General features: G+C 68.3%; 94 protein-coding genes and 3 rRNA genes (2 of these 97 running past the window's edge). 28 read left to right on the plus strand and 69 right to left on the minus strand.

Going from position 1 to position 115343, the window contains the following annotated elements:
• The 9 genes from FB561_RS34595 to FB561_RS34635 all read right to left on the minus strand — a co-directional run.
• Nucleotides 1-2344 carry the 5' portion of an ATP-binding protein gene (locus FB561_RS34595; protein WP_145814303.1) on the minus strand. 3176 nt of this gene lie to the left of the window's left edge, so the window shows 2344 of its 5520 coding nt (coding positions 1-2344); the start codon lies at nucleotides 2342-2344; its stop codon lies off the left edge, out of view.
• Nucleotides 2345-2767: 423 nt separating this feature from the next.
• Complete coding sequence (locus FB561_RS38410; RefSeq protein ID WP_202881006.1) at nucleotides 2768-2992, minus strand: hypothetical protein; 225 nt, start codon at nucleotides 2990-2992, stop codon at nucleotides 2768-2770.
• A gap of 168 nt (nucleotides 2993-3160) precedes the next feature.
• Nucleotides 3161-3412 carry a hypothetical protein gene (locus FB561_RS34605; RefSeq protein WP_145814304.1) on the minus strand — a complete coding sequence of 84 codons (252 nt, stop codon included), beginning with the start codon at nucleotides 3410-3412 and terminating at the stop codon, nucleotides 3161-3163.
• A gap of 66 nt (nucleotides 3413-3478) precedes the next feature.
• A complete protein-coding gene (locus FB561_RS34610; protein ID WP_170284933.1) occupies nucleotides 3479-3748 on the minus strand; it encodes a MafI family immunity protein in 270 nt (89 codons plus the stop codon).
• A gap of 46 nt (nucleotides 3749-3794) precedes the next feature.
• On the minus strand, nucleotides 3795-4172 hold the full coding sequence (locus tag FB561_RS34615; RefSeq protein WP_145814306.1) for a hypothetical protein: 378 nt from the start codon (nucleotides 4170-4172) through the stop codon (nucleotides 3795-3797).
• Nucleotides 4173-4200: 28 nt separating this feature from the next.
• Nucleotides 4201-4695: a hypothetical protein gene (locus FB561_RS34620; RefSeq protein WP_145814307.1), complete on the minus strand. Its 495-nt coding sequence runs from the start codon at nucleotides 4693-4695 to the stop codon at nucleotides 4201-4203.
• A 128-nt stretch (nucleotides 4696-4823) separates the two neighbouring features.
• Entirely contained in the window at nucleotides 4824-5231 is a 408-nt protein-coding gene (locus FB561_RS34625) for a hypothetical protein (RefSeq protein ID WP_145814308.1), read from the minus strand.
• Complete coding sequence (locus tag FB561_RS34630) at nucleotides 5224-8361, minus strand: RHS repeat-associated core domain-containing protein (RefSeq protein ID WP_145814309.1); 3138 nt, start codon at nucleotides 8359-8361, stop codon at nucleotides 5224-5226. Before FB561_RS34630 ends, FB561_RS34625 begins: the two co-directional genes overlap by 8 nt.
• Nucleotides 8303-9418 (minus strand): DUF6531 domain-containing protein, encoded by a 1116-nt coding sequence (locus FB561_RS34635; protein ID WP_145814310.1) that lies wholly within the window; start codon nucleotides 9416-9418, stop codon nucleotides 8303-8305. Before FB561_RS34635 ends, FB561_RS34630 begins: the two co-directional genes overlap by 59 nt.
• 213 nt (nucleotides 9419-9631) lie before the next feature.
• On the opposite strand from FB561_RS34635, the gene FB561_RS34640 reads away from it, so the two are divergent.
• The gene (locus FB561_RS34640; protein ID WP_145814311.1) at nucleotides 9632-10258 is read left to right on the plus strand and encodes a DUF6308 family protein; all 627 of its coding nucleotides are present in this window, start codon (nucleotides 9632-9634) and stop codon (nucleotides 10256-10258) included.
• Nucleotides 10259-10279: 21 nt separating this feature from the next.
• Here FB561_RS34640 and FB561_RS34645 read toward each other — a convergent pair whose 3' ends face one another.
• Nucleotides 10280-11878, minus strand: a complete 1599-nt coding sequence (locus tag FB561_RS34645; protein ID WP_145814312.1) for an LLM class flavin-dependent oxidoreductase — start codon at nucleotides 11876-11878, stop codon at nucleotides 10280-10282.
• 133 nt (nucleotides 11879-12011) lie between these two features.
• Between FB561_RS34645 and FB561_RS34650 the strand changes: the two genes are divergently transcribed.
• Both FB561_RS34650 and FB561_RS34655 read left to right on the plus strand, forming a co-directional pair.
• Nucleotides 12012-12443 carry a MarR family winged helix-turn-helix transcriptional regulator gene (locus FB561_RS34650; RefSeq protein ID WP_145814313.1) on the plus strand — a complete coding sequence of 144 codons (432 nt, stop codon included), beginning with the start codon at nucleotides 12012-12014 and terminating at the stop codon, nucleotides 12441-12443.
• Between the two features lie 4 nt (nucleotides 12444-12447).
• On the plus strand, nucleotides 12448-13365 hold the full coding sequence (locus tag FB561_RS34655; protein ID WP_145814314.1) for a PLP-dependent cysteine synthase family protein: 918 nt from the start codon (nucleotides 12448-12450) through the stop codon (nucleotides 13363-13365).
• Here the strand turns inward: FB561_RS34655 and FB561_RS34660 are convergent.
• Nucleotides 13342-16407, minus strand: coding sequence for an AfsR/SARP family transcriptional regulator (locus FB561_RS34660; RefSeq protein ID WP_145814315.1), 3066 nt, complete (start codon nucleotides 16405-16407; stop codon nucleotides 13342-13344). The genes FB561_RS34655 and FB561_RS34660 overlap by 24 nt on opposite strands.
• Before the next feature lie 115 nt (nucleotides 16408-16522).
• On the opposite strand from FB561_RS34660, the gene FB561_RS34665 reads away from it, so the two are divergent.
• The 3 genes from FB561_RS34665 (at nucleotide 16523) to FB561_RS34675 (ending at nucleotide 18449) form a co-directional block, all read left to right on the plus strand.
• Nucleotides 16523-17098 (plus strand): NADPH-dependent FMN reductase, encoded by a 576-nt coding sequence (locus FB561_RS34665; RefSeq protein ID WP_145814316.1) that lies wholly within the window; start codon nucleotides 16523-16525, stop codon nucleotides 17096-17098.
• A gap of 21 nt (nucleotides 17099-17119) precedes the next feature.
• Entirely contained in the window at nucleotides 17120-17653 is a 534-nt protein-coding gene (locus FB561_RS34670; RefSeq protein WP_145814317.1) for a dihydrofolate reductase family protein, read from the plus strand.
• A 94-nt stretch (nucleotides 17654-17747) separates the two neighbouring features.
• Nucleotides 17748-18449 (plus strand): class I SAM-dependent methyltransferase, encoded by a 702-nt coding sequence (locus FB561_RS34675; RefSeq protein ID WP_238335302.1) that lies wholly within the window; start codon nucleotides 17748-17750, stop codon nucleotides 18447-18449.
• On the opposite strand, the gene FB561_RS34680 is transcribed toward FB561_RS34675, so the two are convergent.
• Nucleotides 18450-19820 carry an FAD-binding oxidoreductase gene (locus tag FB561_RS34680; RefSeq protein WP_145814318.1) on the minus strand — a complete coding sequence of 457 codons (1371 nt, stop codon included), beginning with the start codon at nucleotides 19818-19820 and terminating at the stop codon, nucleotides 18450-18452.
• A gap of 277 nt (nucleotides 19821-20097) precedes the next feature.
• Here FB561_RS34680 and FB561_RS34685 point away from each other — a divergent pair, with 277 nt between their 5' ends.
• On the plus strand, nucleotides 20098-20439 hold the full coding sequence (locus FB561_RS34685; protein ID WP_145814319.1) for a dihydrofolate reductase family protein: 342 nt from the start codon (nucleotides 20098-20100) through the stop codon (nucleotides 20437-20439).
• On the opposite strand, the gene FB561_RS34690 is transcribed toward FB561_RS34685, so the two are convergent.
• From FB561_RS34690 to FB561_RS34725, 8 genes are all read right to left on the minus strand, one after another.
• Nucleotides 20417-21082 carry a GntR family transcriptional regulator gene (locus FB561_RS34690; protein WP_145814320.1) on the minus strand — a complete coding sequence of 222 codons (666 nt, stop codon included), beginning with the start codon at nucleotides 21080-21082 and terminating at the stop codon, nucleotides 20417-20419. The two genes, FB561_RS34685 and FB561_RS34690, sit on opposite strands and share 23 nt — an antisense overlap.
• Before the next feature lie 65 nt (nucleotides 21083-21147).
• Nucleotides 21148-22077 carry a D-2-hydroxyacid dehydrogenase gene (locus FB561_RS34695; protein WP_170284934.1) on the minus strand — a complete coding sequence of 310 codons (930 nt, stop codon included), beginning with the start codon at nucleotides 22075-22077 and terminating at the stop codon, nucleotides 21148-21150.
• The gene (locus tag FB561_RS34700; RefSeq protein ID WP_145814321.1) at nucleotides 22074-22967 is read right to left on the minus strand and encodes a carbohydrate ABC transporter permease; all 894 of its coding nucleotides are present in this window, start codon (nucleotides 22965-22967) and stop codon (nucleotides 22074-22076) included. The genes FB561_RS34695 and FB561_RS34700 overlap by 4 nt, the downstream gene beginning before the upstream one ends.
• The gene (locus tag FB561_RS34705; protein ID WP_145814322.1) at nucleotides 22967-23926 is read right to left on the minus strand and encodes a carbohydrate ABC transporter permease; all 960 of its coding nucleotides are present in this window, start codon (nucleotides 23924-23926) and stop codon (nucleotides 22967-22969) included. Before FB561_RS34705 ends, FB561_RS34700 begins: the two co-directional genes overlap by 1 nt.
• A gap of 7 nt (nucleotides 23927-23933) precedes the next feature.
• Nucleotides 23934-25253, minus strand: a complete 1320-nt coding sequence (locus FB561_RS34710; RefSeq protein ID WP_145814323.1) for an ABC transporter substrate-binding protein — start codon at nucleotides 25251-25253, stop codon at nucleotides 23934-23936.
• Nucleotides 25254-25418: 165 nt separating this feature from the next.
• Nucleotides 25419-27509, minus strand: coding sequence for an alpha-amylase family protein (locus FB561_RS34715; protein WP_238335303.1), 2091 nt, complete (start codon nucleotides 27507-27509; stop codon nucleotides 25419-25421).
• Nucleotides 27506-28354: a 2-hydroxy-3-oxopropionate reductase gene (locus tag FB561_RS34720; protein ID WP_145814324.1), complete on the minus strand. Its 849-nt coding sequence runs from the start codon at nucleotides 28352-28354 to the stop codon at nucleotides 27506-27508. The genes FB561_RS34715 and FB561_RS34720 overlap by 4 nt, the downstream gene beginning before the upstream one ends.
• Nucleotides 28354-30558 (minus strand): alpha-amylase family protein, encoded by a 2205-nt coding sequence (locus FB561_RS34725; protein ID WP_145814325.1) that lies wholly within the window; start codon nucleotides 30556-30558, stop codon nucleotides 28354-28356. Before FB561_RS34725 ends, FB561_RS34720 begins: the two co-directional genes overlap by 1 nt.
• Before the next feature lie 88 nt (nucleotides 30559-30646).
• Between FB561_RS34725 and FB561_RS34730 the strand changes: the two genes are divergently transcribed.
• Entirely contained in the window at nucleotides 30647-31450 is an 804-nt protein-coding gene (locus tag FB561_RS34730; RefSeq protein ID WP_145814326.1) for a hydroxypyruvate isomerase family protein, read from the plus strand.
• Here the strand turns inward: FB561_RS34730 and FB561_RS34735 are convergent.
• The gene (locus FB561_RS34735) at nucleotides 31447-32436 is read right to left on the minus strand and encodes a helix-turn-helix transcriptional regulator (protein WP_145814327.1); all 990 of its coding nucleotides are present in this window, start codon (nucleotides 32434-32436) and stop codon (nucleotides 31447-31449) included. The genes FB561_RS34730 and FB561_RS34735 overlap by 4 nt on opposite strands.
• Before the next feature lie 216 nt (nucleotides 32437-32652).
• Here FB561_RS34735 and FB561_RS34740 point away from each other — a divergent pair, with 216 nt between their 5' ends.
• From FB561_RS34740 to FB561_RS34750, 3 genes are all read left to right on the plus strand, one after another.
• Entirely contained in the window at nucleotides 32653-36168 is a 3516-nt protein-coding gene (locus FB561_RS34740) for a S8 family serine peptidase (protein WP_170284935.1), read from the plus strand.
• A 268-nt stretch (nucleotides 36169-36436) separates the two neighbouring features.
• Complete coding sequence (locus tag FB561_RS34745; RefSeq protein WP_238335304.1) at nucleotides 36437-37501, plus strand: alpha/beta hydrolase family protein; 1065 nt, start codon at nucleotides 36437-36439, stop codon at nucleotides 37499-37501.
• A 67-nt stretch (nucleotides 37502-37568) separates the two neighbouring features.
• Nucleotides 37569-38180, plus strand: a complete 612-nt coding sequence (locus FB561_RS34750) for a DUF429 domain-containing protein (RefSeq protein ID WP_170284936.1) — start codon at nucleotides 37569-37571, stop codon at nucleotides 38178-38180.
• A 22-nt stretch (nucleotides 38181-38202) separates the two neighbouring features.
• Here the strand turns inward: FB561_RS34750 and FB561_RS34755 are convergent, their stop codons facing one another.
• Both FB561_RS34755 and FB561_RS34760 read right to left on the minus strand, forming a co-directional pair.
• Nucleotides 38203-38823, minus strand: coding sequence for a DUF6308 family protein (locus tag FB561_RS34755; RefSeq protein ID WP_145814330.1), 621 nt, complete (start codon nucleotides 38821-38823; stop codon nucleotides 38203-38205).
• 38 nt (nucleotides 38824-38861) lie between these two features.
• Nucleotides 38862-39932, minus strand: coding sequence for a helix-turn-helix transcriptional regulator (locus FB561_RS34760; RefSeq protein ID WP_145814331.1), 1071 nt, complete (start codon nucleotides 39930-39932; stop codon nucleotides 38862-38864).
• Nucleotides 39933-39992: 60 nt separating this feature from the next.
• Between FB561_RS34760 and FB561_RS34765 the strand changes: the two genes are divergently transcribed.
• Entirely contained in the window at nucleotides 39993-41126 is a 1134-nt protein-coding gene (locus FB561_RS34765; protein ID WP_145814332.1) for an epoxide hydrolase family protein, read from the plus strand.
• Between the two features lie 71 nt (nucleotides 41127-41197).
• On the opposite strand, the gene FB561_RS34770 is transcribed toward FB561_RS34765, so the two are convergent.
• From FB561_RS34770 to FB561_RS34825, 12 genes are all read right to left on the minus strand, one after another.
• Entirely contained in the window at nucleotides 41198-41509 is a 312-nt protein-coding gene (locus FB561_RS34770) for an antibiotic biosynthesis monooxygenase family protein (RefSeq protein ID WP_145814333.1), read from the minus strand.
• Nucleotides 41506-43959: a xanthine dehydrogenase subunit D gene (pucD, locus tag FB561_RS34775; protein WP_145814334.1), complete on the minus strand. Its 2454-nt coding sequence runs from the start codon at nucleotides 43957-43959 to the stop codon at nucleotides 41506-41508. The genes FB561_RS34770 and pucD overlap by 4 nt, the downstream gene beginning before the upstream one ends.
• A gap of 16 nt (nucleotides 43960-43975) precedes the next feature.
• On the minus strand, nucleotides 43976-45325 hold the full coding sequence (locus FB561_RS34780; RefSeq protein ID WP_145814335.1) for an 8-oxoguanine deaminase: 1350 nt from the start codon (nucleotides 45323-45325) through the stop codon (nucleotides 43976-43978).
• Complete coding sequence (locus tag FB561_RS34785) at nucleotides 45322-45789, minus strand: (2Fe-2S)-binding protein (RefSeq protein ID WP_145814336.1); 468 nt, start codon at nucleotides 45787-45789, stop codon at nucleotides 45322-45324. Before FB561_RS34785 ends, FB561_RS34780 begins: the two co-directional genes overlap by 4 nt.
• 10 nt (nucleotides 45790-45799) lie before the next feature.
• Nucleotides 45800-46681: an FAD binding domain-containing protein gene (locus FB561_RS34790; RefSeq protein ID WP_145814337.1), complete on the minus strand. Its 882-nt coding sequence runs from the start codon at nucleotides 46679-46681 to the stop codon at nucleotides 45800-45802.
• Nucleotides 46682-46797: 116 nt separating this feature from the next.
• Nucleotides 46798-47952 (minus strand): allantoicase, encoded by a 1155-nt coding sequence (gene alc, locus FB561_RS34795; RefSeq protein ID WP_145814338.1) that lies wholly within the window; start codon nucleotides 47950-47952, stop codon nucleotides 46798-46800.
• Nucleotides 47949-49280, minus strand: a complete 1332-nt coding sequence (allB, locus tag FB561_RS34800) for an allantoinase AllB (RefSeq protein WP_145814339.1) — start codon at nucleotides 49278-49280, stop codon at nucleotides 47949-47951. The genes alc and allB overlap by 4 nt, the downstream gene beginning before the upstream one ends.
• Nucleotide 49281: 1 nt before the next feature.
• Complete coding sequence (pucL, locus tag FB561_RS34805) at nucleotides 49282-50157, minus strand: factor-independent urate hydroxylase (RefSeq protein ID WP_145814340.1); 876 nt, start codon at nucleotides 50155-50157, stop codon at nucleotides 49282-49284.
• A gap of 5 nt (nucleotides 50158-50162) precedes the next feature.
• Entirely contained in the window at nucleotides 50163-50486 is a 324-nt protein-coding gene (gene uraH / locus FB561_RS34810; RefSeq protein WP_145814341.1) for a hydroxyisourate hydrolase, read from the minus strand.
• A complete protein-coding gene (gene uraD, locus FB561_RS34815; protein WP_145814342.1) occupies nucleotides 50483-50959 on the minus strand; it encodes a 2-oxo-4-hydroxy-4-carboxy-5-ureidoimidazoline decarboxylase in 477 nt (158 codons plus the stop codon). The genes uraH and uraD overlap by 4 nt, the downstream gene beginning before the upstream one ends.
• A gap of 9 nt (nucleotides 50960-50968) precedes the next feature.
• Complete coding sequence (locus FB561_RS34820; protein WP_145814343.1) at nucleotides 50969-51334, minus strand: allophanate hydrolase-related protein; 366 nt, start codon at nucleotides 51332-51334, stop codon at nucleotides 50969-50971.
• 75 nt (nucleotides 51335-51409) lie between these two features.
• Nucleotides 51410-51760, minus strand: coding sequence for a nucleotide pyrophosphohydrolase (locus tag FB561_RS34825; RefSeq protein ID WP_238335305.1), 351 nt, complete (start codon nucleotides 51758-51760; stop codon nucleotides 51410-51412).
• Between the two features lie 135 nt (nucleotides 51761-51895).
• On the opposite strand from FB561_RS34825, the gene FB561_RS34830 reads away from it, so the two are divergent.
• Nucleotides 51896-53785, plus strand: a complete 1890-nt coding sequence (locus tag FB561_RS34830) for a DUF2075 domain-containing protein (protein WP_145814344.1) — start codon at nucleotides 51896-51898, stop codon at nucleotides 53783-53785.
• Between the two features lie 102 nt (nucleotides 53786-53887).
• The gene (locus FB561_RS34835) at nucleotides 53888-54778 is read left to right on the plus strand and encodes an HNH endonuclease (RefSeq protein ID WP_145814345.1); all 891 of its coding nucleotides are present in this window, start codon (nucleotides 53888-53890) and stop codon (nucleotides 54776-54778) included.
• Here FB561_RS34835 and FB561_RS34840 read toward each other — a convergent pair.
• The 9 genes from FB561_RS34840 to FB561_RS34880 all read right to left on the minus strand — a co-directional run bounded on the left by FB561_RS34840 (nucleotide 54751) and on the right by FB561_RS34880 (nucleotide 66499).
• Nucleotides 54751-55710, minus strand: a complete 960-nt coding sequence (locus tag FB561_RS34840) for a helix-turn-helix transcriptional regulator (RefSeq protein WP_145814346.1) — start codon at nucleotides 55708-55710, stop codon at nucleotides 54751-54753. The two genes, FB561_RS34835 and FB561_RS34840, sit on opposite strands and share 28 nt — an antisense overlap.
• A 51-nt stretch (nucleotides 55711-55761) precedes the next feature.
• Nucleotides 55762-56835: a DNA cytosine methyltransferase gene (locus FB561_RS34845; protein WP_202881007.1), complete on the minus strand. Its 1074-nt coding sequence runs from the start codon at nucleotides 56833-56835 to the stop codon at nucleotides 55762-55764.
• Between the two features lie 40 nt (nucleotides 56836-56875).
• Nucleotides 56876-57898: a DNA cytosine methyltransferase gene (locus tag FB561_RS34850; RefSeq protein WP_145814347.1), complete on the minus strand. Its 1023-nt coding sequence runs from the start codon at nucleotides 57896-57898 to the stop codon at nucleotides 56876-56878.
• Nucleotides 57899-57927: 29 nt separating this feature from the next.
• A complete protein-coding gene (locus FB561_RS34855; RefSeq protein ID WP_202881008.1) occupies nucleotides 57928-58821 on the minus strand; it encodes a DUF6339 family protein in 894 nt (297 codons plus the stop codon).
• Complete coding sequence (locus FB561_RS34860) at nucleotides 58818-59798, minus strand: hypothetical protein (RefSeq protein ID WP_145814348.1); 981 nt, start codon at nucleotides 59796-59798, stop codon at nucleotides 58818-58820. The genes FB561_RS34855 and FB561_RS34860 overlap by 4 nt, the downstream gene beginning before the upstream one ends.
• The gene (locus FB561_RS34865; protein ID WP_145814349.1) at nucleotides 59795-61948 is read right to left on the minus strand and encodes a helix-turn-helix transcriptional regulator; all 2154 of its coding nucleotides are present in this window, start codon (nucleotides 61946-61948) and stop codon (nucleotides 59795-59797) included. Before FB561_RS34865 ends, FB561_RS34860 begins: the two co-directional genes overlap by 4 nt.
• A 42-nt stretch (nucleotides 61949-61990) precedes the next feature.
• Nucleotides 61991-62380, minus strand: coding sequence for a very short patch repair endonuclease (locus FB561_RS34870; RefSeq protein WP_145814350.1), 390 nt, complete (start codon nucleotides 62378-62380; stop codon nucleotides 61991-61993).
• Nucleotides 62381-62468: 88 nt separating this feature from the next.
• Complete coding sequence (locus FB561_RS34875) at nucleotides 62469-65351, minus strand: Z1 domain-containing protein (RefSeq protein WP_170284937.1); 2883 nt, start codon at nucleotides 65349-65351, stop codon at nucleotides 62469-62471.
• A gap of 80 nt (nucleotides 65352-65431) precedes the next feature.
• A complete protein-coding gene (locus FB561_RS34880) occupies nucleotides 65432-66499 on the minus strand; it encodes a PD-(D/E)XK motif protein (protein WP_170284938.1) in 1068 nt (355 codons plus the stop codon).
• A 251-nt stretch (nucleotides 66500-66750) separates the two neighbouring features.
• Here FB561_RS34880 and FB561_RS34885 point away from each other — a divergent pair, with 251 nt between their 5' ends.
• Nucleotides 66751-67725 carry an aldo/keto reductase gene (locus tag FB561_RS34885; RefSeq protein ID WP_145814353.1) on the plus strand — a complete coding sequence of 325 codons (975 nt, stop codon included), beginning with the start codon at nucleotides 66751-66753 and terminating at the stop codon, nucleotides 67723-67725.
• A gap of 240 nt (nucleotides 67726-67965) precedes the next feature.
• Here the strand turns inward: FB561_RS34885 and FB561_RS34890 are convergent, their stop codons facing one another.
• Nucleotides 67966-68847 (minus strand): LysR family transcriptional regulator, encoded by an 882-nt coding sequence (locus FB561_RS34890; RefSeq protein ID WP_145814354.1) that lies wholly within the window; start codon nucleotides 68845-68847, stop codon nucleotides 67966-67968.
• Between the two features lie 110 nt (nucleotides 68848-68957).
• On the opposite strand from FB561_RS34890, the gene FB561_RS34895 reads away from it, so the two are divergent.
• On the plus strand, nucleotides 68958-69374 hold the full coding sequence (locus tag FB561_RS34895; protein ID WP_145814355.1) for a hypothetical protein: 417 nt from the start codon (nucleotides 68958-68960) through the stop codon (nucleotides 69372-69374).
• Nucleotides 69375-69383: 9 nt separating this feature from the next.
• On the opposite strand, the gene FB561_RS34900 is transcribed toward FB561_RS34895, so the two are convergent.
• Nucleotides 69384-69989 carry a response regulator transcription factor gene (locus FB561_RS34900; RefSeq protein WP_145814356.1) on the minus strand — a complete coding sequence of 202 codons (606 nt, stop codon included), beginning with the start codon at nucleotides 69987-69989 and terminating at the stop codon, nucleotides 69384-69386.
• Nucleotides 69986-71101 (minus strand): sensor histidine kinase, encoded by a 1116-nt coding sequence (locus tag FB561_RS34905; RefSeq protein WP_170284939.1) that lies wholly within the window; start codon nucleotides 71099-71101, stop codon nucleotides 69986-69988. Before FB561_RS34905 ends, FB561_RS34900 begins: the two co-directional genes overlap by 4 nt.
• An 88-nt stretch (nucleotides 71102-71189) precedes the next feature.
• On the opposite strand from FB561_RS34905, the gene FB561_RS34910 reads away from it, so the two are divergent.
• On the plus strand, nucleotides 71190-71912 hold the full coding sequence (locus tag FB561_RS34910; protein ID WP_145814358.1) for a DedA family protein: 723 nt from the start codon (nucleotides 71190-71192) through the stop codon (nucleotides 71910-71912).
• Between the two features lie 227 nt (nucleotides 71913-72139).
• A complete protein-coding gene (locus FB561_RS34920) occupies nucleotides 72140-72979 on the plus strand; it encodes a L,D-transpeptidase (RefSeq protein ID WP_238335306.1) in 840 nt (279 codons plus the stop codon).
• A gap of 9 nt (nucleotides 72980-72988) precedes the next feature.
• On the opposite strand, the gene FB561_RS34925 is transcribed toward FB561_RS34920, so the two are convergent.
• The 11 genes from FB561_RS34925 to FB561_RS34975 all read right to left on the minus strand — a co-directional run bounded on the left by FB561_RS34925 (nucleotide 72989) and on the right by FB561_RS34975 (nucleotide 86947).
• On the minus strand, nucleotides 72989-74377 hold the full coding sequence (locus FB561_RS34925) for an amidase (protein WP_145814359.1): 1389 nt from the start codon (nucleotides 74375-74377) through the stop codon (nucleotides 72989-72991).
• Between the two features lie 21 nt (nucleotides 74378-74398).
• The gene (locus tag FB561_RS34930; RefSeq protein WP_145814360.1) at nucleotides 74399-75211 is read right to left on the minus strand and encodes an SDR family NAD(P)-dependent oxidoreductase; all 813 of its coding nucleotides are present in this window, start codon (nucleotides 75209-75211) and stop codon (nucleotides 74399-74401) included.
• Nucleotides 75212-75252: 41 nt separating this feature from the next.
• Entirely contained in the window at nucleotides 75253-76731 is a 1479-nt protein-coding gene (locus FB561_RS34935) for an aldehyde dehydrogenase family protein (RefSeq protein ID WP_145814361.1), read from the minus strand.
• Nucleotides 76732-76783: 52 nt separating this feature from the next.
• Nucleotides 76784-77752: an ATP-binding cassette domain-containing protein gene (locus tag FB561_RS34940; protein WP_238335307.1), complete on the minus strand. Its 969-nt coding sequence runs from the start codon at nucleotides 77750-77752 to the stop codon at nucleotides 76784-76786.
• The gene (locus FB561_RS34945; RefSeq protein ID WP_145814362.1) at nucleotides 77749-78798 is read right to left on the minus strand and encodes an ABC transporter ATP-binding protein; all 1050 of its coding nucleotides are present in this window, start codon (nucleotides 78796-78798) and stop codon (nucleotides 77749-77751) included. Before FB561_RS34945 ends, FB561_RS34940 begins: the two co-directional genes overlap by 4 nt.
• Complete coding sequence (locus FB561_RS34950; RefSeq protein ID WP_145814363.1) at nucleotides 78795-79616, minus strand: ABC transporter permease; 822 nt, start codon at nucleotides 79614-79616, stop codon at nucleotides 78795-78797. Before FB561_RS34950 ends, FB561_RS34945 begins: the two co-directional genes overlap by 4 nt.
• The gene (locus tag FB561_RS34955) at nucleotides 79613-80560 is read right to left on the minus strand and encodes an ABC transporter permease (protein WP_145814364.1); all 948 of its coding nucleotides are present in this window, start codon (nucleotides 80558-80560) and stop codon (nucleotides 79613-79615) included. Before FB561_RS34955 ends, FB561_RS34950 begins: the two co-directional genes overlap by 4 nt.
• Before the next feature lie 105 nt (nucleotides 80561-80665).
• Entirely contained in the window at nucleotides 80666-82051 is a 1386-nt protein-coding gene (locus tag FB561_RS34960; RefSeq protein WP_238335308.1) for an ABC transporter substrate-binding protein, read from the minus strand.
• A 388-nt stretch (nucleotides 82052-82439) separates the two neighbouring features.
• Nucleotides 82440-83468, minus strand: coding sequence for a type IV toxin-antitoxin system AbiEi family antitoxin domain-containing protein (locus tag FB561_RS34965; RefSeq protein WP_145814366.1), 1029 nt, complete (start codon nucleotides 83466-83468; stop codon nucleotides 82440-82442).
• A gap of 179 nt (nucleotides 83469-83647) precedes the next feature.
• A complete protein-coding gene (locus tag FB561_RS34970) occupies nucleotides 83648-84148 on the minus strand; it encodes a hypothetical protein (protein ID WP_145814367.1) in 501 nt (166 codons plus the stop codon).
• Nucleotides 84149-84391: 243 nt separating this feature from the next.
• A complete protein-coding gene (locus FB561_RS34975) occupies nucleotides 84392-86947 on the minus strand; it encodes an MXAN_6230/SCO0854 family RING domain-containing protein (RefSeq protein WP_145814368.1) in 2556 nt (851 codons plus the stop codon).
• A 507-nt stretch (nucleotides 86948-87454) separates the two neighbouring features.
• On the opposite strand from FB561_RS34975, the gene FB561_RS34980 reads away from it, so the two are divergent.
• Nucleotides 87455-88684 (plus strand): MFS transporter, encoded by a 1230-nt coding sequence (locus FB561_RS34980; RefSeq protein ID WP_145814369.1) that lies wholly within the window; start codon nucleotides 87455-87457, stop codon nucleotides 88682-88684.
• A gap of 98 nt (nucleotides 88685-88782) precedes the next feature.
• On the opposite strand, the gene FB561_RS34985 is transcribed toward FB561_RS34980, so the two are convergent.
• Entirely contained in the window at nucleotides 88783-88977 is a 195-nt protein-coding gene (locus FB561_RS34985; protein WP_145814370.1) for a DEAD/DEAH box helicase, read from the minus strand.
• 123 nt (nucleotides 88978-89100) lie between these two features.
• Between FB561_RS34985 and FB561_RS34990 the strand changes: the two genes are divergently transcribed.
• Entirely contained in the window at nucleotides 89101-90429 is a 1329-nt protein-coding gene (locus tag FB561_RS34990) for a GGDEF domain-containing protein (protein ID WP_145814371.1), read from the plus strand.
• Between the two features lie 85 nt (nucleotides 90430-90514).
• Here FB561_RS34990 and FB561_RS34995 read toward each other — a convergent pair whose 3' ends face one another.
• Together FB561_RS34995 and FB561_RS35000 are read right to left on the minus strand one after the other, a co-directional pair.
• On the minus strand, nucleotides 90515-90868 hold the full coding sequence (locus FB561_RS34995; RefSeq protein ID WP_145814372.1) for a hypothetical protein: 354 nt from the start codon (nucleotides 90866-90868) through the stop codon (nucleotides 90515-90517).
• 37 nt (nucleotides 90869-90905) lie between these two features.
• Nucleotides 90906-91880 (minus strand): zinc-binding dehydrogenase, encoded by a 975-nt coding sequence (locus tag FB561_RS35000; RefSeq protein ID WP_145814373.1) that lies wholly within the window; start codon nucleotides 91878-91880, stop codon nucleotides 90906-90908.
• A 110-nt stretch (nucleotides 91881-91990) separates the two neighbouring features.
• On the opposite strand from FB561_RS35000, the gene FB561_RS35005 reads away from it, so the two are divergent.
• Complete coding sequence (locus FB561_RS35005; RefSeq protein ID WP_238335309.1) at nucleotides 91991-94801, plus strand: DEAD/DEAH box helicase; 2811 nt, start codon at nucleotides 91991-91993, stop codon at nucleotides 94799-94801.
• Nucleotides 94798-96033, plus strand: a complete 1236-nt coding sequence (locus FB561_RS35010) for an SWIM zinc finger family protein (RefSeq protein ID WP_145814374.1) — start codon at nucleotides 94798-94800, stop codon at nucleotides 96031-96033. Before FB561_RS35005 ends, FB561_RS35010 begins: the two co-directional genes overlap by 4 nt.
• A gap of 45 nt (nucleotides 96034-96078) precedes the next feature.
• Here the strand turns inward: FB561_RS35010 and FB561_RS35015 are convergent, their stop codons facing one another.
• Complete coding sequence (locus tag FB561_RS35015) at nucleotides 96079-97011, minus strand: SGNH/GDSL hydrolase family protein (protein ID WP_238335310.1); 933 nt, start codon at nucleotides 97009-97011, stop codon at nucleotides 96079-96081.
• A 311-nt stretch (nucleotides 97012-97322) separates the two neighbouring features.
• On the opposite strand from FB561_RS35015, the gene FB561_RS35020 reads away from it, so the two are divergent.
• The 5 genes from FB561_RS35020 to FB561_RS35040 all read left to right on the plus strand — a co-directional run bounded on the left by FB561_RS35020 (nucleotide 97323) and on the right by FB561_RS35040 (nucleotide 104078).
• Nucleotides 97323-98519 (plus strand): hypothetical protein, encoded by a 1197-nt coding sequence (locus FB561_RS35020; RefSeq protein WP_145814376.1) that lies wholly within the window; start codon nucleotides 97323-97325, stop codon nucleotides 98517-98519.
• Nucleotides 98516-99139 (plus strand): hypothetical protein, encoded by a 624-nt coding sequence (locus tag FB561_RS35025; protein ID WP_145814377.1) that lies wholly within the window; start codon nucleotides 98516-98518, stop codon nucleotides 99137-99139. Before FB561_RS35020 ends, FB561_RS35025 begins: the two co-directional genes overlap by 4 nt.
• Nucleotides 99132-99767, plus strand: coding sequence for a hypothetical protein (locus tag FB561_RS35030; protein WP_145814378.1), 636 nt, complete (start codon nucleotides 99132-99134; stop codon nucleotides 99765-99767). Before FB561_RS35025 ends, FB561_RS35030 begins: the two co-directional genes overlap by 8 nt.
• Before the next feature lie 128 nt (nucleotides 99768-99895).
• The gene (locus tag FB561_RS35035; RefSeq protein ID WP_145814379.1) at nucleotides 99896-103072 is read left to right on the plus strand and encodes a coiled-coil domain-containing protein; all 3177 of its coding nucleotides are present in this window, start codon (nucleotides 99896-99898) and stop codon (nucleotides 103070-103072) included.
• A gap of 346 nt (nucleotides 103073-103418) precedes the next feature.
• Complete coding sequence (locus FB561_RS35040; protein ID WP_145814380.1) at nucleotides 103419-104078, plus strand: hypothetical protein; 660 nt, start codon at nucleotides 103419-103421, stop codon at nucleotides 104076-104078.
• A 103-nt stretch (nucleotides 104079-104181) separates the two neighbouring features.
• Here FB561_RS35040 and rrf read toward each other — a convergent pair.
• The 5 genes from rrf to FB561_RS35065 form a co-directional block, all read right to left on the minus strand.
• Nucleotides 104182-104299 (minus strand): 5S ribosomal RNA (rrf, locus tag FB561_RS35045).
• Nucleotides 104300-104448: 149 nt separating this feature from the next.
• Nucleotides 104449-107573 (minus strand): 23S ribosomal RNA (locus FB561_RS35050).
• Nucleotides 107574-108015: 442 nt separating this feature from the next.
• Nucleotides 108016-109535 (minus strand): 16S ribosomal RNA (locus FB561_RS35055).
• Together the 16S, 23S and 5S rRNA genes form the textbook arrangement of a ribosomal RNA operon.
• 550 nt (nucleotides 109536-110085) lie before the next feature.
• Nucleotides 110086-111387: a tyrosine--tRNA ligase gene (tyrS, locus tag FB561_RS35060; RefSeq protein WP_145814381.1), complete on the minus strand. Its 1302-nt coding sequence runs from the start codon at nucleotides 111385-111387 to the stop codon at nucleotides 110086-110088.
• A gap of 78 nt (nucleotides 111388-111465) precedes the next feature.
• Nucleotides 111466-112503, minus strand: a complete 1038-nt coding sequence (locus tag FB561_RS35065) for an App1 family protein (protein ID WP_145814382.1) — start codon at nucleotides 112501-112503, stop codon at nucleotides 111466-111468.
• A gap of 75 nt (nucleotides 112504-112578) precedes the next feature.
• On the opposite strand from FB561_RS35065, the gene FB561_RS35070 reads away from it, so the two are divergent.
• Nucleotides 112579-113526 (plus strand): LLM class flavin-dependent oxidoreductase, encoded by a 948-nt coding sequence (locus FB561_RS35070; RefSeq protein WP_238335311.1) that lies wholly within the window; start codon nucleotides 112579-112581, stop codon nucleotides 113524-113526.
• Nucleotides 113527-113583: 57 nt separating this feature from the next.
• On the opposite strand, the gene FB561_RS35075 is transcribed toward FB561_RS35070, so the two are convergent.
• A complete protein-coding gene (locus FB561_RS35075) occupies nucleotides 113584-114273 on the minus strand; it encodes a DNA-3-methyladenine glycosylase (RefSeq protein WP_145814383.1) in 690 nt (229 codons plus the stop codon).
• Between the two features lie 649 nt (nucleotides 114274-114922).
• Nucleotides 114923-115343, minus strand: a protein-coding gene (locus FB561_RS35085) for an IS3 family transposase (protein WP_145814385.1) (it continues 850 nt past the right edge of the window). Within the gene, nucleotides 114923-115343 belong to an annotated coding region that runs on past the window's edge; the region does not span the whole gene.

Genomic DNA, 115343 nt, shown 5'->3' on the forward strand with positions numbered 1-115343 from the left:
CGAAGCTCTGCAGGTAGGTGTGGAAGTGCTCGCGCGGACTGTGCACCCTGTTCTCCAGGTGCAGGTCCTCCCCCGCAGGCCGGTTGCGGGACAGCTCGGCGAAGTCGGCGAACGTCTCCAGCAACGCGAGCTCCGCCTGCAACGGCGGGACACCCTCGGCCACGAGGTCTTCGCGCTCGTCCAGGTACGCGGTCAGCGTGCGGCCGTCGTCGCGCGGATCCACGTCGTACCCGAGCAGCATCGCGGCCAGATCGCCACGGCGCCGCTCCTCGCGAGCAACCAGGTCCCGGGGCAGCGAACCGCCGTTCGGCAGGTCGAGGTCGACACTCTCCTTCTCGGTGACCGCTTCCTCCGCGCCGTCGCCGACGGGCTCGAGGCGTACCAGCGGAGCGCCGGTCTCGACCTGGCTGCCCACCGAGACGAGCAGCTCCTTGACACGGGCCGCGAACGGCGCCGGGAGTACGGTCTCCATCTTCATCGACTCGAGCACGAGCACCGGCGAACCAGCGGCGACCTCGTCACCGACAGCGGTCGGCGTCGCGACGACCAGGGCGGGCGCGGGCGAGCGCAGTACGCCGCCCTCGTCCAGACTTACGCGGTGCGTGACCCCGTCGACCTCGACCAGCTGGACAGTGCCGTGGGTCGCCGTGACCAGGCGGTGCGTGCGGCCGCCGATCGCGATGCGGCTCTTGTACCGGTCGATGCGGTCCAGCTCGGCGTCCACAGTCTGCTCGGTCGCGCCGTCCGCGATGAGGACGCGGAACCGGTGCGACCCGATCCGGAAGACGGTCACCTTGAACGCCGTACCGCGCAGCTTGAGGTCGACGGCCCGGCCGGTGCGGTGCTGGACCTGGGGACGACCACCGCGCGCGGTCTCGATCAGGCGAGTCCGCTCGACGGCTTCCTCGGTCTCGTATGCCTCGATGCCGGCCGCGACCAGGGCGACGCCGGAGTGCCGGTGCGCGATCAGCCGGCCCTCACCGCGGACGCGGTCGATCCAGCCGGTGTCGGCACTGCCGTCGATCACCTCGGGCGCGTCCAGCAGGTCGAGGACGAAGCTCTTGTTCGTCGCACCGCCCTCGATCACGACCGTGGTCTCGGTCATCGCCCGCCGCAACCGCGCGAGCGCCTCCTCCCGGTCCCGGCCGAACGCGATGATCTTCGCGATCATCGAGTCGAACTCCGACGGGATCGAGTCACCCTCACCGACCCCGGTGTCGACCCGGATTCCCGGGCCCGAGGGCAGGTCGAGCAGCGCGATCCGGCCCGGGGACGGGGCGAAGTCGCGGTCCGGGTCCTCGGCGTTCAGCCGCGCCTCGACCGCGTGACCGACCTCGACCGGCTTGTCGCCCTCGAGCCGGCCGCCCGCGGCGACGTGGATCTGCAGCTTGACGAGGTCGGTGTCGGTGGTCACCTCGGTGATCGGGTGCTCGACCTGGAGCCGGGTGTTCACCTCGAGGAACGCGAAGAACTGCTCGCCCGGGTGGTACAGGAACTCGACGGTCCCGGCACCCGCGTACCCGACGGCGATCGCGAGCCGCTCGGCGCTGGCCTTGAGCTCCTCGGCCTGGTCCTTGCCGAGGACCGGCGACGCGGACTCCTCGACGACCTTCTGGTTGCGCCGCTGGACCGAGCAGTCGCGGACGCCGATCGCCCACGCGGTGCCCTGGCCGTCGGCGATCACCTGGACCTCGACGTGCCGGGCGCCGGTGACCAGGCGTTCGAGGAAGACGACACCGGATCCGAACGCGCGCTCCGCCTCGTCCCGGGTCCGCTCGTACGCGTCGGTGAGATCGGCGTCGGACGCGACCATCCGGATCCCGCGGCCACCGCCGCCGGCCGTGGCCTTCAGCATCAGCGGGTACCCGATCCGGGCGGCCGCCGCCTTCGCGTCCTCCAGCGTGTCGACCCCGCCGCGGCTCCACGGCGCGACCGGGACCCCGACCTCCTCGGCGATCAGCTTGCTGCCGATCTTGTCGCCGAGCTTGCGCATCGCCTCGGGGCTCGGGCCGATGAAGGTGACCCCGATCCGGGCACACAGCTCGGCGAAGTTCGGGTCCTCGGCGACGAAACCCCAGCCGACCCAGGCCGCGTCGGCCTTCGTCTCGACCAGCGCCTTCTCCAGCACGGCGTAGTCGAGGTACGGCCGGTTGACCGCGGGGCCGAGGTCGTACGCGAGATCCGCCTCCCGGACGAACATCGCCCGCCGCTCGCCCTCGGTGTGCAACGCCACCGTCTCGATCCGGTGCCCGCCGGGACCCGCCTGAGCGTTGAGGTCACGAACCGCGTGAATGAGCCGCATGGCGGACTCGCCCCGGTTGATGATGGCAATGCGCGAGAACATCGAGTGGTTCGACCTCCGACGACGTCGACGACAAGACGGCCCCGGCGCGGGCGGCGTCACTGGGTAGCCTGCCACTTTTCGTTCCGAACTCGCGAGTACGCCGAACCCGCGACCCCGGCAGCAGCCGCCTTACCCTAGTCGGGGCCACCAGCAACAGCCACTTCGGGACCACCCGACCCCGCTCCGTGATCAGCGTTGCGCCGTCATGTCCGGAAGGGCCGGTCCGCGATCACATCTGGTGACGAAATCACCCACATCCGCAAGGTTTCCGCAACCCACAGTCAGTCACTGTCACCTGCCGTGAACGCCCTCAACACTGCGACACATCACGTCACTTTGTTGCCCACGGCCCGGATTCCCCCCGCGACCGCCTGTCAGGGTCGCTCACGGGCAGAACCCGACCAACCGCCCGGCTGCCCGTCGTCACGTCCCAGCCGAAGCTCCCGCGATCCCGGCCTGCTGCCCGAGCCACCAGGTCTCGTCCACCTCGACGTCGTCCATGAGCTCCAGCTGGGACTCCGTATGCCTGACGAACCGCTCCGGCAACCGCACGTCATGCTCCTTCACGTAATGCGCCAGCCCCTCGGGCCAGATGTAGAGCAGATCGGTGAGCTCGACCGAGCCGTTCGCCTTGCCACAGAGCGGCACGGCGACATTCCCATGTAGGCGCGTGGAACAAGCCCCTGGCGCAGGTGGAGCACCGTGCCGATGCGCTCGTCCTCGTCCCAGTCGGGATCAACGAAGTCCCGGACATCGGGCCAGGTCCCGCGACCGTCAGACCAATAACCGATGCGTATCAGCTTCACCGCGACCTCCTCATTCGTCCGATCTCTTGGGCCGCTGACCCGCCTCGAACCACGGACAACCGTCCGCCTCCCACTCCGCCCGGTACTCCTCGAACGACGACGGTTCCGCGGTCCCCGGGTTGTCGTCGTTCCCGAACTCGAAACCACAACGCGGGCACACCTCGTACGAAGCAGGCCCGAGAAGTTGCTCGTACGGCGGCGCGATCACCAACCCCGCCGGCGGCGGCCAAACCGCGTACGGCTTGACGGTCAACAGAGCCATCCGACAACGGGACACTCGTACCTGCGCGTGACGACCTCACGTGCGGGCTCCGTCGGATCGCTCGGCTCATCGCTCAGCAACCTGAAGCACCTCCCAGTAGGAGGGATCCACTTGCATCGTCAGTCCCGCCGCCTTGATCGCGGTGAAGGTACTGGACGAGATCTCGATCTCCAGATCGTCGAGGTTCGCACAAAGGAGCTCCAACGCGATCCCCGGCTCACCTACGTCGATCAATTCCCAGATCGTCTGTACCCGCTCCGGCGCCAACGAGGCCTCGACGTCGAGCACGACCGCCCGCAATCGGCCGAGAAGGTCATCCCATCCCACCTTGTCCACCCGGCCGGGGGTGCGTGCGCTCCCAGTGCGCTTTCGCCACCACATGTCAGGCTTTTCTCACTCGTCCAGGCTCAGGCGGACGTGCTGTCAGCTTCATCGCACCGAAGCCACCTTGGAGCGCGTACTGCTGGCTGTCCCACTCGAAGACGTCGATGTTGTCGTAGTCGACTTCACCCGTGGCGTCGATGGAAGGAGGGCTGCCCTGGCCGGCCCATTCCAAGTACTCGACATCGCCGAATCTGAGGTGCCCGTTCCGATAGCACAGGTACATCTCCGGCCCCGGCGCCTCGTACTCCGAGTGCCCCGGAGTCAGCACGACCTCAAGCGCAAAGTCCACGTACGCCGGCCCAGCGGTGACGCCCAGCACGTACGACTCTTTGAGAAACATGTGCTCGAACCCAGGCAATTCGGTGTACGCCTTCACAGCAGCTCACGACCCTTCGGCTTGTGGTTCATCGGATCTCGACCTCGGTAGCGCCGGCCGCCTTCAACAGCCAGTCCAGTGCGCCGACCGGCGACGGATGGCCCGGGACGTCGAGCAAGATGACCAGGACTCGCGGATCACGGATGCGCGCACCGAGCCAGTACCAGGTGCGCTCGCCCGGTTGAAGCCAATGGAGCCAGTCGCTGAGGGTCCACGGCTCCTCAGCCTCCACCTCGAGCTGCCGGTCGGGCGTCAGCAACCTCCACGCGCGCAACCACTCCTCCGCCTCGGCCGGGCTCGTCTCGGGTCCGCACGCTTCCAGGAACCACGAAGGCAAGACCGCCGCCCATCGAGCCGGCGAAGGCCAGTCCGACTCCCCGTATGACAGCACCACCGCAAGAACCTCGCGGCACCGACCAAGCAGCACCTCGGGTTCATCCGCCTGAGCGACCACCTCCACCGCCCCAACCGACGGGTCATCCTTCGTTCCGAGCAGGCGTTGTTGTTCGATCTCGCGCTTCATTCGTGGATCACCTCGACGGTGACTCCGTACCTCGACTGGAACTCCCGCGGCCAGGTCCGGACCTGCTAATCCAGACGAGTCAAGGTGATCTCGACAAACAGAGTTCGCTGTCGATGTGTGATCGTCAGTCAATCGTTGACCACCTCAACCTCAACCCCGTAGCGCAGCCTGAACTCCTCCGCGAGCTCTGCGCCCGCGAGCCGTGGGAGGCGCGCCTCCCACCACGGTCGAGTAGGGCGATCTATCTCAGGGCGCAGAATCGCACGATATTTCTCGTCCACCTCCGACACTTGCGCACGCACCCACCCCATCTGCTGGAAGCGGGCAAGATTTCTGTCGTTCAGCAATCGCTCGATGAGCGCTCGGATATCGAGATCATTGTTGAACTCGTAGATGTCATCCAGATAGCCCTCCGTGCAGCTTTCGACAAAATCTTCCCATTCCCCAACGACATCCGTTGGCCCCATAACACGTCGCCACCCTGCGTCGGTGACTGCATCACGAAAAGCCTGAATAAACTTAGCCGTGTCACTCACCCGTCACATCTCTCCAGAAATAGTCTTCCCCATCATCCGGACGGAAGAAGGTTCGGATCACACCGTCACGCGAGCGAATGCCCAAATAACCCGACTCTGGATCGAACCGCACAAGCGCTCCGTCACGCAGACGCACCGCCTCTATAACACCATCAAACCCTCCACCCCCGATGAAAGCACGCGCGCTTGTTCGGTACGCAACCGGATTTCTTAACTCTGGCAAGTCGGCGCCACCCTTCTTGGCGCGAGGCTTGGCTGGGCTCTTGAGATCAACTCCCTTCACATGCTTTGCATAGTGTTTGAATGCGGCATGATCGTTGGCGAAGTCTGCGACGCGGATCAGGTCCGTGCTTGCACCTGCCGCGGTCTGGGCTCGCCCCCCATTGGCGGCAATGACTCTCTGCCCCACCCCAGGGAGACGACTTGCAACTCCAGCAATCGCAAGATTCGCGGCGAACGCGGAGCAGTTGCCCTTGACTATGCAGGCTTCGGCTGAGAGGGCTCCTCCTGTTACGCCTGAGGTGATGCCGGAGGCTGAGGAGACTTGCATGAGGACTGGGATTGCTGGGGCGCACGGGCGGTAGAGGGTGCAGGCTACGGCGGCTGTTGCGGTGCCGATCGAGACCCAGCCGGAGATTTGGGAGACGTCTGTGAGGGTGCCGTTGATGTTCGACAGGCCGGTGAGGTCTGTTCGGGTCAGGGGATTGTTGGCGGCGTAGCCGTACTGGTGGGTGCCGGGGCCTTGGTCTGGGGAGAGGAAGGTTCCGGCTGCGGGGTTGTACTCGCGTTGGCCGAAGAGGTAGTTGCCGTTGGGGAGGCGGAGACCGCCGGCAAAGCCAGGTGTCTGGGTAGCCGGATCGGGTTGGGCGTTGGGGCCCTGCGGGTTCGTCGGCGTGGATTCCTTGCCGCGCAGAGCTCCGAACGGTTCGTAGGTGTGGTTCTCGTCGGCCGAGGTGAGGACCGAGCCTGTGGCCGAGGCGGCGAGGTCGGTGGTTGTCGTCGACTTCGCGGTCGTCGTGGTTTGGGCGAGAAGGCCCATCGCATAGCTGTAGCGGGTGGTCGCCGACGGGGACTTGGTGCCCAGGATCTGGGGCGAGTGCGGGTCCCAGAGGTAGTTGGTGGTCTGGCCGTTGGTGGTCGAGGTCAGACGACGACCGTCGGCGGAGTGGGTGTAGGTCGTCTTGGTGGAACCGACGGCTGAGGTGGCTGGTTTCCCGGCGGCGGTCCAGGTGTACGTCGTGGCGCCGTCCGAGGTGAGGTTGCCGTCGGGGTCGTAGGTGTAGGCGCGGCCGACAGGCGGGACCCGAGGGTAGGCCGCGGGCGCCGCGATCGATGCCTGGAGCTCGTTGCTCGGGCCGTAGATGGACCAGGTACTGCCGATGGGGCGCTGTTCCCAGGTGCGATTGCCGGCCCCGTCATAGGCGTAGCGGATGTAGTCCTTCGCGTCGTCCGTGCACTCGTCGGCGTCGTAGCAGACCGCGGTGAGCTGATTCAGCGCGTCGTAGGTGTAGGCGGCCTTGCCCGCGGTTGAGTCGTCGGTTCGCTGGACGTTGCCGGCCGCGTCGTAGGTCGAGGTGATGGTACGAACCGGCTTGCCGGCGCGGGTCAGGTCCAGCCGGGTCTCTCGGCCTCGGAGGTCGAGTTGCCGGGTTTCAGTCAGGCCGTTCGGACGTCGCGTGGTGATCGAGCCGCGGGCCAGGTCGTACGAGTAGGTTGCAGCCTGCTTCCCGTTGACCGATGCGGAGACCAAGCGGTCCACGGAATCCCAGGCGTACGTCTCGGTCTGTCCACCCGCGGAACGCGCCAGCAAGTTCCCCGCGGCGTCCCAGCGATAGGTCACCCCGGCACCGGGCCGACCAGCCGAGATCACGCGATCGAGGCCGTCGTAGCCGAACCGAGTCGTGCCAGAGACGTCGGTCATCGACGTACGCCGGCCTGCCGCGTCCCACGTGAACGACGCCGACGGTGTCTTGTCCGAGTAGTCGAGGCGGGTCATAGCGCCGCGGGCATCGAGCGTGAAGGATGCCGACTTGCCCGACGGCAACGTGGTCCGGACCAAGCGGCCGGCCTTGTCGTAGCTGAACCGCCAGGTGCGCTCACCGGTGGCGGTCGACGTGGTCCGGCCGGCCGCGTCGTACGCGAAGGTCTGTGCTCGGCCGCTCGCGTCGATCTGCTTCACCAAGCGGCCGGACGCGTCGAACTCTGCGGTGGCCTCCGGCGACGAAGGTGCGGTCACCCCGACGAGCTGACCGGCCTCGTCATAGCGGTACCTGGTCGTACCGCCTCGCGCATCGGTCGATCCGGCCAAGCGCCCTTGGTCGTCGTAGCTCTGCTTGGTGGTCACGTCCAACGGACCGTGCTGCTCGAGCGGCTGATCGTCCGCGGAGTAGCTCACAGTAGACGTCTGGCCCCGCGGCCCGACGATCTTCGTCGGGCGCCCCCAGCCGTCCACCTCGTACTTGGTGGTGCGGCCGGCCGGATCGGTGACACCGGTCAGGTCGCCGTCAGCGGAGTATGCGAAGCGAGTGGCTCGGCCGAGGACGTCCCGGGTCCACGTCACCAGACCTCGCGTGTCGTAGCCCGCCGATGAGGACTGGCCCGCGTATGACGTCCCAACCAGGTTCCCGCGTGGGTCGTAGGTGTAGGTCGTCCGGCGCCCCAACGGATCTGTCACCGCGACCGGGTTGCTGCCCTTGCCGTACTGACGACGAGTGGTGAAGCCGCCGGCGTCGGTCGAACTGGTCACTCGTCCTTGGGCGTCGTAAGCGTGACGAGCGCCGTGCCCCAATGCGTCGAAGACCCTAATGAGGTTGCCGGTCGAGTCGTAGTGGAAGGTGACGGCGCTCCCGGTCGGGTCGACCTGACGGACGAGCCAGCCGCGTTCGTACTCGTTGATCCAGCGGCCGCCCGTCGGATCGGTCATCGTGGAGGTACCGCGGATCCCGGCCGGCTCCCAACTCCAGGTGGACTTGCTGCCCTTGCCGTCCGTCTGGGCTACGACGCGGCCCTGGTCGTCGTACTCCGTGGTCAGGAACGGCTTGCTCGAACCGCCTTGCAGTCGAGCGGGACCGTCACGGTCCAGGCGAGGGACTGCGTTCGCGCCGGCTTCGGCTTGGGGTAGTTCGAGCACGGCCAGGCTCCGACCTGCCAGGTGCGGAGGTCCTCGGCTCAGTGCCTGGGGCGGAGAGCGTCACGGTCTTGACGAGTCCGCGTTCGTCGTAGGCGTAGCTCAGCGAGCGTCGTCCGTTGCGGACCGTCGCGACCCGGCCGGAGTCCCGGTGCAGAGTGACACCGACTCCGTTGTGATCCACCACGGACTGCAACTCACCCGACGAGGAGAAACGCATCCGCCCTTCGTCGAGATCCTTGAGGACGAAACCACCGTCGGCAGCAGTCAGCTGGAAACGCGCGGCGCCAGGTTCGATGGCGTAGCCGGTGCCGCGCCGGGTGAAGCCGATCTCACGTCCGTCCGAAGCGAGATACGTGACGGCGGTACCAGCTATCACAAGGCGATCGGAGTACGAGCCGCGCCACCCGCGTCCGAGTGACCCCGACGTGTCGTCGTTGGAGTTGTACGTCCGACCGAGGGCGAGCGGTACTCCGAGGCCGGCCACGGTCGCGTCTGTCTCGACAGCCGTCAGAGCGCCGGTCAGCGAGTTGACCGGATCCGACTGCAGGGCGAAGGGCCCGAAGAGTCCCCGAGCCTGTTTGTCCGGGAGGACGAACCCAGGCGCGCCGGCGTAGATGTTGACATAGCCCCCGGCCGAGCCGCGGCCGTTCGTCAGCGAAGCGCCCAGCAGACCTGGTGACGACGAGACCTTGCAGTCGAGCGGGACCGTCACGGTCCAGGCGAGGGACTGCGTTCGCGCCGGCTTCGGCTTGGGGTAGTTCGAGCACGGCCAGGCTCCGACCTGCCAGGTGCGGAGGTCGGTCAGTTTGATGACGCAGATACTCAGGGACGGCGCGAAGGTCCGGGCCCGGAAGGTGAACGTCTGTCCGGTCCCCGCGTGGCCGAAGCCGCCGTCGTTGGCGATCTGCGGGCCCTTGGAGAGCAGTTCGCCGTTGGCGGTGATGCTGACGTCGACGTGGACACAGGTGCCGTCCTCGGCGTACGAGACCTGCCCTGTCCAGGGGACGGCCAGGAGCGTGACCAGGAGGAGGCAGAGCAGTCGCCAGCGGTGGTTCACCCTGTTTGCCTCCGTCCAGTTGTTGGGCTGTTACGGAGAGTTTATGGGGGTGGGGGCCCTTGTGGGGGTGGCGATTACGGGCTGTGGACAGTGGGCGACTCACCCTGTGGTGATCGTGGGGTGGGGGTCCCCTACTATGCAGCGCAACCGGATGGTGATCGGTTCGCCCGTGCGGGTGGCGGGTTGGCCACGAACAGTGTGAGGGTGTGGCTCATGAACATCGGTAGTCGGAAGATCGTCGTGGACGAGGCCATCGCGCAGTTGCGGATCTACTGCGAGTCGAACGGTGCTGTGCTGACGTACTACGACGGGCTTCCGGGGATGACGCTTGTCGGCGGGTCGGAGCCGGATCGGGTGACGTTGGAGGACCTCGCCCGGACGATGGTGATCGGGGCCGATCTGCGCGCGCTGGACATCCCCTGGCTACTCGAGGTGGACGCGGAGAAGGAGTTCGCCGCGATCCCGGTGGAGGCGCGGCTGGAGGACGCGGAGCCGGGAAGCGAGTTGTTCGAGGCCGCGATGGCGCTGGACGAGAAGTTTTCCGGGCACCGCGGGTTCGGGCACGCGAAGAAGGCGAAGCTGCTGCACCTGAAGCGGCCGTACCTCTTCCCGGTCAGCGACAGCTTCATCCGGATGACGTACAGCAACGCGTCGGCCGGGGCGGAGTTCCTGGCGGCCGTTCACCGCGATCTCGTCCACCCGGCCAACGTGCGCGACTTCAAGATGCTGCGGACCCGGCTGATCGCCGAACCGGCCACGTCGTCCGCCCGCGTTCTCGGTGAGGCCCCGACGCTCCGCCTGCTCGACATCCTCGCGTCCCTGCTGGGCGAGGCGAAGTAGTACCAGAAGTAGGACCAGCGGTCAGAGCACGCCGAGGCGGGCGAGCGGTTCGACCAGTTCGCGTTCCTCGTAGGACAGGTGCGACAGCAGGGTGTCGTCGAGGAGGTCGACCGCGTCCCGGAGGCCGTCGAGGTCGCCCGAGCCGTCCACCAGCGCCACCAGCGCCTTGTCCACGCCTTCCAGGACGTCGTGGATGACGCGGTGCTCCAGTTCCAGCCGATCGACGACCGGTTCGAGGCGGGCGTCGGCGCGGCGGAGATGTGGGAAGAGCGAGGCGTCCTCGATCGAGTGGTGCGTGGTCACCAGCCGGCAGTACGACTCGCAGTAGGTGCCCAGGGTCCAGTTGTTCTGGCGCATCGTCATCGTGTTGATGTGCGACCGCGCCTGCCCGACGCCCAGCGAACCGGCGGCGACCTGGTCGACCAGGTCGTGGATCTGCTCGAGTTCGGCGCGCAGGTGGTCGTGGACGTCGATCAGGTGCTGACCGCCGGCGAGCTGCTGCTGCGTGTACGTCCGCGCCGGATCCAAGGCGGGACCAGTGGGCCGATCCGACTCGTCCCACGGCTGCACCGCACTCCGCCGTACCGCGGGCGGCGGCGTCGGCACGACGGGGAACCCACCCGATGGCGCCTCGGCCACCCCCGAACCCGAGCCAGAAGCAGCCCCGGTCAGCCCTGAGCCGGAGACGCCCACCCCCGAAACACCCGACCCCGAAGCGCCTGAGCCTGGGACACCTGAGCCTGAGCGAGCAGCGGCGACGGCCTCACGGACGCCCGCGGCGACGTCGGCGAAACGGCGGATGTCGTCGGGGTCGTCCGAGCCGAGGATGTACGTGCTCATCCCCTCCGTCAGCGTCAGCTCCGCCAACTGCTCGATCCACACCTCTTCCGGCCCTTGCAGGAAGCCGCTCCCCCGCCCACCGAACCGCCCCGACAGGTTGTACAGCCGCCGCACCGCAGCCGGATCGCGCCCGGCCTCCACGGCCGCCTCGTCGATCTGCTTGTTCATCGCGGTCAGCGTCTCCGGCCCGGAGTACGCCGCGCTCGGGAGCCAGCCGTCGGCCAGCCGTCCCGTCAGCGCGAGCATCTTCGGCTTGTACGCGCCGAGCCAGATCTCCACGGGATGCGCCGGCGCCGGGCCGCGCTTCGCGCCGGTCAGCTGGTAGTGCTTGCCCGCGAACCGGATGCCGCCGCCCTCCGGCGTCCAGATCTCGCGGATCACGGTCATCGCCTCTTCCAGCGCGCTGATGCTCTGCCCGGCCGTCAGCACCGGACCGCTGTTCGCCGCGACCGCCTCGCGGAATCCGCCGGCGCCGAGGCCTAGCTCGATCCGGCCGCCGGTGATCAGGTCCAGGCCGGCGACGCTGCGGGCGAGCACGACGGGATGGCGCAGCGGCAGGTTCGCCACGTTGGTGGACAGCTTGACCTTCTGCGTCTGCGCGGCGATCACGCTGAGCAGGGTCCACGCGTCGAGCAGCCGCGGCTGGTACGGGTGGTCCTGCAGGGTGACCAGGTCCAGACCGGCCTGCTCGGTCAGCTGCGCCAGCGCGATCACCCGCTGCGGCTGCTCGACCGCCGGGGTCAGGAACGTCCCGAAGACCAGCTCATGCCCGTAGTCCATCGTCCATCCTCGATCGTCGCCCGAGAGTCGTTGCCCAATTAGTTCGTGGCACGTAATATTTGACTGACGAACAAACTACTTCGCACCACGAACTTTCACAAGCCACCACCAGAGCCAGGAGAGGTACCGACCGATGCAGGACGAACTCGGGACCGCGAGCGCCCTGGTCCGGCTGACCTTCCTGGTGCAGAGCGTGTACGCCGAGGTCGGGCGCGGCTGTGATCTCACCGTGGCGCAGGCGCAGATGCTGTGCTCGGTGGCGGACCGGTCGGTCGGGATGGCCGAGTTGTCCGGCACGCTCGGCCTGGAGAAGTCGAGCCTGACCGGCCTCGTCGATCGCGCCGAGCACCGCGGTCTCGTCGTCCGCGCGCCGGATCCCGCGGATCGGCGCGCGGTCCGGGTCTCGCTGACCCCGGCCGGCCGCGAGGCGCTGAAGAAGTTCCACGCCGAGCTGACCGCGCGGCTGGAGCAGGTACTCGACGGATTGCCGGTCACCGAGCGGCAGCGGTTCAACCGGTCGTTGCGGCGCATCGTTGCCGAGGTACCGGCGGTGTTCGCAGACTAGAGCCATGATTCTCGGGTCACCGCTGGAGGCGATCGGACGGACGCCCATGATCGGCCTGCGCCATGTGGTGCCGGAGAACGCGGCGCGCGTGCTGGTCAAGGTGGAAGGCGGCAATCCCACCGGAAGCTACAAGGACCGGATGGCGCTCGCGATGATCGAGGGCGCCGAGCGGCGAGGCGTACTGCGTCCCGGGCAGCGCGTGGTCGAGTACACCGGCGGCAGTACCGGGTCGTCGCTCGCGTTCGTCTGCGCGATCAAGGGGTACCCGGTCACCCTGGTTTCGTCGGACGCGTTCGCCGAGGAGAAGCTGCGGACGATGCGCGCGTTCGGCGCGGACGTGGTCGTCGTCCCGAGCGACGGCGGCCGGATCACGCCCGACCTGTTCGTCCGGATGCGGCACGAGGTGGATCGGGTCGTCGAGCGCGACAACGCCTTCTGGACGGACCAGTTCAACAACACTGACGCCCTGCTCGGCTACAACGAACTCGGCCGCGAGATCCTCGAACAACTCCCCACCCTCGACGTCTTCACAGCGGCGGTCGGGACGGCGGGCATGCTCGTCGGCGTCGTCCAGGTGATCCGCCCGCACACCGGCCGCATCGTCGCCCTCGAACCAGCCGGCTCACCCATGCTCACCGCCGGCCACGGCGGCCCGCATCGGGTGGAGGGTACGGCGACCGGCATCGTCCCGCCGTTGCTCACGAACAACACCTACGACGAGGCGCGCGCGATCGAGGAGTCCGAGGCCCGCCAACTCGCGAAGCCACTCGCCCAGCGCGACGGCCTCCTCGCGGGTACGTCGTCCGCGCTGAACGTCCTCGGCGCGATCCAGCTCGCCCAGGAACTCCGGCCGGACCAGACCGTCGTCACGATCGCGGTGGACACGGGCCTGAAGTATCTACAGGGCGACCTCTACGCCTGACACCAGCGCGTACGCCTCCTCCATCGTCAGCTCGCGCCCGTACTCCGCTTCGAACCGCTCACCGAGCTCGGCGATCACCGCGTCCCGAACCCGTTCGACATCACCCGACTCCGCCGGCGTCACCGCGTACCCGTCGGCCTCGCGGACCCGGGCGGTGGCCCCGAGAAGCTGGGCGGCCACCACCGGATCCTCCGACACGAGCGTCGCCGCGATTCCTTCGAGACTCCAGCACATCCCCCGGCGCGACTCGAAGTCCCGCGAGAGCCGGTACGCCTCGCCGTGCAACAGTCGCGCCTCGGCCAGTTCGCCGCGCAGCTCCAACGTCACGCCCAACTCGGACAGCACCATCGACAGGTAGAGCACCGGTTCGTCCTGCCGACGAGCCTCGTCCACCAACGACTGCAACCGCTTCTCGGCCACGTCCAGATCCCCTGCACGACGAGCGGCGAACCCCAGGACCAGCTCGCTCAACGCCCGACCCGGACGGTGACCCTGCTCGGTCGCGAGGCGCAGCGCCTGCTCGCCGAGCACCAGCGCCGTCGAGTAGTCGCCCTGCCGAATCGCGGTCCACCCGAGCCACCCGAGCTCACCGGCCACGTCCGGCCAGAGCCCGAGTTCCTCCGCCATCCGCAGCGCCTCGGTGTGCAACCTGGTCGCCTCCGCGAGGTCACCGGTCATCTCCGAACCCGCACCGAGCCACTCGAGAGCCTGCAGCAGCCCCCACCGATCACCGAGCAACCGGAAGATCCGCGCACTCTCCTCCGCATCACTGCGGAGCGCGACCAGGTCCGAACGGATGTGCTGGTGCTTCGCGCGCGCCCCGAGAGCCGCGGCGACTCCCCACTGGTCACCGCTCGCCGTGAAGTCGGTCAACGCGCGCTCCAACAGCTCGGAGCTGGTCGCCACATCCCCGGAATCGCTGCCCGTCAAGGCAAGCCACCACGTCGACCGAGCGTCCAGGTCCGGCGTGCAGCGATCCCGTACCCCGGCCGCATCGCTGTCGCCCTGCAGGTACATGAACCCCGCCCGCCAAGCAGCGAGCGCCGGCGTCTCCGGTACCGCCTCCAGCGACCGCCGTGCCTCAGCGAACCGCCCGCGCAGGAACCAGTACCAGGACAGCGCATCCACCAGCCGCTGACTCGACACGACGTCGTCCGCGGCCACGGCACCGTCCAGCGCAAGCCGCAGGTTGCCCGCCTCGTCGTCCAACCGCTGCAGCCACTCCCCCTGGTCCGCGCCGTACAGCCCGGGCCTCGCCGACTCCGCGAACTCCACGTAGTACCGGCGATGCCGCTCGCGCACCACGTCGTACTCCCCCTCGGCGTGCAGCTTCTCCACGCAGTACGCCGCAACCGACTCCAACAGCCGGTACCGCGGTCCGTCCGAGCCGTGCACCGCAACCAGGAGCGATCGGTCCACCAGTCGCACCAAGATGTCCAGCACGTCATCGGAAACAGAGCACACCTGCTCCGCAGCGTCCGCGGTACAGCCGTCGGCGTGGACCGCGAGCCGCCGCAGTACCGTCTGCTCCGCGGGACTCAGCAGCTCCCAGGACCAGTCGATCATCGCCATCAACGTCTGCTGACGCGGCGCGGCCCCGCGATGCCCGGTGGCGAGCAGCCGGAACCGGTCGTCCAACCGGGCGACCAACCCCGAGACGCCCAGCGCCCGCACCCGCGTCGCGGCCAGCTCCAGCGCCAACGGAATCCCGTCCAGCCGCCGGCACAACACCGCCACCGCCGACGCGGTCTGCGCGTCGAGCTTGAACGCCCGATCAGCCGCGGTCGCCCTGGCAACGAACAGCTCCACCGCACTCGACGACTGCAGCTCCTCCAGCGAGTCCGAGACGCCCGGCACACCCAGTGGTGGCACCGCCCACACCGCTTCACCGGTGAGACCCAACGGTTCGCGGCTGGTGGCCAGGACCCGCAGATCCGGGGCGCGCGCCAGCAGCCGATCGACCAGCGCGGCGGCCTCGTCGATCACGTGCTCGCAGTTGTCCAGCACAAGCAGCCGATTCCCCAGCGCCGAAGCGAGCCGGTCCATCACCACGGCGCCGGCATCCGCCGCTTCCCGCAGATCCAGGGCGACCTGCAGCGCGTCCATCAGCGAACCGTCCACGTCCAGCGCATCGGGCGCGACCGCGGCCAGCTCGACCAGCGCCACTCCATCAGCGAAAGACCCTGCGACGTTGTCCGCGACCGCCAGCGCGAGCCGGGTCTTGCCGACGCCACCCGGACCCGTCAACGTCAGCAGGCGGTCCTCGGTCAGCCGGGTCCGGATCTCGCTCAGCGCGTCCTCTCGACCGATGAGGTCCGTCAACTGGGCTGGGAGGTTGCTCCGGCGCTGCGGGAGTTCCTGGGTGAGGATCGCCTGCTGCAACGCGACCAGCTCCGGACTCGGATCCAGGCCCAGCTCCTCGGCCAGCAACCGGCGCAGCTGCTCGTAGCTGTCCAGGGCCTCGCTCTGCCGACCCGCGCGGTACAGGGCCTTGATGTGCGCGGCACGGAGCCGCTCACGTAGAGGGTGCTGGGCAACGAGGTCCGCCAGCTCGCTGACGTTGTCGCTGTGTGCCTCGTAGTACTGCTCCTGCGCGGTGAGCCGCTCCTCGTTCAACCGGGCGACCGTGGTCTCCACGAACGCCTCGTCCGCGAAGTCCGCGTACGCCGGTCCGCGCCACACCCCGAGTGCGTCCTCCAGACGGCCCTGCTCGAGCAGCGTGCGGAAGCGCAGTACGTCGTACGAGCCGCTGTCGACCTTCAAGGAGTACCCGGCCGGGCCGGACATCACGAGCGCGCGGCTCCCTGCCTCGGCGTCCTCGAACGCGCGGCGCAGCTGGGACACCTTGGCGGACAGTGTGCCGGCGGGGTTGCCGGGCAGGTCGTCGCCCCACAGGTCGTCGATCAGCCGGTCGGCGGGAACCGGGCGGCCCTCGTGCAAGAGCAGATCGGCGAGCAACGCGCGCACCTTCAACCCCGGTACGGTGACCGCCTCGCCACCGTCCGTCCAGGCCGTCACCGGTCCCAGCACCCCGAAACGCATGGCGGCACCCTATCTTTCCGGCCGGTCGCGCAGGACCGGAAAGAAACCGTAAACCCGACCCGGCAGAGTCTTCCTCAACAGCAAGGACAGCACGGACAGCACGGAGGAGGTGGAGATGAGGCTACGACTGGCGGTGATCGTCGCAAGCACCCGGAACGGGCGGTTCGGCCCGACGGTCGCCGAGTGGTTCACCGGCCGGGCGGACCGCCGGGGCGACCTCGAGACCGACCTGATCGACCTCGCCGTCACCGCCCTGCCGCCGACGCTCGCCGACACCGACGAGCCGCTTCCGGCGAAGGTCGCGGACCTGGCTCCGCGGCTCGCGACGGCGGACGCGTTCGCGGTGGTCACCCCGGAGTACAACAGCAGCTTCCCGGCACCGCTGAAGACGGCACTGGACTGGTACTACCAGGAGTGGCACGCCAAGCCGGTCGCGATCGTCAGCTACGGCCGGGAGACCGGCGGCCTGTACGCCGCGGCCCAGCTGCGGCAGGTCTTCACCGAACTGCACGCGGTCGCCATCCGGAACACGGTCACGTTGCCCTGCTACTGGGAACAGTTCGCCGCCGACGGCAGCTGGCCCCGGCCCGGCACCGGGTACGAGGCCGCCGTCAAGACCACGCTCGACCAGCTCGTCTGGTGGGCGCGTGCACTCCGCACCGCCCGCGACGAGCACCCCTACCAACCCTGAAACCCCGAAAGGAACACCGTCATGCGCAAGATCATCGAGTCCACCTTCATCACCCTCAACGGTGTCATCGACAACCCGCAGAACTGGAGCGGCCCGTACTGGGACGAGGAGCACGCCGGCTACTCCACCACCCTGATGGAGGGCACCGAGGCGCTGCTGCTCGGCCGGGAGACCTACGAGGCGTTCGCCGAGGCCTGGACCGAGCGGGCCGGCGACCCGGTCGCGGACAGCTTCAACGCGATGCCGAAGTACGTCGCGTCCCGCACCCTCACCGAGACCACCTGGAACGCCGAACTGCTGCAGGGCGACGTGGTCGAGGCGGTCCGCAAGCTCAAGGAGGAAGACGGCGGCAACCTGCTGAAGTACGGCACCGGCGAATTCTCCAAGACGCTGCTGGAGCACAAGCTGGTCGACGAGTACCACTTCTGGGTCTTCCCGGTGGTGGCCGGCGGCCAGCAGATGCTGCCCGACGTCGACATCACCCACCTGGAGCTGCTCGGCTCGACCACCTTCAAGTCCGGCATCATCGTGCACAAGCTGGCCCCCAAGGCCTGAGCCCGGGGCGGTGACGCCCGGACGGCTGGGTACGGCGGAAAATATCCCGCCGTACCCAGCCAACTATTACGCCGGTGGCCCGCGTCCTTTCTCTGTGAGCGAGCACGAGAAGGGGCGGCGGGTGTTGTCGTGGGAAGAGGCGCAGTCGTTCGACCACCTGGCCGAGCGGTACGACCGGCTGGGTGAGTTGAGCACCGACCCGGTCGGCGACTGGCTGCCCTCGATCCTGCCGGCCACCGGGCGGCGCGCGCTCGACCTCGGCTGCGGCGCCGGCCGGCACTCGGTCCTGTTGGCCGAGGTGTTCGAGCACGTCGACGCGGTCGACCTGTCCGGCGCGATGGTCCGGCTGGCGCAGCGCAAACGAGCCCGGCCGAACATCGAGTACCGCGAGGCCGGCGTGTTCGACGTCGCCGGCAGCTACGACTTCGTCCTCAGCTCGGCCACGCTGCACCACGTCCCCGATCTCCCCGCGGCGCTCCGGCATATCCGCGGCCTGGTCGCCCCGGACGGCCGGATCGCCCTCGCCGACACGGTGTCCAAGCACCCGTCCACGCCGCGCTGGTGGCTGTACGGCGGCGAGGTCCGCAAGTTCGCGCGCAACCTGGTGAACCGTGGTCCCGCCGAGGCCTGGGAGATCTTCCGGCTCTCGACGGGGCCGTGGCTCGACCACCGGGTCAGCGACCGTTACCTCGATCGGGACGGGTTCGAGCGGGTGTACGGCGCGGCGTACCCCGGCGCGACCTTCGTCCAGGTCGGCCGGGCGCACGCCGCACTCTGGCAGCGCGGGACGGACTGATCAGGGCGCGATGTTCTGGTTCAGGTGGAACAGGTTGCCCGGGTCGTACTTGCGCTTCACCTCCACCAGCCGGGAGTAGTTCCCCTTGTAGTTGTCCGCGATCCGGCCCTGGTCGTCGCCGGCCATGAAGTTGACGTACCCACCGGACTCCGAGTGCGGCGCGAGCGCGTCGGAGTACCCGCGGACCCAGGCGATGTTCGCCTCGTTCTGCGCCGGATCCGGCCACATCCCCGCGATCACCGTCGCGAAGGTGGCGTCCCGGTACGCGAACGCGGTCGCGTCGGCCGGGACCCGGTGGCAGGCGCCGTTGATCGGGTAGATGTGCACCGTGGAGTTCACCGCCGGCAGGTTCGGCGCGTGCTGCAGGTGCGCCTCGATCGCGCCGTCGGTCAGCTCGGTGACGAAGTTCGCCTTCCAGTAGTGCTGCAGTCCCGGCGGCACGAGAGCGTCGAACGCGCTGTTCAGGGCCGGGTACGGCATCGGCCCGACGTGCTCGGCGACCAGCGGGGCGAAGTCCCGGAACTTGGCGATCTGCGCCTCACCCTGGTTCAGGTCCCCGGCCCAGCAGCCGACGATCAGGATGAACGGCTCCCCGTGCCGGTTCTCCGGGATGAACGGCAGCGGCGGCGCGATCTGGAACGCCGGGAACCCGCCGAGCTGCTCCGGCGCGTCCTGGATGAGTTCGCGGAACCCGGACAGCACCGCCGGCGCGTCCGACAGCTCGAACACCATCGGGCCGCCGTAGATCGTCTCGACCGGAGCCAGCCGGAACTCCATCGCGGTGACCACGCCGAAGTTGCCGCCACCACCGCGGATCGCCCAGAACAGGTCCTCGTTGTCCTTCTCGCTCGCGATCAGGAACCGGCCGTCCGCGGTCACCACGTCGGCCGAGACCAGGTTGTCGCAGGACAGCCCGAGGCCGCGGTCGAGGTACCCGATCCCGCCGCCGAGGGTGAGCCCACCGACGCCGGTGGTCGAGATGATGCCGCCGGTCGTGGCCAGCCCGAACGCGTGCGTCGCGGCGTTGAAGTCGCCCCAGGTCGCCCCGCCGCCGGCCCGCGCCGTCCGGTTCACCGGGTCCACGCGGACGTTGCGCATCCCACTCAGATCGGCGACCACGCCGCCGTCCACGGTGCCGAACCCGGGCACACTGTGCGATCCGCCCCGGACCGCGAGCTCGAGACCGTTCTCGGCCGCGTACCCCACGGTGGCCATCACGTCGCCGGCGTTCTCACACCGCACGACGACCCGTGGCCTCCTGTCGATCATCGCGTTGTAGACCTTGCGCGCCTGGTCGTACCCGTCGTCGCTCTCGGTGTACACCGCGCCACGGACCCGCTCCCTCAGGTCCTCGATCGTGTAGTCCCCCATCACGTACTCCTCCACAGCCCCGCTGGCAGCCAAGATGCCGTCGGCACGTGCCCGTGGCCGCACCGATCAGACCGGCCGGCCGCCGACCCGGCGCGAGAAGTCCCCCAGCGAATCCAGCCCACCGCCCCCGACGACCACCGGACCTCCCCCAGGCCCGTCTCAGCGAGACTCCCGCTGCCCACGCCAATAGTCAATGGGGGCCGATGTCAAAGCCGCCCGACCGGCTCCGACCGATCACCGACAGCAGGACGGCAGACGCCAACCCCAGGAGCGGATCATGCGCAAGATCATGTACTACGTCCACCAGTCCCTCGACGGCTTCATCGAGGGACCGAACGGCGAGTTCGACTGGGCCCAGCTCGGCCCGGAGCTCGCGGCCTACTCGATGGGCCTGACCGAGCGGTCCGGGATCTTCCTCTACGGCCGTACGGTGTGGGAGATGATGTCGTCGTACTGGCCGCGGGCGGACGCGACGGACGCCGACCAGCACGCCATGGAGTTCGCGCCGGTGTGGCGGGAGATGCCGAAGCTGGTGCTAGTCGCGCAGCTTCGACGACCGGACGGTCCTGCTCCGGCACGACCGGGTGTGAGGCGGGTCAGTCCTTGTGCAGTGAGCTGAGCAGGCGGCCCTGGGCCTGCTCGAGGTGGTAGGCGAGATGCTCGCCGGCCGCGACCGGGTCGCCGTCCTCGATGGCCTTCAGGACGGCGGCGTGCTCCTCGGCGACGTTGGTCGGGTTCGCGGTCCGATGCGCCTGGTACTGGCCCATCGTGAGGTGCACCTCGCCGATGATCAGCTCGTGCATCCGGGACAGCCGCAGACTGCCGACCCCGGCCACGAGCGCCGAATGGAAGGCGATGTCGGCCTCCACCTGGTTCTCGAACAGCCGGTCGCGCGCGGCGTACTCGATCGCCACCTGCGCCTTCGCGGCGGCCGGCGGGACCTCCCCGGTGGCGGCCAGCGACGCTACCGCGGCCCGCTCGATCGTCACCCGGCTGAAGAACAGGTCGCGGATCTCGTCCTCGTCGAGCACCGGGACGACCGCCGTCTTGTGCGCGGTCCGGCGGAGCAGGCCGAGCGCGGTGAGCCGCTCCAGCACCGCCTTCGCGGTCGGCCGGGCCACGTTGTACTCCGTCGCCAGCCGGACCTCGGTGAGCTTCTCCCCCTGCGGGATGTCCCCGTTGACGATGCGCTTGCGCACCGACTCGTAGAGCGCCTCGGTCAGCGAGGACGGCCCGAGTTGCAGGCTCGCATCGGTGGCCACCCGGCACCCCCTTTCCATCGAATGGTCAGGCAAGTGTACTCGTCAACCAGTCTGCGACCGTTGGATCAGTACCCGGCCGCCTTGTCGACCACGTTGAGCAGGTCCTCCCCTGCCAGGAAGCGTCGCAGGTTCTCCAGCACGATCTGCTCGCCACGCCGTACGGTGCCCTCGCTGGTCGCGCCGTTGTGTGGTGTCACGATCACGTTCGGCAGCTCCCAGAACGGGCTCTCCGGCGGCAACGGCTCGACCCCGTGCGCGTCCAGTCCGGCTCCCGCGATCTGCCCGGACCGCAGGGCCTCGAGCAGCGCGTCGTCGTCCGCGATACCACCGCGCGAGATGCAGACGAAGTACGCCGTGTCCTTCATCCGGGCGAACGCGTCGGCACCGAACCGGCCCGCCGTCGCCGGGGTGTTCGGCGCGGTGACCACGACGAAGTCGGACTCGGCCAGCATCGCGTCCAGCCCGTCCTCGCCGTACACCTGGTCGACGTACGGCGAGGGCTCGTCGGGTCGCCGACGTACGCCGACCACGCGCAGGTGGAACGCCTTCGCCTTGCGGGCCAGGTCGATCCCGGAGTTGCCGAGCCCGTAGATCCCGAGGGTGAGGCCGGCGAGTTCCCCGTGGGTGAACCGTTCCCACCGGCGATCGGCCTGGGCCCGCATCCACCTCGGCACGTCCCGGTTCAGCATGAGCATCAGCAGCATCGCGTGCTCGGCCAACGGGATCGCGCCGTTGCCCGCCGACGAGGTGAGGACCACGTCGGAGCCGAGCATCTGCGGGGTGAGATCCGCGTCCACCCCGGCGGCCGGGCTGTGGACCCAGCGCAGCTTCGGCGCCCGCGCGAGCACCTCGCCCGGGACCCGGCCGATCACGGCCGCCATCGACTCGACCAGGTCGGCCGGTACGTCCGTCCAGTCCTCGACGTACCGCAGGTCCACGGCGGCCGCGGCCGCCGTCAACGCCGGCTTCTCCTTGCCAACAGCAACAATGATCATTTCAGTCCCGTCGTCGCGATCCCCCGGATCAGGTACTTCTGCGCGAACGCGAAGAACACCAGGATCGGCAGCAGGGACAGCAGCGACATCGCGAACAGCATGCCCACCCCGCTCTGCGTCTCCGAGTCCACCATCGAGTTCAACGCGACCGGGACCGTGAACGCCTGGGTCCTGGTCAGGTAGATCAGCGGCACGAAGAAGTCGTTCCAGGTCCAGATGAAGGTGAAGATCGTCGTCGTCACCAGGGCCGGTCGCATCAACGGCAGGATGACGTACCAGAAGGTCAGGAACGGCCCGGCGCCGTCGATCCACGCGGCCCGGTCGAGCTCCCGCGGCAGGGTCCGGATGAACTGCACCATCAGGAACACGAAGAACGCGTCGGTGGCCAGGAACTTCGGGATCAGCAGCGGCCAGTACGTGTTCACCAGGCCGAACTGGGAGAAGAAGATGTACTGCGGGATCACCAGCACGTGGAACGGCAGCATCACCGAGGCGAGCGTGATCGCGAAGTACACCTTGCGCATCCGGAACTGCAGCCGGGCCAGCGCGTACGCGGTCAGCGAGCAACTGAACAGGTTGCCCACGATCGAGCCGAGCGTGACCAGCAGCGAGTTCGCGAAGAACACCGAGAACGGCCGGTTCAGCGCGTGCCAGCCGTCCTTGAAGTTGTCCAGCGTCAGCTCGGTCGGGACGATGCCCGGCTCGGTGAGGATCTGGTCGGCCGGTTTGAACGCGCTCACCACCATCCAGACCAGCGGATAGACCATGAACGCGACGAACACGAGCAGCCCGGTGTGCTTGAGCGCGGCCTTGATCCGGCGTTCGCGGGTCGGCGGCGGACTGGAGACCGCTGCGGCGGCGGTCGTGGGGTGGTCCGTGGTGGTGGTCATCAGTTGTCTCCGTAGAAGACCCAGTACTTCGAGACCAGGAAGTGCAGCGCGGTGATCGCGGCGATCGCGACCATCAGTACCCAGGCCAGCGCGGACGCGTAGCCCATGTCGAACGCGACGAACCCCTGCTGGTAGACGTACAGGGTGTAGAACAACGTCGAGTTCGCCGGGCCGCCGGTCCCGCCGCTGACGATGTGCGCCTGGGTGAAGGTCTGGAACGCGCCGATCGTCTGCAGGATCAGGTTGAAGAAGATGATCGGCGTCAGCAGCGGAATCGTGACGTGGGTGAACTGCCGCCACACGCCGGCGCCGTCCACCTTGGCCGCCTCGTACAGCTCGTCCGGGATCTGCCGCAGGCCGGCCAGGAAGATCACCATCGGCGACCCGAACGTCCACACGTTCAGCACGATCAGCGTGGCCAGCGCGGTGTTCGGGTTCTGCAGCCAGCTCTCACCCTGGATCCCGAGCAGCCCGAGCCCTTTGTTGATCAGGCCGTCGTCGCCGAAGATCTCCCGCCACAGGATCGCGATCGCGACGCTGGTCCCGAGCAGCGACGGCAGGTAGAAGGCGCTGCGGTAGAACGCCAGCCCCTTCAGCCCGCGGTCCAGGATCAGCGCGAGCAGCAACGCGAACCCGAGTTGCAGCGGGACCGAGACGAGGACGTACACCAGGGTCACCTTGACCGAGGCCCAGAACTGGTCGTCCTGGACCATCCGGCGGAAGTTCTCCAGGCCGGTCCACTCCGGCGGGTTGAGGATGTCGTAGTCGGTGAACGCCAGGTAGAGCGAGGCGAACAGCGGGACCGCGGTGATCAGCAGGAAGCCGAGCTGCCACGGGATCAGGAAGATGTGCGCGGCGCGGCCCTGCCGGTTGAGGTGGAACGCCGGCCGCTTCGTCGGTGCGGCCGGCTCCTCCTGCTCGGGGGCCGCGCGGACCTGGCGGTCCTCGTCGGTCAGCATGGCGAGATCACTGCGCCCGCTTGATCCCGGCGGCGATCTCGTCGACGAGTTTCTTCGCCCCGTCCGGCACGCTGCTCCGGCCGAGCGCGATCTCCTCACAGACCCGCGCCATCGTGGTCCGCCAGGTGCTCGACCCGGGCGGCGCCTCGTACCGCGGTTTGCGCTCGGCGGCCCGGTCCTTCTCGACCACCGCCAGCATCTCCTTCTCGTCCGCGGTCGCGAACGCCTTCGACGCCTCGGCCACCTTCGGGTTCGTCGGCGCGCCCATCGTCAGCCGGACCGTCTTCAGCATCTCCGGGTTGTTGACGTTGTAGTCGAGCACCTTGCCGGCCGCCTCGACCTTGCCGTCCTCGATCCGCTGGTAGATCGCCATCCGCGGGAAGTACAGGTACTTGTGCCCGCTGGTCGCGTCGGCGTCGGCCGGCATCGCCCGGAGCCGGAACACCTCCTTGGGGAACATCTTCGCGTCGTCGATGATGTGGTTGGAGTTGCCGAAGTTGACCAGCACCTTCTTGCCGACCTGGGCCCAGTCCGGACCCATCCCCTCCTGCTCGCTCAGCGACAGCGCGGCCCCGGCCTTGCGCAGCTTCTCCCACCACTCCAGCCAGCTGCCCAGGCCGTCGACGGTGAACCCGACCTGGCCGTCCTCGGTCCACAACTGCTCGCCGTGCTGCCGCAGCCAGGCCTCGAAGGTGAGGTCGTGGTCGGGGGTGTACGGCACGCCCTTGCGCCTGCCGGGGTTGTTCTTGCTGTAGGCAACGAGCAGCTCGGCGAGCGAGTCCCAGGTCCAGCCGGCGCCCTCGGCGGGCAGGGTGACGCTGTCCGCCTTGGCGACCGTCTCGTTGTAGCGGATCACCGGGACGAAGATGCCGAACGGCAACGTGTTCAGCTCGCCACCGAGCTTGAACGTCTCCAGGTCCTGCTCGCTGTAGTCGTCCCACTTCAGCGTCGGGATGTCGTCGAGTTTGCGGTACAGCTTGCTCTTGGCGTACGTCATCACCTGCGGCGAGGCGATCCAGAAGATCTCCGGGACCTCGCGGGCGGCGATCTGGGTCGTCATCCGCTCCTGGAACGCGGTGTAGTCGGCGAACTCGGGCTCGATCCCGATGTCGGTGTTCGCGGCGGTGAACTGCTGCAGCGCCTTGGTGTAGTTCTGCTGGCGGATGTTGTTGCCCCACCAGGCGTACCGCAGGGTGGTCTTCCCGCCTTCTCCGGCGCCGGCGCCACCGCCGGTCCCGCCACAGCCGGCCACCGCCGCGGCGGACAGACCCACCGCGGTCGTTCCCAGGGCGAGCTTCAGAAACCCTCGCCGATCAAGTCCGGTCATCTCGATCTCCCGTTCCTCAGTTTCGGGTTTCGCCTCACGACCCCCGGGCGGCGGTTTCCGATCATTGTTTGTTTCGATCACATGACGGTCAAGAGGTCATGCATAGTTGTTTGACAATCTTGCACGCCAGACGCGTGCGAACGCGGTCTCAGCTACTGGTTCCGGTTATGAGCGGGCGACGAGGACCTCGAACAGGCCCAGCTCGGGCAGCTGGACGCGGCCGTCGACCACGGGCAGCCGCTCGCCCGAGCAGAGCGCCTCGATCTCGCCCGTGAGGCCCGGCAGCGACAACCACGTACTCGCGATCGGCAGCGGCGCGGCGAACCGCTGGTCGGCGTCGCCCGATCTGTTCAGCAGATGGATCACCGTCCCGGCCGCGGATCGGCCGAGCACGATCTCCACCTGTTCGGGCAGCCCGGTCGCGACCTGCGGACCCCCGGCCCGGACGACCTCGTCCACGAAGAGATCCCGCTGCGCCGACAACCCGACCTCGCGATACGCGCGGCCGACGGTCCACGGCAACATCACGGCCCGGCCCTTCCCGTACTCCGCGCGCAGCCGGCCGGGATGCTCGAGCTCCAGATGCCCGTAACACTTTTCCGGCGGGCCGTAGGGAGCGCGCGACAACGCGAGTAGCCCCAGCTCGGCCCCTGCCTTCGGCTCGACCACATCGAACGCCCCGACCACGGGCACAATCCCGTTGTCGACAATCCGACCATCGCCGACGCCCGCCGTTCCACCCACCCCACTCGCCCCCCGCACCCCCGTCGGGGTGGTGCGGAGGTGGAGGGACCTGGTCGCCTCTTCGGTGTCGTGACTCGCGAGCCTGCGGGTCGCCGGAAGGCAGGCGAGCTGGATCTCCTCGGCGATCACCCCGCTGTTGCCCGTGGCAACCACCGCGCCGCCGCCCTGGCAGTACGCGTCGACCGCCTGCGCGGAGGCCGGCGCGAGTCCGCCGAGATCGGGCAGCACGACCGCGCGGTACCTGGCCAGCTCCACCTCGGCGAGCCGTTCCTCGGGGACGACGTCGAACGGGACGTGCCGTTGGACCAGGGCGAGGTACAGCCCCTGGAACTCCCTGGTCGCACCCGGCTTGAACTGGTCCGGCCGCACCAGCAACGTCTCCGCGGCCGGCCCGAGCCCGCGGTACACCTCGTGCTGGTCGCGGTGGAATCTGGTCAGCTCACCCGCGATCCCCAAGCAGGCATAAGGATTGTCGACAGGCGTACCCATGATGTACGTCGACGGGTTGGCACCGCGCGCGATCGCCTGCACCAGGTACTGCGCGAAGTGGTGCGGCTCCTCGCCCGCCGACCGGTACGGCATGTCCACGAAGCCGACCGAGTTCGTCAGCACCGGCACCGTCGGCCGGTACGTCTTCGCCGCGCTCACCGCCTCGCTGGTGCGGTGGTGCCACAACGGCCGGCCGACCGCGTTGTTCGCCTCGTGGAAGACGATGTCCGCGCGATCCCCGAGCACCAGCGGCGCCTCCGGCCGTCGGCGCGCGAGGTGGTCCCGGATCCGGCCGGTGAGCTCGGCCAGCACCTCCCGCGAGAACCGCTGCCACGTCTCGTACCCGGGTGACTCCTTGCCCTCCGGAAGACTCTCGCCGGGCGCGTACGCGGCGTACCGGGCGGTGCAGGCGAGACAGTGGCAGACCCCGCGGTTCCGGCGGCTGTAGTCGACCTCGTTGAACGACATCCAGTTGCAGAAGAAGCCGTCGATCGGATAGCGGTCGAGCACCTCGTCGAGGACCTCGAACAGCTTCACCTGGTAGTAGTCGCCGCTCGGGCAGACGCTGGTCAGCCCGTTGTAGACCTGCGGATCGCCGGCCACGTCGACGAAGCACCACTCGGGATGTCGCTCGGCCCGCCGGTGGTCGATCTTGGAGAAGTCCATCCGGCCCATCACCCGGATCCCGCGCCGGCTCGCCGCCTGCACCGCGTCGCCGACGAGGTCACCCGAAGCCCGCTGCGCGAGGTACGGGTTGCGGGTCTGGAAGTCGAGGTCGGTCGGATAGTTGGACAGGATCCCGCCGACGCTCAGCAGCCAGGTGTCGGCGCCGAACTCCACCAGGTAGTCCAGCACCTCCTCGACATCGAGGCCCGCGTCGATCTCGCGCAGGTTCGTCTGGAACATCCGGAACGGTTCCTGCCACCACAACGCCCGCTCCGCCTTCTCCCCCACCACCTCGCCCGGCTCTCCCTCCGGCGCCGGCGTCACCTCCCCGAACCCGACCGCTTCCGCCGGCTTCACGATTTGCCCCGGCGGAGGGTTCGGTGCAGGGCGGAGTGGTCGAGGTCGCCGTCGCCGTCCGCGATCGCCGCGTTCATCAGCTGCTGGGTGGCGGCCGTGTTGGGGAGCGCGAGGTCCAGTTCGTTCGCGGCCTGGATCGCGAGCGCGAGGTCCTTGCGATGCAGCCGGATCCGGAAGCCGGGATCGAAGGCCTGGTTGATCATCCGCTCACCGTGCAGTTCGAGGATCCGCGACGAGGCGAACCCACCGAGCAACGCCTCCCGCACGACGGCCGGATCGGCGCCCGCCTTCTCGGCGAACAGCAACGCCTCCGCGACCGCCTCGATGGTCAACCCGACGACGATCTGATTGGCGACCTTCGCGGTCTGCCCGGCACCGGGACCGCCGATCAGCGTCACGTTCTTCCCGAGCACCTCGAAGATCGGCCGGGCCCGCTCGAACACCTCCGGCCGGCCGCCGACCATGATCGTCAGCGTCGCCTGCTGCGCCCCGACCTCACCACCGGACACCGGCGCGTCCAGGTACTCGCAGCCGAGCTCCTCGATCCGCCGCGCGAAAGTCTTCGTCGCGGTCGGCGAGATCGAGCTCATGTCGATCACCAGCGATCCGGGCTTCAGTCCCTCGGCGACGCCGTCCGCGCCGAAGAGTGCATTGTCGACATCAGGCGTGTCCGGAAGCATCAGGATCACGACCTCCGACCGCTCGGCCGCGTCCGCCGCCGACTCGCAGGCGTGCCCGTCGACGTCCGGTTTCGCCCGGTACAGCGCGAGGTCGTGCCCGGCCGCCGCCAGGTTGCGGGCCATCGGGCGTCCCATCACGCCCAGTCCGACAAATCCGATCCGCATCACTGCCTCCAGTCCACGTGCACGATCTCGAGCAGGCCGGCGGTCGGAATCGTGACCACGACCCGCTGATTGTCGACAATCGGCTCCACGTCCACCCCGGCGACCACCAGCCGCACCTTCGGTCTCACCTCGACCCCGGCCGGATCCGTGGGCAGGGCGACCGTGACGGTCTGCGGCGGGAGCGGAAGGGTTTCGCGGATCGGTCCGCGCATCGCCATCGGGTTGGTGAGGTTGACCAGGGCAACGGCCACCTGGCCCTCGCCCTGATGGACGGCGACGTCGACCAGACCGGCGCCTTCGACGGTCACGTCCGGGTCCTTGCCGAGGGCCCAGGCGACCGCGTTCGCGATCAGCCGGCCGTGATCCGACTGCAGCGCCTCCCAGAAGATCGCGCCCAGGTTGAACGGGAAGTACACCGTCCGCCCACCACCGGCGTGCTCGCGGCACACCACACCCGGCCGATCGGGCCCCTTCCGCGGGTACACCTCTTCCATCGGCAGATCCGGGAAGTCCGGGATGAAGCGGAACGGCACCACGGCGTCCGGATCCGCTTCGATCCCGAGGATCTCGGTGCCGCCGATGATGCGGGTCGTGTCCCCGAAGCCCTCGTTCAGCCGGTGCTCGTCGGTCAACGCGATGTAGTTGTTCTTCACCGCCCGGCTCGGCTCGACCAGGTGAATCCCGAGTACGTCCGACAGACCGAAGTCGGCGCGCACTTCCCCTCGTTCGTCGAACAGCGAACTCTGGTACGCCGCGACCAGCGACCCGCCCTGCTCGACGTACGCGCGGAGGGCGGCGCACTGGTCGTCGCCGAGCTGCTCCGCGTTCGCGAGCACGAGCACCTTGTACTGGTTCAGCCGGTCCGCGGTCAGCGCCTGGTCGGACACGAACTCGAACGGCACCCGCGCCTCGACCAGCGCCTGGTAGAACCCGTCATCGTGCTGGGAGACCTTCTCGCCGGCTCGCAACTGCCCGGCCCGGGTGGGATCGACGAGCGCCACCTCGGCCGTGATCCGCAGATCTTCGAGCACCGGTTCAACCTGAGCGTGCAAGGTGAACGCCTCGACCACCGGCGGCACCCACCGCCGATCCGGGACACTCGCGTTGAACTTCGTGAACCACGGCAGCGCACCGTGCGCGAAACCGTCGACAATCCACGTCTTCGTCTCCTCGGCCGGCGCGACCGAGTCCTTCCACCGGTACTGGTGGTGCTCCGGACCGACCGAGGTGATCAGCCGGACCGGGCGATCCGGGAACACCCCGCGGTTCCGCTTGCCGTTGCGGCCCGCCGACCACGGCGCCTCGGTACCGGACCGGCCCTGCTTGTCGATGAAGAAGATCGGATAGTGCCGTTCGACCTGTTCGCGGTCGAGATCGCGCGCGCCGAGGGCGCCGAGGTTCGGGATGAAGCGGGCGTGCGGACGAAGATCGCGGACCGCCTCGTCCCAGATCGTCACCAGCCGGCTCAGGTGCCGGCGCCGCCAGCCGACGTACTCGTGCCAGTTCTCCCCGTACTCCTTGGCCGGCAGTTCGAGCCCGGTCTCGTCCCGGAACGACCGGCGTGCCGCCTCGCTGTAGGAGATGCCGTAGTACCCCTCCCACCGGTTCGCGAACACCGCGTCGACGTCGTACTCGCGGACGATCTCGCGGGCCACCTCGGTGATGAACTCGCTGTGGTACGTGGTGTACGCGCAGGTCAGCCAGATGTCCGGGTGCGCCCAGTGCTCGAGCGGGTTGCCGTCGATGTCGCGGGCCAGCCAGTCCGGATGCGCGTCGGCGGCGTCCGCGTGCACGGCGTGCGGATCGACGCGCGCCATCACGCTCATCCCGAGTCCGCGAGCGCCGTCGACCAGGGCGCCGAACGGGTCGGTGTCGCCGAGGTACTTGCTGCGGTAGTGGTACTTGATCGTGGTCGGGTAGTACGCGATGTACCCGCCCGCGCTGATGCAGGTCGCGTTCGACCGGCTGTCCCGCATCAGGTCCAGCCAGAAGTCGAGATCGAAGTGCTCGGGGTCGTCCTCGGCGAGCGTGATCTGCGCCCACCGGGTCGCCCGGTCCGGCCAGTCCGGGCTCCGTTCGGCCCGCGCGTCCACGAACACCTGCTCGTCGACCGGAGCCTGGTCGGCAGTCTGCTCAGGAGTCTGGTCGGGAGCCTGGTCGTTCGCGAGAGCCTGCTCGGGCGCTGTGTCGGATTCTGCGCGCATCGGCGGTCCCTTCCGGATCGGCGAGGTGGTGCCAGAATTGTTAGACAAGATAGCATTGCAGGCAAGAGCTGCTGCTAGTCTTTTTGTCATGGAGTACCGCGGCCTGACCCTGAGCGCGAACGTCTCGATGCTGTTCACCGAGCTCCCTTACCTCGATCGGTACGCCGCGGCCGCACGCCACGGTTTTACCCAGGTCGAGTCCTGGTGGCCCTTCCCCGGACCCGGCGCGACGGAGTCCGAGATCGACCAGCTGGTGGCGACGATCGAGGCCGCCGGAGTCTCGCTGAGCGCGCTGAACTTCTTCGGCGGCGACCTGGCGGCCGGCGAACGCGGGATCGCCTCGCACCCCGATCGGCAGCACGAGCTGGCGAGCAATGTCGACGCGATCACCCGGATCGCCGAACGCACCGGCTGCCGGCTCTTCAACCTGCTCTACGGCCAGCTCGACGATCGCTGGTCCCCCGCGGAGCAACAGGAGTGCGCCGTCACCGCGATCCGCTCGGCGGCCGAAGGCGTCGGCGCCTTCGGAGGCACGGTCCTGATCGAGCCGCTGACCGAGGGCCTCAACGGCCGCTATCCGCTGCTGACTGCCGACGACGTCCTCGCCTTGCTCGACGGCCCATTGAAGAATGTCGACAATCTGTCGCTGCTGTTCGACACCTTCCACCTCGGCAGCAACGGCGTCGACCTCGTCCCGACCGCCACCGCGCTCGCCCGGAACCTCGCCCACGTCCAGCTCGCCGACTCCCCCGGCCGCGGCGAACCAGGCTCCGGTGCCCTTCCGCTCGACGAGACGCTCGACGCACTGCGCGATTCCGGGTACCGAGGCGTCGTCGCCTGCGAGTACAAGCCGACCACGGACACCGAGACCAGCCTGACCTGGCTCCGTTAGATCCAGTCGCGCCTCGTCGCCTCCATCGCGAGCTGGAAGCGGGTCCGGGCGCCGACTCGCTGGGACAAGCGCATGACGTGACGCTGGACGGTGCGTTCGCTCCACCCCAGGGCGCGGCTGGCCGCCTTGTCGGTTGCGCCTGACGCCAGCAGGGTGAGGAGTTTGACCTCCTCCTCGGTCAGCTCGTCGTCCGGTGCCTCGTCCACGCCCGCGTCGGGCATCGTCACCCGGACCGGAACGCTGCGTTCCCAGGCCAGGTCGAACAACGCGATCAACGCGTCCAGCAACGGCGACGGATGGATCACGTACGACGCGGTCAGCGCGGCGTCGCCGATCCGGAGCAGCGGGATCAGGGCCAGCCGGTCGTCCGAGATCGCCAGCTTCATCGGCAGGCCGGCCGCGATCCGGGCCTGTTCGCCGTGCCGGATCCCGCGCGTCACGTCCTCCAGCCAGCCGGGGAGCTCGAGCACGGTCCGGTCGTAGATCACCCGGTACTTCACACCACGTTCGAGCAGGTCCAGCTCGACCGGGTTCGACTCGGTGTGCGCCTGCGGAGCGGCATACGGCGGCCGGTCGAAGCCACGCATCTCGGTCCGGGTGTTCTGCTGCAGCTCGACCCAGCGGTGATTCACCTCGTCCCGTCCGGACACCACCTCGACCAGCTCGCCCGGATGCGCGAACCGGGCACCCGCGCGGTACATCTCCATCAACGTCCGGACGTGCGACCGGACGTCGTGCAGCTCGCTCTCGCGCCGGCGCAGGATCGCCTCGAGCGCGCTGTCGGGGGCGACCGCGACGTACCGGGCGGGGCGGCCGTTCGTCCTGGTCGCGAGGCCGAGACCGACCAGGGTGGTCAGTGATCGGCGGACCGCGGCGGGCGGCGTCTCGGTATCGGTGACCAACTCGACCGCGGTCGCCCGCGACCGCCGGACCAGGGCGTTGTACACCCGCTCGTCGGCCGGCCCGAGTCCGATCGTCTCCAGCACTCCTGCTCCCCCTGTCGTAATCCCGTCAGCTGACCGGAAGTCGTCGCCGGAACAGCTTGTCAGTGCATGGATCGAATGCCAATGTTCTTGGACCGGTCCCCCATGGTTTCCGGTTCTGTTCCGCCCGACCCGTTCGACTTTCCGGCACTGCCCTTGGCCCCGGGCCGCGTGACCTGCGCGGTCCGGTACCGACGCGTGCCGGTTCGAGGAGTGCCCATGTCGTTGTCCGTCCGCCGCCCCGTCCGGTGGTGGCTCGCCGCGTCCGCTGTGCTGTCCGGTTCCCTCGCCCTGTCCGTCACCGTCGCTACGGCCTCCCCACCGATCGGGACGTCGACGGCGACCTCGGTCGGGCCGGCCGCGGTTTCCCCGACCGGTACCGCCGGGAGGGCGGCCGTGGACGCCGGCGCCGGGCCGGCAGGTGAGCGCCTACGCGGCAAGATCGATCCGGCGTTGCTCGACGGCGCCAAGGCGAAGCGGTCCGCCGACGGCCGGATCGAGGCCGCTGTCATTCTCGGCCCCGACCTGACCGTGCCCACCGCCCCGGGCGCCCGGAGCGCTGCCCGGCAGCAGGTGCCGGCAGAGCTCGAGGCCGCTGCTCAGGAGACCCAGCAGCCGGTGCTCGACACGGTCGAGGCACACGGCGACGAGGTGATCAGCACCTTCTGGTTGAAGAACATGGTCCTGGTCCGAGCCAAGCCGGACACCCTGGACGCGCTCGCCGGGATCGCCCTGGTCGACCGGATCATCCCGAACTTCGAGTTCACCACCCCCGAGCAGACGCCGGCCCGCACCGCCGCGGCCGAGGACGTCACCTGGGGGCTGGCCAAGATCGGCGCCGACCGGGTGCAGACCGAGCGCGGTCTCACCGGTGACGGCGTCCGGGTCGCTGTCCTCGACACCGGTATCGACATCACCCACCCCGACCTGGCCGGCAAGCTGGTCAGCGCCGACGCGGCGGATCCCGACCACCCGGGCGGCTGGCTCGAGTTCGGTGCCGGCGGCGAACCGGTGCACTCGGCCCCGCACGACAGCAGCTACCACGGCACGCACGTCGCCGGGACGATCGCCGGCGGCGACGCCTCGGGGACCCGGATCGGCGTCGCGCCGGACGCCGAGCTGATGGCCGGCCTGGTGATCCCGAACGGCTCCGGCTCGCTGGCCCAGGTGATCGCGGGGATGGAGTGGGCGCTCGCGCCGTACGACGCCGACGGCCGGCCGACCGGAGAACCCGCTGACGTGGTCAGCATGTCCCTGGGCGCCGAGGGCTACGAGGACGAGATGATCGAACCGGTCCGCAACCTGCACCGGGCCGGCGTCTTCCCCGCCTTTGCCATCGGCAACGAGTGTCTGCCGGGCGGATCGTCCAGCCCGGGCAACGTGTACGAGTCGGTCAGCGTGGGTGCGACCGACGTCAACGACGACGTACCGGACTGGTCCTGCGGCGGCACCGTGCACCGCACCGACTGGATCGACGCCCCTGCCGAATGGCCCGAGTCCTTCGTCGTGCCGGACATCTCCGCGCCGGGTGTGGACGTGTACTCGACCCTGCCCGACGGCGGTTACGGCCTGCTGAGCGGGACGTCGATGGCGACCCCGCACGTCTCCGGCACGGTCGCCCTGATGCTCCAGGCGCGCCCCGATCTGAGTGTCGACGACGCGCTCGACATCCTCGCCGGGACCTCGATCAGCGACGACCGGTACGGCGCGGTGCCGAACGACCGGGTCGGACGCGGCCGGATCGACGCCCTCGCGGCCGTGACCGAGGCCGGGCTGCAGAGCGGGATCCGCGGCGTCGTGACCGACAAGAAGTCGCGCAAGCCGCTCGGCGGAGTCACGGTCACGCTGTCCTCCGGGCGCGAGGTGACGACCGACGCGGCCGGCGTCTTCGAGCTGCGGGTCGCGCCGGGTACGTACCGGTTCGACCTCGCCCGCTTCGGTTACCAGGACGGCTCGGCTTCCGCGCAGGTCCAGGCCGACCGGCTCACCGCGGTACGGATCGAGCTCGACCGGACCCGTTGGGGCACGATCAGCGGGCGGGTGACCTACGGCCCGACCGGTTCGACGGTGCCCGGGGCGACCGTCACGGTCCAGGGTGTGCCGGACCAGCTCGTCGCGACCACGGCGCGGGACGGCCGGTACACGATTCGCGACGTGCCCGAGGGCCGGTACCAGGTCGTCGCCAACGCTCCCGGGATCTCGCGGACACCGGCCACCTCCGTGGTCGTCCGGAACCAGGGCCGGGTGGACCTGGCGCTGCCGCGGCCGTTCCCGACCCAGCGGGTGTCCACCTCGACGGAAGGGGCCCAGGGCAACGCGGAGATCTGGTGGCCGGAGCTGAACACCGACGGCAGCGTGGTCGCGTACGCGTCGGCCGCGTCGAACCTGGTGGCCGGTGACACCAACAACGACCTCGACGTCTTCGTCACCGACCGGAGGACCGGGGCCGTCGAGCGCGTCTCGGTGTCGTCGAAAGGTGCGCAGGGCAACAGCTTCTCGCTGTCGCCGACGCTCAGCTCGGACGGCCGGTACGTCGGGTTCAACAGCGGCGCCTCGAACCTCGTCGACGGGGACACCAACCAGCAGACGGACGCGTTCGTGCACGACCGGCAGACCGGCCGGACGGTGATGGTCTCGGTGACGCCGTCGGGCGCGCCTGGCGACGGCCTGTCCTCGGCCCCGTCGTTCAGCGCGGACGGCCGGTACGTCACCTTCAACAGCGACTCGACGAACCTCGTCCCCGGTGACACCAACGGCCAGACCGACGTGTTCGTCCGCGATCTGCAGACCGGTGTCACCGAACGGATCTCGGTCGCACCCGACGGCGGGAACGCGAACGCGGGATCGCGGGAGCAGTCCATCAGCGCGGACGGCCGGTACGTGGCGTTCAACAGCGACGCGACCAACCTGAGCGAGGACGATGTCGAGTTCCAGCGCGACGTCTTCGTCCGGGACCGGCAGAACGGGACGACCCGGCGGGTGGCCGGCCCGAACCCGGGCGACAACACCTCGCCGGTGCTGACCGCCGACGGCCGCAAGGTGGCGTTCGAGAACCGGAGTGCGCCGTCGTGGGTCTCGCACCTGTACGTCTACGACCTGACCACCGGGACGACCGAGCTGGCCTCGGCCGGAGCGGACGGTGCGCCGGGCAACGACTGGTCGTTCGCCGCGTCGATCACCGCCGACGGCGCCAAGGTGGCGTTCTACAGCGACGCGACGAACCTGGTCGCGGACGACACTAACGGCAAGGCCGACGTGTTCGTCCGGGACCTGGCCGCCGGGACCACGACCCGGGTGTCCGGCGGTCCACTCGGCGTCCAGGGTGACGGCCGGGCCGAACTGCCGAACCTCAGCGGCGACGGCCGGTACGTCGGCTTCCAGAGCACCTCGACGAACCTGGTCGGCGACGACACGAATCACCGGTCCGACATCTTCGTCCACGATCTGGTCGCCGGTCCGGAGGCGAGGTGGGCCCTCACCGGCCTGAAGCTGACACCGACCACCGTGCACGCCAAGGGCTGGGCCCTGGTCACCGCGCGGCTGAAGAACGTCGGCGAGGCCGCCGGCACGTACGACGCAGCGCTGCGGATCGACGGCGAGGTCGTCCAGCAGCGCGCGATCCCGGTCCGCGCCGGTCGGGAGACCGTGGTGAGCTTCCCGGTGAAGGCACCACCGGCCGGCGTCCACACGGTGACCCTGGGCAGCCTGACCGCGCAACTGACGGTCCGCCGCTAGCCACCAAGTGGGAAGTCCGGAGGACCGATTGGGCGCGGCTCTCCGGACAACGGACCCCCTCCCCACCGGGGAGGGCGAGGGTGAGGCGGTACTCGACGTCGCCCCAGACGCCGAGCACCGCCTCACCCACCCAGCACCCTCACAAGCTCGCCTACACACCGAGCCCGCGCCCGGCCGTATCGCTCGATGCACCATCGCAGAGTCCGCCGGGCGAATCGTTGCCCGGATTTTCGCTCGTCTCCCCGCCGCGCGAGTGACACTGGACGCCATGAGACGGCGGATGAAGTGGGCGGTCCTCGCCGTCCTCGGGCTGACTGCGGCCACCGCCTGTACCTCGGCCGATGAGACCGCCCCGCAGCAGTCAGCGCCCCCGACCAACTCGTCGCCCGGTCGACCGTCGGCCAACCCGTCGTCGCCGGTGACCTCCCCCATCTCGCCGGCGACGACGCCGCCTCCTCCGTCGACGCCCGCGGCGCACCCCGTCTCGCTCCAGGCGCTGATGGCGAAGAAGTACAACGGGGGCGATCTCCGCGTCGGCCGGGTGCTGGCGCGCAACGCGGCGTACACGCGGTACTTCGTCACGTACCGCAGCGGGGCCCTGCGGATCTCCGGGATCATGAACTTACCGACGACTCCAGGGCCGCATCCCGCGCTGGTGCTGAACCACGGCTACATCGATCCCGCGATCTACACCAACGGCCGCGGCCTGATGCGCGAGCAGGACTACCTCGCCCGGCGCGGGTACGTCGTCCTGCACACCGACTACCGCAACCACGCCCAGTCGTCCGACGATCCACGGTCCGAGCTGGATCTGCGGCTCGGGTACACGGAGGACGTCATCAACGCGGTGCACGCGCTGCGGACCTCGCAGTCCGTCGACCCCGAGCGGATCGGGCTGCTCGGTCGCTCGATGGGCGGCGGCATCACGTACAACGTGCTGGTCGCGCAACCCGGGCTGGTCAAGGCCGGCGTCGTGTTCGCCCCGGTGAGTTCGGACGCCGTGGACAACTTCAACCGCTGGACCCGCGAGGACACCCAGGTCTCGAACGCCATCCTGCGCACGTACGGCGAACCGGCGCGCAACCCGGCGTTCTGGCGGAACCTGTCCGCGATCAACTTCTTCGGCCGGGTCACCGAACCGCTGCTGATCCACCACGGCGCGTCCGACTCGACCTGCCCGATCGCGTGGTCCCGCGAAACGCTGGCGGCGCTGAAGTCCGCGGGCAAGGACGCGACGATGTACACGTATCCCGGGGAGGAGCACGCCTTCGGTCCGGCCTGGCCGACCTCGATGGCGCGCACGGTCAGCTTCCTGAAGCGACACGGGCTCTGACCCTTGACGACCCGGCCGCGCTCCTGTTGCGTCGATGATCACGGCACCAACGGGGATCGGAGCGGGGATGGCACGAGTACTCGGAGTCGACGCCGCGAAGACCGGCTGGGTCGGCGTCCTGCTCGACGGTGAGAGCCTGCGAGCCTGGATCGCCGCCGACCTGGCGGACCTGATCGCCCAGGCCGAGGCGGAGCAGCCACTCACCGTGGTGGCCATCGACGTACCGATCGGGCTCCCCGACGAAGGATCGCGCAGAGCCGACGAACTCGCCCGCAAGGCCGTCGGCATGCTCGCGGCCTCGATCCCCACGACCCCGACCCGTGCCGCGGTCACCGGCGGCGTGGTCGCCGAAGTGGACGAGTGGATCCGCGCGGCCCACCCGCGGATCGTCGTCGAGGTCCACCCCGAGGTGAGCTTCGCCCGGCTCGCAGGTCAGCCCCTCACCGACGAGAGCACCACCTGGGCCGGCGCCGACCGCCGCCTCACCCTCCTCCAAGACGCCGGCATCAACCTCACCGGTGACCTCGGCCTCACCGGCACCGAAGTCACCGTCGAAACCGTTCTCAACGCCACCGCCGCAGCCTGGACAGCCCTCCGAGTCGCCTACGGTATGGCCTTCTCCCTCCCTGACCCCCCAGAAACCTTCTCCGACAACCACCCCAGCGCCATCTGGGTCTGAGCTTCAGAAAGGTCCTGCGGGGTCAGGTGGACGGAGATCTGCTGTCCATCCAGATCACGATGTCAGCGACGCGCGTGAGCGCCATCGGCTGCTTCCGCACGGGGAACTCGACCGCCAGGTCCGACAGCCAGGCTCGATTCGCGATCAGATCAGCGCGAATCCGCTGGCGCAGCTCTCCGCCGTGCTCCGACCCGTAGAACGCCCTGATCGACGAATCGATGATGGGCACCGTCGGTGCCAACCGATGCAGCACCTTCGAGACCGTCACCATCGTCCATCGCGGTACCTTCGCGGTCAGGTCGTTCGCAGTCCGCAGTGCCGGCATCGCTGCCTGCTCCACAGTGCAGTCCTCCAGCGGAGGCAGGTCACGTGCCTCAGCCAAGGCGTCGTCCAGAGCAAGTCTGAGCTCCTGGCTCGGCCCGCTCCCCTCCGCGAACAGCGGAGTGACCTCTCTCCACGTCAGCCGCAAGCTCAGCAGATTCGCCATCAGGACGTCGGCCGGCGTCAGTTCGTCCGTGTGGATCGCAGCCTCGTCGTAGGTCCGGAAGGCATAGCTCTTCGTTGGGTCTGTGTACTCCTTCAGATGCCTCTCGGCGCTGTCCTTGAGCTCACCGACTGATCGTGGTTGCTTGTTTCGCCCCATTGGCCGCCCTCAGGTCGCGTTGGGGAGCATCCTCCTGGTCAGTTCGCGTCCTGGGAAGGCTTTGGCTGGATGGCGCGGAGGTAGCGGGTGCCGATGGTTTCGAGGTGGGTGACGAGGGCTGGTGGGGCGGTGACCTGGAAGTCGAGGCCGAGCATGCCGATGTAGACGGCGACGACTTCGAGGGAGTCGGCGCCGGTGATCAGGACGCTGGTGTTCTCGTCGACGGACTCGACGATGCCTACGGCCGCGTGGATCCGGGACAGGACCTCTTCGGCGGAGGCGAAGACGGTGATGCGAGCGTGTACTTTCCAGCCGGTGGAGGCGACGTCGCGGAGGACGAAGTCGGTGTAGTCGTCGTCGGGCATCGGGCGCGGCTGGTACCGGCGGCCGGTCGGCATCCGCAGGTCCATCCAGTCGACGCGGTACGTGCGCCAGTCGCCCTTCTCGTCCCGGGCGACCAGGTACCAGTACCGCTGCCAGCTGACCAGGCGGTACGGCTCGACGAGCAACGGCCAGCCCTCCGGCCGTGATCCGCTCCACGCCTGCCCATTGGTGTCGATTGCCCCGTCGGCCACCACCGCATCAGCCAGCACGGCGTTGATCGCGTCGGCCGGGACCTCGTACCCGAAGCGGAGGTAGTGCTCGTCGCGGATGGCGGCCGCGATCGCGGTGAGCACGCCGGGTGCGACCTCGGGATCCTTCACGTTGGAACCGGTGTTGTCCGGGCCCTTCGACATCGTGGAGTGGATCGCGTTCACCTGGCGGCGCAACCGGTGCGGCAGGACCTGCTCGAGTTTGGCGAGCGCGCGGGTACTGCTCTCCTCCATCCCGGTGACGCCGGCGCCGGTCCGCAGTCCCACGGCGACCGCGACGGCTTCTTCGTCGTCCAGCAGCAACGGCGGCAGCTTCGCCCCGACCCCGAGCTGATAGTGGCCGGACGGACCCCGGGTCGCGTCCACCGGGTACCCGAGCTCGCGGAGCCGGTCCACGTCGTTGCGGATCGTCCGCGTGCTCACGCCGAGCCGCTCGGCCAGCTCGGTCCCGGTCCAGGCCGGCCGGGTCTGCAACAGGGCCAGCAAGGACAGCACTCGGGACGAGGTTTCGCGCATGGAAAAGATGATGGCACAAATAGGAATCTAATCTTCCTATACGGCTCCTACCTTGAAGACATGAACAACACCGCAGAGCTCAAGCCCTTCACCGTCACCGTCGACCAGGCCGACCTGGACGACCTGCTCGCCCGCCTCGCGCGGACGCGGCTGCCCGAGCCGGCTCCCGGCGACAACTGGGACCTCGGCACCCCGAACCACTACCTGCGCGAGATGGTCGACCACTGGCAGAACGGGTTCGACTGGCGCGAGCAGGAGGCGCGGATGAACGAGTTCCCGCACTACCTGACCGACATCGACGGCCAGACCGTGCACTTCATCCACGTCCCGTCGGCGGTCGAGGGCGCGACGCCGCTGCTGCTGGCCCACACCTACCCCGGGTCGTTCGTCGACTTCCTCGACATGATCCGCCCGCTGACCGACCCGGCGGCATACGGCGGATCGGACGCCGACGCGTTCTCGGTCGTCGTCCCGTCGATCCCGGGCTTCGGGTTCAGCACGCCGCTGGCCGACCGCGGCTGGACGATGGCGCGGGTGGCGCGGACGTTCGACACGCTGATGCGGCGGCTCGGGTACGACTCGTACGGCGTGCACGGGTCCGACGGCGGCGCGATGATCGCCCGCGAGCTCGGCGTCATGAACCCGCCCGGGTTCCTCGGGCTGCACGTGCTGCAGCTGTTCTCGTTCCCGTCCGGCGACCCGGCCGAGTTCGAGAAGTTCACCCCCGAGGACTACGCGGCGCTGGAGCACATGCAGTGGTTCCAGTCGGTCGGCGGGTACAACGCGATCAACTCGACCCGCCCGCAGACCGTTGCCGTCGGCATCTCCGACTCCCCGGTCGGGCAGCTGGCCTGGAACGAGCTGTTCAACAACTTCGGCAACGGCACCAGCCTGGTCGGCCGGGACCAGATCCTCACCGAGGTCTCGCTGTACTGGTTCACCAACACCTCCGCCGCGGCCGGCCGGTACCACTACGAGGAAGCCCACTCCGGCGCCGAGCCGCAGCCGAACAACGCCCCCACCGGCGTCGCGGTGTTCGCGGACGACTTCAAGACGATCCGCGCCCTGGCCGACCGCGACAACACCAACATCGTGCACTGGTCGAACTACGCCAAGGGCGGCCACTTCGCCTCCCTCGAATGCCCCGACGACGTCGTCGCCGACCTGCGCACCTTCTTCGCCGGTCTCCGCTGAACCCGACCCTTTCCCGGCCGGTCTGCTCGCCAGACCGGCCGGCGGCATGTCCGGGTCTTCCCGCGGGCCTTTCAGACGAAGTCGGCGGCCAGCCAGGCTTCGTCGACGGGCAGGATCTCGACCGTCTGCGGCGGGCGGAGGATGCCGGTCGCGCGGATCGCGGCCACCGTCTCCTGGTAGTCGGTCGAGCTGGCCAACGCCTCCACGGCCGCCTGATCGCGCCACAACGTGATCGCCACCCGGCCGTGCTCGGTCCGCAGGAACAGCGCGGCCCGGAAGCCGGGCTGCCGCCGGAACATCGGCAACGAACGCTCCACCGCGAAAGTGTCGTACTCCGCGGCACGCGCCTCGTCCAGGCCCGTCCGCCAGATCCGCGCGATCATCGCTTCGACTCCTCCGTCAGACGTTCGGCGTCACCGTCGTTCCCCACCCTCGACGCCGGGCTCGATGCCGGACCCGGTGTACCGCGGGCAGCGTCCGCCAGCTCGCGGGTGGGGGTGCGGGTGGTGGTGATGAGGTGTTCCGGGTGGACCGGAACGCTGGTCAGCTGTAGGCCGGTGGCTTGGCGGAGGGCGGCCAGGAGGGCGGGGCCGGCCGAGATGGTCGGGGGTTCGCCGACGCCGCGGACGCCGTACGGGGCGTTGGGGTCGGCGTACTCGAGGATCTCGACGGTCATCGGGGGAACGTCGAGGACAGTGGGGATCAGGTAGTCGGTGAACGACGCGTTCCGGACGAGGCCGTCGGTGACCACGATCTCCTCCATCAGCGCGAGCCCGAGTCCCTGGACCGTGCCGCCGTAGATCTGGCCGCGGACCGCCTGCGGGTTGATCGCCTTGCCGACATCCTGCACACAATCGAGCGCGACCACTTTGACCAGACCGAGCTCGGTGTCGACGTCGACCACAGCGCGATGGGCCGCGAACGCGTACTGGACGTGGGCGACTCCGCGGCCGGTCTCGGGGTCGAGCGGTTCGGTGGGGCGGTGCCGCCACTCGACGGTGTGCTCGACCGATGCGCCGTCGAGGATGTCGGCCAGGCTCGCGATGCTGCCCTCGATGGCCGACGTGACCTTGCCGCCGGCCAGCCGGAGATCGCGAACCACCCGGCCGTACGCCTGTTGCGCGATCGCGAGGACGTCGGCGCGGACGAGGTCGCAGGCCGCCTTGACCGCGCCACCTGTCACGTAGGTCTGTCGGGAGGCCGAGGTCGAACCGCCGTTGCCGATTCGCGTGTCGGCCGGAGCCAGGACGACGTTCTCGACGCCGAGTTCGGTGCGGACGATCTGCTGGAGGACCGTGACCAGTCCTTGCCCGACTTCGGCGGCCGCGGTGTGGACGGTGACCACCGGTTCTCCGCCGGCGATGTCCAGCCGGACCCGGGCCGTCGAGTAGTCGTCGAATCCTTCCGAGAAGCCGACGTTCTTGAACGCGACCGCGTACCCGACTCCTCGCCGAACGCCTTCCCCGTGGGTCGTGTTGGAGACGCCGCCGGGTTGTTCGCGCAGGTCCACCCTGGTCGGGTCGAGCTGCGGCGGCAGCGGTAGCGCCTCCACCTTGCGCAGCAGCTCCTGTACCGGCGCAGGATTGTCGACGATCTGATGAGTGGGCATCCGCGAACCCTCGCGCAGCGCGTTCCGGCAGCGGACCTCGACCGGGTCGAGGCCGAGCTCGATGGCGATCTTGTCCAGCTGCGCCTCGTACGCGTAGGCCGCCTGGACCGTGCCGAAGCCGCGCATCGCACCGCAGGGCGGGTTGTTCGTGTAGGCGCCGTAGCAGTCCACGTGCACGTTCGGCACGTCGTACGGGCCGACGCCCATGGTGGCCGCGTTGGCGACGACGGCCGGCGTACTGGAGGCGTAGGCGCCACCGTCGAGATAGATGCTTGCCCGCAGGTAGACAATCCGACCGTCGAACGTGACGCCGTGCTCGTACCGCATCCGCGCGGGGTGCCGGTGGACGTGGCCGAGGAAGGACTCTGTCCGGTTGTAAACAATCTTCACAGGCTTGCCCGTATGCAGCGCGAGCAAGCAGGCGTGGATGTGCATCGAGAGGTCCTCGCGGCCGCCGAACGCGCCGCCGACACCCGCGAGAGTCAGCCGCACCTTGTCAGGGCCGAGCCCGAGCGCGGCGCAGATCTGCTTCTGGTCGACGTGCAACCACTGGGTCGCGACGAAGAGATCGATGCCCCCGTCCTCACCCGGCACGGCCAGCCCGGACTCCGGCCCGAGGAACGCCTGGTCCTGCATCCCCACCGTGTACTCGCCGACCACGACCGCCTCGGCTCGCGGCGCGGGCTCGCCCTTCCGGATCTTCACGTGCCGCACCAAGTTCCCGCCGGGGTGCACCAGCGGTTGCGATGCGTTCGCTGCCGGGGTGTCCCAGGAGCTGTGGCCGACGGCCCTCATGGCGTCGGTGACAGGGGTGAGGACTTCGTAGTCGACCAGGATGCGTTCGGCGGCAAGGCGCGCGGTCTCCGGGTGATCGGCCGCTACGAGCGCCACCGGTTCGCCTTGGTAGCGGACGACATCGCTCGCCAGGACCGGCTGGTCGGGGTGGTCGAGACCGTAGGCGTTCAGGCCGGGCACGTCTTCGTGGGTGAGCACGGCAAGTACTCCCGGCGTCGCGAGCGCCGGGGTGAGGTCGATCGAGCGGATGCGCGCCGACGGATGCGGGCTGCGCAGCGTAGCGCCCCAGAGCATCCCGTCCATCCAGAGGTCCGACGAGTACGCGAACTGACCGGTGACTTTCAGCGTCCCGTCCGGGCGCTGAGCGCTGTCACCGATCCGCCCACTGGTCGTCACCTCGGCCGGCCGGACCCTCGTCCCCCAACTCATCGCCCCACCAATCCCGTCAGCGCCTGATCAACCTGTTGTGGGCGGCAACGACCTCGCCGCGGACGGTCTCCTCGTCGACCGTGACGAGGTGGTCCTGGTCGACGACGGTCCGCCCGTTCACCAGCAGGAGGTCGAGCGGCGGTGGCGACCCGAGGACCAGCGCCGCCACCGGGTCGTCGATCCCGGCGTGCGGCAGATCGTCCACCCGCCAGAGCGCCAGATCCGCGAGCTTGTCCGGCTCGATCGACCCGATCTCGTCCGACCGATCCAGCACGGCGGCTCCCCCGAGCGTCGCCAGCTCCAGCGCATCCCGGACGCCCAGCGCCTCCGCCCCACCAGCGGCCCGGGCGAAGAGCAGCGCGTGCCGTACCTCTTCCAGCATCGACCCCGCCTCGTTCGACGCCGACCCGTCGACCCCGAGCCCGACCCGTACCCCGGCGTCCCGCAGATCCCGGGTCCGCGCGATCCCCGCCCCCAACCGCGCGTTCGACGACGGGCAGTGCGCGACCCCGGTCCGCGTCGCCGCCAGCTTCTTCACCGCCGAGTCGTCCAGGTGCACCGCATGCGCCAGCCACACGTCAGGCCCCAGCCAGCCGAGTCGGTCGAGATAGTCCACCGGCGAACACCCGAACCGCTCCCGGCAGTACGCCTCCTCGTCCAGCGTCTCCGCCAGATGGGTGTGCAGCGAAACCCGGTGTTCGCGAGCCAGCCCAGCCGCCTCGATCAGCAGTTGCGCGCTCACCGAGAACGGCGAGCACGGCGCGACCCCGATCCGCAGCATCGCGCCGAACGACGGGTCGTGGTGCGCCGCGATCGCCTCGTGGGTCCGGACCAGGATCGTGTCCAGGTCCTCCACCACCTCGTCGGGCGGCAGCCCACCCGACGACCGGCCGAGATCCATCGATCCCCGGGTCGGGTGGAACCGCAGTCCCACCTCGCGCGCCGCCTCGACCGACGCGTCCAGCACATCGCCACCGGCGGACGGGAACACGTAATGGTGGTCCATCGTCGTCGTGCACCCGGTCCGGGCCAACCAGCCGAGCGCCCCGAGCGACGCGGCGTACACGATCTCCTCGTCCATCCGGGCCCACACCGGGTACAACGCGGTCAGCCAGCCGAAGAGGCCCTCGTCCACCGCCAGACCACGCGTCACCCACTGGTACAGATGCTGGTGCGTGTTCACGAACCCCGGTGTCAGCAAGCATCCCGATCCGTCGACGACGACCGCTCCGTCGACGTCCGGCGCGGTACCGTTGCCGACCGCCACGATCAAGGGGCCGTCGACCACGACGTACCCGTCCGCGTACTCGGTGCGCGTCGCGTCCATCGTCACGATCGCGCACCCGGTGATCACCGTGGCGGTCATCCGATCCTCCGGGACGCCGCAAGGTGGACCGCTTCCAGGATCTGCTCGTACCCCGTGCACCGGCAGAGGTTCCCGGCCAGCGCTTCGCGGATCTCCAGGTCGCTCGGATCGGGGTTGCCGCGGAGCAGCGCGTCGACCTGGACGAGCAGTCCCGGCGTACAGAATCCGCATTGCACCGCGCCCGTCTCGATGAACGCCTGCTGGACCGGGTGCAACCGCTCCCCGTCGGCCAGCCCCTCCACGGTCCGGATGTCCCGCCCGTCGGCCTGGCCCGCGGCGACCAGGCAAGCGCACACCGTCTCGCCGTCCAGGTACACCGTGCACGAGCCGCATTCGCCTTGTTCACAAGCGTTCTTGGACCCGGGCAGACCGAGCCGCTCGCGCAGGACGTAGAGCAGGCTCTCGCCCTCCCAGACGTCGTCGGCGTCGCGAGGCTGACCGTTGACGGTGCACGTGATCCGCATCCGAGTCACCTCACGCCGCGGCCCGGCCGGTCGTCCAGTAGTCGTCCCAGGCCCAGTTCACGGTGCGCCGGGCCAGGACGGACAGAGCGTGCCGCCGGTACGCCGCGGTGCCGCGCACGTCGTCGATCGGTGCTGCGGCCGCGGCGACGAGTCCGGCGAAGTGCTCGACCACCGACTCGGGAAGTGGTCCCCGACGATGCCAGAGATCGCGCTCCCGCAGTTCGCCGGTGAGGAACGCCTCCGCCTTCGCGGCCCGGATCGGAGTCGGGGCCGCCGAGCCGATCCCGGTCCCGATCACCTCCCGCTGCGGGTCGAGCGCGAGCGCGAACGAGCAGACCGCGATCACCATCGCGTTCCGCGGACCGATCTTGCTGAACTGCTGAGGTCCGCGGCTGATCGGGACGACGACCGCCGTGATCAGCTCGTCGGGCGCCAGGGCGTTGCGCTTGACCCCGGTGAAGAAGTCGTCGATCGGGATCCGGCGAACTCCCCGGACCGACGCCGCCTCGACCTCGGCGCCGGTCGCGAGCAACGGCGGGTGGCTGTCCCCGGCCGGCGAGGCGGCGCCGAGATTCCCGCCGACGGTGCCTCGGTTCCGGATCTGCGGTGAGCCGACCGTCCGGGCCGCCATCGCCAGCCCGGGCAGGAGGGCGCCGACCTCGTCGATCACGCGGCGGTAGCTGACGCCGGCCCCGAGCCGGACGAACCCGTCCTCGGCCGACCACTGCCGCGCCGCCGCGATCCGGGTCAGGTCGAGCAACGCCGTCGGCCGGCGCGCGGTCAGGTTCAGCTCGACCATGACGTCGGTCCCGCCGGTGATCGGCAGCGCGTCCGGAGCAGACGCTTTCAGCTCGAGCGCCTCGTCCCAGCCGACCGGTGTCAGGAAGTCCATGCCCGTCCCCCGTACGTCCCCCACCGCACCGCCCGGGTACGGCAGCCATCTCACGTACAGTCAACGACTTCCGCGCGCGGACGCCAACAGATCGGGCCAGAACTCACCCACCGTGATCACCGGGCTACGATTCGCGCGAGCAGCTCGGCAGGGAGTACGCCGGTCCCGGTGAAGGGCCGAGCCTCCGTCAACCTCACCGCATCCGCCTCGGCCAGACCGCCGTCGGCCGTCAGGACCTGGACCGCGTGGTCGGCCGGCAGCAGGTCGAGCCAGCGCAGCACAGAAGCTCGCAGCGTGGCGTCAGCCAGCTCACCGTGGACGCGCAGCCGGGCCATCCCGCCGTCGGGATAGACGTCGAGCCGAACGAACGTCGCGTCGGCCGCCGTCGCCGATCGAAACAGGTGCCGCGTATCCGGCTGCAGGCGCGTTCGCGGGACCAGGTCGAACCAGCGCGGATCGTCCCCACTCGGTACACCGCCGGCACCGTCGAGTCCCCGTAACGACGCCCACCCCGGCGCGTTCCCGACGAAGTACGACGTGTCCAGCTCGACCCGGCGGACCCTTCCCCGCGCGGCCAGCCGTACCGTCACGTGGTCGTTGCCGTCGTCCCGGCGGCGGGCGTTCTCCCAACCGTCGGCCATGGTCTGCGCTCGGCCTGGTTGCAGCAGCCGCGTCGGCGACGAGTAGAACTCGTTCGAGCACGCCACCACGGCCGCACCGTTCTCCACCGCGGCCAGGTCGACGGTGCCGTCCAGGAATCGCGGATCCGGGACCGGTTCGCCGTGCACGCGGAACCGCGCGACCCCGCCGTCCGGGTAGATCGACAGCCGCACATGCGTCCACCGATGAGGGTCCGTGATCTCGAACAGATTCTCCGCGTCCCCGGAGATCGCGCTCTCCGGTACGAGCGTCTCCCACCGAGCCCGCTCGAGCTCGTCGGGCGAAGGCGCTCCCTCCAGACTCGTCGCCTCCACCGACGCGGCCGGCGGGTAGTTCCCCTTGAACCAGCTGGTGTCGATGACGACGCCCCGCACCACGCCCGGTACGCCGAGCCGGACCACCGCGTGGTCGTGCCCCGGTTCGCGGCGACGCCGGGTCTCCCAGCCGTCGTAGACCTTGCCTTTGGGGCCGTAGTCCTCGGTCCAGAACACCGCGGGACCCGGCTTGATCAGGTTCTCCCGCTCGGCGAACAGCTCGTCGTTGGCCAGCACGACACTGCCGGCGAGATCCCGCGACGCCAGGTCGGGCCAGCGGGTGAAGTCGATGCTCACGAAGCGCCCCGGACGAGCAACCGCCCTCGTGGTACCCCGTCGACCTCGATCGGCTCGCCCCGCAACCACGTACTCCGCACCACGCCTGCCAGCGCGAGCCCGTCGTACGGAGTGAGCGGGCACTTGTGCCACAGCTTCGCCTGGTCGACGACGAACGCCTCGTCGGGAGCGAACACGCAGAAGTCGGCTTGCCGTCCCACCTCGATCGACCCACGATCCGTGAGCCCGGCCAGGCGTGCGGGGCTCTCGGCCATCCAGCGGGCGAGATCGCTGACCGTGTATCCGCGCCGGCTGGCCTGGGTCCACATCGCCGGGAGCCCGACCTGGAGCGACGCGATCCCACCCCAGGCGGCATCGAAGTCGCCGGTGTCGAACTGTTTGAGGTCGGCCGGGCAGGGCGAATGGTCGGACACGACGGCGTCGATCACGCCGTCGGCCAGCCCGCGCCAGAGTTCCTCGCGATTCACCGCCTCACGAATCGGCGGACAGCACTTGTACTGCGTCGCGCCCTCCCCGATCTCCTCGGCCACGAACACGAGGTAATGCGGACAGGTCTCCACCGAAACCGGTACCCCGGATCCACGCGCGGCCGCGAGTCGCGGTACCTCGTCCGTACTCGACAGGTGCAGTAGGTGCACCCGGCAACCAGTACGCGCTGCCAGGTCGAGCACGGTGACCACGGCAACGTCCTCGGCGCGACGCGGTCGGGAGCTGAGGAACTCGCGGTACATCCGGCCGTGCGGTTCCGGTGAGCGTTCGAGTGTGCCGGCGTCCTCGGCGTGGACGAGCAACAACCCGTCGAACTCGTGGATCTCGTGCAACGCCCGCTCCAACTCGGACGCGTTCAGCTGCGGGAACTCGTCGACGCCCGAAGGCGCGAGGAAGCACTTGAAGCCGAACACGCCCGCGTCGTGGAGGGCCCGCAGCTCCCCGAGATTCCCCGGCACCACGCCGCCCCAGAACCCGACGTCCACGAAGGCGTTGCCCTCGGCACACTTCCGTTTGAGGTCGAGGGCAACCACGTCCGTTGTCGGCGGCACGCTGTTCAACGGCATGTCCACGATCGTGGTGATCCCGCCGGCCGCTGCGGCCCGGGTCGCACTGGGGAACCCCTCCCACGCGGTCCGGCCGGGCTCGTTGACGTGGACGTGCGTGTCCACCAACCCGGGCATCAGGACGACGTCGTCCTCGAGCGTGATCACGTGGTCGGCTGGTGAGGGCGCGTCGTAGGCGTCGACCGCGACGATGCGCCCGGCCTCGACGCCGACCGATCGTGGTGCCTCGCCCGATGGAGTCACGACCCGCCGGGCCCGCAGGACGACGTCCATGTCAGCAGAACCCCGGTACGGCGTACCAGGCGGGCCCGGGATCCGGTCCGTCGTCCCGCAGTACCGTTGCCTCGATCAACCCGTACGGCCGGTCCGCGGCGAAGAAGACCTCGCCCGGATTCTCCACGCCGAACGGCTCCAGGTCGACCAGGAAGTGGTGCCGATTCGGTGCCGAGAACCGGATCTCGGCGACCTCGGGCCGTTGCTCCAGGACCACCTGGCCCATCGCGTACAACGTGTGCTGCAACGCGTGGCTGTACACCTCGGCGAACGTTGTCAGCAGCAACGTCCTGATCGCGGACCAGGACGCGTCCCAGTCGAGCTCGGTCCCGGTGTACCGCCAGCGCGCGATCAGCGAGGTGGCCAGGATCCGGTCGTCGGTCTCCGGCAACGTCGTGTACCGGTCCTGGAGGAACCCGCGGAACTCCGACCCGGTGGTCTTCGCGATCACGAGGTCCTTCAACCCCGACACGACCCAGGCCCGGTCGTCGGCCACGGTGACGACGGTGGTCCGCGTCTCCTGGCCGCGCCGGACGAACGAGTAGTCGTTGACCCGGTCCCAGCTGTACTCGTCGATGCCGATCTGGGCGCCGTCGACCGCGGGGAGTTCCTCGACGAAGTGCCGGCCGAGTTGCAGGCCGAAGTCCTCGATCGTGCGGATCCCCTTCTCCGCGGCGTACGCGAACACCGTGTTCTTCTGCGAATCCGTCGGCAGTACGGCAGCCTGGTCACCGGTCACGTGCGCCGCCTCGAAGTCGCCGCGCAACGCCGTACTCACGGCCAGGTCCCGGAGTTCGTGCCGCGCCGTGTCCCGGTACACCCGCACCACCCGGGTCTCCGCCTTGCCGTACTGGTTCGGGCCGAGGACGATCGCCATCCGGATCAGCTCCCTCTGTACGTGGAGTAGGAGAACGGGCTGAGCAACAACGGAACGTGCAGGTGCGAGGCCGGATCCGTGACCGTGAACGCCACGATCACCTGCGGGAAGAAACAGGTCCGGCCGTTCTTCGCGAAGTACGCGGACGCCTCGAAGATCAGCCGGTAGTTGCCCGGCCGGCCGAGCGCGGGCCCGAGTTCGCCGACCCGGCCGTCGACGTCGGTGACGCCGGACCCGAGCACCGTGAACGGGTCGATCGCCTCCAGCAGGACCGACACCCCGACCGCGGGCCGGCCCGTCGTGGTGTCGAGAACGTGTGTGCTGATCATCCGCCAACCACCTTCCTCAACCGCAACAGCGCGATCTTGCGGAGCTCGTCGCGGACCACGGCCCGTTCCCCGGCGTCGTCGTTGCCCAGCCGCCGTTCGGCCGCGGCCAGGATCTCGTCCGCGCCGAGCCCGGTCGCGCAGATCAGGAAGACCCGGTCGAACCGCTTCTCGTACCGCCGGTTCACCTCCGCGAGCGCGGCCAGCGTTTTGGTGTCCCGCCTGACCGCGCCCTGCTCAGTGGCGGACTGGCCCGTCGCCCGATCACCGATCCGCGGATGAGCGTCCAGTGCCCGATCGACGTCGGCGTCCGTCAACTCACCCAGCGCCTCGTCAGCCGCGTCGAGAAGGGCGGCGAGGTCGGGGTACGGGCGTCCCTCGACCAACCGATCCGCCCACCAGGGCACATCGCAGCACGTCAGCAACTCCCCCCGGGCGCTGCCGGCGTCCACCGCATTGAACCCCTCCAGGCCCACACCAAGAGGCTACTCCCGGTACGCCCGCCACCCGCCGTACTCGGTGATCTCCCGATGCCACCCCGACTCCCCCGCCCGCAACGCCACCGCCAGCGCGTACGACCCGTCGCTCAACTCGACCACGGTGAGCTCGAGCTCCGGCGGCTCCGCAGGCAGGAACCGCTCCGCAATCACGTCCAACGGCACGTCGTACAACTCCCCAGCGATCTCCGCCCCACCGTCCTCGGCCACCTGCAAAGCGGGAAACTCGTCGCGCACCGAGTAGAACCGGTACCTCGCGGCCGTCCGCACCTCCCCAAGGAACGGGTACCCGGCAATCGTCGGATGCACCCGCCCCCCACGCATCCCCTCCCCATTCACGAACAGGTTCACCATGCCCACACCTCCCAGCCCCATGCTGAAAGCCTCCCCCACAACCTGTCCATCACCAGAGCCCGAGTCGAGGTCGGCTCACAGGGCCTTGTCAGGCGCCTCACCGCGTACGTCGCCGGCCGGGAAGCGCTGGGCCGAGTCGGCCAGTTTCGCCCGCGTGACCTCGGCGAGGTCGATGTCCAGGACATCAGCCAGCCGCACGAGGTATGCGAGTACGTCGGCCAGTTCCTCCGCCGCCCGCCGCCGGAGCGGATCGGAGGCGGCGCGCTCGATCGCCTGATCGGCCGGCACCCACTGGAACAGTTCGGCCAGCTCACCGACCTCGCCGACAAGGGCGAGCAGCAACGACTTCGGGTCGTGGAACTGCGCCCAGTCCCGCTCGTCGGTGAAGGCCCGCATCCGGTCTCGCAACTCGATCAGATCTGACACGCCGCGAGCATGCCACGGATTCCACACCCCGCGCGTACTGGCTAAAGTCTTTGTCGCGGCCCGACGGGCTTCCGGTTCACAGGACAGGCCCCCACCCGCACGACCTTGTTTCGTGCTGCCTGGGGGACCTCAGCTGTGACGTTGTTTCGCCATTCCGCCATCGGATTCGCCGAACTCACCCTGGACGGGTCCCTGGCCGCGAGGATCGCCGAGCAGATGCGTCACCACACCGGCCGCCGGGTCGCCCCGGCCGAGGTCAGGTCCTGGGAACGCAGTCTGCCGATCCTGGCGCAGGACCTCGTCCAGGCCGGACTCGACCAGGTCGAGGTCCTGGTCGAGCACCACCTCCCGCTCACCTCGAAACGCGCCGACGTCATCCTCGCCGGACGCCACCCGCGCACCGGCGGACCGTCGTACGTGGTGGTCGAGCTGAAGCAGTGGAGCCGGGCCGTGGCCTGGCAGGACGACCGTGAACTGGTCCTCATCGACGGTTTCCCGCGGGATCCGAGACTGCACCCGGTCGCCCAGGTCCGCGGGTACTGCGATTATCTCGCCGACTTCACCCGATTCCTCGACGGCGACGACGACGCGCTCGCGGGCGCGGCGTACCTGCACAACGCGAACTCCGAGACCGCGGTCAAGGATCTCTTCGAGTACCCGCAGGACCAGCGCGGCCGGTTGTTCATCGGCGCCCGGCGCTCCGAGTTCACCGACTTCCTCCGTGAACGCCTCGACCCCGGGGTTCCAGGCGGCCCGTACGCCGATCAGCTGATCCAGTCGGCGGTGGCACCGTCCAAGCAACTGCTCGCCGTCGCGGCCGACGAGGTCCAGCGGCGCGAGCAGTTCGTCCTGGTCGCCGAACAGAAGCTGGCCCACTCGGTGGTCCTGCACGAGGTCGATCGGGCGCGTCGCGGCGACCAGAAGGCGATCGTCCTCGTCACCGGCGGACCCGGAAGCGGCAAGAGCGTGATCGCCCTCTCGCTCTTCGGCGAACTGTCCCGCCGCGGCCGCAGCGTGCTGCACGCCACCGGCTCGAGGTCGTTCACCCAGACCCTGCGCAAGGTCGCCGGTCACCGGCAGCCGCGGGTACAGCGGATGTTCAAGTACTTCAACCAGTTCATGGACGCCGAACCGAACGACCTCGACGTCCTCATCCTGGACGAGGCCCACCGGATCCGTGAGACCTCGGTCGACCGGTACACCAAGGCCGAGTTCCGGACCGGCCGACCGCAGATCGACGAGCTGATCGCGGCAGCCCGGGTCCCCGTCTTCCTGCTCGACGAACACCAGGTGGTCAAGCCCGGCGAACTCGGCACAGCCGCCGACATCGAGCGGTACGCCGCCGCGCTCGGCCTCGACGTTCATCGGATCGACCTCGACGCGCAGTTCCGTTGCGGCGGGAGCGAGGAGTACGTCCAGTGGGTTCTGCGGCTCCTCGGTCTCGGTGACGGTGAGCCCGTTGCGTGGAGGGGCGATCCGTCCTTCGAGGTCGTGATCGCGGATACCGCGGCCGCGATGGAGGCGATGCTGCGGGAGAAGGCCGACGCCGGCTACGGCGCCCGGATGGCCGCGGGGTACTGCTGGCCGTGGAGCGACCCTCGTGCCGACCAGACGCTGGTCCACGACGTCCGGATCGACGACTGGTCGCGGCCCTGGAACCTCAAAGGTGACCGGAAGATCGGCGACGCACCGCCCGCCGCACTGTGGGCGACCGACCCGAACGGCTTCGGCCAAGTCGGCTGCGTCTACACCGCCCAGGGCTTCGAGTACGACTGGAGCGGCGTGATCCTCGGACCCGACCTCGTCTGGCGCGACGACCGGTTCGTCACGGTCCGGGACGCGAACAAGGATCCCGCTTTCCGCAATCGCAAGACGGTCGACGACCTGACGTTCGACCGTCTGGTCCGCAACACGTACAAGGTCCTGCTGACCCGAGGGATGGTCGGCACCGTCCTGTACTCCACCGACCGGGAAACCCGCGACGCCCTCCAGCGCCTGGTCGCCGGCGACCTCGTCCACATCTGACCGAAGAACTAGTCCGACCGAACCGCAAGCAGCGGCCCGACAGGCTTCCGATCCAGGACATGCCTCCACCCGCAGCGAATCTCTCGCTGGAGGGGCATCCCCATGTCCGGATGGATCATCAACGTCGACGGCGACCGCGCCGGCAACTGGCAGATCGCCAAGGACCACCGGGTCTGGGCGACCACCCGCCGGTACGACGTCGCGGCGGGCGACGACCTGTTCTTCTGGCAGACCGGAGGCGGCGGCCTCATCGCGCATGCCTTGGCCGCCGAGAACGCCCGCCCGGTCACCGAGACCGAGGGCGTGCCGTGGCCCGACCACGCCGAACGTCATTACGTCAGCCGCTTCGACCTCGAAGCGATCGCCCAGCCTCCGGAGCCCGGCACCAAGTCGTGGAGGGTGCTGCAGGACCTCGGCGAGTTCTCAGGCCTGGCCAACCGCGGCGTGACCCGGATCGACAGCAACCAAGGCATAGCGCGTCTCCGCGAACTTCTCGGCCGAGGTCTTGAACCGGACATCACCCCGGCGATCCAGCGGAAGGTCGAGGCTGACCGTGAGGCCGTGGACTCGGTCGGGGACGCTCGACAGTTCGTCGAACGTTCCGTCGCACAACGTCGAGGTCAACCGCAGTTCCGCCTCGCCCTTCTCCGCGCGTACGACAACCGCTGCTGCCTGACCGGCTGCGACGCCGTCGCCGCTTTGGAAGCAGCCCACATCTATCCATATCGGGGCGACCACACAAACGTGGTGACCAATGGCCTGCTCCTCAGAGCCGACTTGCACACGCTGTTCGATCTCCTCGACCTGACCATCGACGCGACCACCCGTACCGTCTGCCTCTCTCCGAACCTCCGAGCCTCGACCTACGCGTCCCTCGAAGGCCTTGAACTACGCGAACCGACCAGCCCCACCGCCAGGCCCGCGACCGATGCGCTGACGTCCCACAACAACCTCTTCGAGAAGCGTCACGGCTTGTCGCCGGCCGCTCGGTAGTACCGGTCGCCCATTCGCCGGAGTGCGGCGGACAGTTCTGGTTTGTCGTGGACCTCGAAGTCGCAGTCGAGCATGCCCAACCAGAGGGCGAGCTGGTCCGGCGTGTCGGAACCGAACTCGACGACACAACTCCCGTCGTCGAGTACCTCGGCGTCGATCGGGATCGGCATCCGCGACTGCACGTACTCGGCCGACGCGTACACCCGTACGTTCGCCCGGAACTGCCAGGCCGACTTCCCGACCACCGTCTTGACGTACTCGGCCACGTCCTCCTCCGGCAACTCGCGAGGCGTGAACCGCGGACCGTTCGGTGTCTTCGGCGCGATCCGGTCCACCCTGAACGTCCGCCAGTCGTCCCGCTCGTTGTCCCAGGCAACCAGGTACCACCGCTGCCCCCACGCGACCAGCCGATGCGGCTCCACGGTACGAACCCCCGTCGACCGATCCCGCTTCACGTAGTCGAACCGAAGCCGCTCATTCGCCCGGATTGCGCCGGCTACCACGGTCAGTACCTCGGCATCAACGGTCGGCCCGTTCCCCGAAACGGCAACGGTCGCGGCCTGGATCGCCCGGACCCGATGCCGCAACCGCGAAGGCAACACCTGCTCCAACTTCACCAAAGCCCGAACCGAAGACTCCTCGATCCCCGCCACACCCCCAGCAGCCGCCGTCCGCAACCCCACAGCAACGGCAACCGCCTCGTCGTCATCCAGCAGAAGCGGCGGAAGCGCAGCCCCAGCCCCCAACCGATACCCACCCGCAACCCCCGGCCGAGCCTCCACGGGGTACCCAAGATTCCGCAACTTCTCCACATCGGCCCGCAAGGTCCGAGTGGAAACCCCAAGCCGCCCAGCCAACTCAGGCCCACCCCACTCAACCCGAACCTGAAGAAGCGACAAAAGCCGAAGCAGGCGCGCCGAGGTCTCAAGCATGGATCGATCATCCCAGCGATCGCGGAAGAGAGCCTTCCTTGATGCGTCGAGCTAGCTGATTACGACTGAATCCTTCACACTGAACCAGTTTTGGTCCACGAAAGCCCGCAGCGCTGCCTGTTCGACATCGCGCAGTAGAGCTGCAGCCAGAACATGGGCCGCAAGCAGCGGAGGGATGGCATTTCCGATCTGCTGGGATACGTCCTTACCGGACCAGGGATAGTCCGCCGGAAAGGTTTGAAGGCGCCCAGCCTCCGAAAGGGTGAACCGATCCAGCTCGGCTCCGTCACTCGAGACCAGTCGGTTGCGGGACACCTTGCCGGTGACGGTGGCAGCTGGCTCAACCGACGTTCGCCGGCCGCGAAGCTTGGGATCTCCGCCGGTTCCGTAATTAGAGATCACTGTGAACCCGCCGGATCGCTTCAGTGCGCCCCCCATGGTCTCCCACGGCAGTAGGTCGGGGTCACCGGCGAGTCTTTCTACACCTCGGCGGAAACGGCGGTGCGTCGGGGCAGGCAGTTCCGGCTTCTCGTCGCGGCGTGCGATCAATATCGCTCGCCGACGAGTTTGCGGCACGCCATACTCCTCTGTGTGAAGCACTCCGTACGACGCTTTGTACCCGATACCCTCGAGCGCTTCGGCTATTCCAGCCCAGACCGGCAGTACTGCGGGAACCTGTTCGAGGACGATGGCCTCATAGGGGCGCTGCAGGGCGTGAGCTTCGAGCGCCCAGCGCAATGGCTCGAGGACAAGTCCCGTACGCTCGTCATCCAATTCATGCAAACCGATGGACTCGCCTGCCGCCATCTTTTTCACAAAGGCCAAGACCCGATCGAGTGCGCGCCGCCCAGCCCCGGACCCAGCAACTGTATAGGTCTGGCAGGGCGGCCCCCCGGTCAGAATAGTGGCCGCCGGGAAGTCCTTCGGTCCAAAGTCTCTGACGTCCGCGTGTTTGGTGCGGATCCCCGCCGCGCGCCTCGTGGCGCAAGCGTTCGCGTCCCACTCGATCCCCACCGCTGCCACGCCCAGCCAACGGGCGGCAACATCCAGCCCCCCGGGCCCCGCGAACAGGTCCACCATCTGCACCTCAGCAGACGGATCGATCTGCTCCGCGCTGCCTCTCATGGAGCCGGATTCTAGCCGCATACCGACCAGGCACGCACAATCAACACGCCTCCAGCGCGGCCCGGAGGGCCAGCCCGACCGCGCGACTGACTGGCGGTGGCGAAGCGTTGCCGATCTGCCGATAGCGAGCGGTCTTCCGCCCTGCGAACTGCCAGTCCGGCGGGAACCCTTGCAAGGTCGCCACCTGCTCCAGCGTCAGCTTGACGAAGCCGGACAGATCCGCGCTCGGATCGAAGTGGAAATCCGGGCCAGGCACCTGGTCGGCAAGGCTACGGCCGTTCACTCCTATCCGAGCCCATGCTCTCTTCGTCCCGGTTGGGCCGAGGTCCGCACCTCCCCGTTTCCACGAGCCACCGACCACAGTCGGCGCGACCCTGTCCGCCTGCGCCGCCCACTCTGCTGCTCCACGCCAACCCCTGGATCCCATAGATCGGGACAATGCCTCTCCGACCGTGCTCTTGGTTGCAAGACCAACGGGCGCGTCGAATGCGTAGATCGCATCTCCCTTGAGAGCAACGAGGAATCCCTGCCGACGATCCTGCGGTACGCCGAAGTCCGCCGCGTTGAGAACAAACCACCTGAGGTCATACCCCAAGTGGACAAGCTCGTCTCGGACGAATTGTCTGATGGGCTCGAACGCCGGCTTCGTGACGAGATCCGGCATGTTCTCGAGCACAAGCGCTCTGGGTTGCATTCCGTGAACCAGAAAGATGGTGGCCCGGATGAGCTCGAGCTCGGGGTCACTGCCATTCGCCCGGGACGCGCCGGCGGCGCCTTTCACCCGCGGCAGACCGGCAGACAGCAAATCCACATCGTAGGTCTGCTGATGCAGGCTCGGATCAAACGTGCGCAGGTCGGCCTCGAGAACGTCCCAGCCGGGGCGGTTGAGCCGCAATGTCTCGCAGGCCACCAGGTGATCATCGATCAGCACGACCGGATCGAAGCCTGCAGACTCGAGACCGAGTGCCAAACCGCCACCGCCCGCACAGATCTCGACTGACTTGAACCGCTTCGTCGCCGCGGTCGATGGCTGCTCGCCTTCGATCCGGCTCGTTTCAGTCATCGTCTCTCCACCCGTCCAGTGATGATCTTTCAGTTCGGGGCCTCATCGTCAGACGAATGCCTGGGGCGTTGGCGTACCGGAGCTTCCGCGAGCAGGTTCTCGAAGAGTGGGAGCAATGTCCTGACCGCCGTGGCACTGACCTCGCCATCTTCGGGGCCGTAGGGCAACCGCTCCCAGGGCACTGCGGACATGGTCTCCGCGTCCGCAATCCAGTTGTACAAAGCCGAGGGGTCATTCACCTGGTCCGGAGCAAGGATGTCGTACATCAACGTGCTTCCGGCCGCGTTCACAGCCGACGAAAGTGCGTTGACCTGATCACCGAGCCGCGGTGTGCCCGCAGCTGTCAGACGCTTCAGCACCTCGACGATGGTGAGAGCGGTCGGACGGTGATCGATGACATCAAGTCGCATGGTGGTGTTCAGCACATCCTGAACCTGACATGCGACCTCCACTGACCGATAGTCGCCACCGTTGCGGAACAGTTCCGCGGCCCACCACAATCTGGCCAGCGCCTGCGTGTAATGCGGGCCGCAGAATCGCCCGGCAGCGACTGATTCTTTTCCGCGGTGTCTCCAGACGACGTAGTCCGGGCCAACAATCAAGGAGAGGTAGTTCCAGCGCCTGCTGTCGGCTGCCTCTGCTCTCGTCATTCGCAAAGTTGCGTGCAGGCGCGGCGCGAGCCAAGCGTCGGCCTTCACCCGCTGGCCGTCAAAGCGATGCATTGCTTCGACCAGCAGCTCTCGGACTGGTGCGGTGCGCCAACGTGCTTCCGTCTCGGGAAGTTCCTCCGCTGCCTTGCGCAGAGCCACGTGTGGCGGACTGTCGTGCCCGGACCGGACACCCTGGCCGAGATATTCGGACACAACGGAGTCCGGCAACAGTCCCAGCGTGGCCGGGAGATCCGCGTCGATCACGGTCGTCATCGTCGCTCTCCTTCGTCGCCCCGGACCACGGTTCGCACCCCGTTTGTCAGCTTCTTGGTCACCTGGGTCCGCCTGCCGACAGCAAACTGGATGCTCGACTGGAGACCGGACCAGCCGAACCCCTTCGATCGACGCTCGTTGATCTCGTAAAGTGCATCGTTCAGTTGCCTGCCAGGCAGGATGTCCGGCAGCATCATGCGCAAGACCTGCCCTCGCCAGCCGGAGGGCAGGAGCGGAGTACCGTCCTCGTCGAATTCAAGATCCGCGATCGCCGTGTGGAACATCGCGGTCCACGCATCCTGCGCAATCTGACTCGCTGTGACTTCCCGCAGAAGCTTTTCTGCCGAGTCACCACCCACGCCGTCGAGGATGTCGAGAAGACCCTCGACTCCGCCGGTGTTCAGATAAACCGTGGGAATGTCGCCCGTCGTGTCGACGATCCACGGCGAGTCCTTGAAGGGTTTCAACCAGTCCTGCTCGCCGTCCGCGAAGTCTGCATGAACGATGTCGACCGCACGTTGACGAATCGGATCGGCAGCCTGGATGTCGATGTACCAATCCTGCCTGGCCGTGCCGATGACGCGTCCGCCGACATCGCCGACAGTCGCCACTGCCGCCAGGCCGAGGATCGCTCGACCTGAGTGACTCCCTCGTACGAGTTCGATGGCTCCGTGCCAGCGGCCGTCGACGCCACGCGCCAGGCGAGCGGTCGAGCGGGCATTGGTCGCTTTCTCACTGAGGATCGCGAGACAGGAAACGTCGGACCATGGTCCGTCCACGACCTCACCATCGGGGATCGTGCCCCTCAGTTGAAGCGTCGCGGAGTGCCAGTCGGCGCGACCGGCCTGATCGAGAGCGACCGTCCGTTCGGCCCTCGAGATCTTGGAGTACGGCAGGTCACCGCCGTCGACAGTGACGCTCAAGACCTCAAGGTCGACATCGCCGAACAGCGTCGGATATGAGAAGACCGGGATCACGATGAACCTCCACGAGCCTTCTGAACCTCGACGATCAGTCGGGCGAACGCACCATTCACAGGATGCGACCCCCGGTCGGTCAGGCCGACGAACGCGGCCGACCGCACCCCTGGCTCAACGATCAGATTGCCGTCGTCCACATGGCAGTTCTGGGTGGACGTCAGCGACTTCCATGCCACTGTGGGTCGTCCTCCAGACCTCACATCGAACTTCGCGACCGGCGTGAGCACCCAGCGGTCCTGGGCCTCCGGCAAGCGAATGTCAACTCGCACTTGCCATGCGCCGGTGTCCTCGATGTGAGCGCTGACATTATGAACCGTCGGAACACCGGACGCCCGGCGGCCACTGCCTGCCCCGTCGAGCTTCAGGAGCTCCCGAAGTGCTGACGGCCCGGCCGTACTCGACACTTCACGCTTCCCAATGAGCCGGCGGACCGCACGGTCGATCTCTTGACGAAACTCGTGAAGCCTGCTCAGGGCGCCACGCTCGTAGCTGGATGTCAGTTCCTCCGTGCGATCCCATCGATCATGCTCGGGTGGCTCCGAGGCACGAAGGAATCGCTCCGCCACAGCGACGTCGTCATCGGTTCGACCGGTCGCGTAGCCGGCGAGCAGCACCGCGAGGAACGGGGTCGCGCCGAGCGGAAGGTCCTGCGGACGACGCTCCATGACCGTCATGCGGTTGCCGCGCATGCAGATGATCCGATTGATGCGATCGGCTTGGTCATCGGCGGCCGTGAGCAGCAGGACAGCCGAGTGTTCTGTCGACCTCCCCCTCGAGCCCGCCCGAAGTGGAGGAATGACAAGAGGTACATCGGTGCGGGCCACCTGTTCTCCCGCCGACAGGCTGCTGACGGTTTCACCGTTCAGATAGGCCTGCATCGCCCGACTGAGGGCGGGATGGACCCGATGAGGATCCACTCGCTCCTCAGGAATCAGCACTTGGCCGTTGCGCAGGGTGGTGACGCTGGCTTCAACGATCGGAGTGGCGTCCCGCCCTGCGACCATCGCGGCCCAGAAGCCGTCCGCGAGTGATCGCACCAGCTTGTCGTGCATTTCCTGGAGATTGGTTGCATCCCCTGAAGCATCGTGAGCTCCGACGATGAGGAACGAAGTCCCGGCCTCCGCGACAGGACGCTCCAGCTGCAGACTGCGAACCGTTGCCTCGTCGGCCCACCACGAGCGGGACACCGCAACTCCACGGTCGGTGTCCGGTTCCCCGAACCATGCGGGGCCGGCGTACGCCACACCGTCCACCTCGTGCCAGGGAAGATCCAGCCGGCCGATCACCCTGCGCTGGTTGCGGCCCTCGTGGGGCGAGGAAAGGGTCGAGTTGATCAGAACCAGCCCGAATCGGCTGGTTGCCCAGAGCGTCGCCTTTCCGAGCCCGTAAGATCCGCCGGCCCGCCCACCGAACTGCTTGTGGCTGTCGAGCTGACGACGAACCACCGCAGCGAACCGCCCGTCGTCGTACTCCGGGCCGGTGAGCCCGGCAGCATTGAAGTCGTCCACCCGAAGCAGAACGAGTGTCCGCTCGGAAGCCAGGTCGTCGAGGGCAGCGCGGAGACTCAGCGCGACCTTCTGTCCAGTCGACGCGGCGCTCTCATAGTGCCCCTCGAGCGAACTCCAATGCACTGCCGCCAGGAACGCGTCGAGGTGTTCACCGCTGAGCTCCTGCATGGTGTATCGGATGCTCACCGGTTTCGTCTGATCCAGCCGCTCATCGACAGAGTTCTGCGTCGCCTCTCGCGCCAGGACCGACAGATCGGCGGCGAACGCGAAGGCGGCAGCATTCCCGTACTCTCGGCCGCCATCGGCATGTGCCGGACGATGGTGCCATCGAACGGGAAGATTGGCGACCACGTCAGCGGTGCGATTGTGGATGGCTGCCTCATCCGTGCCGAGCACGGCAGCTATGGCTCTCTTGGTCTCCTCACGCGGTTCAGCGCGACCTGTCACCCAGGCGGACACCGCGGCTCGCGTCAGCCCGAGCGTGTCGGCCAGCTGCGTCTGTGACATGTCAACACGACGGAGCTGGCGGCCCAGCCATGGTCCAAAATCTTCCCCGCCATCCGTACTCACACGACCCCCTCGACGATCCCCAGCAAGTCGAGTCAAAGCATATTTGACAGAAGAGACTCCGTCAAACATTAATTGATAGCTTGGGCTTCCACGTCAAAACTGATGGCCGAGTCACAGGCCCCTCGCGACTCGGCGCTGCATGACCACCTCGTGCACGTGGAGCGCAGCCCGCTGTGGAGGCTCGTGCTCCCACACCCGAACGACCAACCAACCGGCCTCGGCAAACCGCGCGTCCGTGTCGACGTCACGGCTGCGGTTCCCCTCGATCTTCGCCCGCCAGAACTCGGCATTGTTCCTCGGCCATGTCGCGTGCTGCGGACACCCATGCCAGAAGCAACCGTCGACGAAAACGGCAACCTTGACCGATGGAAACACCAGGTCCGCCTCACGCCGAACCCCCTTCACCGGACGTCTGTGCAGCCGGTAGCGGAGGCCCAGGGCATGCAGCGCTCGGCGAAGCAAGATCTCGGTCTGCGTGTTGCGTGACTTCTGTTTGCTCATCCGTGCGCGCACACTCGAGGACGCTTCCAATGGCTCCACAATTCATTCTGACTGTCGATGGTCTATGGGCACAGCCTGGCTCGGCGGCTCACCTTGCGTCGACAGACACAACGCTGGGATCTGAACCTTGGATCACTCTGAAGCGGAGAACGCTGTCACCGGCGGTCGCCCCATGCGGCAGATAGACCGAGAATCCGACGATGAGGCCGAGCTCATCGGGCCCCACCTTGGTGGTCGGCTCGGATCCTCGTCGATAGCTCGGGCTCTGCTCGCGGATCAGATAGGACAGCACCACACCGCGGGACGGCGACCAGTACTCGGCCAGCGGATGTCCGGTTGGTTTCTCGGCCAGGAGAAGGGGCTGCACGAACGTTCGATGTTTCGGATCCGTGATCTCGCCGAACTTCGGCAGGTCCTCGCCGCCCCGCGTCCGACGATCACGATTGATGACACGGACTGTTCCCACGTCGGTCAGATCGACCGCCTTGTCTCCGGGTTGAGGCATCACGAGGAGGAAGTCCTTCAGCGGCGACTGGGGGCGTTGCACGAGATTGCGAAGGAACGTGAGGACAGGCTTGACCGAGCGCTCGGCGTAGAGGTACATCCAACCCTGCTGCTCCACCACGTGCAGCAGGTCGGCTGCATCGACGACTCCCACCCGAGCTCGCAGGTCGCTCTGCCCGCCGGCAGGGAATGTCACGTCGGTTGCGCAGTTCGCGAAGACCGGTCGCCACAGGTTGAGGTTGTCGTGGAGCTCGTTCAACGCATTCGAGTAGCCGACCGGGCTGAACACCTGCGCGCCTTGCTCCTCGATGGCAGCGTTGAACATCTTGTTTCTCGATGTCGGCTTCAACCACGGAAGATGTTGAGTCACAAGCGGAGGAATCTGCGAAGGAAGCAGACGAGGTCGATCTCCGTCCCACTCCGCGTACTGGGCCAACTGTTCTCTGAACGCCGCTTCGTCGCGTGCGATCGCCTCGAAGGCAGCGTAAAGGTCGACTCGTTTCCGGCCGAACTTTGCATTTCGGTCGATGTAAAGCCGGACCAAATCGCGATAGCCGTAGCGGAATCCGAACCAGCGACCCATCTGCGTCAGCGAGTCGCTCATCGTCACAGCGCGCCTGAAGTAGGTGACAGTCAATCCTTCGACAGTGAAGCCGCGGCTCAGCTTCGCTCCGCCGACCAACACCCTCCAGGTACTGTTCCGGTCGAAGTCCAGCTGCTGCTGCTCGATCTCTCGATCGCTGTTGACCACGACAACCGGATTGTTGTCGTGCTCGGTGATCTTGCCTATCACCTTGGTGATCCAAGGCCGGAGCGTGTCGAAATGGGGCAACTTCGGCACACCATCTTCAATACGCGCCCTGCTCACCGGAAGAATGTCTGCCTCATAGAGCGTCCGCAAACGCTCCAACCCCTTCGGCGATTCGAATGCGGCCCTCCGCCAAAGTCTCTTGACAAGCTCCGCCAGGTCCCGCTGCTCAGCCGTGCCCACAGACTCGTGAACCAGCATGGTGTGATGTCGGAAGGTCAGGTGACGGGACAGCGATGATCGATAGAGCTTGCAGGCCCCCGTGAGCACGAAGACCTCGAGCGCCCTGCGCAGTTCGGCGTCACGGGCGGTCACATCGTCTTCCGCTGCGGCCAGATCCCGGACGAATGCAGCGCGATTGCTCGTGTCGAACGTCGCCGGCACCGGATCGGGACCGAGGTCGTGAAAGTCGTCCACGCCCATGTAGCCGGGCGGCCGCTGCAGGCCGATGACGAAATCCTTCGGATAAATCCCCTGCTCGTCGGAAGGATCGACGAAGACATTCGCAAAAGGGGTTGCCGTATAGCCGACATACTGAGCTCGCGGCATGAGCTCGAGCATCTCGGCGATTCGCTCGTTGATTGCACGCCGCTCTTTCACCTGCCGCCCCGACGCTTTCGCCGCCTCGACCTTCGCCGGATCAACCGTGTTGACCGACGCTTGGTCCGACTCATCGTCGATGATGAGGACAGGTATCTCAGCGAAAGCGCCCTTGTTCGCCTGAAGATCCGCTACGAGCTTCTGGAGAACGGCCGAGTTCTTCTTCGTGATCACCAGTCGGGCGGCTGCGGAGAAAAGATTGGCGCGATCGAACAGTGGCTTGCCCATGGCGAAACGATCGATCTTCAAATTCTTGAACTGAGTGCGATAATCCTGCCCGTGTGTGGTCAGCCGGTGAATCTCACTCGCGATCGGGCCGGTCCCGAGATCGAGGAACTGGCCGCCGATCCACGCCGGATCGTCCTGATAGTCCAGCTGCGCCTTCTGTGCCTGCTCCGGCGAGAGATCACCGACGATGTTCTGACGTCCGACCATCTCCATGTCGATACGTCTTTGTGTTTGCGCACGGAGCATCTCGATGGTTCCGGTCAGAACAATCACGAGGCGGTACCCGCAGTCGATGGCCTTGGCGATCACTCCGGTGAAGTTCGCGGTCTTGCCACTCTGCACGTAGCCGACAACCAGTCCCTTGGCCTGGTACGCCGCACGACGAGTCGGATCGCTCAATCGCTCCACGACGCTCGTGGTTGCAATGTCGAGTGCACTCACGTTCGCCGCCGGCCATCCACGGACTTCGAGAAGGTAGTCCCGATAGCGAGGCCAGTAGAACTCGTGGGCGGTGGCGACATCCGGCTTGTACCAGCGATTCCAGGGCGCTGTGATCAAGATCGTCTCGTCGACGAAAACGGGCCGCTTCTGGAGCAGCGCTTCAGCGCCGGCCGCATCCAGCCCGAGGCGCTCACAGATCACATTTCGCCGTGCAAGGGTCGACGGATCCGTCCTCCCGGTCCAGTCCGTGTCAGCAGGTTCGGCGTCCCACTTATGGACCTGCAGTCCGAGAACGGTGAAGAACGGGTCATCGGGCCCGGCGGTCCGGATGAGTTCGGCCAGGTCGGACGACGTGACTGTGGTGCCATGATCTGCGGCGTCCGGTGCCACCCTGGCCACCAAGTTCTTCGGAGGTCCGTCCTCCATTGCTCGCAGTACTCGGCGAAAGGAATCTTGAAGCCAAACATCACTCACTGCTCGGGCTCCCTGGCTGTCGCGTTCGCAGGGTCGAGTTCCACCGGGAACAGCGGCGGCGCAGTTTCGAGTCCGCCCACGTCGATGCGATAGTGAATGTCCGTGAGCCTTTCGAGCCCCGGCATGGCAGCGGCAACCCGCGGAGGTGTCAGGGCCGGGAACTGCTCGTCCACGACGTAGAACGCCACTTCGGAGCGCAGTCGCCACCGCTCTCGGTAAGCACCTCTGTGCCAGTCGCGCCATCCCGCTTGGTCCAGTACACGCGCGACCTCCCCCGCCGGTACCGAAGGCAGAGAGCAGGCCGTATCGACCAACCCGGCCAGGCTCATTCCCGGCCCCAGCCCCGAAGGCGTGATTTGGAGCGATACGAGCTGCAGTTGCCGATCGCCTGTCGGTGCCAACTGCGTCATGGAGGTGATCCAGTGCCGACGCCGCTCAGCCATGGTCGACTTGACCTCCAGATCCACATGTCGGAGACCGAAATCATGCTCCTCCCCCCGAGGCCCACGCCAGGCAGTGACCGCTTCCACCGGACTCAGGTACCTTGCGAGGCTCAACAGCACCATGAGCTCGCCGAACAGACCGATCTGCTCCTCGAGCGACAGCCCTTTCCGGCCGGCCAGAATGTCGCTCAGCCCACTCAAGACCGAGTGAACCGCAGTGGCAAAGGAATCCCCACCAAGCTGGATCTTGTCGACGATCGTGCACAGAACCGGGTAGACCTCACTCAGGTTGTCGTCAACGACGACATCGAGACAGTGCCACGTTGATCCCGACTCGTGAAAAGGCGAGTAGGTGAGGTTGGCTCGGGTCAACAGATCCGGGCCAGGCTCGTCGGTCGACATCTGCACCAGCAGACTCAGTCGGCGATGGCCAGGAGAGACCTTGAATCGCGCTGCAGGCGCACCGTCGACAGGCAGGGTGCCCTTGACGCCCTGTCGCATGTAGGCCTCGATGAGCTCCAGCGGCGAATGCCTTGCCTCCTGGCGTTGGCTCGAACCGTTGCCCACGCCATCGATCGTGCTCGAGCCTTCATCGCTCCGGTCGGCCTCGCTACCAGGCAAGCTGCCGACTCCTGGTCTCGCGTCGACCGGAACGTGCCTGCCGGCGGTCGGATTCTGACGAGCCTCGACCCCTTCGCGTGCGGGCTCCGGGCGCGAGCGATCTGCTGGTTGCACCATCCATCGGGGACACGTTAGGCCATCGACCCCTTGTCCGGAAGGACGCCTCGCACACACGTTTGAGAAGTTCTAGCGATTGGACTGTGCGGATTCTTCTGTTGGAATTCGGTTGCTGGGCGGGTGAGGGTGGGGGCATGGACTTCACTCATCTTGGGCGTACGGGGCTGAACGTCAGCCGGATCGTTTTGGGGACGATGAACTTCGGGCCGCATACCAGCGTGGAGGACTCCCACGCGATCATGGATGCGGCTCATGAGAACGGGATCAACTTCTTCGACACCGCGAACGGGTACGGGCGGGCCATCTACCCTGGGCGGACCGAGGAGATCGTTGGGGAGTGGTTCGCGAAGGATCCGGCGAACCGGCACAAGACCGTGTTGGCGACCAAGGTCTATGGGGACATGGGCGACGGGTGGCCGAACGAGGGGAAGTTGTCCGCGCTCAACATCCGCCGGGCGCTCGACGCGTCGTTGAAGCGGTTGCAGACGGACTACGTGGACCTCTACCAGTTCCATCACGTGGATCGGAACACGCCGTGGGACGAGATCTGGCAGGCGATCGAGGTCGCGGTACAGCAGGGGAAGATCCTGTACGCAGGGTCGAGCAACTTCGCGGGCTGGCACATCGCGCAGGCGCAGGCTGCCGCGGAGAAGCGTGGGTACCTCGGGCTGGTCAGTGAGCAGTCCATCTACAACCTGATCGTGCGCGACGTCGAGCGCGAGGTGCTGCCGGCCGCTCAGGAGTACGGGCTCGGCGTGATCCCGTGGTCGCCGCTGCAGGGTGGCCTGCTCGGTGGTGTGCTGCGCAAGGAAACCGAGGGCGTTCGCCGGCTCGAGGGCCGGGCGAAGGAGACCGTGGAGCGGTTGCGTCCGCAGATCGAGCAGTACGAGGCGTTCGCGGACGAGCTCGGTACGCCGCCGGGTGATCTCGCGCTGGCGTGGTTGCTGCACCAGCCGGCCGTGACGGGTCCGATCGTCGGGCCGCGGACGATGGAGCAGCTGGAGTCCGCCGTTCGTGCGGTCGACGTGAAGCTGGACGACAAGGCGCTCGCTCGGCTCGACGGAATCTTCCCGGGCTACAAGACCGCGCCCGAGGACTACGCCTGGTAGGAGTTGGTCGTACTGCGATACGCGGCGCCGCGCCCCTCGGGGTTCGGCGCCGCGTGTTTTTCGTGGGTAGCCACTTGCAGCTGCGGGTTCGAGGCAGGTGTGCGGAGCCGGGGCGGACGTGCAGCACGCACCAACCTCCCGATCAAGCCCGCCGACCGAGGCCATTCACGCCTACGCCATCCGGCCGACCAGCTGGCCTCGCGGGTTGGTGAGTGGTGCAGGTCCGGCGTGTCGTGACAGCTACGTGCGGGTGGTGGGGAGCATTCCTATCAGGGCGTCGGCTGTGAGGCTGGCGGCTGGGCCGGTGGGGACTGCTACGGAGACTTGCCACTCTGCGGCCGAGCCTGCTGCGAGCGGGACTGTCCGGTGGTCTCCTCGCTTTGCCGCTATGCGTTCCGGGACCAGCGACACGCCTAGGTCGTGAGCTACCAGGGCCAGCAAAGTGTGGACGTCGTTGACCTCGATGGTGACGGGGTGCGCTACGCCGGCCGCGGTGAAGGCTCGGTCGGAAATGGCTCGGGCGCCCCACGTGCGGTCGAAGTCGACGAAGGATTCGCCGGTCAGGTCGTCGAGGCCGACCTCTTCGGCATTGGCGAGGCGGTGGTCCGGGGAGCAGACGAGGACCATCGACTCGCGCGAGAGGGGGCGCAGATCCAAGCCGTCGACCGGGTCGCCGGCGGTGGCTACGAAGGCCACGTCCAGGCGGCCGGAGGCCAGTTCGTCGAGCATGGGGGTGGAGCCGGCTTGGCGGACCTCGATCTCCACGCCCGGGTAGGCGGAGCGGAACTTCGCCAGCAGGGCGGGTACATCGACGACGCCGAGGCACTGTTCGAGGCCGACGATGAGGTGGCCGCGGAGCAGGCCCTGGACGGCGGCGACCGCGTCCTTGGCGGCTTCGGCTGCGGCGAGGGTGCGGCGGCCTTCGTTGAGCAGGGCGCGGCCGGCTTCGGTGAGCTCGACGCTGCGGGTGTTGCGGACGAAGAGGGACGCGTGCAGTTCGCGTTCGAGAGCGCGGATCGAGGCGGAGAGGCCGGACTGGGAGATCGACATCGCCTCGGCCGCGCGGGTGAAGTGCTTCTGCTCGGCGACGGCGATGAAGTGCTCGAGATGTCTCAGCTCCATGACTCAGAAGTGTAAGCGATGGAACATTTTGGATTCAGCGGTCTCAGGATTCACGCGGTCCAGCCCGGTACCGTGCTCGCGGCGGCGGCCGGATGGGTAGGGTGTGCCGCATGGCGGATGAGGAATTTCGGGTCGAGGTCCAGCTCGGCAGCGACGAGCACGGGCTGACCTTCTGGGAGCGGCTGCGCGCGATCGACCTGGACGACGACGCGCAGAAGCGGCTCGGCAGCCAGGTCACGGTGACCCGTGACGGCAACCGGATGCTGCTGTACACGCACTCGCTGGACGACGCGCAGGAAGCGCAGAAGACCGTCCAGGAGCTCGTCAAGGACGACAACCTGAGCGCCACGTACACGGTCACCCGGTGGAACGCGGCCGAGCAGGACTGGACGGATCCGAGCGTTCCGGTCGGTGCGCACGACGCCGAGAGCGACGCGGAGAAGAACGAGAACATGGAGGTACCGGACCCGCGGTACGTCGTGATGCAGGCGTACAAGCCGGAGTTCCTGCGCGACCTCGGTCTCTGAGGTCAGGGGTCAGATCCAGCCGTTGTCCCGGGCGGCCCGGTACGCCTCGGCGCGGCTCGTCGCGTCCAGCTTGCGGGTGATCGCGGCGAGGTGGTTGCGAACCGTTCCCGGTGACAGGAACACCTTGCGGGCCACCTCGCGGATCGGCCGGTCCGCGCCCGCCACGGTCAGGATCTCCGCCTCCCTCGGAGTCAGCGGGGACGCCGGCTCGGTGAGCGCGTCGGCGGCGAGTACCGGGTCCACGTAACGCTGACCCTCGCCGACCCGGCGGACCACGTCGGCCAGCGCTGTACCGGGTGCGCCCTTGGCCAGGAAGCCGCGCGCTCCCGAGGTGAGGGCGCGGCGGAGCAGATGCGGGCGGCCGTGGCCGGTGAGGATGACGCCGGCGCATCCGGGGAGTACGCGGGCCAGTTCGGTGATGACCTCGATCCCGTCGAGGACCGGCATCTGCAGGTCCACGATCGCCACGTCCGGGCGGTACGACAGGGCTCGGTCGACCGCTTGCCGGCCGTCGGACGCGGTGGCCACGACCTCGATGTCGGGTTCGCGTTCGAGCAACGCGGCCAGGGCGGTACGGATCAGCTCGTCGTCTTCGGCGAGGAGTACGCGGATCATCGCAGCTCCACCTTGACCTCGAACGAGCCGTCCCCGACCGGACCAGCCGACAACCGGCACCCCGTGGACGCACATCGGGCCGCGAGCGAACCAAGGCCAGTCCCGGCTCCCGACGGACCGGACCTGACGCCATCGTTGACGATCAGCAAAGTCGCAGCGTCGAACGTCACCCGTACCGACCGCGCATCGCTGTGCCGCAGGATGTTCGTCACCGCTTCCCTCACCACAGCCGCGAGCAACGTCGACTCCGTCAACGGGACAAGGGTGCTGTCGACGTCGATCGCGGTCTCGATCCCGGCGGACCGGAGGACGAGTTCGGCGGAGGCGAGCTGGGTCGCGAGATCGGCGACCGTCTCGCCGTGAACCGCGCGCCGCGCCTCGCCGAGCGTGTCCGCCGCGATCGCGCGGATCTCGGCACTCTCCTCGGCGGCCCGCTCCGGCTCGGTCCGGGCCAGTTCCGCCGCCAACTCGGCCTTGACGGCGATGATCCCGAGCCGGTGGCCCAGCACGTCATGCAGTTCGCGGCTCATCCGCAACCGTTCCTCGGCCAGCACCAGCCCCGCCTCGGCCTCCCGCCCCGCCTCCGCGGCCCAGATCAGACGGAGCAACCACACGAGCACGAGACCCATCAACCAGACGGTCACGGCGCAGCCGACCACGATCGCGAGATTGGCGACCACGGACCCGTCGTGGACCACGGCACCGAGCACCGCGGCCCCAACCAGGACCACCGCTGCTCCCCCACCAGCACGCGGATCGGCCAAGGCGCTCGCCCCGATCGCGAATCCGGCCAGCCAAGCCCACGGCTCCTGTCCGGCCTCCGCCCACTCGTACGCGGGCAACCACAACACAAGCGACACCGCGACCAGTACGCCAATCAGCTTGAGCCATGCACGCGGGGACCGTTCCGGGGTGACAGCGGCGACCAGTACCAGGGTCAGCGCAGCACCGAAGAGCGCAAGCCCCACCACGTACGCCGTACTGAGCACCGTGGTCGGTGGTTGAGTGAGGCGGAGCGGGAACACCAGAGCCCAGGCGTAGCTGATGAGCAGCAGGCCGAGCACGACCAGCCGCGGACTGATCGCGGTTCCAGGTGCACGGTCAGGGCTCATCGGCGCCCATTCTCCCGTAGGCAGGTGCACGGTGGAGTCGTGACAGTCGCATCTGCCGTCTGTGTCCGGCACCCGGCATTCTCGGCCCATGGACGACACCGAGATCCGGCCAGCGCGCGACCGTGGTGCGGCGAACTGGCGCCGGTACGTACCGTGGCAGGGCCGCGCGACCCGGGTCGACAAGGCTCTCCTGGGCGCGATCCTCGGCGTGGTCGCGATCGGGCTCGTGCTGCGCCCGCTGAAGCCGTTCCTGCTCGCGTCGCACCCGGTGGTCCTCGCCTTCGTCACCGGTGACCTGACCGCGATCGGCGCGGCCGCGGCGTTCGCCCGGATCGGCGAGGGGCCGCTCTGGCTCGTCGTACTGGCCGGGGCGGTCGGGATGATGAAGTTCGACTGGCTGACCTGGTGGGCCGGGCGGCAGTGGGGCGCGGGCATCATCCGGATGTTCACCACCAGCGAGCGGGCCCAGCGGTTCGCATTACGGGCGCGGGACCTGAATCCGTGGATCGTCCGTGGCGCCGTGGTCGTGGCGATGCTGCCGGGGGTCCCGACGGCGGTCGTGTACGCCATGGCCGGCTGGGCGCGGATGCGGCTTTCTCTGTTCCTGTTGCTCGATCTGGTGAGCACTGTCCTGATGACCGGTCTCATTGCCGGGCTGGGTTATCGCCTCGGCCAGGACGCGGTGGACGTCGTCCTCCTGGTCGACCGGTACGCGTCGGTGGTCAGTCTTACGCTGCTGGGACTGACCGCGGCGGTCCCGTTGGTGAAGCGCTGGTGGCGGAAACGCTCTGGCGGTGAAGGCCGTTCTTGAGCGACCGTCCTCGGCAGCCGATGCGTTCGGCAACGAGTTGGTGCTGGTGGACCTTTCCCGGGGTCTGTATCGGACCGATCACAACGGTTCGGTGACGGGCGTGGGCGAAAGCGGCTCGGGGAACCTGGAGAGGTACTAGCCTCGGCGGGCGATCGCAGTACGGCGGGTCTTCCGCCTCGGACCGGGTGTGTCTGCGACGCTGGGACGGCGTGAGGAGAGGGGACTCCATGACTGGACGACGTAGGCTCGTGGCTGGTGCTCTACTGATCGGGCTGGTCCTCACCGGATGTACCGACGTGGCGGCCGAAGAACCCTCCGGGTCCCCGTCGCCAGGATCTCCGACGGCCGCCAAGACTCCTTCAGCGCCCACGACCGCTCCGAGCGCAACGCCGACCGCCACTCCCTCGGGCACACCGACCGCTACACCGACGAGCACCCCGACCGCGACGCCGACGAGCAAGCCGACCACGACGCCCACCGCCAAGGTGAACTACGCGCTCGAGGTGGAGAAGAAGCTGGACGCCTGGGGCTTCCCGGTCGGTGACGTGGACGGTGACATCACGCTGCGGGCCCGGCAGGCGCTGTGTGCGTGGCGGGAGACGAACGGCCTGCCGGCCCACCGCGGCAAGCTGACCACCGCGGACGTCCGGTCGGTGCTGCTGGCAACGAAGCGCCCAGCGCCGACCAAGCCGGACGGCATCTACGTCAACAAGACCTGCCAGGTGCTCTACCAGGTCAAGAACCAGACCTTCCGCCGGATCGTCTGGGTCTCCACCGGCGCCCCCGGGTACGAGACGCCGAACCGGACCGGCAAGGTCTGGCGCAAGTGGGCCGGCGCGCACGAGAGCAGCCTGTACGACGACGCGTACATGTACGACTCGATCTACTTCCTCAAGGACCGGCCGGGGATCGCCCTGCACGGCTCCCGGGCGAACTCGCTGATCAAGACCTACCCGGCGTCGCACCGCTGCGTCCGCGTGATGCGGCCGCAGATCAACCGCATCTTCGCCGAGTCGCCGATCGGTACGACGGTGTCGGTGTACGGCGAGTACAAGTACGACTCCTGAGTCCGCCCTTCACTCGCCGACAGCAGGCCAGGCCGGTACGGGGCTGACCGACTGGACGAACGCGGCCAGCCCGAGGGCCGCCAGATCGGCGAACCGGGGCGCCGCGATCTGCAGGCCGATCGGCAGCCCCGAGGCCGTGAAGCCACAGTTCACGCTCGCGGCCGGGTGCCCGGACATGTTGTACGGCACCGTGAACCCGATGTGCTCGAACGGCTGGTCCGGGTCGTTGGTCGGATAGGCCTGCTCGGCGGGGAACGCCGGGATCGGCGCCACCGGTGAGACGAGGAAGTCGAAGTCCGCGAACGACGTGTCGACGGCAGCCCCCATCGCGAGCATCTGCGTGTGGCCGTGGAAGACGTCGAACGGGGTCAGCCCGCCCGCCGTCGAGACCCACTCGCGGATCTCCGGAAGGACCTTGGCGCGTCGCTCCTCGGGAAGAGCCGCGAGATCGGCGGCCGAGCGGACCCGCCAGAAATGGTCGAGCCCGTCGAGCATGGCCCGGGTGATGATCGGGCGGATCGGCTCGACCACGGCACCGGCCTCGGCGAGGGTCCGCGCAGCGGCTTCGACGGCCACGATGACCTCCTGATCGACGGGCAGGCCGAGCCCCGCGTCGAGCAGCAGACCGATCCGGAGCCCCTCGACGGTCGAGGGCTCGGCGTACGCATCGTGCAGAGGTGGGAGCGAGGTCGGGTCACGGCGGTCCGGGCCGGAGATGACCTGGAGCGTCAGCGCCGCGTCGGCAGCCGTACGGGTGAGCGGGCCGATCGCCCGACCCGGGTACGGGTTTCCGACCGGGACGCGGCCGTGGGTCGGCTTGAGGCCGACGACTCCGCACCACCCGGCCGGGAGACGGATCGAGCCACCGATGTCGGTGCCGAGGTGGATCGGGCCGTACCCCGCGGCGGCTGCGGCGGCGGCTCCGGCGCTGGACCCGCCCGGGGTCTTGGTGAGGTCCCACGGATTCCGGGCGAGGTGGTGGAACGTCGAGACACCGGACGAGAGCATGCCGTACTCGGACATCGTCGTCTTGCCGAAGAGGACGGCCCCGGATTCGCGGAGCCGAGCCGCGGCCGGGGCGTCCTCGGGAGCCGGCACAAGGTCGGTCGCGGCGGTGCCCTGCGGGACCGGGGTACCGCGGGTCGCGACGTTCTCCTTGATCGTGACCGGTATGCCGTCGAGAGGGCCGGCTGGTTCGTTGCGGAGCCAGCGCGACTCCGAGGCACGAGCAGCTGAGCGGGCGCCGTCCGGGTCCAGCGCGTACGTGGCGCAGACCTGTGGCTCGAGCTGGTCCACCCGGGCGAGGACGGCCTCGATGACCTGGACGGGCGAGAGCATCCCCTCTCGGTAGAACGCGGTCAGCTCCGTCGCGGACAGGTCGGCGAGGTGATCGGTCATCACGGGCTCCCTCCGGTGGGGTCAGTTGGGCGGTTCGAAGCGGCCGTCGACCGCGGTCCAGCCGCCGTCGACGTGGAGCACCGAACCGGTGACGAAGGTGGCCGCGTCGGAGGCCAGGTAGACAACGGCGCCGGCCAGTTCGTCGGGGGTGGCCCAGCGGTGAAGGGCGCTCTTCTCCGCGTACGCGGAGTACCAGTCCGGGTGCGCCTTGATCTGCTCGGTGAGCGGGGTCTCGACAACGCCCGGTGCGATGGCGTTGACCCGGACGCCGCTCGGACCGAGTTCGGCGGCCGCGGTACGGAGGAGCTGGACGAGCCCGGCTTTGGTTGCCGCGTAGACCGATTGGCCTGGCTCGACCGTGGTCGCGCGGATCGAGCTGAACCCGATGATGCTCCCGCTCCCCCGCTCCGCCATCGCCTTGCCGAAGGTGCGCACCAGGTCGAACGAGGCGCGCAGGTTCAGCGCGACGACCCGGTCGAACTCGTCGCCGGTGTAGTCGAGCAACCGCTTGCGGACATTCGTGGCCGCCGTGAACACGAGCACGTCGACCTCGCCGAGCTCGGCCACGGCCCGCTCGATCGCGGCGGGGTCGAGGACGTCGAGCTCGTACGAGGTGAGCTGGCTCGGCACCTGGGCGGCCACGCTCGGTACCGGGTCGGCCGGGTTGCCGAGGTTGGTGGTTTCCTCGGCCGCGTCGAGATCGCGGTCGGCGCAGGTCACCCGGGCGCCCTGCGCGGCGAGGGCGAGCGCGCTCTCCCGACCGATCCCGCTGCCGGCGCCGACCACCACGGCATGACGACCGTCCAGGCGGAACAGGTTCGCGTAGTCACGCATCAGGCGCAGCACCTCCGGGGTCGTGTTCTCTGGTTCCAGCCTCAGGGGTTGGGCCGGATGATCGCCATCCGGGTGGTGGTGAGCTCCTCGATCGCGAAGCGGGGGCCTTCACGACCGGTACCCGAGTCCTTGACACCGCCGTACGGCATGACGTCGGAGCGGAAGCCGGGAACCTCGTTGACGACCACACCACCGACCTCGAGCTCCTCGATGGCGTGGAACGCGGTCGCGAGCGAGGCCGTGTAGACGCCGGCGTGCAACCCGTACCGGGAGGAGTTGACCGCTTCCAGCGCGCTCTCCAGATCGGGGACGGAGCGGATCGCGATCACGGGGCCGAAGATCTCCTCGTCCCAGGCCAGCTGACCGTGCGGGAGGTCGAGCAGGACCGTCGGCGCGACCACCGGCTGGCCGTTGCTCGGGGCAACCTCTGCCCGATGAGCCAGAGTGGCACCGGCCGTGACTGCCTCGTCGATCCAGGTCTCGACGCGGGCGGTGGACCGTTCGTCGATGAGGGCCGAGACGCGCGTCGCGGGGTCGCGGGGATCGCCGACGACGATGTGGTCGAGGCGCGGGGTGAGCTCGGCGAGGAAGGCGGCCCGGACCGACTCGACGACGATGACGCGTTGGACGCTGATACAGGCCTGGCCGGAGGCGTAGTACCCGCCTCGGACGACGGCGTCGGCGGCTGCCGCGAGGTCGGCGTCCTCGGCGACCATGAGGGCGGAGTTGGAGCCCAGTTCCAGCAGGGTTTTGCGGGGCGCCGCGTCGCGCGCGATCTGGTGACCCACGGCGGCCGAGCCGGTGAACGAGACGGCGCCGATCCGCGGATCCTTGGTGAGCGTCGACCCGACGTCCACTCCCCCGGTGACCAGTTGGACCGCGGACGCAGGGCCGCCCGCTGCGACGAGGGCTTCGCGAACGAGATGGACGAGCCAGAGGGTACTGAGCGGGGTCTGGGGTGCCGGTTTGACGATGACCGGACACCCGGCGGCGAGGGCCGGCGCGAGTTTGTGGGCGGCGAGCAGGAGCGGGTAGTTGAAGCCGGTGATCCCGATGACGACGCCGATCGGCTTGCGGACCCAGAAGCCGATCAGGCCCTCACCGCTCGGGAGCAGGTCGAGCGGGACCGTCTCGCCGTGCAGCCGGGCGACCTCTTCGGCCGCGGTCTGGAGGGTGAGCGCGGTGCGGTCGAACTCGACGCGGCAGTCGACGAGCGGCTTGCCGGTTTCGAGGACGAGCAGATCGAGGAAGGCGTCGCGGTGCTCGGTCAGCGCGGCGAGGGCATCCTGAAGCGCCGACCTTCGGACATGCGAGGGCAAGTGCGCGACCTGGGACCGGACGGCGAGCGCTTCGTCGAGCGCTGTCGCGGCGAGCTCGACGGTACCGACCGGGGCGTTGGCGACGATCGACCCGTCGTACGGGAAGTGGACAGGCGCCGTCGTCGGCGGCTCGATCCAGGCGTCGCCGATCGGCAGGCCCGACGGAAACCGCAGGCCACTGGAGAACTCGGGGCCCGTCATCGACCGGCTCCGCTCGCGACGGGAGCCTCCGGAGCGGGGATCGGCAGGCTGGTCATTCGAGGGCTCCCTTCAGGAGATCTCGGGTGGTCGCGCCGGCCAGGGCCCGCGGCAACGTGGGGATCGCGGCGACGAGGCGACGCGTGTACGGGTGCTGGGGCGTGGCGTAGACCTCACCGGTGGTCCCCGTCTCGACGATCCGCCCGGCGTGCATGACGGCCACGGTGTCACAGACATGCTTGACGACGGAGAGGTCGTGGGACACGAAGACGAGGGTGAGCTCCAGATCGTCGACGAGGTCGGAGATCAGGTTGAGGACCTGGGCGCGGACCGAGACGTCGAGGGCACTGACCGGTTCGTCGGCGACCAGGATCTTCGGGCTCGGAGCGAGGGCGCGGGCCAGCGAGATCCGTTGCCGCTGGCCGCCGGAGAACTGGTGCGGATACCGGTCACCCGAATCCGCCGGGAGACCGACGGCGTCGAGGAGCTCGCGGACCCGGGCACCGGAGGCCGGATGCCCTTGGACGACGAGCGGTTCGGCGATGATGTCCCGGACCCGCATCCGCGGATCGAGCGAGCTCATCGGATCCTGGAAGACGAGCTGGAGCTCCTCGCGGAGGAAGCGGAGCCGGCGTTCCGGGAGGCGGCTGATCTCCTGGCCGTCGACCACCACCTGGCCGGCGGTCGGGCGGTCCAGGCCGGCGATGATCCGGAGCAGGGTGGACTTGCCGCAGCCCGATTCGCCGACGATGCCGAAGCGCTCGCCGGGACGCACGTCGAGGCTGACTCCGCGCAACGCGTGGACGACCGGCGCTCGCTTGAGGAGCGAAGTGCGGGGCCGCGGGTAGTCGCGAGTGACCTCGGTGACCCGGATCAGCGGCTCAGGGGCTGTCCGGTCCGGCGTTGGCGTGGTCATCCGGATGCTCAGACCGCGAGCCGGCTCGGTCCTGGCGGCTCCCCGGGCCGGCTCGGTCCTGGCGGCTCCCCGGGCCGGCGGATCTCCAGCCGAGGTCGGGGCGGTCATGAGGTTGCTCCTGCCGGGTGGTGGCAGGCGAAGCCGTGGGATTCTTCGCCTGTCCAGGGTGGGCGGGTGGCGCAGAGATCGGTGGCGTGGCTGCAGCGGGTCCGGAAGACGCAGCCTTCGGGGAACTGGCCGGCCGCCGGAACGGTACCGGGAATCGTCGGGAGGCGGCGTCGTCCGGCCGGGCCGATGGCGGTCCGATCGTCACCGGTATCGGCGGACTCGAGGTCGGAGGCGGCGAGCAGGCCCTCGGTGTACCGGTGCCGGGGACGGGTGAACACCTCGCCGACCGGGCCCGACTCGACCACGCGGCCGCCGTACATGACCAGGACGCGTTGGCAGACCGTGGCGACGACAGCCAGGTCGTGGGTGATGAAGAGCAGGGCGGCCTCGCGGCTGGTGACTCCGCGGAGGATGAGGTCGAGGACCATCGCCTGGACGGTGACGTCGAGCGCGGTGGTCGGTTCGTCGCAGATCAGCAGGGCCGGGTCGTTGGCGAGCGCGATCGCGAGGACGACCCGTTGCCGCTGGCCACCGGAGAGCTGGTGCGGGTACGCCCGCTCGACCTCGGGCAGCTGGACCAGGTCGAGAAGTTCCCGGGTCGCGGTCCGGGCGGCGCGGCGGCTCGGCTGGGTCCGGTGGATCAGCAGGGCCTCGGCGATCTGGTCGCCGATCCGCATCGTCGGGTTGAGCGCGGTCATCGGCTCCTGGAAGACCATCGCGAGGTGGTTGCCGCGGATCCGGGACAGCCGGGTCTCGTTGGCAGCGAGCAGGTCGTGGTCGACCCCGGCCAGGTGAACGGTGCCGGAGGCAACCAGGTCCTCGGGAAGCAGGCCGAGGACGCTGAGCGCGGTGAGGGACTTGCCGGACCCGGATTCGCCGATCAGCCCGACCCGCTCCCCCGGTCCGACGGTCAGGTCGACGTCGCTGACGAGCTCGGTCCGGCGGACCGACACCGTCAGCCCTCGGACCTTCAGCACGTCGGCAGCGGCCTCGGGCTCGGGGGTCGAGGTGGCGTCGGCCGTCACCGCGGCGGCTTGGTCGGTCATCGGCGGTCCTGGAGTTTGGGGTCGAAGCGATCGCGCAGACCGTCGCCGAGCAGGTTGAAGCCGAGCACTGCCAGCGCGATGGCCAGCCCCGGGAACACGGCCAGCCGCGGTGCGCTGAACAGGAACTCCTGGCTCTCCTGCAGCATCCGGCCCCACGACGGCGTGGGCGGCGGCGTCCCGTACCCGAGGAAGGACAGCGCCGCCTCGGCCAGGACCGCGATCGCGAACGACACGGACGCCTGGACGGTGATCAGGCTGACCACGTTCGGCAGGACGTGCCGGACCGAGATCCCCACCGGCCGGCGACCCGCGGCGCGAGCGGCCAGGACGTACTCCGTGCGCATCACCTGCAACGCGCCGCTGCGGATCACCCGGGCGAACGACGGGACCGTGGCGATGCCGATGGCCACCATTGCCGTCAGCGTCGACGTCCCGAACACGGCGCCGAACATGATGGCCAGCAGCAAGGCCGGGAACGCGAGCACCAGGTCGTTCGCCCGCATGATCACCTCGCTCGGCCAGCGGGACGTCATCGCGGCGAGGATGCCGAGCGGCACCCCGATCACCGCGGCCACGCCGACCGCGACGATGCCGACGAACAACGTGGTCCGCGCACCGACCATGATCTGGCTGAACACGTCCCGGCCGAACTTGTCGGTGCCGAACCAGTGCGACCACGACGGCTCGGCCAGCCGCGAGGCCGGGTCCACCAGCGTCGCGTCGTACGGCGTCCAGACGAACGAGACCAGCGCCATCAGCACGATCGCCGTGACGATGAGGCCACCGACGAGGAGACTCGGATTCCAGCGTCGGTTCATCGGGACGCTCGCAGCCGGGGATCGAGGGCGACGTACAGCAGGTCGACGAGGAAGTTGACGAGCAGGACCGCGACGACGAGCACCATCACCACGTTCTGCACGAGCAGAAGGTCGCGCTGGGACACCCCGTCCAGCAGGAGGCTGCCGAGGCCCGGGATGACGAACACCCGCTCGACGACCACGGCACCGATCAGCAACGTGGCCAGCTGCAGCCCGAGGACCGTGACGACGGGGACCGCCGCGTTGCGGAGACCGTGCCGCCACAACGCGGGGAACGGCCTGAGCCCCTTGGCTCGCGCGGTACGGAGGTAGTCCTCGCGGAGTACGTCGAGGACGGCGCTGCGTACGTACCTGGTCAGGACCGCGCCTTGCACGAGGCCGAGCGACAACGCGGGCAGGATCAGCTGCTTGACGAACATCGCCGGGTCCTCGGCCGGTGGGGTCCAGCCGTTCGCCGGGAGCCAGCCGAGCTTCACCGCGAAGAGCATGATCAGCAGGATCCCGGCCAGGAACGCGGGCACCGCGACGCCGACCTGCGAGACCGCGGAGAGGACGAGCCCGGACACCTTGCGATGCCGCGCGGCCATCACCGTCCCCGCCGGAACCGCGATCAGCAACGCGATCACCATGCCGGCGAGGACGAGCCACAAGGTCACCTGGAACCGATCCGCGAGCTGTGGCCCGATCGGCGCCTTCGAGATGTACGAGACGCCGAAGTCGCCGTGACTCAACCCGGCCAGCCAGTCGGCGTACTGCGTGGTCAGCGGCCGGTCGAGGCCGAACTGTTGCCGTAGCTGGGTCACCGCCTCCTCGGACGCGTTCACGCCGAGGGCGACGCGGGCCGGGTCGCCGGGGAGGACGGCGAGGAAGCCGAAGACCAGGACCGAGCTGACCGCGAGGCTGACCAGCAGCACGGCGGTGCGCTCGATCACGCGCAGGATCATCGGGTCAGCTCACCTCGTCGGCGGATGTCAGCGGATGTCAGAGGCAACGGTCTGGGGCAATCTTCAGCGTCTGCGGTTGGAGCAACTTCACCTTCGGTGGTCGGGTCAGCGGCTGAGCCGGGACAGGTCGAAGGACTCGGTGATCGCGTTCTGCGGCAGGCCCTTGACGTCCTTGTCGGCGACGATCAGGTTCGGGATCAGGAACAGCCAGTCGGCCGCCGCCTGCTCCGACAACCGCCGCGCGGCCTTCCTCATCTCGCTCACCTGGGTCGCCTCGTCCCCCGCGTCCGCGGCCGCGACGTGCTGCTGCAACGTGGGGTCGTCGTACCGCGTGTAGTACTGCGCGTTGAACACGGCGCCGAGGTCGCGCGGTTCGACGTGGGCGATGATCGACAGGTCGTAGTCCGCGTTCTTCAGCACGGCCGTCAGCCAGGCCGCGGGGAACTCGAGCTGGTCGATCTGCACCTTGAGCCCGGCCTGCTCGAGCTGGCTCTTCACCACCTGGCCGCAGGACGTTGCGTAGGGCAACGTGGGGAGCCGGAGCCGCAGCGTCTTCCCGGTCGCGCCGGCGGCCTGGAGCAACGACTTCGCCTTCGCCTGGTCGTACGGCGCGACACCGGTCAAGTCCTCGTACCACGGGTCGGTCGGCGGCACCATACTGCCGATCAGCTTGCCGCGGCCCGCGAAACAGGTGTCCAGCAACGCCTTGTGGTCGATCGCGGCCCGGATCCCCTGCCGCACCCGGAGATCCTTGAACACCGGCCGCGAGTTGTTGAACGACAGCAGCACCTCGCCGTTCGTCGTCCCCTCGATCACCTGGTACTTGCCGTTGCCGTTGAACTGGCTCAGCGCCTCCGGGGCCTGCACGGTGCCGATCACGTCGATCGTGCCGCTGAGCAGCGCGTTGTTCAACGCGTTCGGGTCCTTGAAGTACTTCAGGGTGACCTGGCCGAAGTACGGCTTGGTCCCCCAGTACTGGTCGTTGCGCTGCAGCACGATCGAGTCGCCGCGCTTCCACGAGCCGAACTTGTACGGCCCGGTGCCGACCGGGTCGGTGGCCAGCTTGTCCACCCCGGTCTTATCGAACATCGCGCCGATCCGGGTCGTCATCCGGAACAGCCAGTCGTTGCTCGGCTTGGTCAGCGTGACCGTCAACTCGGTCGCCGACGTCGCCTTCGCACTCTCCACCACGGCCATCGCGGACTTCAGCGACGTCGTCCACGCCGTCTGCACCCGCTCGATGCTGAACACCGCGTCGTCGGCGGTGAACGCCTGCCCGTTGGTGAACTTCGCGTTGTCGACCAGCGTGAACGTGTACGTTTTCCGGTCCGGCGAGAGCGTCCACGACTTGGCCAGATCCGGCACGATCTTGCCGGACTCGTCCTGCTTGACCAGCCCGTTGTACACGTTGCCGAGCAGCGCCTGCGGAATCGCGGCCCCGTCCGTCGTGGTGAAGTCGAGACTGGCCGGCTCGGCCACCAACCCGACCATCAACGCCTCCTCGGCTCCGGGCGAAGATCCACCCGAAGACCCAGAACCCGCCGAACAAGCCGCGACAGCCAACAAAGCGGCAGACCCGACGAGCGCGACCACGCCGGCGCGATAGGACTTCACAAGAACTCCCTGGATACTGGTCGGACCAGAGGACCAAGAAAAACCCGGTCCCTCACCGAAGCCCCGACACGGTACCCAGAAGAGCCCCGACCAGGCCGAAGTGAAGGCCTCGATGCTAGTGCATCCCCACCCCCACTCACCCGCAGCAGGGCGCGCGCCGAAACACCGCGCAGCACACGGTGGGCCGGCGGGTGCAGCGTCCCTGACGGGTTGTTGCATGAGTGGCGCGTCATTGGACGGATGGCGGGTTGCAACGCGTCAGCGGTCATGAAACCCCGCTAAGCACCGATGCCTGCGGGCGGAGGTGCGCGGCAACTGGCTCGGCGGTTGCGGGGGTAGCCGTGCCGGCTGGCCGGGAGGCGCGCCGGGAACGGTCGATTGCGCGGTTGAGACGGCCGATGAAGCCGGCCGGCTGGGTGAGATCCGACCAGCCGGCGCGGACCACCTGATACCCAAGATCGCGGAGCCGGTCTTCTCGCAGCTTCTCGGCGACCAGTACCGCGGCGTCGCCGGTGGAGTACTTGATCCGCCCGTCGAACTCGACGACGACACTCCACTGATCCAGCAGGAAGTCGACCCGTCCGACCAGCCGGCCAAGGTCGTCCCTGATCTCCGCCTGCAGAGTCGGCTCGGGCAGACCGAGGTCGGCGAGCACCAGCCGCAGGCGCGACTCACCCACCGACTCAGCCAGCGGATTCCCGAAGGCGATTGCGCGGAACGCTGCTCTGCTCCCAGGAGAACCAGCCACCAACTCGGCGTACTCCCGCAACTGACCGGCCGTCGCGAGACCCTGCCGAAGGGCAGCATCGACGACCGCCACCGCGACCGGGTACGTCGCGAGCCGGATCGCGTCGACCACCGCCCGCGGTCCGGTGACCACCTCGACGCCACCGACGACCGTACTGCGCATCGGTGGGCCGCTGAGATGCTGGCAGACCTGGGCAGTCGTCCGCCCGGGCCCGGCGATCCTGGTCACGTGAACCCGGCTGAGGTCCAGGTCCGAGACGTCGGCCCCGTGGAGCAGCAAGGCGGACTGATGGCTGATCACGGCCCGGCCGGACAAGCTCGTCCACGCGGCCTTGGCCAGGCGCATGTGTCGCCACACCGCCCACTCCCAGGGCGTCGCCGGCGGATCGGCCCCGGGCTCGGCATAGGTGCCCCGGCACAGTCGCACCCACCGGCCGTCCGTCACGTGGGCGCGGAGGTCGGCGTCGGAGTACCCGGCGGCGAGCGCGTCGGCGCGGGAGAACCAACCACCTCGTTGAGCTGTCCTTGCGGCGAGTCTCAGATTCATACCGAGAACATGCCGCTCATCCGGCCGGCCGCAGCAGGTCAGTTTCAGACCTGTGGACAGCGACTTGTTCGACCGCTGGCGAGTTGCCGCACGACAACCCGTCCAACAACTCGCTATCCGTCAAACAACCCGCCAGCCCAGAAGCAGCGCGGCCACCATGGCCGCGCGGCGGGGAACGCTCAGCGGTCGTGTTCGAGGACTCTGAGGTGGGGGATGTGGAGTTGTTTCTTGGCTCTTCGGGCCCAGTCCGAGCAGACGAAGGCTGCAGCGGTCTCGGGCCAGGCGACCACGATGACTTCTTCGCTGTTCGTGGTGGTCAGCATGCGGCGCAGGGCGAGCAGGATCTCGCCGTGCGTGATGGAGACGTTCACCTGGCTGTTGGTCGCGGCTCGTAGCCGGCGGGAACTTCGCTCGATCACCGAGGCCAGGTCGTACTGCGGGTCGGCCAGGGCGGTCGCGGTCGTGGTCCGGCCGGGTGCGGTGTCACCGGTGAGTCCGGCGACTTCCGCGAAACTCGATCCGAGCAGTGCCAGCGGACCGGCGAACCCCTCGGTCGGATGGCTGGAGATCAGCAGGTGGTAGCTGACCGGTTCCTCGTCCCTGGCGTGCAGGGCGGCGACCCGTTGGGCGTCGCCCTCACTCATCTCCCGTTCGATGAGCACCACCACGTCGTACGTCATGCGTGGCTCCCTTCGCCGTCCCTTCCTTTGTACTCCGCTCGCCGCCGGAAGTGGTGACGAACCTCTTCACCGTCATCGGAATGTCAAAGTTCGCAACTTCGCGCCGACGCCCGGCATCTTCACTGGCAGAGGCTGTCCCCGGCACCAGGTCCCAGCGCGACCGACCGCCGGGAGCCGAAGCGGCGGGACCCCGGTTCGGGGTGAGGACCGAACCGGGGTCTCGCCTTGTCCCACCCCCAAACGTCAGGGCGTGTGCGTCGCGAGCCGGGCGCGAGCGTCCGGGACCAGGGTCGTCAGCAGATGCGGCGCCGCGACGAACTCGTGCGCCGCCGGATCGAGCAACCGCGGATGCAGCGCGAAGACCTGCGCTCCCGCCTTGGGATCGACATCGGCCGCCGACACGACCGCGACGAAGTCGGCGCGATTCGCGGCGTCCAGGTCCCACACCCGGTCAGGCTCGAGCCGGGCGGTCAGCCGGCGGGCGAAGCTGGTGAGCTCCTCCCCCGACTCACGTACGTACCCGACCACGGACCCGTCGGCGCAACGGACCACCACCTCGTCGGTCCGCGCGGCCGCGTGCCAGCAGCACAGCTCCCACAGGCTCACCCGGTCGCCCGCGCCGTGCACCTCCTCCAGCGTCGCCGCCATCAACGCGACGCGGGCCGCGTGCCGGACGATGCTGTGGCCGACACCGAGCGCGCCGAGGTTCACGTCGTACCAGCGGAGCTCGCGGGTGTGCAGGTCGACGCCGAACGGCAGCAGGATCTTGGCCGGCCCGGCCAGGTCGTACCGCTCCTCGACGGCCGCCGGATCGAACAAACCGGTCGGCTTGCGCATCACCCCGACGAAGCCGCGTTCCAATCGGTCGAAAGGCACGCCGTTGTACCCGAAGACCACGGGCAGCACGTACCGCCCGCCGACGCGGCGTACGGCGCGGAGGTCGAGGTCCACGAACTCGGTCGAGCCGGTAGAACCGGGCGCGGAGGTGAGGTTGCCCGAGTGCACCATCGCGTCCTGGTCGAACCGCAGCCGGGTGGCATCGCACAGCCCGACGAACCCCCACTCCCCGTCGAACACCGCGACGGCGAGGTCCAGGTCGACCCGTTGACCGGCCGGCTCGACCCAGTGCAGGAACAGCCGCAGCTCGTCGTCCAGCGGAATGGGCTGCGCACTCCCCCGGGTCATCCGCCGCAACGTCGAGGACGCGCCCCGCTCCGAGGACGGCGCCGCCAGCCGGCCCAGCTCCTCGTCCAGGAACGCTCGCCGGAACCGCGGCAAGCTAGTTGCCCTGCGCAACATCTCGCCGACGATCACGCCGGCCAGCGCCGTGGCCAGCTCGGCCGGCAGCGGCTCGCGCTCGTCCACCGACGTCCATACCCGGGTCGTCCCTCCGCGCGGGTAGAACAGCCGCAGATCGCCGGGCGGCGTCCGGACCTGGCCCAGCGCCGCGATCAACACCGCAGGTGAGACGTCCGACAACGCCGTGCCGACCGCCTCGACCAGCAACCCGTGCGACTCCGCCGGAAGCGCCCGCGCCAACTGCACCGTCCGGCGCAGCAACTCCCCCGGCCGCTGCCGCAACAGGTCGAGCGCGTGACCAGGTCGCCCGTCGACGAACGCCCCCTCGACCCGGCTCGCGAACGTGGTCACCACGAGGCGCCCGTCCTCGAGCCGGACCATCGGCTGCCGCGCCGCCTCGCCGAGAACGGCCCGGCCCGCAGGCGTTTCCGCGTCCACCTTCGTCCGGCGGACCACGGCGAACGCCAACGCGGCGACCGGGTACTCCCGCGCGTACTCGAAGGGGTGAAGGTTCTCCCCCATCCGCTTCCATGCTCGCGGATGCCGCTGGACGTCGTCCACCAACGACTCGAGCGGCATCCGGTCCAACCGGGCCAGCAGCGTCCGCCGGGTCAGCCGCGGCAGCGACCTCCGCCGTACCGGGGGTGTGCGCAGACCAGGGTCACCGCCCATCAGGACGGACAGCACGCGCAGGACGTCGGTCGCCGTCTCGAGCCGGTCGATCAGGAACGGCTCCCGCGCGAGCAGCAGGGCGATCACGTACGCCCGGGTCTCGCGAACCGGGATCACGTCGGGCAGCCAGGAGGAGTCCGCCTCGGTCAGCAACACCTTCAGGTCGGTGCGATCGACCACCGACAAGGGCGTCTGCCGCGTCAGCAACTCGTCGGCCAGCGCGCGCTCCGCATCAGAAGGCGCGAGCGCGAGAAGCCGCAACCGATCGGCGTCCGCCTTGCCCGGGATCTCGTCGAACCCCGGCTCGAGGAACGGGTCGTCGGGATCGATGTGCCGTAGACAGAGCGGGCACGCGCTGAAGTCGGAACCGTCCCAGCAGGAACGGCAGACGAGATGCGCGCACGGCGATACAGCGTGCACCAGCTCCGCGTCGCCACACAGCACACACGGCTGCTCCGGCTCCTGCAGCAGGCGCGCGAAGACACGGTTCACGTAGAAGGTTTCGGTGTTGCCGGGGACGCTCTCCGGGAAGCCGCGGAACAACGGCACGTACTCGGCGTCGTACCCGGACTCCGCGTCGAGCATCTCCAGCAGGCCGGTCCCGAAGCCCGACAAGGCGAGCGGATTGAGGCCCGCGCAGTACCGGTAGAGCGGTGCCGACAGCAGGAACCCGCGCTGGACCAGCTCGGCCTGCAAGGCGTTCAGCCCGGTCTGGGTGGTCAGCGGGCGCTTGAGCCACTGCCACGCGGACCGGCGGACCGGCGGCGTGATCCGGGCGTCGACCATCCGGCGGCGACGCAGCAGCACCTCGGCGAGCGAACTGGACATCGGGCCCTCCCGGCGGTGGGGACAGAGCTGCCAGGGGCGGAGAGCGAACGCGCTACTTGGCCTGGTGAAGGAGAAGGAAGCACGTCCAAGAGCCGCCCCTGGCAAGAAGAACGCTACCGGGTGGCACCGACAGTTTTCACCGAGTGCGCACCGGCGGTCCGCCGAAGGATCCGGGCAAAGAAAAGCTCCGATACCAGGGTCGGGGCCGCCCCGCCCAGACCCCGGTACCAGAGGACTCCAGAGTAGACCCGACAGCCGAGCTGGAAGACACCGGGGACCACTTTTCTGCACCTTTGGCACTGATCGGCCGCGAGCAATCCCTTGTTTGACTGCGCTCCGCGATCGATCGACCCAGCTGCGCCAGAAAACTGCCGTCAGCGATCCGATCGGGGACGCGCGCGGCTGGGTAAGTTCCGTCACATCCACGGCTCGGATCGGACCGAAGGGTATCCCTACCGATCACAGCCGGGAGGTGTCACAGCACGGATTGTGGTTATGGTCTCCTCCATGGAGGGTGGGGTGCTCGAACGTGCGCGCTGGCGGGACGTCTTCGGACTGGCCGAGTTCAGGGCACTGTTCCTGGCCGGCGTGCTGTCGGTCGCCGGTGACCAGCTGGCCCGGGTCGCGTTGTCGGTCCTGGTCTACGAGCGCACCGCGTCCGCCGGGCTGACCGCCCTCACCTATGCGCTGACCTACATCCCGGACCTGCTGTTCGGTCCGTTGCTGGCCGGCTTCGCCGATCGGTACCCGCGGCGCCGGGTGATGATCGTGACCGATCTCGCCCGGGCCCTGCTGGTGGCCGCGATGGCGATCGAGTCGCTGCCGTTGTGGGCCGTGATCGTGCTGCTGCTGGGATTGCAGGCGTTCGGCTCGCCGTTCAACGCCGCGCGGGCCGCGACGCTCCCGGTGGTGCTGCCCGGGGACAAGTACGTGCTGGGCAAGGCCGCGAACGACATGGTCGTCCAGTTCAGCCAGGTGCTCGGCTTCGGGATCGGCGGCTGGGCCGTGCTCAGCGTGGGGTCGTCCGGCGGCCTGTTGCTGGACTCCGGGACGTTCCTCGTCTCCGCGGTGCTCATCGCTGTCGGGGTCCGGGCCCGTCCGGCGCCGACGGAGCAGTCCGACGAGCCACGGCGCCGCTACTTCAAGGACATGGCCGCGGGGACGTCCTTGGTACTGCGGACGCCGTCGCTGCGGGCGCTCATCGCGCTGGCGACGATCGCGGGGTTCTACGTCACCGTCGAGGGTCTCGCCGTGCCGTACGCGGCCGAGATCGGCGGCGGGCCCGAGGCGGCCGGCCTGCTGCTGGCCGCGAGCCCGGCCGGCGCCGTCGTCGGGATGTGGCTGATCACCCTCTGGCCGCCGGAACGGCGGATGCGCCTGATCGGGCCGCTCGCGGTCGCGGCCTGCGTCCCGCTGGTGTTCTGCGCGCTGCAGCCCGGACTGGTGCCCACGATCGCGCTGTGGGCGTTGTCCGGGCTCGCCTCGGCGTACCACCTGCCGACCAGCGCCGCGTTCGTCCAGGCCGTGCCGGACGCGCAGCGCGGTCAGGCGTTCGGCGTCGCCAGTACGGCCCTCAAGAGCAGCCAGGGCATCGGCATCCTGGTCGCCGGGCTGATCGCGGACCGGACGTCGCCGTCGCTCGCGCTCGCGGTGGTCGGGGCGGCCGGCGTGGTGGCCGCCCTGGCGGCGGGCACCGCCTGGTCCCGCGCCCGCCGCGACCGGGTCGGCAACACGTGAAATTCCGGCTTTTCCGCTGCCTCCCGGAGATTCAGGGAATAACCTCCGGACGACCTGCGTAAAAAGTCGGTTAAGAAAAAACCGGGTTCAGCCAGAGATCACCACTCGTTACCGTCGGTGAACCACTCGTTACCGTGCCCGCCGGTCCCGCGGAACCACTCGTTGCCACCGTCCGTGAACCACTCGTTACCGCCGTGGAACCACTCGTTCCCACCGTGGAACCACTCGTTACCGCCCACGAACCACTCGTTGCCGCCACGGAACCACTCGTTACCGGTCTTCTTGATCGACATGGTGCTGAATCCTCTCGTCGCCATCACTTCATCGGGATTGCCTGGGGCCCTGGGGATGACCTCGCGTGAACAGCCAGTTACTATTCAGCAATAACCGTTCAGGTCGATCCGTGTGAGGCCACCATGATTCTGATCGGTCGGAGCAATTGGGTGCCACCCCGCCAATGGAAGCTCTGGTCGTTGCCACGTCCGTCGCTGGGCTATGTGCTCGGTGTCGATGCTGTCGCACTTGCGATCACCGCCCTGGCTGTGGCCTCGACCCTGTCCGGCGAGCACGGCGGCGTACGGCCCTCCGAGTGGGCGGCCTTCGCCGTCCTCGCGGTCGCCTCCGTGCTCCACCTGGAGTCTGCCCGCGGAATCGAGCGGCGACGCGAGATGGCGGCGAACACTTCGCCGTACACCAATCTGAAGAGCCTCTGGGTGTTCGCCGGGCTGCTGCTGCTCCCGCTCTGCCTGGTGGTCACGCTCGTCGTCGTCTCGTACGGCTACTCCTGGATCCGGGTCTACGGCCGCACCATCGCGCACCGCAAGATCTTCTCCGCGGCCACGTTCATCGTGGCGAGTGCCGCGGCGGCCGCCGTCCTCCGGGCCGGCGGGCTGCTGACCGAGCCGCGGGTGCCGACCGGGCCCTGGTCCCTGGTGGTCGTCGTGGCCGCCGCGACCACCTGGTGGCTGGTGAACTTCGCGTTGGTGATCGGCGCGATCCTGCTCTCCTCGCCGGACGCCTCGGCCCGCGGTGCCCTCGGCAACCTGGCCGACCAGCTGGTTGTCGTAGCCGGGCTCGGCCTCGGTGTCGCGGTCGGCGCGCTGCAGGCGTCGTATCCGTGGGTCGTGCCGATCCTGATGGTGACCGTGCTCGCGTTGCACCGTGATCTGCTGCTGCCGCAGTTCCAGCGCGCCGCCGGGACGGACGTGAAGACCGGCCTGGCGACCCCGTCGTACTGGGCCAGCGCGGTGCCGGCCGAGATCGCCCGCGCGGAGTCGCTGCGCAGTACGGTCGGCCTGCTGATGCTGGACCTGGACAAGTTCAAGGAGATCAACGACACCTACGGGCACCCGGCCGGGGACCGCGCGTTGCGGGCCGTCGGCGAGAGTGTCCGCGCCGAGGTCCGGCAGGGCGACCTGGTCGCCCGGGTCGGCGGTGACGAGCTCGCGGTGCTGCTGCCGGGCGCGTCCGAGGGCGAGGTGCTCGAGATCGCCGAGCGGATCCGCGACCGGCTCAGCACGCTGACCGTCGCGGTGGACACCGAGACAGACCGGACCGCGGTCATCACCGGCGTCCCGGCCTCCTTCGGCGCCGCCGTCTACCCGGACGTCGCGGGCACGATGGACCAGCTCGTGCTCGCGGCCGACAACGCCCTGCTCACCGCCAAGCGAGCAGGCCGCAACAAGATCGTCTCCGCTCGGCCGAACCCGCCACTCGACCGAGCCGACCAGCCGGTGGACTCCTGACCGTCCCCAGCCGTCACCAGAGGCCGCGCACCCTGAGGTGCGCGGCCTCTTGCCTTGTCAGGCCTCTTGCTCTGCCAGGCCCGGCTCAGGCGTGGGAACCGTCGAGCCGCTTGTGCAGTTCGGCGACGGCATCGGTGATGTCGTCGTAGTCCTGCTGCGCCGCCCGCGACTCGGCACTGATCACCCCGCAGCGGTGGATCCGCTGGAAGTCGCCGTACGGGAACTTGTAGCGGCCCTTGGTCTCCTCGTCCATCTCGGTGTCGACGCCGAGGTACCACTGGGAGTACTCGTCCCAGCCGTGCTTGTCCAGGTAGTCGTTCTCACGGTCCGTGGACGGTGCGTGCTCACTCCAGTCGTCCCGGTCGTCGAGGGCGGTCTGCCGCTTGTCGATCAGCAGCTTCGCGTGCTCGAACGCCGGCTTGTTCAGCTTGACGGTCATCTCGCACCTCCTCACCCGCCCGGTGCCCGAACCGGGCTCAGGTAATCCGGATCAGAGCCTTGCCGAGGAGTTGGCGCGCCTCCATCGCCCGGTGAGCCGCGGCGAGTTCGGTCAGGGGGTACACGCGGTCGACGACCGGTCGCAGATCGCCTGCGGCGGTACGGCGGATGACCTCGGCACCGGTCACCTTCGTGGTGGTCGTGTCGGCGCGGAGATCGTTGATGGATTTCACCGTGATCCCCCGCCGGTCCGCCTCGGCCGCGTCGTACTCGGCGAAGCCGCCGCTCGGCGCTCCGTGGGCCGAGAACCAGCCGCCGTGCTTGAGCGTGGTGAACGCGGTCGCGCCGAGTTCCCCGCCGGCGCCTTCGAACACCACGTCGACTCCCCGCCCATTGGTTGCCTCCAGCACCAACTTCTCCCACCCCGGCACCGAGTAGTCGACGACCACGTCCGCGCCCTGCGCCTTGACCAGGTCGAGCTTGGCCTCGCCGCGCGCCGCGCCGATGACGTGGGCTCCGGCTCGATGCGCGAGCTGGACCAGCAGCACGCCCATCCCGCCGGCGGCCGCGGTGACGAGAACCTCCTTGCCGATCAGCTCGGGTGCGAGCTCCTCCAGCATCAGCGCGGTCGTCCCGTCGCCGTACGCGGCCAGCGCTGTCTCCAGGTTCAACTCGGCCGGGACGACGACGAGCTGGTCCGGCACCGCGACGGCCTGCTCGGCGTGCGCCCCGAACCCCTTGCTCCGGCCGACCACCGTCTGTCCGATCAGCGCCGCGTCGACGCCCTCACCAACCGAGCGGACCACACCACCGAGCGAGTTGCCGGGGATGTACGGCGGCTCGACGTCGAAGAAGCCGCCGTGGTGTCCCTGCCGGATCGCGGTCTCGACGAAGATCAGGTCGGTCAGCCGGACGTCGACGACGACCTCGCCCGGGCCGGCGGTCGGGGCGGGGCGGTCCTGGAGCTCGATGACCTCCGGACCGCCGAACGCGGTCACCACTGCTGCACGCATCTTGGCTGTTCTCCGTTTCCTTCGCTACGGACTCCGAGCTTGCAACCTCAACTTGAGTTCAGGTCAAGGTCGCGCCGGAGTTGTCGGTCCGGCCGAGTACCCTGCGGTGGGTGGTCGAGGTCACCTTCCTCCCCGCCGACCCGCCGCGCGCGGGCCGGCTGGTTCTCTACGGGGACCCGACGGTCGTCGGCGGTGACAAGGTCGAGCTGGTGCAGTGGCGGGGAGACCGGGTACGCCGCGCCGCGGTGCCGGCCCGGCTGCTCACGATCGAGGAGGCGCTGACCTTCCTCACCGATCCGGACCTCGCCGCGGGACCCAGTACGAGCGCCTGGGCCGCCGCCGCATGGGCCGGGGTCGGGTTGATCGGGCGAGGTCGGATCGTGCCGGATGCGAGTCCCGGTGGTTTCGGGTGCTGGCGGGTGGCGCCGCTGGATCCTGGGGACCGCGGGTGGTTGAAGCAACTGGCCGCCGCGATGCCGGCCGAGGCGCACGCGGTACCGGTCGAAGGATCGCGGCCGCTGCGGCTCGCGGATCCCGCGTCGCTGGTCCGCGCGTTCTGGGATGCGCTGGCCGACACCCTGGTCCGGACGAGCGCGGCCGGCGTCGCCGTACGGGAGGGTGCGGCCGCGTTCGCCGAGGTGGAGCCGCGTGAGCCCGAGGGGCCGACCGAGTGGTTGAGCGAGACGGCGATCGCCGAGGAGGCCGGGGCCCGGCTGGTGCTGCGGATCGAGCCGCCCGAGGACGATGCGGAGTTCCGGGCCGTCCTGCAGTTGCGGAGCGGGGTCGACCCGAGTCTGCTCGTCGACGTCGCCGATGTGTGGAACGCGCCGGCCGCCGTCCTGGCCGCGTTGGGCGAGCGGGCCGAGACGGATCTGCTGCTGGCGTTGCGCCGTGGTGCGCGGGTCTGGTCGCCGTTGTCGGCCGCGTTGCGGGACGCGGCTCCGGCCGAGGTCACGGTGGACGACGAGTCGCTGGACGAGTTGGCCGGCGACACCACCGCGCTGGAGGGGGCCGGGATCGAGGTGTTGTGGCCCGCCGAGTTGTTCGCCGGGGAGTTGGCGGTGCGCGGTTCGGTGCAGGGCACGCCGACTCCGGGGGCCGTCACGGGGCCGGACTTCAACCTCGCGGAGTTGCTCGCGTTCCGCTGGCGGCCGACGCTGGACGGCGACGACCTGACCGAGGCCGAGGTGACCGCGCTCGCGGAGGCGAAGCGGCCGATGATCCGGATGCGCGGGCGCTGGGTGCGGATCGACCAGGACCTCGTCCGCAAACTGCGCCGCGGTGAATCGCGCAAGCTGACCGGCGCGGAGGCACTCGGGGCCGCGTTGACCGGGACACTCGACGTCGACGGCGAGCTGGTCGCGTTCGACGCCAGTGGATCGCTGCGGACGATGGTCGATCGGCTCAGGTCGATCGAGGAGCCCGAGCCGTTCGTCGAACCACTCGGTCTGCGAGCAGTGCTGCGTGACTACCAGCGTCGCGGTGTGGCGTGGATGGCGCAGCTGGCCGAGCTCGGACTCGGTGGCTGCCTCGCCGACGACATGGGCCTCGGCAAGACGATCCAGGTGATCGCGCTGCACCTCCACCTGGCCGGGCGCGGCCGTGGACCGACCCTCGTCGTCTGCCCGTCCACCTTGCTGGGGACGTGGGAGCGCGAGCTGGCGAAGTTCGCGCCCGACGTCCCGGTCCGCCGGTACCACGGCACCGGGCGGACGCTGACGGACTTGGCCCCCGACGAGGTGGTGCTCACGACGTACGGCGTGGTGCGGCAGGACCACCGCGTTCTCGGTGAGGTGTTCTGGGGTCTCGCGGTCGCGGACGAGGCGCAGCACGCGAAGAACCCGTTGTCCCGGACCGCCCGCGCGCTCAGGACGTTGCCCGCGGCCACCAGATTGGCGTTGACCGGGACGCCGGTGGAGAACAGGTTGTCCGAGCTGTGGTCGATCCTGGACTGGGCCGCGCCCGGGTTGCTCGGCACGCTGGACCGGTTCCGCCACGACGTCGCCGTACCGGTCGAGCGGTACCGCGACGAGGAGGCGACCGCGCGGCTGGCCCGGGTGACCCGGCCGTTCCTGCTGCGCCGCCGTAAGAGCGACCCGGGGATCGCGCCCGAGTTGCCGCGCAAGTCCGAGCACGACGTCGTCGTCCCGCTGACCACCGAGCAGGCGACCCTGTACCAGGCGGTGACGCGGGAGAGCCTGGCGAAGATCGAGGAGGCCGAGGGGATCGCGCGACGCGGGCTCGTGCTGAGTCTGCTCACCCAGCTCAAGCAGGTCTGCAACCACCCGGCCCAGTTCCTGCACGAGCCGGGACCGCTCCCCCGGCGTTCGGGCAAGCTGGCCGCGCTGGACGAACTGCTGGACGTGATCCTGGCCGAGGGCGAGTCGGTGCTGATCTTCAGCCAGTACGTGGAGATGTGCCGGTTGATCGAGGCGCACCTGGCGGCTCGGCAGGTGCGGTCGCTGTTCCTGCACGGCGGGATCGGGGTGCGGAAGCGGCAGCAGTTGGTCGAGCAGTTCCAGGCGGGCGAAGCGCAGGTGTTCCTGCTGTCGCTGAAGGCCGGCGGGGTCGGGCTGACGCTGACGAAGGCGACCCACGTCGTGCACTACGACCGCTGGTGGAACCCGGCCGTCGAGGACCAGGCCACCGACCGGGCGTACCGGATCGGTCAGGACAAGCCGGTCCAGGTGCACCGGCTGGTCACCGAGAACACGCTCGAGGACCGGATCTCGACGGTGATCGCGAACAAGCGCGACCTCGCGGACGCGGTGGTCGGGTCGGGCGAGGCGTGGCTGAGCGAGCTGTCCGACACGGAGCTGACCGAGCTGGTGGAGCTGTCGACCACGCCACCGAAGTCGGGCGCGGCCAGCGCGTACAACCCTTCAACTGTTGGGAAATCGGCCAGTGAGGGGGCGTCGTGAGTCCCGAGGAGGAGCGGACGCCTTGGCGGGGATGGCGGACCGCGGGTGAGAACGCGGGGCTGCCGGCAGCCAAGGGCGCGGGGAGTCGGCGGCCGTTCGGGCTCACGTGGTGGGGCAAGGCGTGGCTGGACGCGTTGGAGCACCGGGCCCGCCTCGACCCGAACCGCCTCGGCCGCGGCCGCTCGTACGCCCGACGCGGGAGCGTGCTGGACCTGACCGTCGACCCGGGCGCGGTCCACGCGACGGTCCAGGGCAGCCGTGTCACGCCGTACGAGGTCACCGTGAAGATCCGCGCGTTCACGGACGCCGAGTGGGACGCGGTCCTGGACGTGGTGTCGGCGCAGATCGGCCGGGTCGCCGCCTTGCTCGACGGCGAGTTGCCGCCCGAAGTGGTGGACGACGTCCAGGCGGCAGGGCTGGAGTTGTTGCCGGAGGCGGGTGATCTGCGGACCAGCTGCAACTGCCCGGACTTCGCCGTACCGTGCAAGCACTCGGCCGCGGTCTGCTACCTGGTCGCCGACGCGCTCGACGAGGATCCCTTTGCCCTGTTGCTGTTGCGGGGCCGCCGACGGGACGAACTCCTGTCCGCGTTGCGCGCCCGGCGAGCCGCGAACCAGGAGCGTCCCGCGGTGAAGGCGCGGCCGGTCGGCGTACCGGCTCGGGCCGCGTTCCTGCGTACGGAGCGACCCGCGGTACCGAGGCCGCCGCTGCCGATGAGCCAGCCCGGCGTGCCGGCGGCCGTGCTCGCGTTGGAGCCACCTCGCTCGTCGCGGATCGAGGCGCGGGACCTGATCGCGTTGGCGACCGACACGGCGAACCGAGCCTGGGAGTTCGCGGCCGGCGATGGTTCCGGTGGACTGGAGTTGACGGTCGACCAGGATCTCGCGCGGCGGGCGGCCGGGGTCCTGGGGACGGCCGGGTTGGCGGATCTGGCTCACCGCGCGGGGATGTCGGCGCGCGTCCTGACCGGGTGGGCGGTGGCTTGGCGCGAAGGCGGTGCGGGTGGGTTGGCCGTACTCGTGGACTCCGTTGTCGTCGAGCCTGGCGCGCTGGCCGAGGGCGAGGCGGTACTCGGTGCGGGGGCATCGGTCAGCGGCAACCAGGTGACGAAAGATCGCCGGCAACTCCGGCTCGGCGCGGACGGGCTGTGGTACCTGTTCACCGAGCAGTTCGGCGACTGGATGCTCGCCGCGCCGCCGGGTCCCGATCCCGCCGATCTCCTGGGGCCGTGACTCGGCGGCGGTCTGTTGAGGCTGTGGCTTGTCAGGGCCCGTGGCTCAGCGCCGGGTCAGGCCGGTGAGGCGTTCGAGGGCGGGGATCAGGCGGTCGGCGATCTTGGCGTGCCCGTCGACCGAGGGATGCAGCCCGTCCGTGCAGTCGTCCGGTCCGATCCAGTCCGTGGTCGGGACGTAGGCGATCGCGGGATCGTCGACCACCTTGACGGCCGCCTCGATCTCCTCGGCGTACTTGCCGCTGAACGGGCTGACGGCAACGATCTTGCTGCTCGGGTACGCCGCCCGCACCTGCCGCACGTAGTCGGCGTACTGGGCGACGCTGAGGGTGTCGTCGTTCACCCCGAGGTTGAGGACCACCACGTCGGGATCGGCGATCCGCTCGGCCCGGGACCCGGCGAAGTTCCACCCGAACGACTCCGGCCCCGGCGGGACCTCGCCGTTCCCGGGCTTGATCACGCCCTGCCGCCCGAACCCGACCTGGTGCGCCGACGCCCCGAACGCGCGAGCCGTCAGGTACGCCCAACTCCGGGTCCCGTCGGCACCGGCCGATTCCGGGTCCGCACTCAGCGCCCGGACGCCCTGGGTGATGGAGTCCCCGTAGAACTCGATCCGCGGCCCACCCGGCTGCGCCCCGAGCCGCAAGCTGGTCCGGTCGTCGAGCACCAGCCCGGCGAACACGACCGCGCACTCGAACGGCGGATTCCACCGGTTCACGAACTCGTTCACGTCCTTCACGACGATCTCGACCGTGTGCCGCCCCTCCTCGACGGATAGCTCCAGGACAGGCCCCTCGACCAGGTGCAACCGCGGCTCCCCGTCATCGACGCGCACCCAAAGGTGCGGCGCAACGGTCAGTCCCTCGGTGTCGAACAGCACCTGCACCCCGGTCCCGGCGAACCCGAAGGAGATCCGCGACCCGGAGTTCACCGTCGTCGCAACCCCCGGCCCCATCCCCCACTGCCCCTCCAGAAGCACCCGAGGATCCCCCGGCGCCACAACCTCACCCGGCAAGAAACCCACCACAACCTCCATCCTCGAAAGCCCCCATTCTCCCTACCCCACCAGCCCACCCCCACAACATCCCACCCACCGAGCCACAAGACCGCTCCCCCGCCAAACCCCGCATCCATTCAACCCACCCCAGCCAGGCGCGCAGTACCCCCGACCCAGGGTTATCCACAGCCAACCGCTCACTCGGTTTTCGGTCTGTCCCCCCAGGTCGCTAGAGTCCACGTCCTGGCAGCCGTTCCACACCAGGCCCGGCCGCCGCACGGGAGGAGGGACAGATGGACGCCACGCTGCTGGACGCCGAGGCCGAGGCCGCGGTCCTGCGGGTGTACCGCCAGGTGTTCGCCGTCCTGGCCCGCGAGGCCGGCGCGATGATCGTCGATCCCGAGCTCCTCGACGTCGACCAGGCCATCCTCGACGCGTTCGCCGAAGCCGGCAGCGACGGCCTCACCGTCGAGCAAGCCACGCTCGCCTGCCGCGCCTACCCGCACGACGTCATCGTCCGCCGCTTCGACGTCCTCCGGCAGTACGGCGCGATCACCAAGCTGGTCGACCGTCCCAACGAGCTCCGCCACCGCGCCGCCTTCGCGCCGTACGTGATGCTGATGTTCCTCCGCCGGATGGCCGTCCAGGGCGGCCAGGCCGAGCTCCACCAGCTGCTCACCCTCGAGGCGCACAGCGTCAGCGACTCCCGCGCCACCGAGGACGAGGGCCAGGCCTCCATCGAGCGCCTCACCAAGGTCTTCCGCCTCCTCGGCAACGAGCTCGCCATCCTCGTCTCCACCAGCACAACCGCCCAGCTCCGGGAGAACGCGCAGCTCGCCTGGGGCAACGAGCGCCTGATCGAGCAGGCCGAGAAGGTCCACCGCATCGTCCTCAGCCGCTGGCCCACCCTCCACCCGGCCTGTACTCAGCTCCGGATGTCCCTCGCCGCGTACGCCGACGCCGTCCAACTCGCCGCGGGTCGGCTGGTCGAGCGGGCCGGGACGACGCGGGCGCTGGGCCTGTTGCCGATCGAGACCTGGCTGACGTTCACCCGGGGCAGCGAGCCCGACGTCCTGGCGAGTGTGCTGGACGGGATCCTGTTCGACGCGGCCGCGCCCGACTTCTCTCCCGAGACGCTCCTCGAAGCGGTCGAGACGGGCCGCCGGACCGGGACCGCGCGGATGGCCCCGCCCCGCCCGACGGGCGCGATCGACGGCGACGTCCCCGAGTCCGCCGCTGCGAAGGACCGCGAGGATCTCCGGGCCGAAGCGGAGCGCGCCCTCGCCGGCCGAGACAGCGTGAGCGTGGTCGACGTGGTGGACGCAGCCGGCGACTGGGTCACCGCGCGCCGCGTCCTCGCCGAGCTCACGGCCGCCCACCTGCACGACGAGCTCGAGTACGAGCTGGTCTGGTCGGACGGCATGCGGATCGACTCGACCGCGGGGACTCCGTGGGCGACCGAGGGAACATTCCGGCGGGTGGCCCGGTGAGCACCGAGGTCGTCGAGAACGGCCGCACGTACAACGCGGTCTGGTGGGCCAAGGTCCAGTCCGGCGGCGCCCTGCCGGTCTCCGCCGACACCCCGGCCGTCGCGGGTCTGGCGCGCGCGGCCGAGCCGGACGGTTCCGCGATCTGGCTGGTCCCGACGATGCCGGACGGCGCGGGTCACAGCGTCCTGGAGGAGTTGGGCACGCCCCCGGTATCCGTCGAGCAGCCCAACGAGACCGCCCGCGTCCTCGCGATCTGCGTCACCTGCTGCTGGACCGAGCGGGACGCCCCCGCCTGGCCCGGCGCGGTGGGCACGCTGACCCAGATCAAGGCGGTGTACTCCGGGATGCGGGGCCGGCCGGAGCAGCCGAGTGACCTGACCCTGATCATCGGGAGTCTGCGCCGGCTGCACGCGACCCAGTGGCTGCTCTGGGACGAGAAGGCGGGTGAGGTCCGCCTCGGTCCGAGGGCGATCACCTGGGGACCAAGCCAGCTCGCCGGTCTCCGCGAAGTCTGCCGGATCCTGCCCGACCCGCCCGCCGCCGTCCTCGTGGACCGGCCGGCCGAGGTGCCCGAGGATCCGCTGCCGACGGACGAGGGTGCGGAGGCCGCGGATGACTGAGCAGCATGCGTTGTTCGATCCGTTGTTGCAGGACCTGAGCGACCGATCCCGCGACGAGGTACTGGCCGCGTTCAGCGCCGTGCAGTACGCCGCGCACCCGGTCGCCGAGGTCCAGCTCCCCGGCCTGCGCGACGTCACCCTGCGCCGCCACGTGCAGAAGATGCTGAAGCTGATCGGCCGGGTCCTGGTCCACGTCGACGGCACGCACTGGACGTCCGGGTACGCCGACGACGTCGCGGCGACGTTGACCGCACAAGGCTGGCAGCCGCTGCCGGCCGTGGATCGCGCCGTTCTCGTCCTCGTGCTGGTCCACTCGGTCGCGATCCCGCGTTCCGAGGGGATCCTGACCGGTGACAGCTGGAAGTCGGCCCGCCCGACCACGGTCGACGAGCTGCGCACGACGAAGATCAGCGGCGAGGAGCGGCGGCTCGCCCTGCAACGGCTCCGCGCGGCCGGCCTGATCCAGCTGTCCGGCGACCACTCCGGCGGCCCGAGCTACATCCCCGGCCCGCAGCTCCAACGTCTCACTCCGGCCGCCCGGCGACGGCTCCAGGACCAGCTGATCCTGGCCGCCGCGCCATCGAGCCCGATCGCGGAAGCCATCCGCGCCCGTCAAGGAGATGCCTGAATGCCGCCCAGGAGACACGCGACCGACGGGCATCACCTCGTGCCGCTCAGAATCAGCAGCTGCTTGACGCCGGCGGCGTCCAAGCACGCACCTCGCGGCACCGGAACCACCTCGGAAGAAGGAGCGGCATGAGCAACACGACGGGGGCCGGCCGGGACGGAACGGGTGACGGCCCGTTCGACATCCTCGGCTCGAAGGTGCTGCTCGGGGTCCAGGTGGTCGACCTGTCCCGGTTGTCGACGCACCCGATCCCGATGGTCGGCCAGGGCCTCGTCACGGTCGCCGGCCAGGGTCCGACCGACTCCAACGGCGCCGGCAAGTCCTCGTGGATCGCGGCGCTCTCGTTGTTGCACGCCGACGACCAGTGGCGGCTGACCAGCGGTGCGCCGGGAGCGGCCGAGCTGCTGTTCACCGCCGAGGCGGCCGGCCAGGAGGGTACGTGGTCGAATGTCGACCGCGGGTACATCGTCGGCGTCTTCTCCGATCCCGACCTGACCGAGCTGGCCGAGATCGAGGCCGCCGCGATCACGGTGTGGATCCGGATCAACCGCAAGGCGTCGTACATCGACCTCCGCTGGAAGAACGGCCTCCATGTCCCGTACGGAGCGACCGAGGCCGAGCGAGCCGCGGGCGCCGACGCGCTGTGGGCCGCGCTCCCGCATTCGAACGGCCGCACCGACTTCCACGCGAACAAGCTGGCCCAGGTCCTGTACGGCGGGGCCGTTCGCTGCGTGTCGTTCCTGTCGACCTCGGTCCGCTCCAGCCCCACGGCGAACCTGCTCGCCGAGCCGCTGAACGAGCTCGGCCCGGCCCGCATCTTCAACGCGATCGCGACCCTGACCGGGCTCGACCACGAGCTGGAGCAGGAGCAGGCACACCGCTCGACCGAGCACACCCAACGCGAGGCGACGAAGCAGGCGACGGCCGACCTGCAGCGCTGGGAGCAGGAGATGGCCACCGTCGAGGCGGGCATCCTGCAACGCGGCGCGGCTCGCGAGGCGCTGTCGGCCGCCCGGGACTCGTGGCAGGCCCGTTGCGCCCGGCACCTGGTGGACGGCGACGCCCGCAACAGCGAGATCGTCCACGAACTGACCGAGCTGGACCAGCGCATCGCCGAGCAGGAGGCTCGTCGTGAGGCCGTGGACAGCGAGGTCGAGGCGTTCGGCAGCGAGGAGACCCTGCTCCGCGACGTCCAGCTGACCCGGCAGGAGCGCGACAAGCTCGACGCGCGGGACCGCGAGCTGGATCTGGCCCAGCGTTCGGTCCGCGAGCAGCTCGAACGGCTCGGCCAGGAGCACCGCCGCCTGCTCGACGCGGGCCGCTCCGCCGACGGCCGGGACATCGAGGCCGCCGTCGCCGAGCAGGACGAGGCCCGCGCGGCACTCGAGGAGCACATCGGCCGCGACCACGCCGCCCGGATGGCCGTGGACCAGGCCGCCGCCGAGCTCCGCGAAGCCGAGAGCGGCCAGACCGTGTCGGCACCACAGCAGCAGGTCCTGGAGAACGCCGGCATCGCGTGCGGAGCGCTCACCGACATCACCGAGCTGGCGACGGGCGACCGTACCGACTGGGAGCCGCGGCTGGCGCCGTACCGCGAGGCCGTGGTCGTCGACGCGGACGACGCCGCCCTGGCTGCGACCGCGCTGGCCGACGCGGGGTACGCGGGCTTCCTGCTCGTCCTCGCGAACCGTCCCGACTCGGCCGCTCATGGCGAAACCGGCCGCGGCGCTGCTGGGACCGGCCGGACGCCGGCGTCGGCGGACAAGCGCTTCGACCTCGGTACGTTCTTCGCCGCGCTCGCCGGCCGCGCCGCCAAGGAGGTCATCGACGACGAGGCCGGGGTCGTCGCCGTCGGCCAGTTCGAGGAGGCCATCACCGGCCGGACCGCGCGGATCGAGGCCGCTCGCCGCCGGCTGGAGTCCGCCGAGGACGCCCGGACCGAAGCCGCCTCGGCTCTCGACCAGGCTCGCGCCCGCGTCGACCAGGCCGAGCGCCGTACCGTGGCCGCTCGCGCGCTCGGCGACGCGGAGAAGGTGCAGGAGCAGATCCTCGCCCTGCGGGAGGCGATCGACCGGCACGAGACCGACCGCGACGGCCTGGCTCCGCAGCTCCAGGCGGCGAAGGAGTCCGCCGAAGCGGCCGCCGGCCAGCAACTCGTCCGCGACGAACGCCTGAAGAACCTCGAAGCCACCCGCCGCGACCACGACCGCATCCTCGACGACCTCGCCAACCGCCGCCTGGTGATGCTCGAGGAGCAGACCAGCCTCGATCTCGTCACCCGCACGACGGCGTGGGCAGGGACCGCCGAGGAGGCATCCGAGTACCTCCGCGCGCTCCCCGAGGACACCCAGCGCCGGACGACGGCCGACTGGAACCACCAGGCCTGCACCCAGCTCGACGACGTGATCCGCCGCTGCTTCCCGAACGCACGGTCCCGCGAGGAGATCCCCACCGAGCTCTGGGAGATCCTCAACGGCCCGGACGGCTGGACCAACGGCACCCTCGGGACCAGGGTCGGCCTCGTCACCGCGTTGCAGCGGACGCTGGCGACCCACCTGGCCCAGCACGAGACGTTCGACAGCCTCCAGCAACAGCAGATCGCCAGCCAGCGCGCCGAGCGCAACGCCGCCCTCGAACGGGCCCGTGAAGGTCTCGCCGAGGCGGAGAGCACCGCCCGCGCCCACCGCGTCTCCCTGGCCGACGGCATCAAGGCCCGGCTGCGGCTGGTCTCCAACGAATTCGACCGCCTCGACCAGCAGTACGGCGGGTACGGTGCCAAGCTCGAGTTCCCCGAGCCCGACCCGCCCGCCGAGCCGGACAAGCCCTGGCGCTGGACCGTCACGCCGAAGTGGCGTCGCTCCGAGGGCGGCCCGTTCTCCGCCTTCAACGTCAAGGGCAACACCGCCCAGATGGACGAGAAGGCCGTCAAGCTCGTCTGCGCCGCGGCCCTGGCCGGCGGCAGCGACCGGCCCCTTCTGCTCATCCTCGACGAGCTGGGCCGCAACCTCGGCTCCCAGCACCGTCGCGAAGCAGTCGCCCTCTTCGAACAGATCGGCCGCGACCGCAACATCACGGTCATCGGCGCCCTCCAGGACGACATGGAGCGGTATGCCCTGGCCAGCTCCCGCCTCTACGTCAAACTCCGCCGCAGCTCCGACACGATGCCGTACAACGAGGCCCCGGTGGTCAAGGGCAACGAAGAGAACGCCTCCCGGGTAGACCTCCTCAAAACCTGGCTCGACTCCTACCGAGGCCCCAACCCCACCCTCACCCTCGAACCCCAGACCCTCGACACCCCCACCTGACCCGCAAACAGCTGGCCTGTTCCCCCACGCTCTGGACCACATCGCTGCCGCCTTTCGACGCGGGTTCCACGGGCCAGTGCGGCAGAATCTTGCGTTGCTGCTGGGTGCCGCTATGGAGATGTGGGAACGGGTTTGAGACGGCGTGCAAGCGGGCAGTTTTGGGCGGGATGTTGCGAAAGGGGGACCCCGGTGGTCGGTGCTGACCTCGGGGTCGAGCACACTAGAGCGGTGACGCGTTGGGAGAACGAACTCATTCGGTCCAGGCGTTCACGAATGTTCCACTCGCTTCCACGGGGTGCGCAGACCGCCCCTGAGTCCGTGGCCGCCGACGATCGGAGGGCGTGAGATGGCTTCCTGGCTGCTCCGCGCCCAATGGGCCCACCGCGACGAATCCATCGAGGAACGCGCTCTTCGCGTCGACCGCACCCTGACAGCGGTAGCGGTCGCTTTCCCTGAGGTCCACGCCTGGACGCAGGACGAGCGCTGGGGGTACCACGTCCTCGAGGCGGACGGTTCCACCCCGCTGGCGGACATGGTCGAGGCGACTACGAAGATCCTCTCGAACGGCTCCAGCACCACCAGGCTCCACCTCCAGAGCACCGGTGAACTTCCGTGGCTGTTCGATCTCTCGATGGGCAACACGCTCACCACCGCCTCGGACCAGCTCACGCTGCACTGGAGCGACGACGACGCCCTCACCGAGTCCGAGCGCTTCGCCCAGGTCCTCCGCGCCGTGGTGAGCATCTGGGAGCCCGACTGGGCCAGCATCGCCGACACCGAACTCGCCACCGCCGCCGGCCTCTTCCGCCGCGGCATCCCCACGATGGGCTGGCTCACCTACATCCGCGGCCTGGTCGCCGGCGCCTACGGCATCGACATCGACCTGACCCCGTTCGAGCGAGGCACCCTTCTCCAGGCGCCCGTCTCCCCCGCAGACCTGTTACCGGTCCACATCTGCGCAGCAGCGGCCCTCGTGGGGATCACCCCCGAGGACTCCAACTCCTGACAACGCTCCAGCTGGCACGTACCAACGAGCGCTTTCGGCTCAGATCTGCCTGTACATATGTTAAGGGCCACCCCGAGATGGGGTGGCCCTTAACAGTGTGAATGTCCGGCGACGTCCTACTCTCCCACGATCTCCCGATCGCAGTACCATCGGCGCTGAAGGGCTTAACTTCCAGGTTCGGAATGGAGACTGGGTGTTTCCCCGACGCTATGGCCACCGAAACTCTATAGAAATATCAACCACAACCACACGAGTACCAGCCAGTGCTGGTACGTGGTTCTGACCGTATTCCGGGAACCGTACAGTGAACGCGAACAACTCGTATCGCAGCTTGACGTTTTGTTGAGACTCAAACACCCAGGTGGGTGTGTGTGACAAGCCCTCGGCCTATTAGTACCAGTCAGCTCCACACGTTGCCGTGCTTCCACTTCTGGCCTATCAACCCAGTGGTCTACTGGGGGCCTTACCCGATTAACTCGGTGGGAGACCTCATCTTGAAGCGTGCTTCCCGCTTAGATGCTTTCAGCGGTTATCACTCCCGAACGTAGCCAACCAGCCGTGCTCCTGGCGGAACAACTGGCACACCAGAGGTTCGTCCACCCCGGTCCTCTCGTACTAGGGGCAGCCCTTCTCAAGTCTCCTGCGCGCGCAGCGGATAGGGACCGAACTGTCTCACGACGTTCTAAACCCAGCTCGCGTGCCGCTTTAATGGGCGAACAGCCCAACCCTTGGGACCTACTCCAGCCCCAGGATGCGACGAGCCGACATCGAGGTGCCAAACCATCCCGTCGATATGGACTCTTGGGGAAGATCAGCCTGTTATCCCCGGGGTACCTTTTATCCGTTGAGCGACGGTGCTCCCACATGCCACCGCCGGATCACTAGTTCCGACTTTCGTCCCTGCTCGACATGTCTGTCTCACAGTCAAGCTCCCTTGTGCACTTACACTCGACACCTGATTGCCAACCAGGCTGAGGGAACCTTTGAGCGCCTCCGTTACCTTTTAGGAGGCGACCGCCCCAGTCAAACTACCCACCAGGCACTGTCCCTGATCCGGATAACGGACCTAAGTTAGACAGCCAGAACAACCAGAGTGGTATTTCAACGATGACTCCACCCGAACTGGCGTCCGAGCTTCACAGTCTCCCACCTATCCTACACAAGTTGTACCGACCACCAATACCAAGTTGTAGTAAAGGTCCCGGGGTCTTTCCGTCCTGCTGCGCGTAACGAGCATCTTTACTCGTAATGCAATTTCGCCGAGTCCATGGTTGAGACAGCGCCCAAGTCGTTACGCCATTCGTGCAGGTCGGAACTTACCCGACAAGGAATTTCGCTACCTTAGGATGGTTATAGTTACCACCGCCGTTTACTGGCGCTTAAGTTCAAAGCTTCGCCGGCCGAAACCGACTAACCTGTCCCCTTAACGTTCCAGCACCGGGCAGGCGTCAGTCCGTATACATCGAATTACTTCTTCGCACGGACCTGTGTTTTTAGTAAACAGTCGCTTGGGCCTGGTCTCTGCGGCCATCAACGCCTCGGCCAGCAAGTGGCCTCACGTATCAGGCCCCCCTTCTCCCGAAGTTACGGGGGCATTTTGCCGAGTTCCTTAACCATGGTTCACTCGATCGCCTTGGTATTCTCTACCTGATCACCTGTGTCGGTTTGGGGTACGGGCGGCTCTAACACTCACTGCGAAGTTTTTCTCGGCAGCATGGGATCATCCACTTCCCCTGAACGGGTCCGCCTCGGCTCTCAGGCTATATGAGACACGGATTTGCCTATGCCTCGCCCTACCACCTTGCCCGCGGATCAGCTTGCGCCTACCATCGCCGCGGTTGGACTACCCTCCTGCGTCACTCCTCAGTGCACCTACTACCACCTCGGGTCAAAACCTCCACCACGCAGCCCGAAGGCCTTACGGATTCAGTTTCTTAGCATCAGCGGGTTCGGCCGGGTCGTGTTAATGCCGGTACGGGAATATCAACCCGTTGTCCATCGACTACGCCTGTCGGCCTCGCCTTAGGTCCCGACTTACCCAGGGCAGATTAGCTTGACCCTGGAACCCTTGATCATCCGGCGGACGGGTTTCTCACCCGTCATTCGCTACTCATGCCTGCATTCTCACTCGTGCAGCATCCACAACTCCATCACTAGGCTGCTTCACACGCTGCACGACGCTCCCCTACCCATCCACACACCTGGACCACACCCGAAAGTGAGGCCGGGTACAAGTGTGAATGCCACAGCTTCGGCGGATTGCTTGAGCCCCGCTACATTGTCGGCGCGGAATCACTTGACCAGTGAGCTATTACGCACTCTTTCAAGGGTGGCTGCTTCTAAGCCAACCTCCTGGTTGTCTGGGCAACTCCACATCCTTTTCCACTTAGCAATCGCTTAGGGGCCTTAGCTGGTGATCTGGGCTGTTTCCCTCTCGACTACGGAGCTTATCCCCCGCAGTCTCACTGCCGCGCTCTCACTTACCGGCATTCGGAGTTTGGCTGATTTCGGTAAGCCGGTAAGCCCCCTAGACCATCCAGTGCTCTACCTCCGGTAAGAAACACACGACGCTGCACCTATATGCATTTCGGGGAGAACCAGCTATCACGGAGTTTGATTGGCCTTTCACCCCTATCCACAGGTCATCCCCCAGGTTTTCAACCCTGGTGGGTTCGGTCCTCCACGCGGTCTTACCCGCGCTTCAACCTGCCCATGGATAGATCACTCCGCTTCGGGTCTAGAGCATGCGACTCAAACGCCCTATTCAGACTCGCTTTCGCTACGGCTACCCCACACGGGTTAACCTCGCCACATACCACTAACTCGCAGGCTCATTCTTCAAAAGGCACGCCGTCACACACCCAAAGGCATGCTCCGACGGATTGTAGGCAACCGGTTTCAGGTACTATTTCACTCCCCTCCCGGGGTACTTTTCATCTTTCCCTCACGGTACTAGTCCGCTATCGGTCACCAAGAAGTATTTAGGCTTAGCGGGTGGTCCCGCCAGATTCACACAAGATTTCAAGAGTCCCGTGCTACTCGGGAAAACACTCAAGAGTCACCGTCTTACGCCTACGGGGCCATTACCCACTACGGCTCAACATTCCAGAAGATTCGACTTCAACGATGATTTATAACTCTTCGGACCCACGGCATTAGGCCCAGAATGCTCCCACAACCCCACATACGCAACGCACGCCGGCTATCACACGCACATGGTTTAGCCTCATCCGCTTTCGCTCGCCACTACTCACGGAATCACAATTGTTTTCTCTTCCTGCGGGTACTGAGATGTTTCACTTCCCCGCGTTCCCTCCAGAACCCTATGTGTTCAGGCACTGGTAACTGGCTTTAGAATGCCAGCTGGGTTTCCCCATTCGGACACCCCCGGATCACAGCTTGGTTGCCAACTCCCCGGGGCTTATCGCAGGCTCCTACGTCCTTCATCGGCTCTTGGTGCCAAGACATCCACCGATTGCCCTTAGTAGCTTGTCACAAAAAAACAACAAAACACTACAAAGAGATGCTCGCGTCCACTATACAGTTCTCAAAATACGGGCAGGAAAACCGACCCCGAAACCACCACTAACCAAGAACACCTGGCAGTCTGGTGAGAGCCGGCCCCAGCCACACACCAACCCCGAACCCAACGGTCCCGGTTGGTTGCGACCCAGAAAAACCGTCCACCCAAGAAGAAAAAACTCGCTTCTCCAGGGCGGCCCGATTTCTCAGGACCCAACAGCGCGCCTCGAAACATTCCTCCACCAGCCACCGCGTTCCACGCTCACAAAAGAGCAGTACTAACGACACCCAGCATCGGTCCGAATCTAATGGTCAATGTTCCACATTCCGAAGCACGGCCGCCCCGAGACACTCGCTCGAGAAACGACCTGTAGACACCAGCCCCTTACGGGAACCAGTGCCAAATGCTCCTTAGAAAGGAGGTGATCCAGCCGCACCTTCCGGTACGGCTACCTTGTTACGACTTCGTCCTAATCGCCAGCCCCACCTTCGACGGCTCCCTCCCACAAGGGGTTAGGCCACCGGCTTCGGGTGTTGCCGACTTTCATGACGTGACGGGCGGTGTGTACAAGGCCCGGGAACGTATTCACCGCAGCGTTGCTGATCTGCGATTACTAGCGACTCCGACTTCATGGGGTCGAGTTGCAGACCCCAATCCGAACTGAGACCGGCTTTTTGGGATTCGCTCCACCTTACAGTTTCGCAGCCCTTTGTACCGGCCATTGTAGCATGCGTGAAGCCCTGGACATAAGGGGCATGATGACTTGACGTCATCCCCACCTTCCTCCGAGTTGACCCCGGCAGTCTCCTATGAGTCCCCACCATAACGTGCTGGCAACATAGGACGAGGGTTGCGCTCGTTGCGGGACTTAACCCAACATCTCACGACACGAGCTGACGACAGCCATGCACCACCTGTATAGGACCCTTACGGACCTCCCATCTCTGGGAGATTTCCCTATATGTCAAACCCAGGTAAGGTTCTTCGCGTTGCATCGAATTAATCCGCATGCTCCGCCGCTTGTGCGGGCCCCCGTCAATTCCTTTGAGTTTTAGCCTTGCGGCCGTACTCCCCAGGCGGGGCGCTTAATGCGTTAGCTGCGGCACGGAGGACGTGGAATGTCCCCCACACCTAGCGCCCAACGTTTACGGCGTGGACTACCAGGGTATCTAATCCTGTTCGCTACCCACGCTTTCGCTCCTCAGCGTCAGGTAAGGCCCAGAGAGCCGCCTTCGCCACCGGTGTTCTTCCTGATATCTGCGCATTCCACCGCTACACCAGGAGTTCCGCTCTCCCCTGCCTACCTCTAGTCTGCCCGTATCGGAAGCAGGCTCGGAGTTAAGCTCCGAGTTTTCACTCCCGACGTGACGAACCGCCTACGAGCCCTTTACGCCCAATAATTCCGGACAACGCTCGGACCCTACGTATTACCGCGGCTGCTGGCACGTAGTTGGCCGGTCCTTCTTCTGCAGGTACCGTCACTCTCGCTTCGTCCCTGCTGAAAGAGGTTTACAACCCGAAGGCCGTCATCCCTCACGCGGCGTTGCTGCGTCAGGCTTTCGCCCATTGCGCAATATTCCCCACTGCTGCCTCCCGTAGGAGTCTGGGCCGTGTCTCAGTCCCAGTGTGGCCGGTCGCCCTCTCAGGCCGGCTACCCGTCGACGCCTTGGTAGGCCATTACCCCACCAACAAGCTGATAGGCCGCGAGCCCATCCCCAACCGCCAGAACTTTCAACCAAAAACCATGAAGAAATTGGTGATATCCGGTATTAGACCCGGTTTCCCGGGCTTATCCCAGAGTTGGAGGTAGGTTGCTCACGTGTTACTCACCCGTTCGCCGCTCGTGTACCCCCGAAGGGGCCTTACCGCTCGACTTGCATGTGTTAAGCACGCCGCCAGCGTTCGTCCTGAGCCAGGATCAAACTCTCCGTTGAAAAATATGACAAACCACAAAAAGTGGCGAGTCGACATCGAGTAGATCCCTTGAATCAGAAACAATCAAACTGACTTGAATCAATATTTCAAAGGAATCCGCCACAGCACAACAGACAACCCAACACCCAAAATCTCGAAAAGACCAGGGGAGTCAGAAATCATCCAATGCCTGTGAACGGGGTTAATGCATCTTTCGGCATTGACTTTCGGCACGCTGTTGAGTTCTCAAAAATCGGGCGCACACCGCGACCGGACCTTTCGGCCAGATCCCCGGGGCAACCTGCGTTACTCTACCGGATGCGATCCCCTCGGTCAAGACCGAGTTTCTTGCGATCCCTGCCCCGCGTCTGAGCTACCGACCCGAGTCCGAAGACGCGTTTCGGCTGCTTGATCCTTTGGGGGTTCGGAGCGACCGGCCGCTTTCGCGTCCCGCGCCTCGCTCCAACAAGAAGAACAGTACGTGGCTTGCAGGTGGCCGGTCAAATCCGTTCCCGGTGGGAGGCATCACATCGCTGTAATTTGCCTCCGGCACCGGGTCTGTGGGAAGGCTCAGCCGGCCGCGGTCTCGGTCAGAACCCCTGCGAACGAACGCTTCCCGCGTCGCAGCACCAGCGCGCCACCCGGCAACAGGTCCTCGCCCACCGGGACGTACTCGGGGTCGCTCAGTTTCTCGTTGTTCAGGTACGCGCCACCTTCGGCCACCGTTCTGCGCGCGGCCGACTTGCTCGCCACCAGGCCCGTGTCCACCAGCAGTTCGGCGACAGTCGGCAGCTGACCGGCCGGCACCTCCACATGCGGAGCCTCCCGGAGTGCGGCCACCAGCGTGTCCGGACTGAGGCTGCGTAGTTCCGACTGGCCGAACAACGCCTTCGCCGCCAGCTGTACCTGCTCGGTCTCGTCCCGCCCGTGCACCAGAGTCGTCACGTCCTCGGCAAGGACCCGCTGCGCCTCCCGTGCGAACGGACGCTCCGCTGTCGCCTTCTCCAGCTCGGCGATCTCGTCGGCCGAGCGGAACGTGTAGTAGCGGATCAGCTGCATCACGTCGCGGTCGTCGGTGTTGAACCAGAACTGGTAGAACGCGTACGGCGATGTGAGCTCACGGTCCAGCCAGACGGTCCCCGACTCGGTCTTGCCGAACTTGGTCCCGTCCGCCTTCGTCACCAGCGGCGTCGCCAGCGCATGCGCCTTGCCGCTCTCCGTCCGGCGGATCAGCTCGACGCCGGCGGTCAGGTTCCCCCACTGGTCGCTACCACCGGTCTGCAAGGTGCATCCGTACCGCCGGTAGAGCTCCAGGTAGTCCAGTGACTGGAGCAACACGTAGCTGAACTCCGTGTAGCTGATCCCCTGCTCGAGACGCGCCTTCACCACCTCGCGGCCGAGCATCCGGTTCACCGGGAAGTGCTTGCCGATGTCGCGGAGGAAGTCCAGCGTGTTGAGGTCCTTGGTCCAGTCGTAGTTGTTGACGATGCGCGCCGGGTTCGCCAGCGCGGTGTCGAAGTCCAGGAACCGTTCCACCTGGCCGCGGACCCGCTCCACCCACTGCTGGACGACGTCCTTCGGGTTCAGCACCCGCTCGGACGACTCCTTCGGGTCACCGATCAGGCCGGTGGCGCCGCCGACCAGGCCGATCGGGTTGTGCCCGGCGAGCTGGAGCCGGCGCAGGGTGAGCAGCTGCAGCAGGTTCCCCATGTGCAGGCTGGGCGCGGTCGGGTCGAAGCCGACGTACGACGTGATCGGACCGGCCGCCATCGCCGCGCGCAACGCGTCGGGATCGGTGGTGTGTGCGATCAGGCCGCGGTCGGCCAGGTCGTCCAGCACCTGCGTACGGCTGTCGGTCCCGCTGTCGGTCACAGTTGGTCTCTCCTCGAGGACGTCGGATCACCCATAAGGGTGCCAGGCCCGCCCCGGACTCCGCCGAGCGGGACAGCGTCAGAGCGCCTCCGGCCGGGACAGTACTGCGCGGAGCTGGGCCAGCAGCGCGTGTCCGTCCGGCCCGTGCACCGTCGCCGCCGTCGGCCGGTGCGGGTCGTGGGCTCCTGGGTCCTGGTTCGGCACTGGGAGACCGTGGGACAGCACCTGCTCGGCCGGGGTGAGCTGGCGGATACCGATCGCGCGAACGTGGTCCGGGTGCGTCTGCGCGAAGTCGCCGTACAACTGGGGGTCGTGCTGGCCGTCGTCGCCGACCAGGACCCAGCGCACGTTCGGGAACTCCTTGGCCAGCCGCCGCAGCGCGGTCCGCTTGTGCTCGCGCCCACTGCGGAACCAGCCCGTGTTCGTCGGCCCCCAGTCGGTCATCAGCAACGAGCCGGCCGGGTACCCGTGCCGCGCGAGGAAGCGGGTCAGCGTGGGAGCCGTGTTCCAGGCGCCGGTGGACAGGTAGAAGATCGGTGCCCGCGGATGGTCGGCCAGCAGTTCGGCGTACATCTCCGCCATCCCCGGGACGACGCGGCGCGCGGTCTCCTCCCGGACGAACGTGTTCCACGCGGCGATCAGCGGGCGCGGCAGCATCGTCAGCATCACCGTGTCGTCGATGTCGCTGACCAGACCGAAGGTGGCGGCCGGATCCGGCACGTACACCTGGCCGCGGGCCTGCCGCTCACCGTGGACGCCAAGACTGATCTCGTGCCAGCCGGGCGGCAGCACGACCGGTACGGCGAGGTCGATGAAGCCACCGCGATCGGTGACGGTGTCGAAGCTCTCCCCGGCGACGGTGACCGACACGCGCACCTTCGTGGCCGGCGCGGTGACGAACACCCGCCAACCGCGGACCACCTGGTCCTCGTCGTAGCGGGGCTGGTTGCGCGGGTCGCGGCTGAGCACCACGCGGGCCAGTACGCGGACGTACTCATGGTTGCCGTAGCCAACATGCGGGATGATGCGCTCCCGCCAGCCTCGACGGCGCAGGATCGTCCCCACTCCGAGGTTGAACCAGTCCTCCAGCCGGGACGAGTAGTGCGGGCGCGCCATGCCCGCAACCTACCCGGCGAAGGGGCTCGTACGCCTGTCGACAGGACTGTCGGTGCAGACCTTTACGGTCCCGGTATGACTTCACTGGGGATGTGCTTCCCGCGGACCTTCCCGGCCGCGCTGGTGACCGACGTCGCCCGGCGGCTCGAGTCCGGCGGTGCGGACAGCCTGTGGATCGTCGAGGACTGCTTCTACACCTCGGGTCCGGCGCTGTCCGCCGCGGCGCTCGGCGTCACCGAGCGGCTGACGGTCGGGCTCGGCATCCTGCCCGCCGTGGCGCGGACGGCGGCGCTGACCGCGATGGAGATCGCCACCCTCTGCGCGCTGGCGCCCGGCCGCTTCCTGCCCGGCATCGGCCACGGTGTCCAGGAGTGGATGGACCAGATGGGTGTCCGGCCGAAGTCGCCGCTCACCGCGCTCGAGGAGGTCACGGTCGCGGTCAAGCGGCTGCTCGACGGCGAGAACGTGACGACCGACGGGCGGACGGTGCACCTGCGGGACGTGAAGCTCGACGCGCCGCCGGCCGAGGTACCTCCGCTCCTGCTCGGCGTCCGCGGTCCGAAGTCGCTGGCGTTGGCGGGTCGCGTCGCCGGCGGTGTTGTCCTCGCGGAGCCCGCGTCCCCGTCGTACGTGCGCAGCGCGGTGGAGCAGGCGGGGTCGCCGGACGGGTTCGTGGTCGCGGCGTTCAGCGCGTTCTGCGTACGCAGCGAGCGCAAGGCGGCGTACGAGTGGACCGCGCCGTGGCTCGCCGGCCTGATCGAGGAGCGCAACCCGGCCCTGCCCGCGTTGCCGTTCTACGACGACCTACTCGGGCGGTACGACGCGCAGGGCGTACCGGGGCTCGTCACGATGCCGCCGGACTGGTGGACCGAGCTCGGCCCGATCGGCACTCTCGACGACGCGGCCGCGCACCTGGATGCGTTGGAGGCAGCCGGCGTCGACCACGTCGGCCTGTTCCCGGATCCCGAGGTGGAGCACGGCCTCCCCCAGCTCGACCACGTCCTCACCCTCGCCACCCGCTGACCCCGGAAGGCGTCGCCTGGGGCCAGGGAACCCCGGGCGGCGCCGACCGGACCACGATCAGCTGCGGCGCTTCGGTACGTGCGGGCGATACGGCGAGACGGTGGGATCACCCGGGATCCAGAATCGCCACGGGCGATCCGCGGCCTCGCGCAGTCCGACCCGCGGACCGGTTGCCGGCTCCCCGTCGTACCCGGGCCCCGGCAGCAGCTGGATCGGCGAGTCCGGCGCGAGCAGGTCCGTCCCGTCCGCGTCCCGTTCGACGCCCAGGGCGACACACAACCGAGCGGGACCTCGCGCAAGATCCCGATCAGGGTCAGCCACTCGCCCGTTCCGCCGCGGGCTCGGCAGTACCCCGCTCTGCACCGCAGCCGAGTTGAACCTCGCCTCGTCGCGCGACGGCATCCCCCGCCGGGTACGAGCGAGCTCCACACCTTCGATCACCTCGCCGGCACGCAGCAGTACGGCGGACGGTTGCCCCTCGGGACCGGCGCTGACGTTCATGCAGAAGTGCATGCCGTACGTGAAGTACACGTACAGGTGACCGGCCGGGCCGAACATCACCGCATTGCGCGCGGTCTGTCCGCGATAAGCATGCGACCCCGGGTCGTTCGGCCCGTCGTAAGCCTCCACCTCGGTCAACCGAACCGCGACCGTCCCGTCGCCAGTAGTCCGCACCAGCACAGCCCCAAGCAACAACGGCGCCACCTCCAGCACCGGCCCCGCCAGCAGCTCACGCCCCAAACCCATGCCCGAACCCTAGGCGCACACCCCAACCCAACACCGCACCCGCACCCCGCCGGGCTTCTCGCATCTCGAACCCCACACCCACACCCACACCCACACGCCGCCGTGCGTCTCGCATCTCGAACCTCGCACCTCGCACCTCGCACCTCGCACCCCGCCGAGCATCTCGCACCCCGCACCTCGCACGCCGCACGCCGCACGCCGCACCCCGCACGCCGCACGCCGCACGCCGCACCCCGCACCCCGCACCCCGCACCCCGCACCCCGCACCCCGCACCCCGCACCCCGCCGAGCATCTCGTACCCCCGGCCACGAGCCCACTTTGTGCACCGGCCAACCACCCAACCCCTCCACAGACGACCGCCCGGCGCACAAAGTCACCCGAGACGCCGACCTTGTGCACGGGGTAGGCAGACGAACGCGCCACGATCGACCAGTACGCGCACAAGGTCGGCAGAAGCAGGGGCAGCTACCCGCGCGGGCGATGGGAGGCGGCCCTCACCACCCCACGGCTCATCCGAACTCGCGCCTCGCACCTCGCACCTCGCACCTCGCACCCCGCACCTCGCGTCTCCGGGACTGCCCCGGGTTTAGTTGACTCGCGGGGTGTGGTGGTTCAGGCTGAATCGTCCCGGGTTTGATGCACCCTCGGTTATGTGAGTGCGACTGGTTGGTCGTCTCGGGTTTGTGCATAGTAGTCGGCCTCGGTTTCGGCGGGTGGGCGTCGGTCGAGGCGGTGCATGAGCCGGCTGGTGTTGTACCAGTGGACCCAGTCGGCGGTGATGGCCTCGAGGTTGCTGAGGCCGGTCAGGGGTCCGCGGCGGAAGGGTGAGTCGTCGCGGATGCATTCGGTCTTGTAGAGCCCGATGGTGGTCTCGGCCAGGGCGTTGTCGTAGGCGTCGCCGACTGACCCGATCGAGGGGCTGAGGCCGTTGAGGTGCAGCGTCTCGGTCAGGTGCACCGAGGTGTACTGAGATCCGGCGTCCGAGTGATGGATCGCCTTGTTTTGCAGGGGATTGCCCTGCCTCGTGCGGAACGCCGCGGCCTGGGCAATGGCCCGCTCGACGAACGTG

The organism is Kribbella amoyensis, from assembly GCF_007828865.1.
Classification (GTDB): domain Bacteria; phylum Actinomycetota; class Actinomycetes; order Propionibacteriales; family Kribbellaceae; genus Kribbella; species Kribbella amoyensis.

Excerpts from the sequence above, each read along its gene's own strand:
- FB561_RS34725 (WP_145814325.1), bottom strand. The coding sequence starts at position 30,558 with ATGCGCGCAGAATCCGACACAGCGCCCGAGCAGGCTCTCGCGAACGAC.
- pucL (WP_145814340.1), bottom strand. The coding sequence starts at position 50,157 with ATGGCGATCGTCCTCGGCCCGAACCAGTACGGCAAGGCGGAGACCCGG.
- FB561_RS34765 (WP_145814332.1), top strand. The coding sequence starts at position 39,993 with ATGAACAACACCGCAGAGCTCAAGCCCTTCACCGTCACCGTCGACCAG.
- FB561_RS34975 (WP_145814368.1), bottom strand. The coding sequence starts at position 86,947 with ATGTCCAGTTCGCTCGCCGAGGTGCTGCTGCGTCGCCGCCGGATGGTC.
- FB561_RS34865 (WP_145814349.1), bottom strand. The coding sequence starts at position 61,948 with ATGTTTGACGGAGTCTCTTCTGTCAAATATGCTTTGACTCGACTTGCT.
- FB561_RS34940 (WP_238335307.1), bottom strand. The coding sequence starts at position 77,752 with ATGACCGCCCCGACCTCGGCTGGAGATCCGCCGGCCCGGGGAGCCGCC.
- allB (WP_145814339.1), bottom strand. The coding sequence starts at position 49,280 with ATGGACGTCGTCCTGCGGGCCCGGCGGGTCGTGACTCCATCGGGCGAG.
- FB561_RS34785 (WP_145814336.1), bottom strand. The coding sequence starts at position 45,789 with ATGCGGATCACGTGCACCGTCAACGGTCAGCCTCGCGACGCCGACGAC.
- FB561_RS34820 (WP_145814343.1), bottom strand. The coding sequence starts at position 51,334 with ATGGTGAACCTGTTCGTGAATGGGGAGGGGATGCGTGGGGGGCGGGTG.
- FB561_RS34870 (WP_145814350.1), bottom strand. The coding sequence starts at position 62,380 with ATGAGCAAACAGAAGTCACGCAACACGCAGACCGAGATCTTGCTTCGC.
- FB561_RS34960 (WP_238335308.1), bottom strand. The coding sequence starts at position 82,051 with ATGGTCGGGTTGGTGGCCGAGCCGGCCAGTCTCGACTTCACCACGACG.
- FB561_RS34890 (WP_145814354.1), bottom strand. The coding sequence starts at position 68,847 with ATGGAGCTGAGACATCTCGAGCACTTCATCGCCGTCGCCGAGCAGAAG.
- FB561_RS34685 (WP_145814319.1), top strand. The coding sequence starts at position 20,098 with ATGCGCAAGATCATGTACTACGTCCACCAGTCCCTCGACGGCTTCATC.
- FB561_RS34955 (WP_145814364.1), bottom strand. The coding sequence starts at position 80,560 with ATGATCCTGCGCGTGATCGAGCGCACCGCCGTGCTGCTGGTCAGCCTC.
- FB561_RS34850 (WP_145814347.1), bottom strand. The coding sequence starts at position 57,898 with ATGACTGAAACGAGCCGGATCGAAGGCGAGCAGCCATCGACCGCGGCG.
- FB561_RS35000 (WP_145814373.1), bottom strand. The coding sequence starts at position 91,880 with ATGCGTGCAGCAGTGGTGACCGCGTTCGGCGGTCCGGAGGTCATCGAG.
- FB561_RS34990 (WP_145814371.1), top strand. The coding sequence starts at position 89,101 with ATGATTCTGATCGGTCGGAGCAATTGGGTGCCACCCCGCCAATGGAAG.
- FB561_RS34645 (WP_145814312.1), bottom strand. The coding sequence starts at position 11,878 with ATGGACTACGGGCATGAGCTGGTCTTCGGGACGTTCCTGACCCCGGCG.
- FB561_RS34980 (WP_145814369.1), top strand. The coding sequence starts at position 87,455 with ATGGAGGGTGGGGTGCTCGAACGTGCGCGCTGGCGGGACGTCTTCGGA.
- FB561_RS34740 (WP_170284935.1), top strand. The coding sequence starts at position 32,653 with ATGTCGTTGTCCGTCCGCCGCCCCGTCCGGTGGTGGCTCGCCGCGTCC.
- FB561_RS34755 (WP_145814330.1), bottom strand. The coding sequence starts at position 38,823 with ATGGGGCGAAACAAGCAACCACGATCAGTCGGTGAGCTCAAGGACAGC.
- FB561_RS34855 (WP_202881008.1), bottom strand. The coding sequence starts at position 58,821 with ATGACGACCGTGATCGACGCGGATCTCCCGGCCACGCTGGGACTGTTG.
- FB561_RS34905 (WP_170284939.1), bottom strand. The coding sequence starts at position 71,101 with ATGAGCCCTGACCGTGCACCTGGAACCGCGATCAGTCCGCGGCTGGTC.
- FB561_RS35030 (WP_145814378.1), top strand. The coding sequence starts at position 99,132 with ATGACTGAGCAGCATGCGTTGTTCGATCCGTTGTTGCAGGACCTGAGC.
- FB561_RS34845 (WP_202881007.1), bottom strand. The coding sequence starts at position 56,835 with ATGAGAGGCAGCGCGGAGCAGATCGATCCGTCTGCTGAGGTGCAGATG.
- FB561_RS34920 (WP_238335306.1), top strand. The coding sequence starts at position 72,140 with ATGACTGGACGACGTAGGCTCGTGGCTGGTGCTCTACTGATCGGGCTG.
- FB561_RS35070 (WP_238335311.1), top strand. The coding sequence starts at position 112,579 with ATGACTTCACTGGGGATGTGCTTCCCGCGGACCTTCCCGGCCGCGCTG.
- FB561_RS34655 (WP_145814314.1), top strand. The coding sequence starts at position 12,448 with ATGATTCTCGGGTCACCGCTGGAGGCGATCGGACGGACGCCCATGATC.
- FB561_RS34710 (WP_145814323.1), bottom strand. The coding sequence starts at position 25,253 with ATGACCGGACTTGATCGGCGAGGGTTTCTGAAGCTCGCCCTGGGAACG.
- FB561_RS34745 (WP_238335304.1), top strand. The coding sequence starts at position 36,437 with ATGAGACGGCGGATGAAGTGGGCGGTCCTCGCCGTCCTCGGGCTGACT.
- FB561_RS34995 (WP_145814372.1), bottom strand. The coding sequence starts at position 90,868 with ATGACCGTCAAGCTGAACAAGCCGGCGTTCGAGCACGCGAAGCTGCTG.
- FB561_RS34790 (WP_145814337.1), bottom strand. The coding sequence starts at position 46,681 with ATGGACTTCCTGACACCGGTCGGCTGGGACGAGGCGCTCGAGCTGAAA.
- FB561_RS34930 (WP_145814360.1), bottom strand. The coding sequence starts at position 75,211 with ATGCGTGACTACGCGAACCTGTTCCGCCTGGACGGTCGTCATGCCGTG.
- FB561_RS34680 (WP_145814318.1), bottom strand. The coding sequence starts at position 19,820 with ATGGGGGACTACACGATCGAGGACCTGAGGGAGCGGGTCCGTGGCGCG.
- FB561_RS34835 (WP_145814345.1), top strand. The coding sequence starts at position 53,888 with ATGTCCGGATGGATCATCAACGTCGACGGCGACCGCGCCGGCAACTGG.
- FB561_RS34750 (WP_170284936.1), top strand. The coding sequence starts at position 37,569 with ATGGCACGAGTACTCGGAGTCGACGCCGCGAAGACCGGCTGGGTCGGC.
- FB561_RS34950 (WP_145814363.1), bottom strand. The coding sequence starts at position 79,616 with ATGAACCGACGCTGGAATCCGAGTCTCCTCGTCGGTGGCCTCATCGTC.
- FB561_RS35020 (WP_145814376.1), top strand. The coding sequence starts at position 97,323 with ATGGACGCCACGCTGCTGGACGCCGAGGCCGAGGCCGCGGTCCTGCGG.
- FB561_RS34640 (WP_145814311.1), top strand. The coding sequence starts at position 9,632 with ATGAACATCGGTAGTCGGAAGATCGTCGTGGACGAGGCCATCGCGCAG.
- FB561_RS34650 (WP_145814313.1), top strand. The coding sequence starts at position 12,012 with ATGCAGGACGAACTCGGGACCGCGAGCGCCCTGGTCCGGCTGACCTTC.
- FB561_RS35065 (WP_145814382.1), bottom strand. The coding sequence starts at position 112,503 with ATGGCGCGCCCGCACTACTCGTCCCGGCTGGAGGACTGGTTCAACCTC.
- FB561_RS34965 (WP_145814366.1), bottom strand. The coding sequence starts at position 83,468 with ATGAATCTGAGACTCGCCGCAAGGACAGCTCAACGAGGTGGTTGGTTC.
- FB561_RS35040 (WP_145814380.1), top strand. The coding sequence starts at position 103,419 with ATGGCTTCCTGGCTGCTCCGCGCCCAATGGGCCCACCGCGACGAATCC.
- FB561_RS35075 (WP_145814383.1), bottom strand. The coding sequence starts at position 114,273 with ATGGGTTTGGGGCGTGAGCTGCTGGCGGGGCCGGTGCTGGAGGTGGCG.
- FB561_RS34705 (WP_145814322.1), bottom strand. The coding sequence starts at position 23,926 with ATGCTGACCGACGAGGACCGCCAGGTCCGCGCGGCCCCCGAGCAGGAG.
- FB561_RS34700 (WP_145814321.1), bottom strand. The coding sequence starts at position 22,967 with ATGACCACCACCACGGACCACCCCACGACCGCCGCCGCAGCGGTCTCC.
- FB561_RS34670 (WP_145814317.1), top strand. The coding sequence starts at position 17,120 with ATGCGCAAGATCATCGAGTCCACCTTCATCACCCTCAACGGTGTCATC.
- pucD (WP_145814334.1), bottom strand. The coding sequence starts at position 43,959 with ATGAGTTGGGGGACGAGGGTCCGGCCGGCCGAGGTGACGACCAGTGGG.
- FB561_RS34780 (WP_145814335.1), bottom strand. The coding sequence starts at position 45,325 with ATGACCGCCACGGTGATCACCGGGTGCGCGATCGTGACGATGGACGCG.
- FB561_RS34840 (WP_145814346.1), bottom strand. The coding sequence starts at position 55,710 with ATGCTTGAGACCTCGGCGCGCCTGCTTCGGCTTTTGTCGCTTCTTCAG.
- FB561_RS34660 (WP_145814315.1), bottom strand. The coding sequence starts at position 16,407 with ATGCGTTTCGGGGTGCTGGGACCGGTGACGGCCTGGACGGACGGTGGC.
- FB561_RS35035 (WP_145814379.1), top strand. The coding sequence starts at position 99,896 with ATGAGCAACACGACGGGGGCCGGCCGGGACGGAACGGGTGACGGCCCG.
- FB561_RS34935 (WP_145814361.1), bottom strand. The coding sequence starts at position 76,731 with ATGACGGGCCCCGAGTTCTCCAGTGGCCTGCGGTTTCCGTCGGGCCTG.
- FB561_RS34945 (WP_145814362.1), bottom strand. The coding sequence starts at position 78,798 with ATGACCGACCAAGCCGCCGCGGTGACGGCCGACGCCACCTCGACCCCC.
- FB561_RS34985 (WP_145814370.1), bottom strand. The coding sequence starts at position 88,977 with ATGTCGATCAAGAAGACCGGTAACGAGTGGTTCCGTGGCGGCAACGAG.
- uraH (WP_145814341.1), bottom strand. The coding sequence starts at position 50,486 with ATGATCAGCACACACGTTCTCGACACCACGACGGGCCGGCCCGCGGTC.
- FB561_RS34895 (WP_145814355.1), top strand. The coding sequence starts at position 68,958 with ATGGCGGATGAGGAATTTCGGGTCGAGGTCCAGCTCGGCAGCGACGAG.
- FB561_RS34970 (WP_145814367.1), bottom strand. The coding sequence starts at position 84,148 with ATGACGTACGACGTGGTGGTGCTCATCGAACGGGAGATGAGTGAGGGC.
- FB561_RS34925 (WP_145814359.1), bottom strand. The coding sequence starts at position 74,377 with ATGACCGATCACCTCGCCGACCTGTCCGCGACGGAGCTGACCGCGTTC.
- FB561_RS34620 (WP_145814307.1), bottom strand. The coding sequence starts at position 4,695 with ATGAAGCGCGAGATCGAACAACAACGCCTGCTCGGAACGAAGGATGAC.
- FB561_RS34720 (WP_145814324.1), bottom strand. The coding sequence starts at position 28,354 with ATGCGGATCGGATTTGTCGGACTGGGCGTGATGGGACGCCCGATGGCC.
- FB561_RS34730 (WP_145814326.1), top strand. The coding sequence starts at position 30,647 with ATGGAGTACCGCGGCCTGACCCTGAGCGCGAACGTCTCGATGCTGTTC.
- FB561_RS34885 (WP_145814353.1), top strand. The coding sequence starts at position 66,751 with ATGGACTTCACTCATCTTGGGCGTACGGGGCTGAACGTCAGCCGGATC.
- FB561_RS34910 (WP_145814358.1), top strand. The coding sequence starts at position 71,190 with ATGGACGACACCGAGATCCGGCCAGCGCGCGACCGTGGTGCGGCGAAC.
- FB561_RS34695 (WP_170284934.1), bottom strand. The coding sequence starts at position 22,077 with ATGATCATTGTTGCTGTTGGCAAGGAGAAGCCGGCGTTGACGGCGGCC.
- FB561_RS34770 (WP_145814333.1), bottom strand. The coding sequence starts at position 41,509 with ATGATCGCGCGGATCTGGCGGACGGGCCTGGACGAGGCGCGTGCCGCG.
- FB561_RS34760 (WP_145814331.1), bottom strand. The coding sequence starts at position 39,932 with ATGCGCGAAACCTCGTCCCGAGTGCTGTCCTTGCTGGCCCTGTTGCAG.
- FB561_RS34665 (WP_145814316.1), top strand. The coding sequence starts at position 16,523 with ATGAGGCTACGACTGGCGGTGATCGTCGCAAGCACCCGGAACGGGCGG.
- FB561_RS34605 (WP_145814304.1), bottom strand. The coding sequence starts at position 3,412 with ATGGCTCTGTTGACCGTCAAGCCGTACGCGGTTTGGCCGCCGCCGGCG.
- FB561_RS34900 (WP_145814356.1), bottom strand. The coding sequence starts at position 69,989 with ATGATCCGCGTACTCCTCGCCGAAGACGACGAGCTGATCCGTACCGCC.